The organism is Shewanella sp. SM20 (assembly GCF_025654545.1).
Classification (GTDB): domain Bacteria; phylum Pseudomonadota; class Gammaproteobacteria; order Enterobacterales; family Shewanellaceae; genus Shewanella; species Shewanella oncorhynchi.
Genome location: NZ_JAKKRK010000006.1, coordinates 1 through 115,343, shown reverse-complemented (window position 1 = coordinate 115,343; position 115,343 = coordinate 1). Strand labels below are relative to the sequence as shown.

General features: G+C 44.5%; 97 protein-coding genes and 8 tRNA genes (1 of these 105 running past the window's edge). 36 read left to right on the top strand and 69 right to left on the bottom strand.

What is annotated here, in order from left to right; translation table 11 throughout:
- Positions 1-442: the 5' portion of a LuxR C-terminal-related transcriptional regulator gene (locus L5M18_RS04570; protein ID WP_028760305.1), read on the bottom strand. It extends 194 nt beyond the left edge of the window; the window shows 442 of its 636 coding nt (coding positions 1-442); the start codon lies at positions 440-442; its stop codon lies beyond the left edge, outside the window.
- 297 nt (positions 443-739) lie between these two features.
- Here L5M18_RS04570 and L5M18_RS04565 point away from each other — a divergent pair, with 297 nt between their 5' ends.
- Complete coding sequence (locus tag L5M18_RS04565; RefSeq protein ID WP_263196052.1) at positions 740-1,486, top strand: cytochrome b/b6 domain-containing protein; 747 nt, start codon at positions 740-742, stop codon at positions 1,484-1,486.
- Between the two features lie 57 nt (positions 1,487-1,543).
- Here L5M18_RS04565 and L5M18_RS04560 read toward each other — a convergent pair whose 3' ends face one another.
- From L5M18_RS04560 to L5M18_RS04545, 4 genes are all read right to left on the bottom strand, one after another.
- Positions 1,544-2,794, bottom strand: coding sequence for a tetratricopeptide repeat protein (locus L5M18_RS04560; protein WP_263196051.1), 1,251 nt, complete (start codon positions 2,792-2,794; stop codon positions 1,544-1,546).
- Between the two features lie 290 nt (positions 2,795-3,084).
- Complete coding sequence (gene cctA / locus L5M18_RS04555; RefSeq protein ID WP_263196050.1) at positions 3,085-3,435, bottom strand: tetraheme c-type cytochrome CctA; 351 nt, start codon at positions 3,433-3,435, stop codon at positions 3,085-3,087.
- A gap of 510 nt (positions 3,436-3,945) precedes the next feature.
- Entirely contained in the window at positions 3,946-5,028 is a 1,083-nt protein-coding gene (locus tag L5M18_RS04550; RefSeq protein ID WP_198572698.1) for an AI-2E family transporter, read from the bottom strand.
- Positions 5,029-5,255: 227 nt separating this feature from the next.
- A complete protein-coding gene (locus L5M18_RS04545; protein ID WP_263196049.1) occupies positions 5,256-5,489 on the bottom strand; it encodes a sulfurtransferase TusA family protein in 234 nt (77 codons plus the stop codon).
- 111 nt (positions 5,490-5,600) lie between these two features.
- On the opposite strand from L5M18_RS04545, the gene L5M18_RS04540 reads away from it, so the two are divergent.
- The 4 genes from L5M18_RS04540 to L5M18_RS04525 all read left to right on the top strand — a co-directional run bounded on the left by L5M18_RS04540 (position 5,601) and on the right by L5M18_RS04525 (position 10,233).
- A complete protein-coding gene (locus L5M18_RS04540) occupies positions 5,601-7,070 on the top strand; it encodes a M48 family metalloprotease (protein ID WP_263196048.1) in 1,470 nt (489 codons plus the stop codon).
- A 128-nt stretch (positions 7,071-7,198) separates the two neighbouring features.
- Positions 7,199-7,549: an arsenate reductase (glutaredoxin) gene (gene arsC / locus L5M18_RS04535; protein WP_131523894.1), complete on the top strand. Its 351-nt coding sequence runs from the start codon at positions 7,199-7,201 to the stop codon at positions 7,547-7,549.
- Positions 7,550-7,601: 52 nt separating this feature from the next.
- Entirely contained in the window at positions 7,602-7,976 is a 375-nt protein-coding gene (locus L5M18_RS04530; RefSeq protein ID WP_028760312.1) for a DUF2069 domain-containing protein, read from the top strand.
- A gap of 301 nt (positions 7,977-8,277) precedes the next feature.
- Positions 8,278-10,233 carry a hypothetical protein gene (locus L5M18_RS04525; protein ID WP_263196047.1) on the top strand — a complete coding sequence of 652 codons (1,956 nt, stop codon included), beginning with the start codon at positions 8,278-8,280 and terminating at the stop codon, positions 10,231-10,233.
- 118 nt (positions 10,234-10,351) lie between these two features.
- Here the strand turns inward: L5M18_RS04525 and hda are convergent, their stop codons facing one another.
- Entirely contained in the window at positions 10,352-11,062 is a 711-nt protein-coding gene (gene hda / locus L5M18_RS04520) for a DnaA inactivator Hda (RefSeq protein ID WP_006081292.1), read from the bottom strand.
- A gap of 62 nt (positions 11,063-11,124) precedes the next feature.
- A complete protein-coding gene (locus L5M18_RS04515) occupies positions 11,125-12,216 on the bottom strand; it encodes a DUF2066 domain-containing protein (RefSeq protein ID WP_198572695.1) in 1,092 nt (363 codons plus the stop codon).
- A 215-nt stretch (positions 12,217-12,431) separates the two neighbouring features.
- On the opposite strand from L5M18_RS04515, the gene L5M18_RS04510 reads away from it, so the two are divergent.
- Positions 12,432-13,682 carry a uracil-xanthine permease family protein gene (locus tag L5M18_RS04510; RefSeq protein WP_028760316.1) on the top strand — a complete coding sequence of 417 codons (1,251 nt, stop codon included), beginning with the start codon at positions 12,432-12,434 and terminating at the stop codon, positions 13,680-13,682.
- A 163-nt stretch (positions 13,683-13,845) separates the two neighbouring features.
- On the opposite strand, the gene grxD is transcribed toward L5M18_RS04510, so the two are convergent.
- Positions 13,846-14,178 carry a Grx4 family monothiol glutaredoxin gene (grxD, locus tag L5M18_RS04505; RefSeq protein WP_011846572.1) on the bottom strand — a complete coding sequence of 111 codons (333 nt, stop codon included), beginning with the start codon at positions 14,176-14,178 and terminating at the stop codon, positions 13,846-13,848.
- 225 nt (positions 14,179-14,403) lie between these two features.
- Here grxD and sodB point away from each other — a divergent pair, with 225 nt between their 5' ends.
- The 4 genes from sodB to L5M18_RS04485 all read left to right on the top strand — a co-directional run bounded on the left by sodB (position 14,404) and on the right by L5M18_RS04485 (position 20,079).
- Entirely contained in the window at positions 14,404-14,988 is a 585-nt protein-coding gene (sodB, locus tag L5M18_RS04500; RefSeq protein WP_028760317.1) for a superoxide dismutase [Fe], read from the top strand.
- 285 nt (positions 14,989-15,273) lie between these two features.
- A complete protein-coding gene (locus L5M18_RS04495) occupies positions 15,274-17,208 on the top strand; it encodes a PrkA family serine protein kinase (RefSeq protein WP_131523897.1) in 1,935 nt (644 codons plus the stop codon).
- 66 nt (positions 17,209-17,274) lie between these two features.
- Positions 17,275-18,543 (top strand): YeaH/YhbH family protein, encoded by a 1,269-nt coding sequence (locus L5M18_RS04490; RefSeq protein WP_063883574.1) that lies wholly within the window; start codon positions 17,275-17,277, stop codon positions 18,541-18,543.
- A gap of 9 nt (positions 18,544-18,552) precedes the next feature.
- Positions 18,553-20,079 carry a SpoVR family protein gene (locus L5M18_RS04485; RefSeq protein WP_173496550.1) on the top strand — a complete coding sequence of 509 codons (1,527 nt, stop codon included), beginning with the start codon at positions 18,553-18,555 and terminating at the stop codon, positions 20,077-20,079.
- An 84-nt stretch (positions 20,080-20,163) separates the two neighbouring features.
- Here the strand turns inward: L5M18_RS04485 and fadR are convergent, their stop codons facing one another.
- Positions 20,164-20,880, bottom strand: a complete 717-nt coding sequence (gene fadR, locus L5M18_RS04480) for a fatty acid metabolism transcriptional regulator FadR (RefSeq protein ID WP_028760321.1) — start codon at positions 20,878-20,880, stop codon at positions 20,164-20,166.
- Positions 20,881-21,181: 301 nt separating this feature from the next.
- On the opposite strand from fadR, the gene nhaB reads away from it, so the two are divergent.
- The 3 genes from nhaB to L5M18_RS04465 all read left to right on the top strand — a co-directional run bounded on the left by nhaB (position 21,182) and on the right by L5M18_RS04465 (position 26,188).
- Complete coding sequence (nhaB, locus tag L5M18_RS04475; protein ID WP_028760322.1) at positions 21,182-22,783, top strand: sodium/proton antiporter NhaB; 1,602 nt, start codon at positions 21,182-21,184, stop codon at positions 22,781-22,783.
- 89 nt (positions 22,784-22,872) lie between these two features.
- On the top strand, positions 22,873-23,400 hold the full coding sequence (gene dsbB / locus L5M18_RS04470) for a disulfide bond formation protein DsbB (protein ID WP_028760323.1): 528 nt from the start codon (positions 22,873-22,875) through the stop codon (positions 23,398-23,400).
- A 160-nt stretch (positions 23,401-23,560) separates the two neighbouring features.
- Complete coding sequence (locus L5M18_RS04465) at positions 23,561-26,188, top strand: PAS domain-containing protein (protein ID WP_263196046.1); 2,628 nt, start codon at positions 23,561-23,563, stop codon at positions 26,186-26,188.
- 14 nt (positions 26,189-26,202) lie between these two features.
- On the opposite strand, the gene L5M18_RS04460 is transcribed toward L5M18_RS04465, so the two are convergent.
- From L5M18_RS04460 to L5M18_RS04425, 8 genes are all read right to left on the bottom strand, one after another.
- Complete coding sequence (locus L5M18_RS04460; RefSeq protein ID WP_028760325.1) at positions 26,203-26,565, bottom strand: STAS/SEC14 domain-containing protein; 363 nt, start codon at positions 26,563-26,565, stop codon at positions 26,203-26,205.
- Between the two features lie 423 nt (positions 26,566-26,988).
- A complete protein-coding gene (locus L5M18_RS04455) occupies positions 26,989-27,345 on the bottom strand; it encodes a DUF3802 family protein (RefSeq protein ID WP_028760326.1) in 357 nt (118 codons plus the stop codon).
- Between the two features lie 176 nt (positions 27,346-27,521).
- Complete coding sequence (locus L5M18_RS04450) at positions 27,522-28,097, bottom strand: YceI family protein (protein WP_028760327.1); 576 nt, start codon at positions 28,095-28,097, stop codon at positions 27,522-27,524.
- Between the two features lie 155 nt (positions 28,098-28,252).
- Complete coding sequence (locus tag L5M18_RS04445) at positions 28,253-28,705, bottom strand: YaiI/YqxD family protein (protein WP_006081277.1); 453 nt, start codon at positions 28,703-28,705, stop codon at positions 28,253-28,255.
- Between the two features lie 67 nt (positions 28,706-28,772).
- Positions 28,773-29,411 (bottom strand): pyridoxamine 5'-phosphate oxidase, encoded by a 639-nt coding sequence (gene pdxH, locus L5M18_RS04440; protein WP_131523902.1) that lies wholly within the window; start codon positions 29,409-29,411, stop codon positions 28,773-28,775.
- A gap of 28 nt (positions 29,412-29,439) precedes the next feature.
- Positions 29,440-30,381 carry an S-adenosylmethionine decarboxylase proenzyme gene (locus L5M18_RS04435; RefSeq protein ID WP_263196056.1) on the bottom strand — a complete coding sequence of 314 codons (942 nt, stop codon included), beginning with the start codon at positions 30,379-30,381 and terminating at the stop codon, positions 29,440-29,442.
- A gap of 159 nt (positions 30,382-30,540) precedes the next feature.
- Complete coding sequence (gene speA, locus L5M18_RS04430) at positions 30,541-32,454, bottom strand: biosynthetic arginine decarboxylase (RefSeq protein ID WP_028760330.1); 1,914 nt, start codon at positions 32,452-32,454, stop codon at positions 30,541-30,543.
- Between the two features lie 487 nt (positions 32,455-32,941).
- Positions 32,942-33,094: a hypothetical protein gene (locus tag L5M18_RS04425; protein WP_011846564.1), complete on the bottom strand. Its 153-nt coding sequence runs from the start codon at positions 33,092-33,094 to the stop codon at positions 32,942-32,944.
- Positions 33,095-33,692: 598 nt separating this feature from the next.
- On the opposite strand from L5M18_RS04425, the gene L5M18_RS04420 reads away from it, so the two are divergent.
- The 5 genes from L5M18_RS04420 to L5M18_RS04400 all read left to right on the top strand — a co-directional run bounded on the left by L5M18_RS04420 (position 33,693) and on the right by L5M18_RS04400 (position 37,878).
- Positions 33,693-34,535: a S1 RNA-binding domain-containing protein gene (locus tag L5M18_RS04420; protein WP_105252833.1), complete on the top strand. Its 843-nt coding sequence runs from the start codon at positions 33,693-33,695 to the stop codon at positions 34,533-34,535.
- A 133-nt stretch (positions 34,536-34,668) separates the two neighbouring features.
- Positions 34,669-35,340 carry a YceH family protein gene (locus tag L5M18_RS04415; RefSeq protein ID WP_113938766.1) on the top strand — a complete coding sequence of 224 codons (672 nt, stop codon included), beginning with the start codon at positions 34,669-34,671 and terminating at the stop codon, positions 35,338-35,340.
- 174 nt (positions 35,341-35,514) lie between these two features.
- Positions 35,515-36,345, top strand: a complete 831-nt coding sequence (locus tag L5M18_RS04410) for an ABC transporter permease subunit (protein WP_028760332.1) — start codon at positions 35,515-35,517, stop codon at positions 36,343-36,345.
- A complete protein-coding gene (locus L5M18_RS04405) occupies positions 36,342-37,256 on the top strand; it encodes an ABC transporter ATP-binding protein (protein WP_173245407.1) in 915 nt (304 codons plus the stop codon). Before L5M18_RS04410 ends, L5M18_RS04405 begins: the two co-directional genes overlap by 4 nt.
- Positions 37,257-37,578: 322 nt before the next feature.
- Entirely contained in the window at positions 37,579-37,878 is a 300-nt protein-coding gene (locus L5M18_RS04400) for an HU family DNA-binding protein (RefSeq protein ID WP_263196055.1), read from the top strand.
- A gap of 152 nt (positions 37,879-38,030) precedes the next feature.
- On the opposite strand, the gene bioD is transcribed toward L5M18_RS04400, so the two are convergent.
- From bioD to bioB, 4 genes are all read right to left on the bottom strand, one after another.
- On the bottom strand, positions 38,031-38,771 hold the full coding sequence (bioD, locus tag L5M18_RS04395) for a dethiobiotin synthase (RefSeq protein ID WP_263196045.1): 741 nt from the start codon (positions 38,769-38,771) through the stop codon (positions 38,031-38,033).
- A 166-nt stretch (positions 38,772-38,937) separates the two neighbouring features.
- A complete protein-coding gene (locus L5M18_RS04390; RefSeq protein ID WP_263196044.1) occupies positions 38,938-39,897 on the bottom strand; it encodes a methyltransferase domain-containing protein in 960 nt (319 codons plus the stop codon).
- Between the two features lie 64 nt (positions 39,898-39,961).
- Positions 39,962-41,194: an aminotransferase class I/II-fold pyridoxal phosphate-dependent enzyme gene (locus L5M18_RS04385; protein ID WP_263196043.1), complete on the bottom strand. Its 1,233-nt coding sequence runs from the start codon at positions 41,192-41,194 to the stop codon at positions 39,962-39,964.
- Positions 41,195-41,346: 152 nt separating this feature from the next.
- The gene (bioB, locus tag L5M18_RS04380) at positions 41,347-42,399 is read right to left on the bottom strand and encodes a biotin synthase BioB (protein WP_212599785.1); all 1,053 of its coding nucleotides are present in this window, start codon (positions 42,397-42,399) and stop codon (positions 41,347-41,349) included.
- A 122-nt stretch (positions 42,400-42,521) separates the two neighbouring features.
- On the opposite strand from bioB, the gene bioA reads away from it, so the two are divergent.
- Positions 42,522-43,877 (top strand): adenosylmethionine--8-amino-7-oxononanoate transaminase, encoded by a 1,356-nt coding sequence (gene bioA, locus L5M18_RS04375; protein ID WP_263196042.1) that lies wholly within the window; start codon positions 42,522-42,524, stop codon positions 43,875-43,877.
- Between the two features lie 392 nt (positions 43,878-44,269).
- Positions 44,270-45,871, top strand: a complete 1,602-nt coding sequence (locus tag L5M18_RS04370; protein WP_263196041.1) for a methyl-accepting chemotaxis protein — start codon at positions 44,270-44,272, stop codon at positions 45,869-45,871.
- A 141-nt stretch (positions 45,872-46,012) separates the two neighbouring features.
- On the opposite strand, the gene L5M18_RS04365 is transcribed toward L5M18_RS04370, so the two are convergent.
- Positions 46,013-49,453: a PAS domain-containing hybrid sensor histidine kinase/response regulator gene (locus L5M18_RS04365; RefSeq protein ID WP_263196040.1), complete on the bottom strand. Its 3,441-nt coding sequence runs from the start codon at positions 49,451-49,453 to the stop codon at positions 46,013-46,015.
- Between the two features lie 174 nt (positions 49,454-49,627).
- Between L5M18_RS04365 and acs the strand changes: the two genes are divergently transcribed.
- From acs to L5M18_RS04350, 3 genes are all read left to right on the top strand, one after another.
- Positions 49,628-51,580, top strand: coding sequence for an acetate--CoA ligase (gene acs / locus L5M18_RS04360; RefSeq protein WP_198572683.1), 1,953 nt, complete (start codon positions 49,628-49,630; stop codon positions 51,578-51,580).
- Between the two features lie 222 nt (positions 51,581-51,802).
- Positions 51,803-53,557 (top strand): DEAD/DEAH box helicase, encoded by a 1,755-nt coding sequence (locus tag L5M18_RS04355; protein ID WP_263196039.1) that lies wholly within the window; start codon positions 51,803-51,805, stop codon positions 53,555-53,557.
- 60 nt (positions 53,558-53,617) lie between these two features.
- Positions 53,618-53,878 (top strand): GrxA family glutaredoxin, encoded by a 261-nt coding sequence (locus tag L5M18_RS04350; RefSeq protein WP_028760344.1) that lies wholly within the window; start codon positions 53,618-53,620, stop codon positions 53,876-53,878.
- Between the two features lie 378 nt (positions 53,879-54,256).
- Here the strand turns inward: L5M18_RS04350 and L5M18_RS04340 are convergent.
- The 17 genes from L5M18_RS04340 to motY all read right to left on the bottom strand — a co-directional run bounded on the left by L5M18_RS04340 (position 54,257) and on the right by motY (position 64,659).
- Positions 54,257-54,332: transfer RNA gene (locus tag L5M18_RS04340), tRNA-Lys, on the bottom strand.
- A 41-nt stretch (positions 54,333-54,373) separates the two neighbouring features.
- Positions 54,374-54,461 (bottom strand) — tRNA-Lys (locus L5M18_RS04335).
- Positions 54,462-54,520: 59 nt separating this feature from the next.
- Positions 54,521-54,596: transfer RNA gene (locus L5M18_RS04330), tRNA-Lys, on the bottom strand.
- A gap of 37 nt (positions 54,597-54,633) precedes the next feature.
- Positions 54,634-54,725 (bottom strand) — tRNA-Lys (locus L5M18_RS04325).
- 37 nt (positions 54,726-54,762) lie between these two features.
- Positions 54,763-54,838: transfer RNA gene (locus L5M18_RS04320), tRNA-Lys, on the bottom strand.
- Positions 54,839-54,897: 59 nt separating this feature from the next.
- A tRNA-Lys gene (locus tag L5M18_RS04315) sits at positions 54,898-54,973 on the bottom strand.
- A 37-nt stretch (positions 54,974-55,010) separates the two neighbouring features.
- Positions 55,011-55,099: transfer RNA gene (locus tag L5M18_RS04310), tRNA-Lys, on the bottom strand.
- A 58-nt stretch (positions 55,100-55,157) separates the two neighbouring features.
- A tRNA-Lys gene (locus L5M18_RS04305) sits at positions 55,158-55,233 on the bottom strand.
- A 142-nt stretch (positions 55,234-55,375) separates the two neighbouring features.
- Complete coding sequence (gene ybgF, locus L5M18_RS04300) at positions 55,376-56,122, bottom strand: tol-pal system protein YbgF (protein WP_263196037.1); 747 nt, start codon at positions 56,120-56,122, stop codon at positions 55,376-55,378.
- Between the two features lie 24 nt (positions 56,123-56,146).
- Entirely contained in the window at positions 56,147-56,680 is a 534-nt protein-coding gene (gene pal, locus L5M18_RS04295; protein ID WP_028760346.1) for a peptidoglycan-associated lipoprotein Pal, read from the bottom strand.
- A 46-nt stretch (positions 56,681-56,726) separates the two neighbouring features.
- Positions 56,727-58,055 (bottom strand): Tol-Pal system beta propeller repeat protein TolB, encoded by a 1,329-nt coding sequence (tolB, locus tag L5M18_RS04290; protein WP_028760347.1) that lies wholly within the window; start codon positions 58,053-58,055, stop codon positions 56,727-56,729.
- A gap of 9 nt (positions 58,056-58,064) precedes the next feature.
- Entirely contained in the window at positions 58,065-59,162 is a 1,098-nt protein-coding gene (gene tolA, locus L5M18_RS04285; protein ID WP_263196036.1) for a cell envelope integrity protein TolA, read from the bottom strand.
- Complete coding sequence (tolR, locus tag L5M18_RS04280; RefSeq protein ID WP_113938780.1) at positions 59,163-59,597, bottom strand: protein TolR; 435 nt, start codon at positions 59,595-59,597, stop codon at positions 59,163-59,165. It abuts the gene before it with no gap.
- Positions 59,597-60,283 (bottom strand): protein TolQ, encoded by a 687-nt coding sequence (gene tolQ, locus L5M18_RS04275; protein WP_028760350.1) that lies wholly within the window; start codon positions 60,281-60,283, stop codon positions 59,597-59,599. The genes tolR and tolQ overlap by 1 nt, the downstream gene beginning before the upstream one ends.
- Entirely contained in the window at positions 60,273-60,674 is a 402-nt protein-coding gene (gene ybgC / locus L5M18_RS04270; RefSeq protein WP_006081251.1) for a tol-pal system-associated acyl-CoA thioesterase, read from the bottom strand. Before ybgC ends, tolQ begins: the two co-directional genes overlap by 11 nt.
- Positions 60,675-60,845: 171 nt before the next feature.
- Positions 60,846-63,029, bottom strand: a complete 2,184-nt coding sequence (locus tag L5M18_RS04265; protein WP_263196035.1) for a prolyl oligopeptidase family serine peptidase — start codon at positions 63,027-63,029, stop codon at positions 60,846-60,848.
- 760 nt (positions 63,030-63,789) lie between these two features.
- On the bottom strand, positions 63,790-64,659 hold the full coding sequence (gene motY / locus L5M18_RS04260) for a flagellar protein MotY (protein WP_113938782.1): 870 nt from the start codon (positions 64,657-64,659) through the stop codon (positions 63,790-63,792).
- A 141-nt stretch (positions 64,660-64,800) separates the two neighbouring features.
- Between motY and rnt the strand changes: the two genes are divergently transcribed.
- Positions 64,801-65,472: a ribonuclease T gene (gene rnt, locus L5M18_RS04255; protein ID WP_263196034.1), complete on the top strand. Its 672-nt coding sequence runs from the start codon at positions 64,801-64,803 to the stop codon at positions 65,470-65,472.
- Positions 65,473-65,574: 102 nt separating this feature from the next.
- Here rnt and L5M18_RS04250 read toward each other — a convergent pair whose 3' ends face one another.
- Complete coding sequence (locus L5M18_RS04250) at positions 65,575-66,180, bottom strand: peroxiredoxin C (protein ID WP_006081247.1); 606 nt, start codon at positions 66,178-66,180, stop codon at positions 65,575-65,577.
- A 385-nt stretch (positions 66,181-66,565) separates the two neighbouring features.
- Here L5M18_RS04250 and L5M18_RS04245 point away from each other — a divergent pair, with 385 nt between their 5' ends.
- Positions 66,566-67,885, top strand: a complete 1,320-nt coding sequence (locus tag L5M18_RS04245) for a Na+/H+ antiporter family protein (protein WP_173496537.1) — start codon at positions 66,566-66,568, stop codon at positions 67,883-67,885.
- 153 nt (positions 67,886-68,038) lie between these two features.
- On the opposite strand, the gene L5M18_RS04240 is transcribed toward L5M18_RS04245, so the two are convergent.
- Positions 68,039-69,445, bottom strand: coding sequence for a GGDEF domain-containing protein (locus tag L5M18_RS04240; RefSeq protein WP_263196032.1), 1,407 nt, complete (start codon positions 69,443-69,445; stop codon positions 68,039-68,041).
- Positions 69,446-69,716: 271 nt separating this feature from the next.
- Complete coding sequence (gene upp, locus L5M18_RS04235; protein ID WP_006081245.1) at positions 69,717-70,343, bottom strand: uracil phosphoribosyltransferase; 627 nt, start codon at positions 70,341-70,343, stop codon at positions 69,717-69,719.
- A 330-nt stretch (positions 70,344-70,673) separates the two neighbouring features.
- Here upp and purM point away from each other — a divergent pair, with 330 nt between their 5' ends.
- From purM to asnB, 5 genes are all read left to right on the top strand, one after another.
- Positions 70,674-71,711: a phosphoribosylformylglycinamidine cyclo-ligase gene (gene purM / locus L5M18_RS04230; protein WP_028760356.1), complete on the top strand. Its 1,038-nt coding sequence runs from the start codon at positions 70,674-70,676 to the stop codon at positions 71,709-71,711.
- Positions 71,711-72,355, top strand: coding sequence for a phosphoribosylglycinamide formyltransferase (gene purN / locus L5M18_RS04225; RefSeq protein WP_028760357.1), 645 nt, complete (start codon positions 71,711-71,713; stop codon positions 72,353-72,355). Before purM ends, purN begins: the two co-directional genes overlap by 1 nt.
- Before the next feature lie 157 nt (positions 72,356-72,512).
- Complete coding sequence (locus L5M18_RS04220) at positions 72,513-73,259, top strand: HAD-IIA family hydrolase (RefSeq protein WP_028760358.1); 747 nt, start codon at positions 72,513-72,515, stop codon at positions 73,257-73,259.
- 244 nt (positions 73,260-73,503) lie between these two features.
- Positions 73,504-75,180, top strand: coding sequence for a M28 family metallopeptidase (locus tag L5M18_RS04215; RefSeq protein ID WP_263196031.1), 1,677 nt, complete (start codon positions 73,504-73,506; stop codon positions 75,178-75,180).
- Between the two features lie 583 nt (positions 75,181-75,763).
- Positions 75,764-77,428: an asparagine synthase B gene (asnB, locus tag L5M18_RS04210; RefSeq protein WP_263196030.1), complete on the top strand. Its 1,665-nt coding sequence runs from the start codon at positions 75,764-75,766 to the stop codon at positions 77,426-77,428.
- A 192-nt stretch (positions 77,429-77,620) separates the two neighbouring features.
- On the opposite strand, the gene L5M18_RS04205 is transcribed toward asnB, so the two are convergent.
- The 3 genes from L5M18_RS04205 to L5M18_RS04195 form a co-directional block, all read right to left on the bottom strand.
- A complete protein-coding gene (locus L5M18_RS04205) occupies positions 77,621-78,745 on the bottom strand; it encodes a patatin family protein (protein ID WP_263196028.1) in 1,125 nt (374 codons plus the stop codon).
- 243 nt (positions 78,746-78,988) lie between these two features.
- Positions 78,989-81,235: a TonB-dependent siderophore receptor gene (locus L5M18_RS04200; protein WP_263196054.1), complete on the bottom strand. Its 2,247-nt coding sequence runs from the start codon at positions 81,233-81,235 to the stop codon at positions 78,989-78,991.
- A gap of 395 nt (positions 81,236-81,630) precedes the next feature.
- Positions 81,631-83,421, bottom strand: coding sequence for an acyl-CoA dehydrogenase C-terminal domain-containing protein (locus L5M18_RS04195; RefSeq protein ID WP_263196053.1), 1,791 nt, complete (start codon positions 83,419-83,421; stop codon positions 81,631-81,633).
- A 246-nt stretch (positions 83,422-83,667) separates the two neighbouring features.
- Between L5M18_RS04195 and L5M18_RS04190 the strand changes: the two genes are divergently transcribed.
- On the top strand, positions 83,668-84,516 hold the full coding sequence (locus L5M18_RS04190) for a D-hexose-6-phosphate mutarotase (RefSeq protein ID WP_263196026.1): 849 nt from the start codon (positions 83,668-83,670) through the stop codon (positions 84,514-84,516).
- A 205-nt stretch (positions 84,517-84,721) separates the two neighbouring features.
- Here L5M18_RS04190 and L5M18_RS04185 read toward each other — a convergent pair whose 3' ends face one another.
- The 11 genes from L5M18_RS04185 to yceD form a co-directional block, all read right to left on the bottom strand.
- Positions 84,722-85,597 carry an NAD(P)-dependent oxidoreductase gene (locus L5M18_RS04185; protein WP_263196025.1) on the bottom strand — a complete coding sequence of 292 codons (876 nt, stop codon included), beginning with the start codon at positions 85,595-85,597 and terminating at the stop codon, positions 84,722-84,724.
- Between the two features lie 168 nt (positions 85,598-85,765).
- Positions 85,766-86,245, bottom strand: a complete 480-nt coding sequence (locus tag L5M18_RS04180) for an acyl-CoA thioesterase (protein WP_105252855.1) — start codon at positions 86,243-86,245, stop codon at positions 85,766-85,768.
- 117 nt (positions 86,246-86,362) lie between these two features.
- Entirely contained in the window at positions 86,363-86,731 is a 369-nt protein-coding gene (locus L5M18_RS04175; protein ID WP_028760367.1) for a hypothetical protein, read from the bottom strand.
- A 232-nt stretch (positions 86,732-86,963) separates the two neighbouring features.
- Positions 86,964-88,202 (bottom strand): beta-ketoacyl-ACP synthase II, encoded by a 1,239-nt coding sequence (gene fabF / locus L5M18_RS04170; protein ID WP_006087466.1) that lies wholly within the window; start codon positions 88,200-88,202, stop codon positions 86,964-86,966.
- A 236-nt stretch (positions 88,203-88,438) separates the two neighbouring features.
- A complete protein-coding gene (gene acpP, locus L5M18_RS04165; RefSeq protein WP_006081231.1) occupies positions 88,439-88,672 on the bottom strand; it encodes an acyl carrier protein in 234 nt (77 codons plus the stop codon).
- Positions 88,673-88,836: 164 nt separating this feature from the next.
- On the bottom strand, positions 88,837-89,583 hold the full coding sequence (gene fabG, locus L5M18_RS04160) for a 3-oxoacyl-ACP reductase FabG (protein WP_006081230.1): 747 nt from the start codon (positions 89,581-89,583) through the stop codon (positions 88,837-88,839).
- Positions 89,584-89,592: 9 nt separating this feature from the next.
- Positions 89,593-90,519 (bottom strand): ACP S-malonyltransferase, encoded by a 927-nt coding sequence (fabD, locus tag L5M18_RS04155; RefSeq protein WP_263196024.1) that lies wholly within the window; start codon positions 90,517-90,519, stop codon positions 89,593-89,595.
- 62 nt (positions 90,520-90,581) lie between these two features.
- A complete protein-coding gene (locus tag L5M18_RS04150; protein WP_028760369.1) occupies positions 90,582-91,541 on the bottom strand; it encodes a beta-ketoacyl-ACP synthase III in 960 nt (319 codons plus the stop codon).
- 9 nt (positions 91,542-91,550) lie between these two features.
- Positions 91,551-92,579: a phosphate acyltransferase PlsX gene (gene plsX / locus L5M18_RS04145; protein WP_028760370.1), complete on the bottom strand. Its 1,029-nt coding sequence runs from the start codon at positions 92,577-92,579 to the stop codon at positions 91,551-91,553.
- A gap of 15 nt (positions 92,580-92,594) precedes the next feature.
- Positions 92,595-92,765, bottom strand: coding sequence for a 50S ribosomal protein L32 (gene rpmF, locus L5M18_RS04140; protein ID WP_006081226.1), 171 nt, complete (start codon positions 92,763-92,765; stop codon positions 92,595-92,597).
- 16 nt (positions 92,766-92,781) lie between these two features.
- Positions 92,782-93,306, bottom strand: coding sequence for a 23S rRNA accumulation protein YceD (yceD, locus tag L5M18_RS04135; RefSeq protein ID WP_028760371.1), 525 nt, complete (start codon positions 93,304-93,306; stop codon positions 92,782-92,784).
- Between the two features lie 262 nt (positions 93,307-93,568).
- On the opposite strand from yceD, the gene L5M18_RS04130 reads away from it, so the two are divergent.
- Positions 93,569-94,153, top strand: coding sequence for a Maf family protein (locus tag L5M18_RS04130; protein WP_263196023.1), 585 nt, complete (start codon positions 93,569-93,571; stop codon positions 94,151-94,153).
- Positions 94,154-94,325: 172 nt separating this feature from the next.
- Here the strand turns inward: L5M18_RS04130 and L5M18_RS04125 are convergent, their stop codons facing one another.
- Together L5M18_RS04125 and rluC are read right to left on the bottom strand one after the other, a co-directional pair.
- Entirely contained in the window at positions 94,326-95,045 is a 720-nt protein-coding gene (locus tag L5M18_RS04125; protein WP_263196022.1) for an HAD family hydrolase, read from the bottom strand.
- A gap of 22 nt (positions 95,046-95,067) precedes the next feature.
- Positions 95,068-96,027 (bottom strand): 23S rRNA pseudouridine(955/2504/2580) synthase RluC, encoded by a 960-nt coding sequence (gene rluC / locus L5M18_RS04120; protein WP_105252860.1) that lies wholly within the window; start codon positions 96,025-96,027, stop codon positions 95,068-95,070.
- A 542-nt stretch (positions 96,028-96,569) separates the two neighbouring features.
- Here rluC and rne point away from each other — a divergent pair.
- Complete coding sequence (rne, locus tag L5M18_RS04115; protein WP_263196020.1) at positions 96,570-100,004, top strand: ribonuclease E; 3,435 nt, start codon at positions 96,570-96,572, stop codon at positions 100,002-100,004.
- A 1,012-nt stretch (positions 100,005-101,016) separates the two neighbouring features.
- On the opposite strand, the gene L5M18_RS04110 is transcribed toward rne, so the two are convergent.
- From L5M18_RS04110 to L5M18_RS04095, 4 genes are all read right to left on the bottom strand, one after another.
- Positions 101,017-101,226 carry a cold-shock protein gene (locus tag L5M18_RS04110; RefSeq protein ID WP_011789734.1) on the bottom strand — a complete coding sequence of 70 codons (210 nt, stop codon included), beginning with the start codon at positions 101,224-101,226 and terminating at the stop codon, positions 101,017-101,019.
- A 307-nt stretch (positions 101,227-101,533) separates the two neighbouring features.
- The gene (gene rlmA / locus L5M18_RS04105) at positions 101,534-102,349 is read right to left on the bottom strand and encodes a 23S rRNA (guanine(745)-N(1))-methyltransferase (protein ID WP_263196019.1); all 816 of its coding nucleotides are present in this window, start codon (positions 102,347-102,349) and stop codon (positions 101,534-101,536) included.
- Positions 102,350-102,388: 39 nt separating this feature from the next.
- Positions 102,389-103,237, bottom strand: a complete 849-nt coding sequence (locus L5M18_RS04100) for a hypothetical protein (protein ID WP_263196017.1) — start codon at positions 103,235-103,237, stop codon at positions 102,389-102,391.
- 288 nt (positions 103,238-103,525) lie between these two features.
- Complete coding sequence (locus tag L5M18_RS04095) at positions 103,526-103,933, bottom strand: DUF1398 domain-containing protein (protein WP_263196016.1); 408 nt, start codon at positions 103,931-103,933, stop codon at positions 103,526-103,528.
- A gap of 451 nt (positions 103,934-104,384) precedes the next feature.
- On the opposite strand from L5M18_RS04095, the gene L5M18_RS04090 reads away from it, so the two are divergent.
- Positions 104,385-105,308, top strand: a complete 924-nt coding sequence (locus L5M18_RS04090) for a hypothetical protein (RefSeq protein WP_263196015.1) — start codon at positions 104,385-104,387, stop codon at positions 105,306-105,308.
- A gap of 174 nt (positions 105,309-105,482) precedes the next feature.
- Here L5M18_RS04090 and L5M18_RS04085 read toward each other — a convergent pair whose 3' ends face one another.
- A complete protein-coding gene (locus tag L5M18_RS04085; protein ID WP_263196014.1) occupies positions 105,483-107,747 on the bottom strand; it encodes a TonB-dependent receptor in 2,265 nt (754 codons plus the stop codon).
- Positions 107,748-107,958: 211 nt separating this feature from the next.
- Here L5M18_RS04085 and L5M18_RS04080 point away from each other — a divergent pair, with 211 nt between their 5' ends.
- The gene (locus tag L5M18_RS04080) at positions 107,959-108,420 is read left to right on the top strand and encodes a Fur family transcriptional regulator (RefSeq protein WP_263196013.1); all 462 of its coding nucleotides are present in this window, start codon (positions 107,959-107,961) and stop codon (positions 108,418-108,420) included.
- A gap of 340 nt (positions 108,421-108,760) precedes the next feature.
- On the opposite strand, the gene L5M18_RS04075 is transcribed toward L5M18_RS04080, so the two are convergent.
- The 6 genes from L5M18_RS04075 to catB all read right to left on the bottom strand — a co-directional run bounded on the left by L5M18_RS04075 (position 108,761) and on the right by catB (position 114,841).
- Complete coding sequence (locus L5M18_RS04075) at positions 108,761-108,979, bottom strand: Arm DNA-binding domain-containing protein (protein WP_263196012.1); 219 nt, start codon at positions 108,977-108,979, stop codon at positions 108,761-108,763.
- 954 nt (positions 108,980-109,933) lie between these two features.
- On the bottom strand, positions 109,934-110,674 hold the full coding sequence (locus L5M18_RS04070) for a carbonic anhydrase (RefSeq protein WP_263196010.1): 741 nt from the start codon (positions 110,672-110,674) through the stop codon (positions 109,934-109,936).
- Positions 110,675-112,181: 1,507 nt separating this feature from the next.
- Positions 112,182-112,697 carry a hypothetical protein gene (locus L5M18_RS04065; protein WP_263196009.1) on the bottom strand — a complete coding sequence of 172 codons (516 nt, stop codon included), beginning with the start codon at positions 112,695-112,697 and terminating at the stop codon, positions 112,182-112,184.
- A gap of 76 nt (positions 112,698-112,773) precedes the next feature.
- The gene (locus tag L5M18_RS04060) at positions 112,774-113,550 is read right to left on the bottom strand and encodes a hypothetical protein (protein ID WP_263196008.1); all 777 of its coding nucleotides are present in this window, start codon (positions 113,548-113,550) and stop codon (positions 112,774-112,776) included.
- Between the two features lie 84 nt (positions 113,551-113,634).
- Positions 113,635-114,099 (bottom strand): DUF2846 domain-containing protein, encoded by a 465-nt coding sequence (locus L5M18_RS04055; protein ID WP_198572236.1) that lies wholly within the window; start codon positions 114,097-114,099, stop codon positions 113,635-113,637.
- Positions 114,100-114,208: 109 nt separating this feature from the next.
- Positions 114,209-114,841 carry a type B chloramphenicol O-acetyltransferase gene (gene catB, locus L5M18_RS04050; protein ID WP_198572235.1) on the bottom strand — a complete coding sequence of 211 codons (633 nt, stop codon included), beginning with the start codon at positions 114,839-114,841 and terminating at the stop codon, positions 114,209-114,211.
- Between the two features lie 333 nt (positions 114,842-115,174).
- Between catB and L5M18_RS04045 the strand changes: the two genes are divergently transcribed.
- Positions 115,175-115,343 (top strand): transposase (locus tag L5M18_RS04045; RefSeq protein WP_263179741.1); only part of this gene is annotated, 169 nt, incomplete at its 3' end.

Below are 115,343 nucleotides of genomic sequence, written 5' to 3'. Positions count from 1 at the left end.
ACGGTTCAGTGTCTTCAAACAACCCAAAATCATCATTTACCCCATTAATGAGCTGAATTGGGATGACCCTATGACCTCGTAAAATATTCGAGAGTCCAAGGCTTATCTCAGTTAAACCTGCATCGAGATAAAACACCCCTGCAGTTGTGGCTGCTTGCATTAAGAAACGTGCATCCACTTGTTTAGGGAACTGCAAATAGACAACTCGCACACTCGGTTGCTCACGGGCAAGTAAACGTTGAAATTGATGGGCTTTTTGAAGATCAACAGTCGCTAAATCGATCACGACCATGGAGGCATTATTATCTTTGATTTTCTCACACATCTCATCAGGGCTGACTTGGGTCAACTTAACGAGAAACTCCTGCGGCCAACGTCCTGCGAGCAATTCCATCAATACTTGCGATCGTGACACTACAATCCAATGTAATATTTTGAACATCCTGCTCACTCCCTGTCTGGTTAACGATTATTCACTTTAAGGATCTAAGATCCTCCAAATACAACTTCAACATCCGTTCAATAGACTTCCAAGTCTACCGTGGTCACGATATTAGCATTAGATAAAACAGATTAAAAAGACTTACGTAAAAAATATTTACCGTACGCAAATCAAAAACTTCTAACACTTTCGTTGACTACACTATCAATCAGAAGTCTTAATTAAAACTGAAAAAAGTTACTGAAATTTTAGGATAAAAGCGTAAGATCATACCAACACAAAAAATAAGGAAATTCCATGTCCAGCAGTAACCCCACCGCTTTTGAAATAAAATCCTATCCTGTGTGGGACAAACCGACGCGATTATTTCATTGGATTAATGTCATTCTTGTGCTCGCACTCACCTTAGTCGGTGGCATCATGATGTATCGCACTGAGCTAGGCATATCTGAGTTAACAGGTAAAATTGGCTTGAAAACTTTACACGTGTGCATAGGATATGCGTTCGCAATAAACCTCATCGTCCGCCTTGTGTGGGGTTTTATCGGTAACAAATATGCGCGTTTCAGCCACATGTTTCCCAATGCTAATAGCAAAAGCGAATTAATAGCTTATAAGACTGAATTAGCCGCGGGGAAAAATCCGCAGTATTTAGGTCATAACCCTAAAGGTAAATTTGCCGTGCTGGCCATCATGTTGCTATTAGTGACCATAATGATCACTGGACTTTTCCGTGCAGGTACAGATATTTATTATCCGCCGCTAGGTAGTGCTGTACAAAGTTATCTTGCTGATACCAATGTCGAACCTACAAGCTTAAAACCCTATGATGCAACGGGTGTGAATGCAGAAAAAGCGGATGCACTTAAACCAATGAAAGGATTGGCAGGTCAAGTGCACGTCTATGCGGTTTATGTGTTGTTACTGCTGATGTTATTACATGTATTCGCGGTGATTTATACTGAAGTAAAACGTCAACCAGGGATTATTTCAGCCATGTTCTCCGGCAAGAAGATCATCCAAGGCCAACCAAAAGATGAGTAATGTTTAAAAAACTGACGCTTGTTTTCCAACAAGCGTCAGAACAAATGCTCCCAAATATTAATGGTTCTGTTGACTTAACCATTGCAATTTTGCTTTATACTTTTGTAGGTTATCAGGTAATTTTGCTAACTCTAACGCTTGATGCAAAGACTCTTGTGCTGAGCGTATATCTCCCAAGGCAAACTGGGCTTTAGCAAGATCATAGTATGCTCTATGGAAGTAAGGCGTATTATTTAAAAATTTTTTTAAATAGACTTGTGCTTTTTTATAGTCCGCAGATTTTAATGCATCGAGCCCTAAACCGTACCATTCATAAGGTGTTGAGTCATTAAGAGCAAGTAGTTGTGCCTCGACTGAACTTAGCTCTTTTTTATCATCAATCTGTCTTAAAAGTTGTCGATAATTACTAAGTAACACAACTTGGCTATCAGCGATTTCAAGCCCATATTTATAAAAATCCCGAGAAGTGTCATAATCGCCTGCACGACGGTGTAATATTGCCATCATATTTATAACAGGTGAGTACTTAGGCGCTAATAAAACCCCTCTTTCAAGCATTGCGAAACTTCGACTTAAGTCACCTTCCAGCAAAGCATCTGCTGCAAGATTACGATAAAACATCGCAAGAAACTCCTGCTCACTAACAATAGCGCCAGCTCGATCATTCACGTCTGGAAAATAATCAATAACAGTATAATTTCCACCACTTAGATAGTGACCCTTATATGCACTATCAGATAGAAAAACGCGAACATGATCCGAACTAACAACCAAATCATCTTTAATATCAGTAAGTAATGGAGAAGAGTGAATTACTTGAAAAGTGGTTTCTACATTCAATATATTAGCAACTGCATAAGTCAACAAAGCTAGACTCATACAATTTCCACTCTGGGTTCTCAATGCTTCTGATGCGATATAATTTCTACCCTCGTAGTTAAAGTGTTGCATTTTACTACTGATGAATTCAAAAACTTGTTTTCTGGGTGAAAGTTTTTCAATCTCTTTTCTTCTTATGAAATCATTTAATTCAGTGCGCTGTTCACTTGTAAGACTTGATAAGCTATCAACTGACGGAACAGGAATAGTCTGAGTATTGAATAATGCGCTATGTGATGCAGGTAGGACTAAAGGCTTACGTGTGAGCAACTCATCGACTGAGGAATATGAAACACACCCAGAGACAAGACTTAATAAAATAAAAAAAGATAATATTCTACAAGGTGTTAAATAAAATGCTACAGGAACTCTTCTTTTTTTAGAGTTAGATGAAAATAAATAAAAAACATTACTTCCATGTTTGGTCATTTCACTTCCCTATAAAATCAATTTACATACTGAATACAAAATGTATACCACGAATGCAAATACCCTGTCAAAACCATCACTGTTGTAACCGATTTTGATTTACACATTGACACAATGTGCCAGTAAAGATATGAAAAAAATATTATTTGAATTACATTTATTTTGGCACTTAGAGTTACCTAGAATAACTATTCAACTTCTACTCCCTCTATGCAAAAAAACACCAGCAATTTGCTGGCGTTATTTATTTAGACTTGAAGGCTCACGCCAACGTTTCTAACATTTTTTGATTATTTTTTCAGAATAGTCGCTGGGGTACGACCATCATCATGGCAACTTTCACAGGTAGGTTTTTGACCGACATTCATATCATGTACCGCATGACAATCTGCACAGACTAAATTACCGTCATGTGGCTTATGCACAGCGTCCATTTCAGCATAGGTACCATGACAACTTTGGCACTGTGCAAATTCAAAGGCACCATCCGCAGAAGGTGTACCATCTTTATGACAGCTTTCGCATCCACCTGACTCAGCATGGAAATCAGACAATTTTTGATCTGCAGCAAATGCGGTTGGCGACAGCGCTAACGCTGCAAGACTTGCCCCGAAAAGTGCACTTAATAGTTTTTTGCTCACAATAGTATCCTCCAATGGCGATTGTCAGTGGAAATTCTTGTCAGGGTGACTTCCATCTCTCAACCAAAATAAATAGCACGACTCGATATAACTTAGCTAAGGATGAACGAATAAGCAAACCCAAACTAAGCGACACAACTTTATCAACATACTCAAGGGTAAAATGTGCGCTGCATCATGTAACCACATGCTTATATAAGAGTTTTACATCTACCTAACCTAGAGGCTACATAATGTAAATCCCTAAACTGGCAAGCGACAGAATAAATCCCCCTTAATCTAAAACTAAAAGCTCGATTCATGGTGATACTTAAGACAAAGTGATAATAAAAAGGAATGACAATAAGTGAATGGGTACAGAGTACTAGACGAGGATGCTTTAAATAGTGAAGGCACAACATTCAACCAAAACGCCTCTGGCACTTAATTCAAATGCCAGAAGGAATTAGCGATAACGGTTAACTCGCCCACTATAACCAATGATACAAATAGCTATTAGACAGGTAGGCATCAACTCGCATCAAGTTTATTGTCAGCCTCAAGCTCTGTTTTAGGCCAAGCGTTAATCACGGCTTTGACCAACGATGCTAATGGAATGGCAAAGAATACTCCCCATACACCCCATAAACCGCCAAAGACTAAAACGGCCGCTATGATGATCACCGGATGCAAATCCACCGCATCGGAGAATAAAATAGGCACGAGTAAATTACCGTCGAGCGCCTGAATAATACCGTAACCCAACATTAAATAGCCAAATTCAGAACTAAAACCCCACTGAAAAAATGCCACTAGGGTGATAGGTAATGTAACTAAGGTTGCACCGACATAAGGGATCAATACCGATAACCCCGTTAACACACCGAGCAACACCGAATATCGCAGTCCCATCAAGGCAAACAAAATATAAGTTGCGACACCAACAACCACGATTTCGATCACTTTGCCACGAATGTAATTAAAAATCTGTTGGTGCATTTCAAACCACACTTTACGCGCTAACTGGCGATTTGCGGGAAAAAATCGCTTACTGCCGCTAATCAGTTGATCTTTATCTTTTAAAAAGAAAAACACCAGTAAGGGCACTAAAATCGCGTACACCATCAAGACGAGTAAAGAAGCTGAATAACCGATTAATTGCTTAGCAATATCCAACACATGTTGAGTATCGAGCAGTTTTTTAAGCTCACCAACCATCAGATCTAACTGCTCTGGATTGATAAATCGTGGATATTGATTGATCAGTGTTTGTATTGTCAGCAAGCCTTTATCTATCATGCTAGGCAAGTCGGCAATTAAGCTAACACCTTGACGCCACACACTCGGAATTAAGCCAAATGTCAGTAAAACCACGATTCCCAAAAACAACACAATAACCAAGGACGCACCAGCGGTGCGATTAATCCCCAATTTAAGCATTTGCGCCACAGGCCATTCCAATAGAAATGCCAACACAAGAGCGACCAACAGCGGAGCAAGTAAACCTGCCGCAAAATAAATCACTAGCGCGAGCCCGACAAGAATAGCCATTAAGGTCACAGCTTGTGGATCACTAAAGCGCTCTTGGTACCAACGAGAAAAAACAGTAAACATGGATCATTCCAATATAGTGATGGCTGGCGAGGCTTCCCAAACGCTCAGGAAAGTTTATTTATCATGATGCTATTCGAGACTTTACTCAGTTAGACTTTCGCTCCTACACGTCAGCTAAATCAAAAAATAAACTGATAGGAGTAAACAACCGAGCCTGAGCGGCACTCTGGCTCAGAATTAAGCGATTAATGTTAGTCTCAGAAGATTTAAACATAAAAATCCTCAATTTATCCCTGAGATAGATCAACTTTGGTGACCATCAAGGCTAACAGACTTGCATCATTATGCAACTCTTGCACGACATGCCCTTGTTTTTTTAAATATTGGGGAACATCTCGCCGCGAACCAGAGTCTGAGAGTAAGATATGCAACTGCTCACCCTCTCGCATTGGCTTCAATGCAAGCTTCACTTTCACTAAGGGTACTGGACAACGAAAGAGCGTTAAATCAATAAAAATCATAATGAACTTGCTATAGACGAACTTGGGCCATTATCCTAAGTTGCACCTCAAACTACAAGCTAAGTGCAGTATCTGCCTTTAGTTGAGATAATTAGAAATAAAAGGATCCGCTTGCGTAACTTGACTTTTTTGACTCGATTCAAACCTTTTGTTGCAGGCGCACTCTCCTTGATGCTGCTAACCTTCGCCGCCAAAAGCTTTGCCAACAATGACTTACCGGATTTAGGTACTGCCGCAGTTAACACCTTCAGCCTTGAAAAAGAAATGGTTTACGGTGATGCTTATATGCGCATCATTCGCTCATCGGCACCTATGCTAAATGACCCCGTGTTGAGTCAATATCTTACCGAGCTTGGCAATAAACTGGTCGCCCATGCCACAGGCGTAAAAACGCCGTTTTATTTTTTCCTATTACAAAATGATGAAATCAACGCCTTCGCCTTCTTTGGCGGCCATGTTGCCGTGCACACAGGCTTATTTCTCAATGCCGACAATGAAAGCGAACTCGCTTCAGTATTAGGCCATGAAGTGACTCACGTTACTCAACGTCACCTTGCCCGATCCCTTGAAGCACAGCAAAAAAGTAATCCTGCAACAATTGCCGGTTTACTCGGCGCCATTTTGTTAACTATTGCGGTACCACAAGCAGGTATGGCGGCGCTTGCGACAACCCAAGCTATGGCAACACAATCGAAAATCAACTACACCCGTTTGCATGAAAAGGAAGCCGATCGCATCGGAATGCAAATTCTAGTGGATGCAGGCTTTAATCCTAATGCTGCAGCGGATTTCTTTGGTAAATTAGCCAGTCGTTATCGCTTTACCACAACACCACCACAAATGTTATTAACTCACCCATTGCCTGAATCGCGGATCACTGAAGCCCGTAACCGTGCCGAGCAATACCCTAAACGTTATATCCCTGATAATCTTAATTTTCAGCTAGCAAAAGCTCGTATTCAAGTCCGTTTTTCCAGCTATAGCGACGAAGCAGTATTAAGCATGTTTGATCGGCAGCTCAACAAACAGACCTATAGCTTCAAAGAGGCGGCACTTTATGGCAAAGCGCTGGCTTTATATAGATTGAAGAAGTTTAATGAATCAGAAAAAATCGTCGATGAGCTGTTAAAAATCGATGATAACAACCTGTTTTATATAGACACTAAATCTGATTTACTGATCGAACGTAAGGACTTTGCAAAAGCGATTACTATGCTCGAAGCCCAGCGTAAAATGAAACCAACGTCTCAAGTGATCAATGCCAACTTAGCCAATATATATATCGAAGCCGATCAAGCCCCCAAAGCAATCCCTTTGCTGGAAGATATGATTTTCCTCGATAAACAAAATGAACTGCCCTATCAATTGTTGACTATGGTGTATAAAAAAACCGGCAATCAAGCATTGGAATATTTTTCCACCGCAGAGCTGATGGCCTTAGGTGCTAACTATAAGGGCGCAATCGATCAACTTAACTTTGCCTACCGTGCATCCGAAAATAATCCATTACAGCTTGCACGTATTGAAGCACGTATTCGCCAGTTTAAAATGGCTGATAAAGAGATGGATGCGCTTAAGTAATAAGTTGTTTTACAAATAGATTAAAGACAATTACCCATTTATGCGCCCCGAACACACTGACGGGGCGCGGGTTTTTCTGTTATTATCCGCGCCATTGTTATTTCAGCCCGTATTGAGCCTCTAGTACTATGACCCAAGCGACGATTTACCATAACCCACGTTGTTCAAAAAGCCGTGAAACCTTAGCTTTACTCGAGCAACAAGGCTGCGACATTACCCTAGTGGAATACTTAAAAAATCCCCCTACTGCTAAAGACCTCGGCGACATTCTGGCTAAACTAGGCATCAGTGCTCGCGAATTAATGCGCACCAAGGAAGCAGAATATCAAGCCTTGGGACTTGCAGACTCATCACTAACAGAATTGCAGTTGATTGAGGCTATGGTCAACACTCCTAAACTCATCGAACGGCCAATTGTGCTCGCCAATCAAAGCGCAGCCATCGGCCGTCCCCCTGAGAATGTGCTCACTATTCTTTAACCCATGATTTTTAAACCAAAATGGCTTTTATTTTCAACCCTTAGGTAGACTTATGACGTCCAACACCTTATTTATCCTTAGCCGTTTAGGCTACTTTGCGCTAGTGCTGCTATTAGGCGGTTGGTTTGTTGGCCAAGGGATTAGCGGTGAATACACCCTGCTATTTAGTCTCTTATGGATAGTGCCGTTATTACTACCCGCAAAGGGAGTTTTCCAAGGTAATCCATACACTTATGCTTGGGCGAGTTTTATTCTGTGCTTATATATGTTACATGGGCTCACCCTGCTTTATGTCACCAATGATGCCTTCGCTTTTGCCTTAATCGAAGTATTATTGATTGGCGTACTGCTAATCGCTTTCCCATTTTATGCCCGCATACGTGGTCGTGAACTGGGATTAGGCCTGAAGAAAAAATCTAAAGAATAGTCCGTTCAATGTATTTTCAGTGCCGTCTCACCTTGCTGGGTATGGCGGCATTTTTATATCGCAAGACCAAACCTTGGCTCAAATGTCCCTTATGATCTCAGTCTGAATACCCATTTTAACCTTAGTTCTAACCTCCGTTCCGACGTCAATTCCCATCACGACAAAATTAACACTTATTATACTTACACTGACTTTTTGCAACTAAGTGCCCGTGCTATAGTCAGTTTCTCACAGTATAAGCGTCCCATGGCGCCACAAAAGTCTAAATAGCACAGCAGAGTTAACAAGGGAGAATGGTGTAATGGGAATGTCGATACCACTGAAATTTTTCGGATTTATGGCCTGCTCGGGCCTACTCATTGCATGCGGGGGCGGTGGTGATAGTCAACCAGATGATAGTGTAGTCACGCCACCATCCACTTCACTAGCACGCTGCACAGATAGTATTTCGCCACTCATTACCACCACATCATCCTCAATTCGCTTTCAAACCGAGCAAAATTATGTAGCGGGTCAATCCAGTACTATCATTGCCAATATCCTAAATCGTGACAGCCAAGACTTAACCTTCCGTTGGCAGCAAATCGATGGCCCTAACATAGCACTCGTCAGTCAAAACAGCCCTGTATTAGCCTTTGATACTCCCAGCGCAGGTGGCTACCGTTTTAGCTTGCATGTGACGGGCAGTAACCTAGATGTCACCGGAGAAATTGGCATTAATGTCGATCCTGCATCGACGGGTGTGCTAAACGTTCGTCAAGATCACCAAGTGGTTGAAGGCAATAATGTGAGCTTAAGACTCGGACAACAATCGGAATTAAGCGCAGCAAATATCTCTTGGTGTGTAGCATCTGGCCCAGATTTAATGGTCGATGTGAGCGATCCGTTTAGACCCTTGTTTACCGCGCCAACGGTCACCCAGGATACAATCACTCGCCTCAAAGTGAATGCCAACGTCAATGGCAATCAGCTTAGCGATGATGTCTTTGTGCTAACAACCTCAGCGCCAGCAATCCGCTCGCCATACTTCGATACCCCAGTTGCGCGCACCCATGCCTATCGTCCGGATTCACCTTACGCCAATGTGCTAGCAAACTGTGTTTACTCCAATCAGCTTAATGATAGCTGCACTATCAATACCTTACCTTTGATAGGTCAAATCTCAAGCGATCTAAATCGTGAGACGATTCTAAATCGAGTACTGGTTTCCCACGATTGGATGGGTGATAACTTTGCCGCTTTCTTAGCCCAGATGGACCCCGATAGTGACTTTGCCCGCCTGTTACAATCCGTTACAGCCGTGGTGATTAGCTATGATGTACGCCCTTCTTTTTACTGGGTAGTCACAGGGGCGATTTATCTCGATCCCAATGATTTATGGCTTACGTCAAGCCAGCGCGACACTATTAATGAGGTGCCGGATTACCGCAGTAATTTTGGAAATGATCTTAACTTTGTGATGCCTTGGCGTTATGTGAAAGACAATCAATATGCGTCACTTGGCGTACCTATCACCGTCAGAGCAGACCGCACGTTAGCGCAAATCAATCCCGATCTTGCCTCCTTGCTGTATCACGAGCTAGCCCATGCCAATGACTTCTTCCCCCGCAGCGTACATGCCTCACTCACAGGGCCAAGACTGCTAGATGATTACAGTCGCCGCAATGCCAACAAGAGTCTGATATCCGATCAAGTCAGCAGCAGTTATCCATTAATGAGCACTGAAATGATGGGACTTGCCAATGTCCGCTTCCTCGGCGCAGCGGCGAATAATGTGCAAAAGGCCTATCAACCATTGGATGTGAGTACTTTCTTTTCTACCGATATCGCCAGCGACTTCTATGCCTATTCCAGCCCCCGTGAAGACACAGCTATGCTGTTTGAAGAAGCCATGATGAGTTATCGCTATCAAATATTACGTGATGTCGCCGTCACCAATAAACCTGCGTTGTTAACCGCTGATACGCTGATTATTGATTGGGGACAAAGAGGTCGAATTGCACAAGACAGTCTAGAAAATCGCGCTGCGTTGGTGATTGATGAAATGCTGCCGGAGCTTAATGGGATCAGTCTGGTCGAAAGCCTACCCGAACCAATTAATATGGTGCAAGGTCAAAGCTGGCGTCAAACATTGGCAATATCGCCTGCGAATACGCAGCTCAAAAGCGAAAGCAATGCAGCTGCAATTAATGCCGAGTCTCGTTTTGAAGCCGAACTTCGCTTAAGTGGTGACCGTCACCAACATCCACAACAATAGCGTTTTAAATTTTAGATAAACAAAAGCCCGTATGTATTCAACATGACGGGCTTTACTCTTTTTGGCTTTAATGCCAGTAGGTTTTGTATCTTCAGAACGAACACAAACCATGCTGTATCTAAAGGTGCAGCATCTCTTTGGCAAACGGAATCGTGAGCTTACGCTGATGCACTAATGAGGCTTTATCTAACTTATCTAATACATCAAACAAGGTACGCAAATCCCGCGCCATACGGTTCAGTAAAAAACGCCCGACATCTTCCGGTAATTGCAGGCCACGCATAGCGGCGCGGCGTTGCAGTGCGGCAAGTTTTTCATCATCTGCCATGGGTTGCAGTTGGTAATTCAACCCCCATTGCATACGTGAAACAAGATCTGGCAAGAGGAACCCAGCATCCGCAGGAGACGAACTGCCGCTAACCACTAAGGCACAATTCTTATGTTCTGCAACGCGATTGTAGAGATCAAAAATCGCCTCTTCCCAAACGGGGTGGCCGGCGATAGCATCGACATCATCGATACAAACCAAATCCAACTGTTCTAGGCCTTCAAGCAATGCGGTCGAAATACTCGCATGTATGCCTAAAGGAATATAAAAGCTGCGACGTTCCACTTCATTAGCGTGGGCGCAAGCAGCGTGCATTAAATGGGTTCGACCCGATTTAACTGGGCCCCACAAATAGATGGCGGCTTCACCCTGCCCTTCGGCATTCGCTCTCAATTTTTGAATAAGTTCATCATTACCCGCGGCGGGGTAATAACTATTAAAGGTTTCGTCATCTGGCAAATGCACAGGTAGCGAGAGTTGCAAAGGTGAGTTTAAGGGCACTCGGTCTTCTCAATATTAAATAAAAACAATGCCGTGCTTAACTAAGCACGGCCGATAACATCTTAATGTAAACGCCATTCATACACAGGTTTGCCAGTTTGATTAGAGACAGGGCTAAATTCACCTGCACTCACAGGTGCGACCACAGAAATACGCGGCTCTAAGCTTAATAAGCGTTGTAAATCCGTCTCTGAGCCAAATAAATCTAACGAGAAAGTCACAGTATTACCTTGAATATGCGTTAACGTGGCATTTTTAATCGCGCTGAGTTGCTTCAAATATTTTTCAACTTCAACTAATTGCGCCATTTTTTGGATATTAACGAAGGTAACACTCGCACCAAGCTGAGTACCAGTATCGGCAATCGCATACTTAGTAAAATAGTATTCACCTAACGCCGCCATCATAGCGGTAATCGCTTGGGCCGAATTTTCAGCAGTACCGTTGTAACTGAATAACGGTGGCGTCAAAGAATCAATGGTAGCCTTAGTATAAAGATTTAAACGATAACGAACCTGATTCCCGGCGGCATCAATTGCCACTAGCGCCAAAAAGTCAGCTTGATAGCGGCCAGACACACTCGCCACGATGTCGGCAAACATCCCTTTAATATCGTTAGGATTTATACCCATCAACTCATCAAGATCTAAGATAGGCAAGAGTACAGGTATACCGCGGGCATAGGAAAAATCGCTAAAAATCTTACGTTCGGCTAACGCAGATGAGTCACCCAATATCATAGTGTCGCCATCACCAGGCATAGCGACCCAAAATAAGGTCAGCGGGCGTTGAGTTCCCCAAACAGGCAATTGTGCCTGACGCAGTAACGCCACTATGCGGCGGTGCTCAAAACTCGCGGTCAACAGCAATTGGCCATTTTGCTCGATATAACCATACTGGCTCAGCAAGGTATCAGGATTACTGAGCTGAGATTGGATCAGGCTGTTATCGAGGGATCGCGCCGTCCCAGTGTTCTTGATAATGACATGCTCAAGTGCACTTTTTAAGGCTTTGTCGCGTTCAGCAACTGCGCGCGAAGACACAGGCACATTGGCCTCATCTAATTTACTCACCTCAACAGCATTGACGCTATTAATCGTGAACAGACAATATAGAAATGCAATTAAGCTCGGCTTCAATAGGAATTTCAGCATCTTTGAGTAGTTGAAGTAGCGTCAGATGAGACAAATTGTACCATAGTTAGCGCCTTAAGCGAGTCTTGCCAAAATTTAGCCCCATTTCCGTGCCAGCCATAGCACAGAAAACCCAAACAGTGATCAACGTCGGCAAAACAGGCGATTTTCTTCTGCTCAAAATCCAACAAACTGTTATCATTTGGCGGTTTACCCTAAATTAACGAGAATAATAAATGAGACGACTCGCTATCCCCCTACAGGGCGCGCAAATGCTATTTGTGGCCTTCGGTGCCCTAGTACTAATGCCGCTACTTACAGGACTCGACACCAGTGTGGCATTGTTTACCGCTGGTATCGGTACCCTACTCTTCCAATTGATTACTAAACGCCAAGTGCCTATCTTCCTCGCATCTTCCTTCGCCTTTATTGCCCCCATACTTTATGGCGTGCAGACTTGGGGAATTCCATCCACAATGGGCGGCATTATGGCCGCGGGCGTGGTCTACGTCATGCTCGGCGCCTTGGTTAAAGTGCGCGGTACTGACTTTATTCACAGACTATTGCCCCCAGTCGTAGTGGGACCTGTGATCATTATTATCGGCCTTGGCTTAGCCCCCGTGGCAGTGAATATGGCATTAGGCAAGAGTGGTGATGGTAGCTTGACTTTAGTCGCTACAAATACGGCGTTATTTATTTCGCTCGCATCGCTTGGTACCACTATCGCGGTGGCGATTTTCGCAAAGGGCCTACTCAAAGTGATGCCGATTTTAGCAGGTATTATAGTAGGTTACAGTTTAAGCCTAGCCTTTGGTATTGTTGATTTTGCAGTCGTGACCGCTGCAAGCTGGATTGCTATTCCTAAATTTGTCGCGCCAGAATTAAACTGGTATGCCATCGCATTTATGATCCCAGTGGCAATCGCCCCTGCGGTAGAACATATAGGTGATATTCTGGCGATATCCAACGTCACGGGTAAAGATTTTATGAAAAAACCCGGCCTGCATCGCACGCTAACGGGTGACGGGATTGCCACAATTGCAGCCGCAGCCTTTGGTGGTCCACCTAACACGACTTACTCAGAAGTGACAGGTGCAGTAACCTTAACCCGAAATTTTGATCCTAAGATCATGACTTGGACTGCCATTACCGCCATCACTTTAGCCTTCGTTGGCAAACTAGGTGCGCTGATGCAAACTATTCCCGTCCCAGTGATGGGCGGTATTATGTGTTTGCTATTTGGTTCCATTGCCGCAGTTGGCCTCAACACCCTTATTCGTAATCATGTGGATTTATCTGAGCCACGTAATTTAAGTATTGTCGGTGTTACCTTAGTCTTTGGTATCGGCGGCATGGCATTTGGCATAGGTTCATTCAGTCTGACTGGTATTAGCTTGTGCGGTATTGTCGCTATTACCATGAACTTATTATTACCCGCGACTAAGCCACACAATAAACACCACGAGTCTGATGTGACGCCTCATTAATTACGGCTTGAAGACACGATCAATTTCGAAGTAGGTCGTTGAAAAATGACCACTTTATAAAATTGATCGTTTCTTAAGAAACCACCATAAAAAAGGCCGCTGTGATATCAATCACGGCGGCCTTTTTTATGAAGCAATATTTTTATGAAGTAAGAATTAACTCTTACTCTTCAGTCTTGATCTTAGCGGCAGCCGCTTTGATCAAAGGTTGTAATTCGCCTTTTTGGAACATGTCCACTACGATATCACACCCACCGATCAACTCGCCTTCAATCCACAATTGTGGGAAAGTCGGCCAGTTAGCAAACTTAGGTAATTCTGCGCGAATGTCTGGATGCTGAAGAATATCCACGAATGCAAACTGCTCGCCGCAGTTAATCATGATCTGAGCTACCTGTGACGAGAAGCCACAGCTTGGTAACTTAGGAGAGCCTTTCATATAAACAATGATAGGGTTTTCCGTGATCTGCTGCTTAATTTTCTCTACTGTTTCCATTTTGATTCCTAAGTAGGATGACGTTGACTCAATGCGACTATTGTACGTCAGCTAGACGCAGAACAAAATCCCACAGTTTGTAAGGTTATGTCGACATTTGATTTTTCGATGGCGTCTATCTAGTCAATTAGCTAAACAATGATTCACATCACAAATTTTATCGGTACAATAGTCCCAAGTGAGCACGTTTAAGAAACGATAACCTAAGACCATGGAGAGATACTAATGGCTTTCGAATTACCCGCATTACCATATGCAAAGAACGCACTAGAACCACACATTTCTCAAGAAACCATAGAATACCACTACGGCAAGCACCACAACACTTATGTTGTGAAGCTAAACGGCTTAATCGAAGGAACTGATTTCGCTGGCAAATCTTTAGAAGATATCATCAAAACTTCTACGGGTGGCGTGTTTAACAACGCAGCTCAAGTGTGGAACCACACTTTCTACTGGAACTGCTTAGCCCCTAATGCTGGCGGCGAACCAACAGGCCCAGTTGCTGATGCAATCAATGCCGCTTTCGGTTCATTCGACGCATTCAAAGCGCAATTTACTGATTCAGCAGTAAACAACTTCGGTAGCGCTTGGACATGGTTAGTGAAAAAAGCCGATGGCACTCTTGCTATCGTTAACACTAGCAATGCAGCGACGCCACTGACTGACAGCACAGTAACGCCAATCATGACAGTTGACGTGTGGGAACACGCTTACTACATCGATTACCGTAACGTGCGTCCTGACTATCTTGCCCACTTCTGGCAATTAGTTAACTGGGACTTCGTTAACCAAAACTTCGCAGGTTAATTCATTTAACCTAACGTTGTTTACTGCCGAATAAGCAGTGGGTTAATCCCAGTAAAAGAGCCCTAGTGGCTCTTTTTTTATGCCCCTCGTTTGCCGCCCATCCCTTATTCTACCGATTTATCCTCCGCTAACTACAAGTGCAATAATTGCGTTTGCAACTATTTGTTATTGTTTTTATTTGATATTTTTTTGACACAGATAGTGAGTTTGTGTCTAAGATTAGAGTAGGAGGCTGGCTAGCCAGTTATCCGTTCCATGACATCACTGGCGTTTCAGGGGGTTTATATGGGCATTTTCGAGCATTACCAAAAGCGCTACGAACAAAAACTCGATGAAGAATATTCTTTGCAGGAGTTTCTGGACATCTGCAAGGGAGATCGCAGCGCTTACATGTCAGCATCAGAGCGACTACTGCTTGCAATTGGTGAAGCAGAAGTCATTGATACCGCAAAAAATCCAACACTTAGCCGTATTTTTTCGAATCGACTTATTTCACGCTATCCCGCATTTAAAGATTTCTTCGGCATGGAAGACGCCATAGAGCAAATTGTGGCTTACCTAAAGCACTCGGCTCAAGGATTAGAAGAATCCAAACAAATTCTATACCTACTGGGCCCAGTGGGCGGCGGTAAGTCATCACTCGCCGAAAAACTCAAAGCCCTAATGCAAAAAGTGCCCATTTACATTCTGAGCGCGAATGGAGTCCGCAGCCCAGTCAACGATCACCCCTTCTGCCTGTTTGATGTGGAAGAAGATGGACAGCTGTTAAAAGATGAATTCAACATTCCCAACCGTTATCTGAAAACTATCATGTCGCCTTGGGCGGTAAAACGTCTGCATGAGTTTGGTGGCGATATCTCCAAATTTCGCGTGGTAAAAGTCTTTCCATCCATTCTGGACCAAGTGGCAATAGCGAAAACTGAACCCGGTGATGAAAACAACCAAGATATTTCGTCCCTTGTCGGTAAAGTCGATATTCGGCAACTCGAACATTTCTCCCAAGATGATCCCGATGCTTACGCCTATTCAGGCGCATTGTGCCGTGCAAACCAAGGGGTGATGGAATTCGTCGAGATGTTTAAGGCACCAATTAAAGTGCTGCATCCACTACTAACTGCGACGCAAGAAGGTAACTATAACGGCACTGAAGGCTTATCGGCCCTGCCCTATAGCGGGATTATTCTGGCTCACTCAAACGAGTCCGAGTGGTCAACCTTCAAAAACAACAAAAACAACGAAGCCTTCCTCGACCGTGTTTACATAGTCAAAGTGCCCTACTGTTTACGGGTCTCAGAAGAGCTGCAAATCTATCAAAAACTGCTAATCAACTCTGAGTTATCGAAAGCGCCCTGCGCTCCCGGCACCTTAGAAACCTTAGCGCAATTTAGTGTGTTGTCACGCATCAAGCCGCCTGAAAACTCCTCCATCTACTCTAAGATGCGGGTATATGACGGTGAAAGCCTGAAAGATACCGATCCTAAGGCTAAGTCTTACCAAGAATACCGTGATTACGCAGGTGTCGATGAAGGCATGAATGGACTATCCACCCGTTTCGCCTTTAAGATTTTGTCGCGAGTATTTAACTTCGACCATTCAGAGATCGCCGCCAACCCAGTACATTTATTCTATGTCCTCGAACGACAAATTGAACAAGAACAGTTCCCCGGTGATACCGCCGAACGTTATCTTGAATTCCTAAAAGGTTATTTGATCCCTAAATATGTGGAGTTTATCGGTAAAGAAATTCAAACCGCTTACTTAGAGTCTTACTCTGAATATGGCCAAAATATCTTCGACCGCTATGTCACTTACGCCGATTTTTGGATACAAGATCAAGAATACCGCGACCCAGAAACGGGTCAGCTATTCGACCGCGCTGCCCTTAATGCTGAACTTGAGAAGATTGAGAAGCCCGCGGGGATCAGTAATCCTAAAGATTTCCGTAATGAAATCGTCAACTTTGTGCTGCGCGCCCGCGCGAATCATGAGGGTAACAATCCACTCTGGACCAGCTACGAGAAACTTCGCACAGTGATCGAGAAGAAAATGTTCTCCAACACAGAAGATTTACTGCCTGTTATTTCCTTTAACGCCAAAACGTCAAACGACGATCAACGCAAACACGATGATTTCGTCAATCGCATGATGGAGAAAGGCTATACCAAAAAACAAGTCCGACTCTTGTCTGAGTGGTATTTACGAGTTCGTAAATCTTCTTAAACTTGCGCTAACTAAGTACAGGGCTTTGGTGTTGCCAAAGCCTTCGCTGGGTTTTGGGAGGTGCGTATGGCGAACTTTATCGATAGACGGTTGAATGCGAAAGGAAAAAGCACAGTCAACCGCCAACGCTTTATCAATAGATATAAGCAACAAATTAAAAAAGCCGTCAGCGATGCAGTGACTCGTCGCAGCGTAACGGATGTAGATAAAGGCGAAAAAATCAGTATCCCAACACGGGATATCAGTGAACCTATGTTTCACCAAGGCAAAGGCGGTGTCAGGGATAGAGTGCATCCCGGTAATGACCAATTTACCCGTGGCGATAAAATTGACCGGCCACCTGGTGGTTCAGGCGGCGGTTCGGGCAAAGGCGAGGCCTCAAACTCGGGTGAAGGCGACGATGACTTTGTGTTCGAAATCTCTAAAGACGAGTATCTAGAGTTATTGTTTGAGGACTTAGAACTCCCCAATCTACAAAAAAATCGCCTCAATAAACTGGTGGAATACCAAATTTACCGTGCTGGGTTCACCAATGATGGCGTCCCCGCTAACATCAATATTGTCCGTTCATTACGTTCATCCCTTGCACGTCGCATTGCGATGTCGGCCAGTAAAAAGAAACTATTAAAAGAGTTAGAACAAGAACTTGCTGAACTGGAAAATATTCCAGGTACTAAGGCTGAGTTGATTTTGGATTTAAAAGCTCAAATTGAGGAGTTAAAACAAAAGATTGCTAGAGTGCCGTTTATCGATACCTTCGATCTGCGCTTTAATAATTATGCGAAACGAGAAATCCCCTCTAGCCAAGCTGTGATGTTCTGTTTAATGGATGTGTCTGGTTCTATGGATCAGGCAACTAAAGATATGGCAAAACGCTTCTATATCTTGCTGTATTTGTTCCTCACTCGTACCTATAAAAATTTAGAAGTGGTTTACATTCGTCACCATACCCAAGCCAAAGAAGTCGATGAACACGAGTTCTTTTACTCCCAAGAAACGGGCGGCACCATAGTGTCCAGTGCATTGAAATTAATGCATGAAATTCAACAAGCCCGCTACCCCGCCGATGAGTGGAATATTTACGCAGCCCAAGCATCCGACGGTGATAACTGGGCTGACGATTCACCTACCTGTAGGCAATTGTTAGAACAAAAAATATTGCCACTCGTGCGCTACTACAGCTATATCGAAATCACCAATCGCGCCCATCAAACCCTGTGGCGCGAATATGAATCCCTGCAACAGCATTACGACAACATCGCCGTACAGCATATACGTCAAGCCGAAGATATTTACCCTGTCTTTAGGGAGCTATTCAAGAAACAAGCGGTTTAAGGGGGCACTATGGGGATAACTAAATCAACATCTTGGACACCACTGAGCGATGGTCCCGACTGGAGCTTCGAGCTACTGCAAGACTACCTCAAGGAAATTGAGCGGGTGGCAGCGCTCTATAAACTCAGCACTTACCCAAATCAAATTGAAGTCATCACTGCTGAACAGATGATGGATGCTTATGCTGGCATAGGCATGCCCATAGGTTACACCCATTGGTCTTTCGGCAAACGTTTTATCGAAACCGAGCAAGGTTACAAACGTGGCCAAATGGGGCTCGCCTATGAAATTGTAATTAACTCTAACCCCTGTATCGCTTACTTAATGGAAGAAAACACCATCACAATGCAGGCGCTGGTGATAGCTCACGCCTGTTTCGGACATAACAGCTTTTTTAAAAACAATTACTTATTTAAGACATGGACAGATGCGAGCTCGATTATTGACTACCTTGTCTTTGCTAAAAACTACATCAGTGACTGCGAGCAAAAATACGGTGTAGAACAAGTCGAAAGCGTCATAGACTCCTGTCATGCGCTAATGAACTATGGTGTCGATCGTTATAAACGTCCCTCTGAAATCTCATTCAGGGAAGAACAAGCAAGACAAAAGGATCGCGAGGCTTACCTTCAAAGCCAAGTAAATGATTTATGGCGCACCATTCCGACCCATCAACATGAGCAGTCTCAATCTAAAAAACGTCGTTTCCCCGCCGAACCGCAGGAAAATATTTTATATTTTATCGAAAAAAACGCTCCTTTGCTTGAACCATGGCAAAGGGAAATAATCCGTATTGTGCGTAAAATGGCGCAATATTTTTATCCGCAAAAACAAACTCAAGTCATGAATGAAGGCTGGGCAACCTTCTGGCATTACACTATCTTGAATCACTTGTACGACGATGGCGTGGTCACTGATCGCTTCATGATCGAGTTTTTGCAAAGCCATACAGGCGTTGTGGCCCAACCCGATTACAACAGTCGTTATTACAGTGGCATCAACCCATACGCCTTAGGTTTTGCTATGTTCACCGATATTCGGCGTATTTGTGAAAATCCAACCGATGAAGATAAAGCTTGGTTTCCCGACATTGCTGGCAGTAATTGGATTGAAACCTTACACTTTGCGATGCAAAACTTTAAAGATGAAAGTTTTATTAGCCAATATCTTTCACCTAAAGTTATCCGCCAATTTAAATTGTTCGGTATCCATGATGATGAGAAACGCAATTATCTTTCGGTATCCGCGATCCACGATGAACGGGGCTATCAAGATATTCGCCAGTTACTATCACAACAATATAACCTGTCTAATATTGAGCCAAATATCCAAGTACATAATGTGGAAATCAACGGTGATCGATCCTTAACCTTACATTATGTGCCAAATAACGATATTCCCTTAGCCAATAGCCATAAAGAAGTATTAAAGCATTTACATCGATTATGGGGTTTCACTGTCACCTTAGAGCAAAAAAATGCAGATGCGAGTATTAGCGTCTTAGCATCCTGCCCTGAAGCCAATAAACCAGAATAATAAGCACAATAAAAAGGCCGTTTCCAATTGAAACGGCCTTTTTGTTTATTTAGCGCTATCTTAACACGATATCACTCACAGAGATTAATGATCTTGAGCAATAGAAGCTGGCATATCTTCGCGTAATTGTAACCACATCTTACCGCTATTCATGCCATAGGTACGCATTAGCGCAGAGACATCGAGGTAATTTTTCGCCTGAGCCAACAGTTCTAATTCTTTGTAAAAGTTCAATGCTAATAAACGCGCATCTGAGCTGGTAAAGTAATAACGCCCAACTCGACTATACAAACCTTTAAATCCGTTTAATATCAAAACGTAAAGTGGATTTCCAGACGAAAACGCTAAGGTGTGATGCAGTAAGTAGTCAAATTCAGCATAGGATTCAGCCGTATCTTCAAGCTGGTGTATCTTTGCAAGTACCTCCACAGCGGTATCCGGGTTATAACGCAAAGCACCGCGAAAATAGATAGCACTAACGTTCGTTCTAGCTGACAAGAGTTGGTCAACCAATACCGGAAAACCCTCGGGATTCAAATCAGCAATAGTCTCAAGGATGTTTAAACCTGAGGTTTCCCAAAAGTTGTTAACCCGTGTTGGTTTGCCATGCTGAATTTTCAACCAACCGTCACGCGCCAAGCGCTGTAGCACCTCACGCAAAGTGGTGCGAGTCACACCAATCAATTCTGAAAGCTCACGTTCAGCCGGTAAAATGGACCCTGGAGGAAATTTGTTTTCCCAAATTGATCTCACAATATACTTCTCTGCAAAACTTGCAGGTCCTTTGGCATTGATAATCATCAGCCCACTTATCCAGTTGTTGTGCGTCGTAATGGTCACTGATCATACCAGAGCGGTAAAAAATGGAAACCATTCACTTAAAATCACTGTGTTATCGCCATGTAAATGTCACAGAATCGTTCAAAAAAACGACCAAGGTCAATACAGGATGGGCCAATTTTGCCGCTTAGCTCCGCTTTTTGAAATGTCGGTATCAGTAACTCATTACATTAGCTTTCTCTTTAGGCTAGACTCATTTAACTAACGCAGGTATTGATAATAATCACGTGCAATTTTTAACATAATTAGAAGAGAGGCTGCCATGCCGGCGACAATGAGTCAGGCGTTTATTGGGAACTTCTTAGGAAATTCTCCTAAGTGGTACAAAACCGCAATACTGTCATTTTTAATTATCAATCCAATACTCTTTTTCTATGTCGACCCCTTTGTGGCTGGTTGGGTATTGGTTCTAGAATTTATTTTTACCTTAGCAATGGCATTAAAATGCTATCCATTACAGCCTGGCGGATTATTGGCAATTGAAGCCGTCGCGATCGGAATGACATCGGCAAGCCAAGTCTTACATGAAATAGAAGCCAACCTCGAAGTATTATTACTCTTGGTGTTTATGGTCGCTGGTATATATTTCATGAAGCAATTGCTGCTATTTGGCTTCACGAAAATCATTACTAAAGTGCGCTCTAAAATTTTAGTGTCATTAATGTTTTGTTTGGCTTCAGCCTTTTTATCAGCCTTCTTAGATGCGTTAACGGTTATTGCCGTCATTATCGCGGTCGCTGTGGGTTTCTATTCTATTTACCACAAGGTCGCTTCTGGAAAAGATTTCGGCGCTGATCACGATCATACCTCTGAAGGTAAAAATGATGATGGTGAAGATCAGTTAAACGAAGAAGAACTCAGTGCATTCCGTGGTTTCCTACGTAATCTGTTAATGCATGCGGGTGTGGGTACTGCGCTGGGCGGCGTGTGTACTATGGTCGGTGAACCACAAAACCTTATTATCGCCGCGCAAGCAAATTGGCAATTTGGTGAATTCGCCGTGCGTATGTCACCCGTTACTGTTCCTGTATTAATCTCGGGTATCTTAACTTGTTACTTAGTTGAAAAGTTTGGCATTTTTGGTTATGGCGCTAAGTTGCCAACGGCAGTTCATCGGATCTTATGTGAATATGCCGCCCATGAAGATGCGCGCCGTACCAATAAAGACAACATGAAGTTAATTGTCCAAGCCTTAGTGGGTGTCTGGTTGATCGCAGGACTTGCATTGCACTTGGCCTCAGTGGGCCTAATTGGTCTTTCTGTAATTATTTTAACCACAGCCTTTAACGGCGTTACCGATGAGCATGCCCTCGGTAAAGCTTTCGAAGAAGCACTGCCTTTTACCGCGTTATTAGCAGTCTTCTTTGCGGTTGTTGGCGTGATTATCGACCAGCACTTATTCGCACCAGTGATCCAATGGGCACTGAGTTATCAAGGCAATACTCAGTTGGTGATTTTCTATATCGCCAACGGATTACTGTCTATGGTGAGTGATAACGTGTTCGTCGGCACTGTGTATATTAACGAAGTGAAAGCGGCATTGATTAACGGTCAAATCAGCCGTGATCAATTCGACTTGCTGGCCGTTGCGATTAATACTGGAACTAATTTACCTTCGGTTGCCACACCCAATGGTCAAGCGGCGTTCTTGTTCCTACTAACCTCAGCCCTAGCACCACTTATCCGCTTATCCTATGGCAGAATGGTATGGATGGCATTGCCTTACACTATCGTGCTGTCTATCGTAGGTGTCATGGCGATTCAAACGGGTTTCTTAGAACAAGCTACCCAATATTTCTATGATTCCCAGATAATCATCCATCACAGCGCTAGTGAAGTTTTAGAGCCGATGACTGGACATTAATCTTCTTTATTGACTGAACTTTATTTAATAAGTAGAGTCCAAAAAACGCCCCATGTCTGAGGGCGTTTTTTGTTGATATGGAGCTCACTTTGACTGTAATGACTCGCTTTGCCCATTCCCGTTCATCTTGGTTTATTCTCGCAGGCACAGCCCTTGGGTTAGAAGCAGCCGCCCTGTATTTTCAATATGTTATGAAACTGGAACCCTGTGTCATGTGTATTTACCAAAGACTCGCTATTTTTGGTTTATTGGCAGCAGGCCTCATTGGCATGACAGCCCCAAAATATCGAATAGTCAGGATCTTAGCTGCCGTGCTCTGGGCCATCAGTGCAACTTGGGGATTAAAACTAGCTTTATCGCTCGTAGATATGCAAGCCAACCCATCCCCTTTTTCAACCTGTTCATTCTTACCTGAATTTCCAGCTTGGATGCCATTACACGAATGGTTCCCTGCCGTTATGATGCCTACTGGCATGTGTACTGATGTACCTTGGGTCTTTATGGGTGTAACGATGCCCGAATGGATGGTAGTGGCTTTCAGTGGCTTCTTGGTCGCTTGGTTACTCTTTATTGTGCCTGTCCTAAGTGGTTCAAATAAACCGTCTCTTTATAAATAACGAGTTTGAGATAAGGCAGGCATAAAACCTGCCTTTTTATTGACGATTATATTCCACTTATCCTATTCAATCCTCGCAACTTAAACATATGCCAATAGCAAAACAGTGAGAAAGCGCTACACTGGCTCAATGAAAAGTGGTGATTTGGAAACTGGGGATTATGGGAAAAAGTTCGACATCTGAGCCACACACGCCATTAACCCAATGGCAAAACAGTTTGCCATTCAAATTTAGCCTTATTCAGCTCGTCATTGCCGCTATTTTGATTTGTAGTACAGCTTGGGTGATGCTGAGCATTCAACGCCAACAAGTTCTTGATCAGCAAGCCGTGTTAAACCAAAACTATGGCCAGTTGATTATCGCTAAACTGCAAGAAATGACTTCACAGGTTGAAACCGTAGTCGACTCAATTTCCAGTATCGCCAAACTTTACCGCTATGATCATGAGCAACTGGTGAAAACCATTCCCACGTTGCTGAAACTCGATAGTCAACAACGCATCATCTCTGGCGGCGGCGTCTGGCCGGAACCCGGCGCGTTTAATCAGCAAAAATTTCGAGATAGCCTGTTTTGGGCACACAATGTAAACGATGAATTAGTCGCCATTGATTCCTATAACAAAGACACGTTCCCAAGCTACCACACCGAAGAATGGTATCGCCCGACGCGCTATTTTCCTGCAGGTAAAATTTTCTGGTCAAAATCTTATTTCGATCCGACAACCCATGAGTCAATGATCACAGCCTCAGGCGCTATGTGGATGGACCATCAGTTTATTGGTGCCGCCACTGTGGATATCAGTTTAGAAAAGCTCAATGTGCTATTACGCAATACTATGATTAATGTCAGAGGCTATGTCATAGCTTTAGATCATCAAAACCAAGTACTCGCCTATCCAGATGCCAATAACGATCTTAAGCATCAAACCAATACCAATCATTCTTTCGTCACCTTCAATCATCTCGCCAGCCAACAGCCAGATTTCAGCCCCGTCGAAGTCGCATTACAGAGTGCAGATAAAGCCTTTATAGAAGCGGCGATTGCCGAGCGCGTTTTTACCCAAGAACAGATGCAGCATCTAACGAGACTAAGTCATCAAAATGAGCGTGACATGTTAGCGGCCATCGTAAATAACAATGCCTTAAATCATTTTACTGCCCCGAAATTACTGACGTCGGTAACTTTGACCCATGATCCAATCCTTAAAACGGCATCTCTCGTTTCGGTATTTCTCATGCCAAATACCTATTGGAAGGTACTTGTCGTCACCCCAATTTCACCGCTGCAGGATACCGCTAAACATTTAATCGAAAAGGTCGGCGTTTATTTAGTCTGTATTCAACTATTAGGCTTAATTCTATTATTCTTACTCCAGCACCGACTATTTATTACCCCCATTATTGAAATCGTCCAAGCCTTAAAACGTAATGATTCCGCCTCTATCGAACTCAAAGCCAATAACAGCCATGACGAAATTGGCTTATTGGCAAAAACATTCCTGTCGCGTACTCGACAGCTTGAAGTGGCAATGGCGAGCTTAGATGCGAGTAACCTGGCACTAGAACAGCAATTGCAGAGCCAAAACCTGTTTCAACTGGAGTTAAAGCGCCATAAAGAACAATTGAGGGCTTTGCTTAAATTTTCTCAAAATCTCATCTATATCAAAGATCTTCACGGTAAATATATTCTCGTCAATGACAAATATTGTGAAATCTTAGGTATAGAACGCAGACGCATTATTGGCACCTCTGATTTTGAGATATTTCCCAGCCAATTTGCCCACGAGTATCAACAAAATGATCGACGCGTTCTGCATAATCATGAAGCCATAAACTTCGAAGAAGCTATTCCATCGCCCCTAGGCAATCTTATTTATATCGTGACTAAATTTAAGATCAAAGATGATGACGATACCGTTATTGCAGTCGGTGCTATTGCCTTTGATATCACCTTACAAAAAATTAAAGAGCAAGAACAAGAAAAGTTACTTTTAGGGCAAGTCGAGGCGCTTAATCACCTACAAGAACAAGTTCGTCTCAGTAATCAACATAACCATGAACTCTATCTGCTCCAAGACAAATCAACCCAATTGCTTGAGAAGCATCATCAACTCAATCTCAGTCGTGAACAAAGCCAACAGCTAATGCAAAATTTTCTAGCTGAAATGATGACGCAAATTATGCATGAACAAGATCAGCTACTCGCCAAAGTGTGCCAACTTCAGCCAATAGATAATGCTAACGACCAAAATCAGATCACCGAAATCATGGTGACTCAGGCAGATAAATTGCGACATATTGCCCAGTTATTAACGAATCATCAAAATGACATTCGGCCACTGCATCTCGCACAATTTATGCGCCATCTCTTAGGGTTGCTAAAGGTACAACTAGCTAAAACAAATGTGGAAATAGCGTTAAATTGTGAAGAAAATATCATCCTTGATGGCCCTTCATGGCAATATTTGCAGCTGTTTTATCGTCTAATCACCAACACGTTGAATCATGCATTTAAAGCTCACAATGAACAGCGTGAAATAACCATTAATATCGACAAGTCGAGCGAAGAGTTACACATCAGTATTATCGATAATGGGATAGGTATGACAGAGCCGCAACTCGCACAGTTACGACAAGAACTAGCGCAAGAACTCTGCCTTGGAACACTGACCTGTATAAATCTGTGGCTTAAAAATGATCTCAATGGCAGCCTTAGCATCAGTAGCCACTTGAACCAAGGCACACACATTCAATGTTGTTGGCCACTGAGTACAGATTTAGAACCGTGATAAATAAAGGTGCGTTATTGATCTAACCATGCCTTAGCTTGGCTATGTTCATCGGCGGTAAATACCTTTACCGGACATGGCAGCATGCAGGCTAGCGCATTAACCATAGCATTTGTTTGAGTGGCATTGGCAATCATCACGACCCTTGAAAAATCACTTAAATGAAATAAACCTAATACCGCATCATCCCACAGGGCCCCAACGGATATACCTTCAAATTCAGGGGAAAACTCGTACCAAAGGCGAATGCTGGCGTGGTCTTGCAGCTTGGCTTCTATGGCGGGAACCAAATAGCCTTCAACATCCCCATGGTTAACACGGCCAGATGCGACCACTGCCAATATATCATCAGCATGACCCGAAGAAATCGTTAGCATTGAACACTCCTTATCAATACATGAAGGGAAAAATAGTTAAAGCTCATACACTAAAGATACACAGACAATGACATAAATGCGGGAAAGATGGGCTTTTTATTTTAAGCTAACACCATTTTATACATACACATCAGCAATGCAAATGACGCCAAAAGGAGCGAATCCACAGCGATGACTCGCATAACCCAGCAACAAAACTTAGTCGCAGAACTCGATGAAAAATGGTGACCATACGAAATAACATGAGGTGAAGCAAAGAGAAGATATTTACCTCACACTCAAGGCTGCTACTGCTCGAGGTTAACAATAAGTGTGAGGAAACACATGGTACTCAAACGATGGTGATTTACGCTGCTAAAAAATAGTATTAGTCATGACTTACCTAAAATCATGCATTAATAAATAATCTAATTGCTATTCTGACTAAGCACTCACTTGAAGTTTAGCGATTTCTTGATCGAACAAATTCTTAATCAAACTAGAAAACTCGGTAATAAATAAAGTCTGTGCGGGAGTCGCTTTATGGTTGGCAACTGAAGCTAAAATTTCTTCTAAATCATACACAATTGCATCCACTTCACGGATAATCACATTACGTTGCGTAAAAGACAACGATGGATTTTGGCCACACACCATAATGATCTGTGCCGACAATTGCTCTTCAAATAATTCCATCACAGTATCGTCTGAAACTACCTCTGAACCTGGTGTTTCAAATAAGCCAAGATGTTCAGTTAAATACTGGACCAAATGCATGTAACCATCTTTATCTGTGACCATTTTTTACCCTTTAAACTCATTAACTTAATATCTATTGTGATGCTATTAATAGCACATCAGAAAATATCAAAGAAGCCAAAAGCTCGGCTTCTTATCAAGATCTAGCATACGCCACTTATTTAACTCTAGCCTATCTTCGATAACAGACGTATTGATCTATACCAATCTTATTGAAGTTACTGAGTTAAGGTTAGTACAAATGACACAGGAACAGCTTGACTAATACTCGATAAACCCGCAATTTCACGTAATTTATCAATCCCAGCCACAAGATCAAACTCATTGGCATTAACAATTACCGGTTGAAAACTGTTCACTAAAAGTTTGTTATCAGAAACTTTAGTGATAATCACCGAAAAAGCCTTAGTTTGCGATTTGCCGTGTAACGCAATTTTTCCATCAATATCAAAAACTTTACTCTCACCGACGCCAAGATTTTTTAGTATCTTAGGGTCTACTTGTGATGACAGTTTCAGCTCTGGATACAAAGACACTTCAAATAACAAATTTTGCATCCGCTCATCGCGGACATCAATACCCGTTGCCACACCGATTAGTGGAATTGTTAATTCAAATTGACCGTTATCTTTTAGCGTACCTTTGAGTTGTTTAAAGTGATGGACTTCACCTATATCACCTTTCTTTACCGAAATAAAACTGACTCGCGAATCTTGTTCCATCACTTGCCATTGCGCGGCACAGCTAAAACTGGCCATAGCAGATAAGGCGACAATTCCCATCCATTTTTTCATCGTATCCGTCCTTAAAGAGTGAGTTTAAAAGCCATGCCGTAAAGAAAATCGACATCCGCAACAGGCTAAAATCCTGTCCAGTTAAACGTGATCAACATCACCTAACTTAAGCTAAAGATACTCTGTTTATCCATTAGCGACCAGTAAACTATGATTCATACGCGCACTAACCATTTATCTAAGCTATTGGCAAAAGCCTGTTTATCTGCTTGAGAAAACGAATCAGGCCCGCCGGTGTGCACGCCAGAACCGCGCAAATCCTCCATAAAATCGCGCATAGTCAGCTTTTGTTTTATGTTATCGACGGTATAAAGCTCGCCACGGGGATTGAGCGCCAAGGCGCCCTTTTCAATGATTAAAGCCGCTAAGGGAATATCCGCGGTGATCACTAAATGCGTCGGTTCAACATGATCGACAATATATTGATCTGCCACATCAAATCCCGCACCGACTCGAATTTGGCTGATATAGGGAGATGGCGGTACGCGGATCATTTGATTAGCCACCAGCACCAGCGGCAGGGCTTTGCGCTCCGCCGCCCGAAACAGGATTTCTTTGATAGGATTAGGGCATGCATCCGCATCAACCCAAATTTTATAATCACTCAATGTCTTTTAACTCTGTTGTTAGATTCACAAGCTCAGTTTTATGCCGACTATCGAACTATGCACCGTACTAAGGCGCTAAACGATCGATTTCCCACTCTGCATCATGGCGAGAATAAATAAAACGATCATGTAGCCTGTGTTCTCCACCCTGCCAAAATTCAATACTCGAAGGTCTCACTAAGTAACCGCCCCAAAAACTGGGTAAAGGCACATCGCCCTTGGCGAACTTAGCTTTCATTTCGAAGAATTTGCCTTCAAGTACTTGTCTAGCGCTGAGTTTACTCGACTGCTGCGATACCCAAGCCGCAATTTGGCTGTCCTTAGGACGGGTCATAAAGTATTTAAGCACTTCAGCGGTGGACAGTGCCTGCGCTTCACCAAGCACAGATACTTGACGCTCTAGAGGATGCCAAGGGAAATGCAAACTGACTTTATTATTAGCAGCAATTTGCTGTGCTTTGCGGCTGCCAAGGTTAGTAAAAAATACGAAACCTGTGTCATCAAAACGCTTAAGTAATACTATTCGTTGAAAAGGTTGGCCGTGCTCATCCACAGTCGCCACACACATGGCGGTGGGATCGCTAAGCTCTGCATCCCTCGCCTGCGTCATCCACAATTCAAACAAGTCCATCGGGTTTTGCGGTAAGTCGGCACGTCTTAAGCCGCCTTTGGCATACTCGCGGCGGATATCACTGAGATCTGTCATAGGGTTTCCTTAAGCAAACGCCAAAAATTCACATGAGTTCAGGGATCAGCACTTCAGCCTGAAGCTGCTGATAGTGGCTAAAACCAATGTCATAACCTTGCTCGGTCGTTAATGAACACCACCCTAAGCATAAATGGGCAGGAAATCCCTGCGTTGAGTCGTCGGTATTAAAGCGGATTGTGTCCCAACTGACAGGAGCAAACAAGGTTAATAGACGCCCCAATAGATCTTGCGGATACTGCGCTAAATCCAGATTCGTTTCAAAGCTCACATAGGAGCTAGCGCACGCATTCTCGCTTTGAGGCGTAATATGCAAGGTAACATAATATTTGCCCCAAAGACCGTTCATCGAAAAGCCTGACGGATCAAATAAATGGGCGTCAATCTCAAATTCAGGGAGTAAATCGTTAAGTTCGAGTGCAGCGCAAATCTCATCTTTACTCTGCGAGCCGCCATTAAGATAGTCAGCAAATTCGCCACGAATGTGGTACATCAACAGCTCACTGGTTTGATCATCCTTTGGTGCTCGATAATCACTGTCAGAGCAGAAAAAATAGTGATGATGGCTGTCGAGATGACCCACTCGAAAGGCTTTACCGGCGATACGTTGGCGCAGTTTGCCAATATCCTCGGCAAAACTCGTGGTTTGCAGATGAGCTTGGTATTCGTTTTTACGCTGATAACTCACCAAGGCCATGGCAGGCACGCCAAGCGCGTCGATAAAATAACAAGCGGCGCCCACTAAGGTACTGTTACCACAGGTGAGCATGACAAATCTGTCGTGCCATACAAACAAGCTGGATTCACTCAACAGATAAGCATCACAGTCCGCATTACTTAACTGCGACAGTATCTCGGCGTGGGCACAGTTGACTAAGGCAGACCAAAAACTCACATCGAGTTCGCGTAAATTCGGCACAGACGCCGTCACGATAATCTCGAGTTTTTTTTCTGAACCTTCAAAAAACATCAACCCTTTGACCTCATGATCGTCACTCATCCTTTACTTGATCCTAGAACAACGCGATTTTACACGACTAAAACGGCAATAAAAGCGAAAAATCTGTCCTTATAAAAACAAAAATCAGCCGAGGTTACCCAAGGCTGATTTATTTTAACACGCTAGAAATTAAGAAAAATCTTCTAAATAGGTATAGCCTTTCAGCCCTAGTTGCAATTCTTCTAAAATTTGTGCGCGTTCACCTTCGGCGATATGCAGATTCACTAACTCTTCATAAGTGCGCATAAAGGCCACCGCATCTAAGTTAACGTAACGCAATACGTCAGCAACCGTGTCACCCGCCAATACAGATTCGATGTTAGTCACACCATTATCTTCGATGCGAACCACTGCTGAGTTTGTATCACCAAACAGGTTATGCATATCACCCAAGATTTCTTGGTATGCACCCACAAGGAAGAAACCAATCAGGTACGGGCTATCCGCACTCCATGCTGGCACTGGCAGCGTGGTTTCAATCCCTTGACCATCAACGTATTGATCGACAATACCGTCAGAGTCGCAGGTGATATCGAGCATGACAGCACGGCGCTCAGGGGCTTTATCTAGGCCTGATAACGGCAATACTGGGAACACTTGGTCAATACCCCAAGCATCCGGTAATGACTGGAATAATGAGAAGTTAACAAAGAACTTATCGGCTAACTTTTCATTGAGTTCATCAATGATAGGTCTGTGATAACGGTTTTTCGCACTCAATAGCCCTTGCACTTCATGACACACGCGCAGGTTAGCTTGCTCAGCCCACGCACGCTCCGCTAAGGTCAATTGACCTAAAGCGAATAGCGAATGCGCTTCTTGTAAGTCACTTTGGCTATCGTGGTAAATCTCAATCAAAGCACGTTGATCGGCGCGGCCGCTGATCTCAGACCATGAATGCCACATGTTATGCAATAACTGTGGTGAATCTTCCGCTGGCGGTTGAATATCTTCAGGCTGATAAGCTTCAGTACCGATAACATCGGTGATAAGCACAGCATGGTGCGCCGTTAAGTAACGACCCGATTCTGAAATAATACGTGGCATAGGTTGCTCGTATTCATTACAGATGTCAGTCAATACGTTAACTATGTTGTTGGCGTATTCGGTCAGGCCATAGTTCATCGAGTTATTACTTTGGCTACGAGTGCCATCGTAATCCACCGCTAAACCACCACCGACGTCAAAGCAGTTAACGCTTGCGCCTAATTCACGTAATTCACAGTAGAAACGACCCGCTTCACTCACACCTTGGCGAATATCACGGATATTAGCGATTTGCGAACCTAAGTGGAAATGCAGCAATTGCAGCGAATCCAGCATATCGTGTTGCTTAAGTTGCTCTACAACCAACAAAATTTGCGCAGCAGATAAACCGAACTTAGATTTCTCACCGCCGCTCGCCTGCCACTTGCCTTTGCCTTGGAATGCTAAACGTGCACGTAGACCTAAACGCGGTGTCACACCCAGACGTTTAGATTCAGCTAACACCATTTTCAGTTCAGACAGTTTTTCTAAAACGATGTAAACCTTGTGGCCTAACTTTTCACCAATCAGTGCTAAACGGATATATTCATTATCTTTATAACCATTACATACAATGACTGAACTGGCTTTTTGCGCCATGGCTAACACAGCCATCAGCTCAGGCTTACTGCCCGCTTCTAAACCCAGTTGTGGTACTTCTTTTGATGCCTGACTCGCCAGGATCTCTTCCACCACAGTTTGCTGTTGGTTTACTTTAATCGGGTAAACCAGCAAATAGTCCGCCTGATACTCGTACTTCTGTATCGCTTGGTCGAATGCTTGGCACAAACTGTTCACTCTGTGGTGCAGGATCTGCGGAAAACGAACTAGTACAGGTAAAGCGACTCCCGCCTTAACCATGTCTTTGGCTAGCTCATTTAAGCCAATCTTGTAATCAGGATTTTTGGGGTCCGGTGACACAGTCACCTCACCTTGATCGCTAATCCCATAAAAACCTTGGCTCCAGTGAGTAACATTGTACCCAGCACGAGCATCATCAATAGACCAATCATTCATTATTATTTAGCCCGTCTATTAAAAAATGGGTTAAACGGTTATGGCTTAATAGCACAACCGCCCGTTCGACAAACCCAGGCAAAGGGACACCTTACCTGACATACACGAAGGTAGATTTTACCTTCTCCTTAATGCCGCAACGTCACGCTAGTGTAAGTGACATTGCTGCGATTTTCATTAATAGCGCAAGAGACAACGCATCTTAGCGCAATACATCGTATCATATTGAAGGGAAAGCTTATTCCCTTACCTCAGTAAAGCTATCTTTACTTGCCTCGCTTGCATTTATCCTCAGGCTAAAGGGCGCAAATACCACCAAAAAGCCAAATAAGATCCTGAGTCGCATCCTTAAAACATCAAGCTAATAAGTAGCTTAAAGACGTTCAAAAGAGGTTAAGACCTTCAGAAACCGATAACACAAGTAGAAAACGAAAACCGATAACACTGAACTAGCGAAAACGCCAAACCAGCTTATCGCTAGGCAAGATTATTTTAACAGGGGACTATTGGCTTCTTCGCGGCCAGAATTGATGCGGATCAACGTGAGATGCTTAAGGCCAGTATCATCGTATGGTACGACAATCGAGCGTTGGCATTGTGACACTTTTAGGCAAAGTGCAAAAAATGGATGCTTGTGCATTAGCTAATAAAAACCCTCTTAACCCCATGTAACTACATCTACTGTTAATTACACGGTTAATGACTGGTGAACCATAAAACCTTTATTACTCACGTAATATTTGTAATGTCTGCAACGAGCGGAATCGTTGAACGGCGCAATTAAACCGCGCAATGTCACAGAATGCAAGCAAGAATCTCATTTAATCTTTTACATTAAAATATAATAAACACCTGCTTAACAATCACCCGCCACCCATTGGTTTTAAATAGAGTAATATTAGTTAGTTAACCCATAAACGTCGTACGAGTCTGTTCAATATTTTTTATATCACCTTTGTCACTTTTATTGACATTTACCCCTGCAAATATCCCTGATTTTTGTGTGTCACTCAAGTGATGCACATTTGCCAACATTAAGCAAAGCCAAACAACCAATATCACGGCGCCAAACCCCGCCACAAATCAGTGGTTCCTCCGAGACACAATGCGTGATCAAGCCTTCGCTGAGTGACGGCCCACACACGCTAAAATAAAGCTCAAAGACAATAATGCTGCAGTTTCAGCACCGAAGTGTATAATCGCAACCGAATCACATTCCATTATGCACAGAGAGATCCATGGTACAGATAGGTAAAACCTGCAAACTTGAGGTTGTAAAACAAGTCAGCTTTGGCGTGTATTTAAACGCCCACGAATTAGGGCAAGTACTGCTGCCAAACAAAGTCACCCCAAAAGACTGCCAAGTCGGTGATCTGCTTGACGTGTTTCTGTATCTAGATTCTGAAGATATCGTGATTGCTACCACGCGCCGTCCATTGGCACAGGTAGGCGAATTTGCCTATTTAAAAGCCGTTGCAACCGGTCCTTATGGCGCCTTTTTAGACTGGGGTTTAGATAAAGATTTATTACTGCCCTTCGGTGAGCAACATAAGCCTATCGAAGAAGGCCGTTCATATCTGGTCTATGTACACGCTAACCGCGCCGATGAACGCATCATGGCCTCATCAAAAATCGATAAGTTCCTCGATAAGACAGAGCCGGACTACACAGTCGGTGAGCAGGTCGATTTATACATCGGCGGCACCACAGATTTAGGCTACAAAGCCATTATTAATCATGCCCATTGGGGCGTGATTTACGAAAACGAAGTGTTCCAAAAACTGCGTTTCGGCCAAAGACTCAAAGGTTTCATCAAACAAGTGCGCCGCGATGGCAAAATCGATCTTGTGCTGCAACAAGGCAGTAAACAAGAGTTAGATAAGCATGCCCACATTATCCTGATAAAACTCAAACAGGCTGGCGGCTTCTTAGCCCTGACCGATAAAACCGATGCTGAAATCATTTACGATCAGCTTGGCATGAGTAAAAAAGCCTTCAAAAAAGCCATAGGTGGCTTGTTTAAGAATGGCCAACTGAGCATAGATAATGATGGTCTGCGTTTAACTGAAACAGCAGAATAATCAACTCTATTCAGGACTTAGCGTTAAAATTGTACAGTTTACCGCCACTAAGGCAGAGTTTAACTGACAACTCCTAGGATATTAAGCATGGCTCTGTTATAAACAAAGCCATGCTTTTTTCTTTGGAGCTTATATGGAACTCACGTTACACGAAGCCAGAGTTATCGGATGCCTGCTTGAGAAAGAAATCACCACCCCCGAGCAATATCCACTCTCGCTAAACTCATTGACCTTAGCCTGCAATCAAAAAACCAGCCGCGAGCCCGTACTCGAACTCAGTGAAACCCAAGTGCAAATCGCCGTTGATTCCCTAAATCGGAAACGTTTGATCAGCGAACAGTCGGGATTCGGCAGCCGCGTCGTTAAATACAAACACAGGTTCTGCAATACCGAATTCAGCGAACTTCAACTGTCCCCCGCCGCACTCGCCATCGTCTGTTTGTTGCTATTACGTGGTCCACAAACACCGGGAGAACTACGGACCCGCAGCAATCGCCTACACGAATTTAAAGACGTGATCGACGTGGAAGATTGCATCCGTCAATTAATGAGCCGTGAAAAGCCCTTCTTAAAACAATTACCCAGAGAAGCCGGTCGCCGTGAATCCCGTTATGTGGAATTATTCTCTGCAGCGTCATCGCACGAAAGTGCTAGCCAATCCCATAGCACAAGTCATACCTTAGCCCATGTCGCTGTGTCTGTAGACGCAGAGCCGCTTGAATTAGTGAACAGAGTGACAGAGCTTGAACAACAAGTCGCCGAACTGACGCAAAAGCTCGATGAATTAATCGCCTCATTGAGCTAATTAGCGATAGATAATGACTGATAAATACCGATGGATAATAAGTGCTATGTGAGCAACATGGCACTTATGGACCAATCCACTGTCTACCCAAGGGTGAGAAACTGAACCGCACCAACATAGTCGCGCCAAGCACCATAGCCCCTGAACCTAGCGCAAAAAGAATAGAGACAGCACATGACCAATAATCCACCCAGCAGTTTCAACAACATGTTTATTATCGCCATGTTTGAACTACGCAAATTTTTATTTAATACCCGCGGGATCATCGCCTTGGTCGCCTTTGGTTTAGTTTGGGGTGTACTTCTGCTTTACCCCATTCAAAGTGCATCGGCCATGTTATTGCAGCCCAATGTAAAAGATATCATCGACAGCTTATTTGGTGCCAATACCCTCAATGTGCTCTTTGAGTGGCCCGTGGCCGAAATGGCGGTGTTTTGGTGCTTTGCGCTGTATTTGTTTCCACTGTTCAGCATTCTTATCGCCGCCGATCAGTTCTCATCGGATAAAACCCGCGGCACGCTGCGCTTCTTAACCATACGCACTAGCCGTGACAGCTTATTGTTCGGGCGTTTTCTCGGCCAAATCCTGATCCAAGGTTTACTGATCCTATTAACGATTATCGCCACTGTCGCCCTCGCGCTCAGCCGCGACAGCCAACTGTTTTTATCTGCGTTAACATCTGGCGCCTTGGTGGGTCTTAACCTCATCATAGTGATCTTGCCCTACACGGCTGTGATGACTTTATTGTCCCTGTATGCACGCACGGCACGCCAAGCTATGGTGTTTGCCACCATTTTATGGACAGTGATTTCCATCACTATCATGGTGTTAGCTAACCAATCTAGCCTACTAGCACAACTCCAGTGGGTATTACCCGGTGCTCAACTGTCGGACATGCTCAATACCAATGGACTCAATAGCTTAGTCTATTCCCCGATTCCACTGTTACAAACCGCTGTGGCCCTCTTGCTCGGCAGAATTTATATGCAAAGGAGCTCGCTATGAGTCTGATCCAATGCCAAGGGCTGTCGAAGCTTTACGGCAGCAAAAAGGCGCTGAATGATGTGAGTTTCAGTCTTGAAGCGGGGGCCCCCATTGCCCTTGTCGGTCCCAATGGTGCGGGTAAAACCACGCTTTTTAGCCTGTTATGCGGCTATTTATCACCCAGCTCTGGAACCATAACCCTACTCGGTGAAGCCCCCAATAGCCCTAAACTCTTAGGCAAGATTGCCGCTTTACCCCAAGATGCAGTGCTCGATCCCAACTTGACGATTGTCAGTCAGTTAATATTTTTCGCTCGCCTGCAGGGAATGAACGTGGAGCAAGCAAAGCAAGAGGCACTGCGCGTGTTGGCCTTGGTCGATCTAATTGATGTTGCCGAGCAAAAACCGCCTAGCCTTAGCCACGGTATGAGTAAACGTGTATCGATTGCGCAGGCGCTGATTGGCTCGCCAGAATTAGTATTATTAGATGAACCGACGGCGGGACTCGATCCTGCCAATGCGAAAAAAGTCCGTGAACTGGTCAAAGCCTTATCACCCACCACGACCTTTATGATCAGCTCCCATAATCTCGATGAGCTCGAAAAGTTGTGCGATCAAGTGTTGTATTTAGATAAAGGCCAACTGAGTCAAGCAGTGTCAATGCATGCGTCGACCGACAGCGATTACCTGACGTTAACCATGCAAAACTGTGACAGCGATGCATTGCAAGCGGAAGTGGCAAAACTGGCGGGAGTGGTGAACATCAGCTCAAAACAAAGCAATGTGTTTATTATCCAGCTAGACGACACAAATACAGAAAAAGCGCACAACAATGATATTGAGATGCGCCTATTCGCCCTCTTCAATCAGCATCAATGGCAATACAAGATGCTGCTGAAAGGTCGCACTCTGGAAGAAACGCTCTTTTCATAGGCAAGCGTTAAAAGGGATTTCTCATCATCCAACGGTTGATTAGTGTTCAATCCATAGCTTAAGCGCAATACAGCTTGCGCTTAAGCCTTTTAACTAAGGTTTTTAACTAAACCTTTCAATAAGCCTTTAAATTAAGTCAGTCACTTCGCCCAGTAAAATCAGCCCACCACTCAATCCGACAAACTTGTTCTTACTTTAGCAACACACAATCACCAAAAGCTTCACAAGCCTGTCAATAAAACACCAATCAACCGCACTGAGCTTGCTATGGCTTTCAATCTCGGGACGAGCTTGTTATAACTCCCCTTCGATTGAACCTAAGCTGACTTCAGAGGTTTCTATGAACAAAGCACAACTTATCCAACGTATTGCCGCCGAGCTCAATGCATCGCAAGCGAGCACTAAACCTGTGGTTGAGCAGATACTGCAACAGATCCACGCCGCCTTGAGCGAAGGCGAGAAAATTTTCCTGCCACAATTTGGCACCTTTGAACTCAGATACCATATCGCTAAAACAGGGCGTAATCCACAAACGGGCGAAGCCATAGAAATCGACGGTTACAATCAGCCCAGCTTTAAAGCCTCAACCGCATTGAAGCAGCAAATCAATAGCGGCGCTTAGCTTCAATGTGCAAGCACTATTTTGCGAGATTTTGCGAACATTAGTCAGCAGCCTTGATAGAAATAAGCCTCAACATAATTTGAGGCTCATTTTTTATCAAAAGAAAAATAACCGTTCCGCTTAGGGGAAAGCCTTAAACAATTATGCAGTCGCTAAGTATTGCTCTCCTCACCTTGATAAAGTGGCGCAATATCGACATAGTCAGCAGCGTTTTCAGCACTTGGATCCTCGAAAAATGGCACACAACCGAGGAAAGGTGCTGTCATCATCTCTTTAAGGCTCGTCAGATTCTCCTCAAACATACTCATGTTCGGATCGACACGATTAGCAACCCAGCCTGCAATCTTAAGCCCATCGGCCAATATCGCCTCTTGAGTCAGCAATGCATGATTTAAGCAGCCGAGTTTCATGCCAACCACGAGTATCACTGGCAGTTCTAATCTCTGTACGACTTCCGAAAGATACCTGCCATCACCTAAGGGTAAACGCCAGCCTCCCGCGCCTTCAATCAAGCAAAAATCTGCTTGAGCAAATGCCACTAAATCTAAACTTTCAATGATAGCTTCAGGCGCTAAACTCACGCCCACTTGGGCAGCGGCAATGTGCGGTGCAATCGCAGGTTCGAAGGAAAAAGGATTGATGAGTGGATAAGCCAGTTTTAATGATGATGACGTCATCAGCTGTAACGCATCGGCATTGCGCAATCCTTCAGAGGTTTGCGCGCAGCCCGAGGCGATGGGTTTAACACCTAAAGTCAACATAGTGTTGGCTGCAAGAATACTCACAGCGGAGTCAGCATTGGCTATGAGCCCTAAACGATTCACAGCGGTTAATAATGCCGCCGAAACCAAAGTCTTACCGCTATCGGTATCTGTACCTGTTACAAAATACATATTAGATCCTTATCTGTTACTATGAGTTCTGCTTTGTTAAGCCCACTCTCCATAAGCTAAATGTCCATATAGCTAACGATCTCTATACGTAATGTTAAAAAACCAACGTTTTCTAGATATTAGTGCTAATTGATAATGCCATGACTAAAGGCATAATATGTGAACTTTAAAACCTGCGCCGTGCACGTATTTGAACTATCTGATAGGTTAAAGGCAAACCTTGGGGTAAACGTAGCGATTCGGCTTTAACCTGCATGGCCTGCCAATCTTGACGACCACGCAGCCGTGGAGTGAATTCTGAAGCACTCACTGTTGAACCTGAAACCCGAGTTGTTGAACTGGCGACATGTACAGAAGCCCCCACACCTTTAATTGAATAGAGTAGTGCCTTAAGAGTGTCAAAATACACTGTCATAGGGACGAGTTGCACTTCAAGTAATTCCCATGTATCGAGTTTAAATGCAGCCTTGAGTGCTTGCATCGTCGAAAAGTCATTCACTCTTAACCCTAATTCAGCTAATTGATTCAAACTCCCCTGCGCTACTAGGCTCAAATGACACTCGCCGTTCGGCTTAAGTACCCGCGCCATTTCGGCTACCGCAGCAGGAAAATCAGCACACCATTGCAGGGCTAGATTAGAGTAAATAACATCCATGCTGCCATTGGTAAAAGGTAAACACTGCGCATCGGCACATACGCCATGATAATCGGGATAAGACTGTTTTAGCTTTTGTAGCATGCCAAGGGCAATATCCACGGCAAATACTGTTGTGGATGAATTTTGCGTAGAGAGATCCGCTGGTTGAGAGACACTGTGATACCCAGAAAAATCCGTGCCTGGGCCTGCCCCTATGTCTAACAGATAACCTGCTGCCGAAAACTCACTGAGTAAACTGGCAGCGCTCAGGCGTTGTAATTGATTATGATCTTGGTAACTATGGGCCGCTGCGGAAAAACGTTCAGCAATTTGAGTCCCGTGCACATTGGACACAGTCCCCGCGAGAATGCCCCCATAAGAAACGCCCGCATTAAGCTCACTCAGCTTAAGATCGCAAGCTATAAACTTGTTTGACTCATGAGCAGGCTCGCTACAGCTTGGATCACTAGACTTTATCAGGCTTGGCATTTTAACTAACACTCAACCATAAAAACTTAACATTCAATAAAATAACGCGATCTATAGGGTACATTTATCTGTACTCATCGGCAGATTCTCGTTCACTGACAAGCGGAATACCAACACGACTGAGCACTTGGGCTAATTGCTCAACACAAGCAACGATATCTTCAGCGGTATGGGTCGCCGTTAAGGTAATGCGTAACCGCGCCGACCCTACAGGCACCGTCGGCGGGCGAATAGCCCCAACCCAAATGCCCGCGGCTCTTAACGTTTCGGCGACCTGCAGGGTTTGCTGCGCATCGCCAATGATCAACGGCTGAATTGCGGTATCCGAACCTAAAAGGGGCACGGCAGCATCGAGGCATAACTGTTTGAATAGCGAAATATTCTCAAGCAGCTTTTGCTGTAACTCAGGATGTGCAGTGCAGTACCGAGTCGCGGCTAACGCTAATGCGGCATTGGCGGGCGATAAGGCGGTCGAATAAATATATTCGCGGGCATTACTGACCAAAAAGTCGATCAGCGCCTGACTCCCCAAAACCGCTGCGCCTTGGCAACCTAATGCCTTACCAAAGGTCACCACTTGCACATCGATAAGCTTGGCGGCTTTATCTCTTACATCACTATTTTGATAGCCATCGAGCACCGCAAAACCATGGGCATCATCAACAATCAACCAAGTATTCTGTTGACGACAAAGCGCCGATAACTGCGTGATCGGCGCACAATCCCCGTCCATGCTAAACACGCTTTCTGTGATTAACGCCGATGCGTGATTTCGAGTCAGAAGCCGCTCAGCGCTCTCAAGCGAATTATGTAAAAAACGTTTTAACTGCGCACCGCTGTCCTGCAAACCATCGATAATTGAGGCATGCACAAGTTTATCGGCAATCACAGTATCTTGCTGATCAAACAAGGTTTTCATTAACGCCGTATTGGCACTAAAGCCCGAGCAGAATAGTAATCCCGCTTCATGTCCCGTTAAGGCGCAGAGTTCACGTTCAAGTGTGACATGCGCATCACTGTACCCTGTCACTAAGGGCGATGCGCCGCTACCCACACCGTAGGTCTGCGCACCAAGGTGCAGCGCTTCAACCAACTCAGGAACGCGGGATAAGCCTAAATAATCATTACTGCTAAAATTAACATAGGATCGACCTTCGAACACAAAGCGCGGGCTCGAAGTGGGTGCGTTAACATCAAAGCTGTGATCAACACTCAGCATTTTACGTTGCCGTAATAAACCTTGCTCACGTAAGGCTTGCTGACGGGCGGCAATTTTCATCTCGAGCAGAGAACTCATCGATTTAGCCTCAAGAATGATTGTCTTAAAAATGCTTGCTTGAAAAATGGAGTGCGGCCAATAAAGCTATCGGCCGCAATCAAAATAGGCTGCAGCCAACAAGGTTTACAGGCTATTCGACCTGTTTGTCGGACAACATGCACTCAGTGATATTACAAAGCAGCCGCGTCATAGAATTGTGCCGATGACTTATCTTGATAGGCCGCCGCTTTTGCTAAAACAGCACTTTCTTCTTCCAGTTTTGCCGCGGCGCCCTGCTCGGGACGTAAGCCTAAACGTCGAAATAGCCCCATATCATCGCTTTCTTCTGGGTTTGGTGTGGTCAGCAATTTACAACCATAGAAAATCGAGTTAGCGCCGGCAAAGAAACACATGGCCTGCAGCTCATCACTCATATTTTCGCGGCCTGCCGATAACCGCACGCGGGAAAGCGGCATTAAGATACGCGCCACGGCGATAGTACGCACAAATTCGAGTGGGTCGAGGTCGTCAAGCTTCTCAAACGGCGTGCCCGCCACTTTAACTAACATATTGATCGGTACTGAATCAGGATGCTGCGGTAAATTAGCCAGCTGTTGTAGTAAGCCTGCGCGATCCGTCGCCTTTTCACCCATGCCGACAATCCCGCCCGAGCACACTTTCATGCCTGAAGCGCGCACATGTGTCAGTGTATCTAAACGATTTTGATAGGTACGTGTCGTGATCACATCGCCGTAATATTCAGGCGAAGTATCTAAATTATGGTTGTAATAATCTAAGCCAGCACTGGCTAAATCGTTCGCTTGATCTTCAGAAAGCATGCCGAGCGTCATACAGGTTTCCATACCTAAGGCTTTAACTTCTTGCACCATTTGCTTAAGGTACGGCATGTCTTTTTCTTTTGGGTTACGCCAAGCTGCGCCCATACAGAAACGAGAAGCCCCCGCGGCCTTAGCGCTGCGCGCTTCGGTCAGCACAGTTTCCATTGCCAGCAAACGCTCTTTTTCTAGACCTGTGTCATAACGGGCGCTCTGTGGGCAATATTTACAATCCTCAGGGCAAGCACCGGTTTTAATCGATAACAAGCGGCTAATTTGCACTTCATTAGGATCGTACACTTCACGGTGAATGCTGTGGGCTTTAAATAACAAATCATTCATCGGCAGCGCAAATAAGGCTTCGATTTCTTCCCGTTTCCAATCATGACGAACTTGCAACTGCGACATTGAACACCCTTTTTATTCTGTTTTTTATCTTGGCTAGGATAACCTCAGCCCTTAAACTGTCAACGCCAACCAGTGAACCCAGTTTACTAATGGCTACTTTATCACCAAAAAAGTGAGCTTTTATGCGCAATTTACTCGATTTTGACTTTGATAGCGCCCATATTTGGCATCCTTACACCTCAATGACCCGATCTCTTCCTGTTTTTGGTGTACACAGCGCCAAAGGCTGTGAATTGGAATTAGTTGATGGCCGCAAGTTGGTCGATGGCACTAGCTCGTGGTGGGCCTGTGTGCACGGCTATGCACATCCCGAGATATTAACCGCGATGGAAAAACAGTTGCATCAACTGAGCCATGTGATGTTTGGCGGTATCACCCATGAACCCGCCATTGAACTGTGCAAAAAACTTATCGCTATGACCTGCGAACCGCTGACAAAGGTCTTTTTGTGCGACTCTGGATCTATCTCAGTCGAAGTGGCAATTAAAATGGCGCTGCAATATTGGCAAGGTCAGAGTTGGCAAGGGCGAAGTGTACATGGAGAAGAACGACCGCTAAAACAACGCATTCTTACCGTTAAGAAGGGTTACCACGGCGATACCTTTGCCGCGATGAGCGTATGCGATCCCGAAGGCGGCATGCACACTATGTTTGGCGATGCAGTAACCAAGCAATCATTTGTGCCCGCGCCACAAACCGCATTTGGCGAAGCTTTACAAGCCGATGATTTAACCGCAATGCGCGACATATTAAGCATTAATCACCATGATATTGCCGCAGTGATTATAGAGCCGATAATGCAAGGCGCTGGCGGTATGCGTTTCTACAGCGCAGATTATTTAACGGGTCTTCGTGCCCTATGTGATGAATTTGATGTCCTGCTGATCTTAGATGAAATAGCCACTGGCTTTGGTCGAACAGGCAAGCTTTTTGCCCATGAGCACGCCAATATTACCCCTGATATCTTATGTTTAGGCAAAGCGCTGACTGGCGGTTATATCAGCCTAGCGGCAACGCTATGTACCGATAAAGTTGCCCAAGGAATCAGCCAATCTCCCGCGGGCGTGTTTATGCATGGTCCGACATTTATGGGCAACCCGCTGGCCTGCGCGGCGGCGTGTGCAAGCTTAGACATAATTAACCGTAATGAATGGCAAGCGCAAGTGGCCGCTATCGAGCAGCAAATGCGCGTTGAACTTAAGGATGCGATTGATTTGCCAAGCGTAAAAGATGTGCGCGTGCTCGGCGCAGTGGGCGTGTTAGAGATGCACGAACCCGTCAATACCGCTGAGTTACAGCAGCAATTTGTCGATTTAGGCGTCTGGGTGCGTCCCTTCGCCAACCTTATCTATATCATGCCGCCCTATATCATTAGCTCAGCACAATTAAGCCAACTCACCAGTGCGATGAAGCAAGTCGCAGCAGGTATTAGCGCGGTATCAAAAAGTCTTGAGCCGCAGCTTATCAGCCACGGTTAATGCTTTAGCGCTTGACCATCTTTTAGCTTAACGCTCTTTCAACTCAATAAGCCTTCAACTTACATAGGCTCTCAAATAAACGAACCCCTGCGCACTGTGCGCTAGGGGTTCGAACTGCCTGGCTTATATCAGTACTCAGCAGCCCCTTCCCTTGTTCGAATCTCGCATCCTCTCGATAGATAAACGCGCTAAGGTTGCAATTGCAATATTGCTCACAATTTCCATTAAAACCCTGTAATTTAGTGCATTTATTTAATCCGCCAACTGGAAATTTTATCAAAGCCAACGATGCTTATATCACTCACTTTACACAACATATCTTTCGCCAAAAGCTGACAACAACTTGAGCAGAGGGAATGGCTTAAATCGCTACACAAAGAAAAGGAGATCATATGTTCAAACTCGCTGACATCCCCGTTAATCGAAAACTCGCACTACAGCTCATTATCGCCCTCGCAGGTGCCTTAATTTTACTCACTATTTCCGTCACAGCCCTCAAGCACAACCTGATGGCAGAGCGTGAAGCACGACTTAATGCCGTATTATCCCTCGCCAGTAGCCGTATCCAAGCGTTGTCGCAATCGCTGCCCCTAGAGCAGGCACAGCAAGCCGCTAAAGACATGTTGAACGACATGCGTTTTGATGGTGATAACTACTTGTTTGTGATTGATGAATCGAGGCACGTTATCGTTCATCCCATCAAAAAAGAACTGGTTGGCCAACAAATGGGTAATCGAGGCGAAGAGAATTATTGGTTCGAAATGGTCGAACTCGGCCGTGATGGCAAACAAGGATTAGTCGAATACCGCTGGACGACGGCGAATGGCAAATCAGCGCAAAAAATCTCACTTGTCATGGGATTTAAACCTTGGGGCTGGATCTTAGGCTCAGGTATGTTACTCCAAGATATCGAAGCTACCATTTGGAATGAATACCTCACCATGGGAGGCATTACATTTGTCATTATTGTGCTTATGGCTTGGCTAGGTTATGCCATTAGCCGCTCTATTACTCAGCCATTGGATGATGTGAATCTGGCTATGCTCGCCATCACAAAAGGTGATTTAACGACTCAGCTAAAAATCTATGGTAAAGATGAACTTGGCATCTTAGCCCACAATATAAACCAAAGCATAGACTCCATTCGTAGCACTTTACTTCAAGCGAGTCATAGCGCTGACAATGTTGCACAGGCCTCGGCTCGGATCGCCTCAACTGCAGAGGAAACCAATCAAGCGGTAAATAATCAGCGGGATCAACTCGCCCAACTTGCCACCGCCATGAATGAAATGAGCGCCACTATCGCCGATGTCGCGAATAATGCGGAGAGCACAGCTAAAGATACCAAAGAAGCCACTTGGGAAGCTGGCCTTGGCGACCAAGATGTTCACGCCAGCGTAGATGGTATTCATGCTCTTGCCAAAGAAGTGGAGCAAGCGACGGATCAAGTAAATATGCTTAAAGAGGAAGTCATGCAGATCAGCGAGGTCACCTCTGTTATCAGCGCGATTTCAGACCAAACCAACTTGCTGGCACTGAATGCGGCAATTGAAGCCGCCCGCGCTGGCGAACAAGGGCGAGGGTTCGCTGTAGTCGCCGATGAAGTGAGGCAACTTGCCAGTCGCACTAGGCAATCGACCGAAGAAATTCAAAACACGATTTCATTATTGCAACAACGGGCCGTGAGCGCCGCTAAGGCAATGGATGCAAGCCGAGCTTTGGCAGAAAACAGTGTGAGTCAATCGGCAAAAGCGGGGAAGGATTTATCGCTTATTGTTGCTCATATAAAACATGTGAGTGACATGGCAACCCATATCGCCACCGCCGCAGAAGAACAAAGTGTGGTCGCAGAAGACATGAACAGAAACGTGTGCGGGATTAATAACTCAGCGCTCGAAGTCTCTGAATCGGCGACTTATTTGGCTCAAGAAAGTGAAAATTTGGCCGAATTATCACTGAATTTAAACAATAAACTGGCCGTATTCAAACTCTAGTCATGTATTTAGTTACACCCACAAACCTGTGTCAAACCGTTTAGCCAAGATAAGCCGCATAAAAAACTGCGCGATTATCTTGGCATTTCGTTAAACGTGCCGACGTCACTAAACTCATGTTACCGAACACGTATACCAAGCTTATTTTACCAAGCTAGAAATCAAGGCACGTAGCGCGGCAGGTTTTATCATTTTCGCCATATAGTGATAGCCGCGGCGTTGCACATCTTCCACCAACTCTTTGCGGGTATTGGCGGTGATCAAAATACCGGGCAAATCTTGTCCATAAAGCGCGCGAATACCGTCCATCGCATCGACGCCATTTTGGCCATCATCTAAATGGTAATCCGCGAGCACAATATCAGGCGCGACGCCTTTCAGTCCTAGTTTAATGCGTGCATCGGATAAATCTTTTGCACAGATAACCTCACACTGCCAGCGGCTTAATAAGCTTTCTAATCCAGCTAAAATGGCCTCTTCGTTGTCGATACACAACACTTTGATACCCGATAACGGCTGCAGCAGCGACGGTAACGCCTTCACTTGTGGCTGACGCACAGTTTCTCCAAGCGGTACACAAATGGAGAAGACCGAGCCGCGCCCTAAATGGGATGAAACCTGAATACCGTGTTCTAACACTTTACTGATGCGATCAGCAATCGCCAGACCTAAGCCCAAGCCGCTAACATTGTTGCTCTTAGGATTATTCAACCGCTTAAATTCTTTGAAAATTTCTTGGGTTTCTTTTTCATCAATACCACAACCCGTGTCTAACACTTGGATCTCAAGGTAATGACCGCGATGGCGACAACCAAACAAGACTCTGCCACCACGGGCGTAACGGTAGGCATTAGTTAAAAAGTTTTGTAATACTCTGCGCAGTAACGAAGGATCAGAATTAACGGTTGCGCTGCATGGAACCATCTTAAAACGAATTTGGTTATCCGCCGCCATCGCTTCAAATTCAACGGATAAGCCATTGATCAGTTCTGAAATCGCAAAGTCACGGCGATTTACATCCACCATACCTGAGTCGAGTTTAGAAATATCCAATAGGTCAGTGAGCAATTCGCCGGCAATTTTTAGCGAGCTATTCACATGGGATAAGGTGGTTCTGGCCTCGCGATCTAGATTGGGATACTGAGATAACGACGCAGTGAACAGTCGCGCAGCATTAAGTGGCTGCATTAAATCATGGCCGACGGCGGCCAAGAAGCGACTCTTAGAGGCGTTGGCGATTTCTTCCTGCGCTTTAGCCTCCAGTAACTCACTGTTTAACATGGCTAATTCATAGGTACGTTCGTTAACGCGACTTTCTAAGGTTTCATTGGCTTCGAGCAGCGCGCGCTCCTGCTCGCGATACTGAGTAATATCGGTAAAGGTCATCACAAAACCACCGTCTGGCATGGGATTACCTTGAATTTTAATCACTTTACCGTCTCTGCGATGGCGCTCAGAAGTGTGCGGCGTGCCATTACGCATATGCTGCACCCGCTGCTCAACCTGCTGTTCTATTTCCCCTTCACCACAATAACCCCGCGCCGCATTAAAGCGGATCACTTCACTGATGGGCATGCCCTGCTGCAAAAATCCATCGGGATATTGATACAGCTCCACATATTTGTAATTCCATGCCACAAGATTGAGATCGTTATCGATAACACTCATGCCTTCATAGGCGTGTTCAATCGCGCCGCGCAACATGTCTTGGCTGAGCATGATTTTCGATGAGGCTTCATCGACCAGACTAAAGACTTCATCCAGCGCTAAATCGCGCCCTTGCAGCACGGAATCCATCACTAGCGCTGCGCTTGAAGCGCCGAGTACGCCCGCCAATAAACGTTCAGTGTGGAAAATCAGCTCTGGCGGCGCCGCTTTATGCCAACTATCACTTTTTACCGCATCAATAGAGAAACGGCTAAAGCTCTCGTAGGCGCGCGTTGGGCTAACGAAACGACTCGCCAGTATCAGTAAGTCCTGCTGTGAAATCGGACCATTTTTCTTATTGGCGCTGTTTTTTAATTTACCCGGACTCACAAAAGCACTGGCCTGAATACGCTCAGCCACACCCGCTCTAAACCAAATAGAACCCAAAATATAACAGGCAATATTGGCAAAAAGAGCCGTCAGCGCATCACGCACATTAGGCGTTATCGCATCTAGCAGGCCTTTCTCGCTCGCGACACTAGACAAGAACGCCGATGAGCTTTGCACATCGGTCATGCCCTGCAACATGATGTAGAACCACAACGCAAAGCCCACGCCGAGTCCTAAAAATACCCCAGCACGATTGCCGTGTTTCCAATAGAGTCCACCGACTAAAGCTGGCGCAAGTTGGGCAAAAGCCCCAAAAGACAACATGCCTAAATGGGACAAGGAATCACTGTCTGATAATGCCAAATAGCTGCCATAGCCTAAGCCAAGAATAATCACGATCGCTAAGCGGCGGGCATTAAGTAACAGGTGCGAGAACTGACTGAAGTTTTTCTCGCGGATATGGCCTGTGCGCAGCATCACTGGCACCAGCCATTCGTTACTTACCATCACACTGATAGTCACCACCGCCACTATCACCATGCCAGTTGCCGCCGAAAGTGTGCCAAGTAATGCAATCACCGCCAGCAAAGGTTGATCTAACGCCAGCGGTAAATTAATCACATAGGTATCGGCCGACACTGAATCGCCGAGGATGATCTTCCCCGCCAAGGCGAGCGGTCCAACGAACAAGCCAAAGAGTGCTAAATAAATGGGAAACAGCCAACGCCCTTTTGACAAAACTGACTCATCGGCGCATTCCACCACCATTACATGGAACTGCCTTGGCATACATAAAAAGGCCGCCATTCCGACGAGTAACTCAGGCATTAAGGCTTCAATACGTGGATTAGGATAATTAATTAGTGACTGCGCATTGGCCTGCTGCCAAATATCCCCAAAACCATCGAACACTCCGAAACTGATGATGATGCCGACCAACAAAAATGCGGCAAGTTTCACCAGAGACTCAAAGGCAATCGCGAGCATCATGCCGGGATTATGCTCGGTCGCATCGAGTTTGCGAGTACCAAATAAAATGGCAAATATGGCTAACAGCGAAGTGATCAGTAAAGGAATCGTCACGCCATCGAGGGGATCGTCAGCGGGTTGAAACAAATTAAGACTGAACACCATCGCCTTAAGCTGCAGGGCGATATAGGGCATGATGCCAAACAAGGCAATTAAGGTGACTAAGGCGGCTAAGGTTTGAGATTTGCCGTATCGGGCGGCAATAAAGTCGGCCACGGAAGTGATATTTTGCGCCTTAGACACTAATACCATCTTGCGTAACATGCCAAAACCTAAAGTAAAAATCAGAATAGGGCCGATAAAAATCGGTAAGAAAGACCAAAAATCCTTAGCCGATTGCCCAACTGTGCCTAAAAAACTCCACGAGGAGCAATAAACCGCTAAGCTCAGACCATAGATAACGACCTGAAGCTTTTTAGTGATCTGAGTAAACCAACGCTCCGCCCCCCAAGCCAATAGGAATAAAAGCGAGACATAACAGACGGCAATAACAGCAACGACTAAGGTTAAATTCATACTTTGCTCTTTTTTCTGATTATTGTGCGATAAAACCTGTCTAAAATCTAGCCGGATTTTTAATGCAACAGACTAAATATAAAGGAAAATTTAACACTAGACCAAGGTCTAATGGAGTTGCCGCCCCCTTGCATACCATACTCAGTCCACGCAATTTTTCAAAAGGGAAGCCCTATGAGCTCGCAGTCTCTCTACAAAGTCTCCGGCAATATCGCTGCCAATGCACTTGTAAACAACGATAAATATAAAACAATGTACCAAGAGTCGATTGTCAATCCTGAAGGTTTCTGGAGAGAACACGGCAAGCGTATTGATTGGATAAAACCCTATACCAAAATTAAAAAAACCTCTTTTGATGACCATAACTTATCGATCAATTGGTTTTACGATGGCACCCTGAATGCTTCTGCCAACTGTTTAGATCGTCATTTAGCCGAACACAGTGATCGCGTGGCGATTATTTGGGAAGGCGATAACGCCAGCGAACAACGCAAAATCACCTACGGTGAATTACATGCAGATGTGTGTAAGTTTGCCAACGCACTGCGCAGCCAAGGCGTGCGCCGCGGGGATATAGTCACAATTTACATGCCTATGGTGCCAGAAGCAGCAGTGGCTATGCTTGCCTGTGCCCGTATCGGCGCTGTGCACTCTGTGGTCTTCGGTGGTTTCTCGCCGGATTCAATCGCCTCTCGCGTGATTGACGGTAAATCCAAAGTCATTATTACCTCCGATGAAGGTATGCGCGGTGGCCGTGCAATTCCATTAAAGCGCAATATCGATGATGCCTTAAAGCACCCTGATGTCACTACGGTTGAAAAAGTCATCGTACTTAAACGCACAGGTGGCAAAGTAGATTGGGTAGAAAGCCGTGATGTGTGGTGGCATTCACTGATGGAAACCGCATCAGAGCACTGCCAACCAGAAGAAATGGACGCCGAAGCACCATTATTCTTGCTTTATACCTCAGGTTCAACTGGGAATCCCAAGGGCGTATTGCACACCACTGGCGGCTACATGGTTTATGCGTCTATGACCCATGAATATGTGTTCGACTACAAAGCGGGTGAAGTGTACTGGTGTACCGCGGATGTGGGTTGGATCACTGGCCACTCTTACATGGTTTACGGCCCGCTCGCCAATGGTGCGACTGTGCTTATCCATGAAGGTGTGCCGAATCATCCAAGTCCTGCCCGTTTAGGCGAAATGATTGACCGCCATAAAGTGAACATTCTATATACAGCGCCAACCTTAATTCGCGCGCTGATGGCCGAAGGTAAGCAACACTTCGATAAGTTCGATGGTAGCAGCTTGAGGATCATGGGCTCGGTAGGTGAACCTATCAACCCAGAAGCATGGCGTTGGTACCATGAGGTGATAGGTCATGAGCATTGCCCTATCGTCGATACTTGGTGGCAAACTGAAACCGGCGGTATTTTGATCACGCCACTGCCAGGCGCGACCGACACTAAACCTGGCTCAGCGACCCGTCCGTTCTTTGGCGTTCAACCCGCCTTAGTGGATAACATGGGGAATATTTTAGAAGGTGAGAACGAAGGTAACTTAGTGTTACTCGATTCTTGGCCGGGCCAAATGCGTACTGTGTATGGCGACCACGAACGATTTGTACTGACCTACTTTAAAACCTTCCGCGGCATGTATTTTACCGGTGACGGTGCACGCCGCGATGAAGATGGCTACTACTGGATCACTGGCCGCGTTGATGACGTAATCAACGTATCCGGCCACAGATTAGGTACGGCAGAGGTCGAAAGTGCGCTGGTATCACATGAACTGGTTGCAGAAGCTGCAGTAGTTGGCTACCCACATGATATTAAAGGCCAAGGTATTTATGCGTACGTCACGCTAACCCGTGGTACTGAAGAAACCGAAGAGCTACGTCAAGAGCTGCGTCAATGGGTTCGTAAAGAAATTGGTGCGCTAGCCACCCCAGATCTCATCCAATGGGCGACGGGCTTACCTAAAACACGTTCAGGCAAGATTATGCGCCGCTTCCTGCGTAAGATTGCCGCTAACGAAGTGACCAACTTAGGGGATGCATCAACCTTGGCCGATCCAGCTGTGATCGAGACCTTGATTGAATCACGCTTAAATCGTACTGAGTAATATCCGAGTTAAGAATAACGTCCACAACGCTTAGTCTATGCCCAATAGGCTAAGCGTAACCTGAACCTCCCTTTTTAAACCTCAGGTTAAAAGTGAACCCTGTTGAGAGAGTGTGTGTGATTGCTCCTTTCTCTAGCTTGCCCCTCCAACCAGGGGCATTTTTTTTGCCTGTTATGTTAAGCTTGCAGCCTCACTTTTATTCAGCATAGATTTTTTATCAGCGTGTCAGTCAAACTCAGAGACTATCAACAGCAAGCGGTTAATGCCGCCATCGCCCATTTTAGGCAAAGCCAAGCTTCCGCCGTACTCGTATTACCCACAGGCGCCGGCAAAAGCATAGTGATCGCCGAACTGGCACGCATCGCCAAAGGCAGAGTCTTAGTGCTCACCCATGTGAAAGAATTAGTTGCACAAAATGCCGAGAAAGTCGGCCTCCTCACCGCACAAGCCAGTATCTATGCGGCGGGACTCAATCAAAAAGCCACAGAGGGGAAAACCGTCGTCGCCAGTATTCAATCGGCGGCGCGGGGGTTAACCCAGTTCGATCAGCCGTTCTCGTTAGTCATTATTGATGAATGCCACAGAGTCAGCCTAGAAAAAACCAGCCAATATCAGCAAGTACTCAACCATTTACGCACGAAAAATCCTCAATTAAGATTGCTCGGTCTCACCGCCACCCCCTATCGCCTTGGCACTGGCTGGATTTATCAGCAACACTATCACGGCAAAGTGGGATCTCCCGAACATGCCGTATTCGAACATTGTGTGTTCGAGCTGCCCATCAGGCCGCTCATTAAGCAAGGTTACCTCACAGCGCCAACCCTATTTGATGGCCTAAGTGCCCAGTATGACTTCAGCCAACTCAAAGCAAACGAGAATGGCGAATATGCCGAAGCCGAGGTTAACGATTTACTGGGACATTACGGCCGCGCGACCACTGCGATTGTGAAACAGCTCATTGAACTGAGCCAACATAGAAAAGGCATTATCATTTTTGCGGCAACGGTGCGCCACGCTAATGAGATTTTTGGCCTACTCAACCAAGCTCACGCAGCGCAGAGCGCCATTATCACGGCACAAACGCACGACAATGAACGTGACGCGACGATTGAACGCTTTAAAGCCCAAGAGCTTAAGTTTTTAGTCAACGTGGCTGTGTTGACGACAGGCTTCGACGCGCCCCATGTGGATTTGATTGCAATTTTGCGCCCGACAGCCTCAGTCAGTCTGTTTCAACAAATGATCGGCCGTGGATTGCGAATCGCTGAAGGCAAAAAAGATTGTCTTATCATCGACTATGCAGCCAATGGTTATGACTTGTATTTCCCCGAGGTCGGCCAAGCGAAACCCAACAGTAAATCGGTACCCGTGCAGGTGCATTGCCCTGTATGCGATTTTGCCAATATATTCTGGGGACTCACGGACGACGATGGCGACATTATCGAACACTTTGGTCGCCGCTGTCAGGGCATAGTCGAACAGCAAGGTAAAAAGCTGCAGTGCGACTTTCGATTTAGATCTAAATCTTGCCCTGATTGCGGTGAAGAGAATGACATTGCCGCACGCATTTGCCAGCACTGCCAATCGACCCTCATCGATCCCGATAAACGCCTACGCCAAGTGCTCAGCCAGCAGCACCATCATTTATTCCGCTGCCAGCATATGAGCCTCATCGACGATGACGGCAATCTGAAAGTGCAGTACCTCGATATCGACGGTAATGAATTCAATCGCCGCTTTAAATTGCAAACGCCGGCCCAGTGGCGAGCCTTATATGCCTTATTCATCTTTCCCCATAGCCGTACACCGGGATTAAAACCGAAAAAGTACACTAAGGTGACAGAGTTAATCAGCGACGCGGATAAATTCCGCATGCCCGATCTCTTGCTGCTGAAGAAACATAAAAAAGGCTGGGATCTGCTCGAAAGCTATTTTGATTATCAAGGTCGCTATCAAACTGAAAATAAACGTGGCTGACATTATCAATTCACTTAGGCCTATGGTATAAAACGACTAAAGTAATCCTAAGGAGCTATTATGTTCGTTGTTATTTTTGGCCGTCCAGGCTGTCCTTATTGCGTTCGTGCTGTGCAATTATCTGAGCAACTCGTTGAAAAACGTGATGACTTTAAGTTCAGATATGTCGATATCCATGCAGAAGGCATCTCTAAAGCAGATTTAGAAAAAACTGTCGGTAAGCCAGTTGAAACAGTACCGCAGATTTTTGTCGATGAGAAGCACATCGGTGGGTGCACAGATTTCGAGCAATATGTTCGTGAAAACAATCTGTTAGATTAAGCGCTATAGATATGTGATCCGCTTAATGCAAAAGGAGACCTAAGGTCTCCTTTTTAGTCTTTATCACAACCCAGTGGGATTAGAGCTTTCCATAAGATAGTGCTCGGTACATAACTGCCTAGAAAGCCCCCCTGAATCCAGAGCACCGTTGTCATCATCACTGCACATAATGTCAGCTTTAATATAATCACCAAACTCAAGATACGTTTCTTTTTAAAGATGCCGCATTAGTCGAACTTGCTAATGCCAATAATTATGTTAGAAAATATTTTGCAGTGGAATAAGTAAAACGAAGGTATTAAATTCGGTACTCAGTATTGGAGTTTAACGAGGGACATTCAGGGGGAAATTCAAGAGAGATACAGCTGAAAAAATAAGTGGTGGGTCGTGAAGGATTCGAACCTTCGACCAATTGGTTAAAAGCCAACTGCTCTACCGACTGAGCTAACGACCCATCGAGGTATAACGCTGATTTATGCACTTTCAGTAAAGTGTAGTGCCGTGGAGGATTAGAACCATTCGACTGATTGGTTAAAAGCCAACTGCCCTAGCTTTATAAAAAAAGCGACTGAGCTAACGACTCATCTAAGTATTGCGATAAAACGATTCACTTAGTGTGGCATTCATAATGCAGATAATAAGTGGTGGGTCGTGAAGGATTTGAACCTTCGACCAATTGGTTAAAAGCCAACTGCTCTACCGACTGAGCTAACGACCCATCTAGTGTTGCACTGATTTATGCACTTTCAGTAAAGTGGTGTGTCATTAAGGATTATAACCATTCGACTGATTGGTTAAAAGCCAACTGCCCTCGCTTTATAAAAAAAAGCGACTGAGCTAACGACCCATCTGGTGTTGCACTGATTTATRCACTTTCAGTAAAGTGGTGGGTCGTGAAGGATTCGAACCTTCGACCAATTGGTTAAAAGCCAACTGCTCTACCGACTGAGCTAACGACCCATCTAGGTATTACGATAAAAATGTTCACTTATTTTGGCATCARCAATGCGAATAATAAGTGGTGGGTCGTGAAGGATTCGAACCTTCGACCAATTGGTTAAAAGCCAACTGCTCTACCGACTGAGCTAACGACCCATCTGGTGTTGCGCTGATTTAYRCACTTTCAGTAAAGTGGTGTGTCATTAAGGATTAGAACCATTCGACTGATTGGTTAAAAGCCAACTGCCCTAGCTTCATAAAAAGCGACTGAGCTAACGACCCATTGTACTACTGACTATCTCATTAAATACCACTAACTTATTCTATTCATTAGAGTAAGTGGTGGGTCGTGAAGGATTCGAACCTTCGACCAATTGGTTAAAAGCCAACTGCTCTACCGACTGAGCTAACGACCCATTTACTGGTATTTCACGCCCCGAACGACCTCGCCGCTCTGAGGGCGCCTATAATACCTTTTTCATCTTCTCATGCAAGCGCAAATTCCCAATTTTTTGTCGTTTGCATGAAAAACAGACTAAGAGTATGTTTTTTAGTTAATTACGCTTTAATTGCAGCCAGTTGCTGCTGTGCAATACGTGCTGCGGCGCTGTTTGCGTAATCTTTGACAACTTGTTGGTAGTATTGCATCGCACCAGCTTTATCACCGGTTTTCTCGGCGATCATGCCAAGCTTCACTAAACTATCGCCACGTTTATTAGAATCACTAAAACGATCAACCACAGTTTTGAAGGCTTGTTTGGCTTCTGCAAATTCGCTCTTATTAAATAATAGCTGTCCTAACCAATAGTTCGCATTCGCGGCATACACAGAGTCTGGGTATTGTTTGATAAAAGCACGGAAGGCAGGAATGGCATCGTCATACTTTCGCTCTTTTAAGACTAAGTTAACGGCATTTTCATAACTTGCAGTTTCACTTAAACTACTTGCGGCAGCATTGGCCGATACCACAGAGGGGATTGATGTGGCTGCAGCTGCAGGTGCGGCAGATGCCTTTGAGGATAAATTAGCAAGCTCATCATATAACTGACGCTGACGCTCTTGCATCTGCTCAATCTGATAATTCTGTTGTTCGGTTAAACCGCGTAAATCGAGAACTTCCTGCTGCAGTGTATCAAGACGACGTTGCATCTCGAGCTCACTTTGTTGTCTCGATTTTACAATACGTTCGATACGAGCAAGTCTGTCATCACCCGAACCACCAGCAATATCTTCCACAGGAGCAGGCGCTGCAACTGCAGCGCCCGCACCAAGGAACATTGCCGTAATTAAGACGGCACGTTTCATTGTGTTACTCTCCGAGATTCAATCTTAGTAAACTAAAACTGCACGACGGTTTTTGCCAAAACCTTCATCAGTGCGAGAAAAATCAAGTGGTTTTTCTTCGCCATAGCTGACTACGCTCATTTGGCTTGGCTGTACGCCCATACCTTGTAGGTATTTAGCAACGGCTTTAGCACGACGTTCACCCAGAGCAATGTTGTACTCAGGAGTGCCACGCTCGTCCGCATGACCTTCAATCAGTACGCGCACACTTGGGTGCTCAACTAAGTAAGTACCATGAGCTTCTAATACAGCGGCGAATTCAGTTTGAACTTCACTGCGGTCGAAATCGAAGTAAATGATGTGTTCTTTTCTCAACTCTTCTAACTGCTGACGTTGCTGCTCTTCAGATGACAACATAGCACCCACACCACCAGTTTGAATGCCACCATTCAGTTCGCTACCTGAACCGTTTGTTGAGCCCATTGCATCAGTTTCTGATTCTGAAGTTGAGCTACATGCACTAATAGCCATAATTGGAAGTGCTACCAACATAGCTTTTAACAACTTATTCAGATCCATTACGTGTTCCTTATAAAATTAAATGTGATTAAATCAAGGTATAACATTAGAGAAACGGAGACCAAGAAGGTGATTTCACCTCGCCTTGACCCACGGGTAATCTCGCTTTAAAGCGTCCATCCGTAGAAACAGCTGCTAATACTTGCTTACCTTGGTGTGTAGTGCCATATATGACCATAGTACCATTAGGCGCCACACTTGGGGATTCATCCAAGCGTGTAGAGGTTAGCACCTGCATAAAACGCGTATTTAAATCCATACGCGCAATATTAAACTTACCATTAGTACGGTTAACAAAAATCATACTACGTCCATCTGGCGTAATTGAACCACCAAGGTTCCATTCACCTTCAAATGTTTCACGACTCACTTTACCTGAACTTAACTCTACGCGATAAATTTGCGGTCTACCACCACGTTCAGAGGTGAAAATCAACGACTTCCCATCAGGATACCATGATGGTTCAGTATCGATAGCATAGTGATTGGTAATACGCTTAATCGCTTTTGTCGCAATATCGATAACATAGATCTCAGGCTGACCATCCTTAGACAGCGTCACAGCCAAAGATTTGCCATCAGGAGAGAAAGCCGGCGCACCGTTAATACCAGGGAAAGAGCTCACTTTAGTGCGCACTTGGGTATAAAGGTCTTGTACGAAAATCTCTGCTTTTTTATTTTCAAAGCTAACATACGCCAAACGACGTCCATCAGGCGACCAAGTGGGTGACATTAATGGCTCAGGTGAGCGCAGTAACATTTGCTCGTTAAAACCATCATAGTCAGCAACCATCAACTGATAAGGTGCTTTTTGAGTATGATTAACCACGACGTAGGAGATCCGCGTTAAGAATGCACCGCGAATACCGGTTAACTTTTCATAGACGATATCGCTAATTCTATGACCATATTGACGAAATTGCGCTGCTGAAATCACAGTTTGGCGACTGTCCATCAAAAATTCTGTAGCGCTGACTGAGCCTTTCAATGCTTGGTTTTGTGCTTTAACTAAATCGATTAAATCAAAGCTCACCAAATACTGATCGGTTCCGTAAGGTTTCACAGTACCTAACACCACAGCTTCTGCGCCAACGCTAGACCATGAACTAGGTTGAAACTGAGCCAAAGCACCAATATTGCGCTGAGGTAGTCCGAGCTCGTCTAAAGGTTTAAAGGTACCGCTACGAGCTAAGTCAGACATCACCACATCAGCAATCGCTTGTGGCGGTGCGCCAGGACCTTGCCATACAAAAGGCATCACAGCGATGGGACGCGCTGCGTCAACACCTTCTGTGATCACAATATCTAATGCCGCTTTCGCGGGGGTGGTGCACAGCAGAACTGCCAGTGCTAACCATTTTGCCAATATTTTCATGGTGCTCCTTTAATTAAACGTTGGTTCAACGATTAAGTTAATTTCTTTCATCAAGTTATAAACCGCAGGATCCGGAGACACAGGCAGTTTGCCCGCTTTCAAAATCGCCGCTTTTGCTGCACGACAAACGTTGGGATCACCACCTTTAGTTTGGCTGCTGATCACAAACCCATCATTCGCTAAACGCACAGAGACAGTACAAGTCTTTCCACGCATAGATTCATCCACTACCAAATTACGTTGAATAGTTGATTTTATCATTGCCTGATACTTACCGACTTCACTCTGCATTTGCTTATTCATGGTTTGCGACAGCGCCGCTTGCTCAGCCGCTAATGCATCAGCCATTTCCTGCTCTTGATCGGCAAGGGCTTTAGCATCTGCTTTAGCTTTAGCATCTGCTTTAGCTTTAGCATCTGCTTTAGCTTTAGCATCTGCTTTAGCTTTAGCATCTGCTTTAGCTTTAGCATCTGCTTTAGCTTTAGCATCTGCTTTAGCTTTAGCATCCGCTTTAGCTTTGGCATCTGCTTTAGCTTTAGCATCTGCCTCCGCTTTAGCTTCCGCATCTGCTTTTTGCTTACGGTCAGTTTCAGCTTTCACTGCAGCAGCTTCTTCAACCTTGCGTTTTTCAGCAGCTTTTTGTGCGGCGTCTTCAGCAACCTTACGCTCCTGCTCTTTCAGCTTACGGTCAGCTTCGGCTTTGACCGCCTTTTCCTTTTCCTGCTGCTGTTTCACCTGGGCTAATTTGGTCGCTTCATTGGCTTTTTGAATCTCAATTTCCTGCTGCTTACGTTCTTGCTCTAGCTGTTTAATCTGAGCTTGTTCGCGCTCGCGTGCCTGTTTCGCTTCTTGAGCTTTGCGTTCAAGCTCGGCTTGACGTTCTTGCTCACGGCGTTCGGCATCACGCTTTTCTTGCTTAAGTTTCTCAACTTGATTAGCCACTTTTTGCTGATCAACCATAACCGCTTTGATTGCTGGTGCGCTAACTTGTTGCATAGGCTCAGGTTTGTGAGAAAAATCTATTCCTAACGCCAGAATAATTATCACGCCAATATGAATACCCGCTGAAATTGACAGAGGTAATGTTACATCTGACTTATCTGCCACCTATTTCTCCTTGGGTGAATCCGTCATCAAACCGACTGATGGCACGCCAGCTTGCTGCAGTGTCACCATCAACTGAATCACTTTATCGTAAGGAATATTTCTATCGGCTTTAACCACAACAGGACGCTCAGGTTCAGTCACGATAAGTGCAGCCACTTCCGTTGCTAATTCTTCCAAATCCATAGGCACATTCGTTGAACCGCCTTTATTGAGGAAGTAATCACCATCACCATCGATTGAAGCAACAATGGGCGGCTTACTGTCATTGGGTAACACTTCTGCCGCCCCTTGAGGCAGCTCCACTTTGACCCCTTGGGTCACTATGGGTGCTGTTACCATAAAAATAATTAACAGCACGAGCATGACGTCGATATAAGGCACCACGTTGATTTCAGCAACGGGGCGACGACGTTTGCGCTGATAAGCTGGTTGCATTATGCCCCTTCCTTCTCACTGTATGCTTGGCGATGCAAAATGCTGGAGAACTCTTCCATAAAGTTTGCGTAAGCCATTTCTAATTTATCGACTTGAGTCGAGAAACGGTTGTAGGCGATTACCGCTGGAATTGCAGCAAATAAACCCATAGCCGTTGCAATCAAAGCTTCAGCAATACCGGGGGCAACCATAGCTAAGGTGGCGTTTTCCATCGAACCAATAGCGATAAAAGAATTCATGATCCCCCATACAGTACCAAATAAACCGATATAAGGGCTAGTCGAACCAATCGTAGCTAATAACGGTAAGTTAGCTTCTAACTTTTCCATTTCGCGAGACAAGGTCACACGCATAGCACGCGATGTACCATCCATGACGGCATCGGGCACTTTGCTATTTAATTTATTCAGGCGTGAATATTCCTTAAAGCCAGTCACAAATAATGACTCTAAACCGCTATTATCTGGACGAGATGATAATTCTTTATATAAACGGTTTAAATCAACACCTGACCAAAATTTATCTTCAAACTTCGCCGATTTACTTTTTGCGGATGTCAGTAAGCTACGGCGTTGTAAAATCACCGTCCAGGACATCACCGACAAGCAAAGTAAAGTGAACATAACAAATTTCACTAATAAACTGGCTTGTAAAAATAACCCAACAATCGACATATCAGCTTGCACTGTCAAACTCCTGCACAATATTTAAGGGAATAGCTCGGGGACGCATACGTGATAGCGCAACACAAACAACCAGCACTGTGCCTTCACAATAACAGTCTCCCTGTTTATCGACCAAGCGTTGATGAAAGATCAACGAGGCCTTTTTCAACTCTATGACCTTAGTTTCAACAATAAGGTTCTGTTCAAAACGTGCTGCTTTGCGAAAATCGAGTTCCGCACGCTTTACGACAAAAGCAGTGTCGTCGGCTAATAACGCAGTCTGACTAACGCCAAGGGCTTTTAACCACTCGGTTCGCGCGCGCTCAAAAAAGTTGAGGTAGTTCGAATGATAGACAACGCCACCAGCGTCGGTGTCTTCGTAATAGACTGAAATTGGCCAATGAAACATCATTTGAAAATAAGCAAATTTTGGTTGAAAAATTGACGCTTACTATACCTAGGGAAACAAGACTTGTGAATGACCCGATGAAGATATAGATAGGAATAGCGCGGGTTTCAGATGAATAGGGGCAATTGTAAAAGAGAATGGGGTCAAACGACCCCATTTTATTAACATAGTTAGTTATTTTGCGATAGCTTGTGGCAAGGTTAAGCCAAAACTCTGCCACAAGAAACTGTAGATGTCGGCAAATTCGTCGATCTTCATCGCCGTGGGCTTACCCGCTCCATGACCAGCATTTGACTCGATACGCATAATGACTGGTTTATTGCCCTGCTGTTTCTCCTGCAGCATGGCCGCAAACTTGAAACTGTGTAATGGCACAACACGATCATCATGATCCGCAGTCATTACCATAGTCGCAGGATAAGCTTGCGCTTTTACATTGTGATAGGGCGAATAAGCCAATAGCGCAGGGAATTGCTCTGCTTTATCAGCACTGCCGTATTCACTCGTCCAAGCCCAACCAATAGTGAACTTGTGGAAACGCAGCATATCCAACACGCCCACCGCAGGTAATACGGCAGCAAAGAGTTCAGGACGTTGAGTCACCGCAGCGCCCATCAACAGACCACCATTACTGCGGCCATAGGCACCGAGTTTAGAGCTGTTGGTGTATTTTTCGCTTACCAGATATTCCGCAGCAGCAAAATAGTCATCAAACACATTTTGCTTTTTGTCGAACATCCCCGCTTGATGCCAGCTTTCGCCATACTCAGCACCGCCACGTAAACTCGGCACGGCATAAATGCCACCCATGTCTAACCAAGCGATATTGGCAGGGCTAAAACGTGGTGTCATCGAAATGGCAAAACCACCATAGGCATAAAGTAATGTCGGATTTTGACCGTTTTTCACTAAGCCCTTTTTATAGGAGAGCATCATAGGCACACGCGTACCGTCTTTGCTGCTATAGAAAACCTGTTCAGAAACATAGTTATCGGGATTAAACGAGACTTTGGGTTTAGCAATGACGGTTGAACCGCCAGTTTTAAAATCAAACTTATAGGTGGTTTCAGGCTGAATATAACTATTGAACACATAATAGAAATAATCTTTGCTGGCTTTACCAAAAGGCCCTGCCACATTGCCAAGACCAGGCAATGCCACATCTTGACGCTTCTGACCACCCATACTGTAAATCGATAATTGACCTAACACATCATGTAAATAACTCACCACTAAATGGTCATTAATAATGGCGACATTATTAATCGGATCTTTAGACTCAGGAATAATCGTTTGCCATTGCGATTTATCACTATTGCGGGTGTCAATCGCAATCACTTTACCATTAGGCGCCTCTAAATCGGTTTTGAAATAAAACACTGAACCATCATTACCGAGAAACTCATATTCAGCTTCTAATTTGAGGATCAATTCCACCACTTGGGATTTAGGCTCAAATAACGATTTATAGAAGAAACGATTACGCTTATCCGTACCTTGAGAAATCGACAGTAATAAGTATTCACCTTTCTCAGAGACATCAATGCCAAAGCCCCAATCTTTATTCTGTGGACGCTCATAAATCAATAGATCTTGATGTTGGTCTGTGCCTAATTTGTGGTAATACACTTTTTGGTTAAAATTAACGTCAGCTAAGACATCCCCCCCTGCTGGGGCATCATAACGGGCGTAGAACACACCTTGGTTTTCTTTATCCCACACTGCACTAGAAAATTTAATCCATTTCAGTTCATCGGCCAGTTTCTTACCGGTTGCAATATCAACGAACTGCCATTGCTGCCAATCTGAGCCAGAATCTGAAACACCATAAGCTAAAATTTTACCGTCATTACTCACAGCCACGCCGGATAAGGCAACAGTACCATCCGCAGACAGTTTATTTGGGTCAAGAACAGGCTTTTCAACACCATCTAAACCTTTAACGTACAAAACCGATTGCGCCTGTAGGCCATCATTGCGGTAGTAAAATTGGTTGTCGCCGTTTTCAAACGGAGCAGAGACTTTTTCGTAATTCCAAAGTTCTGTAATACGTTCGACCACAGCTTGTTTATTGGGGATCTTAGCGAGGTAGGCTTGACCAAAGTCTTGTTGTTCTTTTACCCACTCTTCAGTTTCAGGCGTATTGGCCTCCAGATGACGATAAGGGTCGGGCACTGCGACACCATGAATGGTTTCGACGAGGTCATCTTTTTCAGTAACAGGGTAAACGAGTTTAGTTGCGCTTGCCTGCTCAGTCGAATTTTGCTCAGGTGCATTGCCACTTTGGCAGGCACCGAGTGCCATCCCCAATGTGGCCACTAACAAACCTTGCTTTGCAAGGCGAAATCTTAATGCCATCGTGTTGTCGTCCTTCTTATGGTTTCGGGCTTAAGGCCTTTTCAGCAAGTACTATACAAGCAAAAAAAATCATGGCAATGGCGTAACTTAATATGAAGTTTTTTAAGCTGTATCGTGAATTTAACAAAATAGCAGCAAGGATAAGCTTATTGAAGTGTATTATTATGCATTAATAGTGAGTTATAAGTTATTAATCAAGGTAAATAGTGACTTAAGTGATATAAATCACCTTTGTAGCCATTAGAATTACTAATGTTTATGGGCAATTTTTCTCGTTTGTTTTACAACAGGTTTCCCAATAGAATGTGCTTGTTTTCAGGAGATAACTGCTTGCAGATATCGAAAACAAAGAACTTTTAAACTGGTGTGTTCCCAACACTTCAGTTTCTTTTCTGGTTCTTATGCTTGACTTCCTTCCTTCAATTTGTTGATTGCAAATGCATTATTTTTGCGGCCCGCTTAGTTTAAGCGGGCTTTTTTTTAGCATTTCAAACACAATCCTGATTATTGCAACGGCCAAGTTTTATACTTCATCTATATTACTCGTACTTATCCCACTCTCGCTTTCTGCAGTACTTGTTGAGGTGGATATGTCATATCTACAAATTAAAAAATCTCATTATTTTTACCCATACGCGCAAATTGAGCGAATCATTCGATTAAAGTGGCATACTGCCTGAACTCTCCTTCTTTTAAAAACGACAATGCCAAGTCATAAACTTGGCATTGAAAAATACTTAAAACCTAGGTAAAACAAACACTACAAAGGTTTACTGATCCGTATAACAACACGACGGTTACGCGCCCTTTCATCCATATCATCATTGGAAGCCACGTGACGACGCTCACCATGCCCGAATGTGACAATACGATCTTGAGGAATACCACTGGCAACAAAGAACTCTTTTACCGACGCAGCTCGTGTATCCGACACTTTCTGGTTTACTGAACGGCCACCATAACTGTCGGTATACGCATCCACCAGCACTAACTCTACCAAGGGATCATAGGCTAAATATTCTTGTACCCGAGACAGTTGTTGCTGGGAGAAACGAGTTAAATCGGTCCCGCCTTCATCGTAATTTAATACAGTAAAAGCAATATCTTCGAAGCTATAGGGCAATAAATGCGCTAGACAAGCTTTAAACTCAGTATATTTACGGCCAAAATTAGCTGAAGACAAACCCACAGCTATCTTATTCGACTCATTATACCAATCAGCATAGTAAAACGTTGGTTCCATACCGCGACTCAACTCTGCCAACATAGACCAAGCTGCGCGCTTAGGCACTTCCCCGTTAAAGTACTTTTGATAATGTAATGAAGTGATCTCTTTTGATACCACACCAGGACGCCACTGCGGCGCGCGGCTAATTAATTTCGCCTGCGTCACTTGATCAGGTTTTACCCACATATCTAAGGTAAAAGTCATATTCTGCTGTTTACCCGCTTCACTGGTAAAAATCGCTTTACCGTAAGAAGGAATATCATGCTCAAGGCGACAGACGATGGGAGTATTTTCACTCACTCGCCACTGGGAATCACTTAAAGAGGCGACATAATGGCGCAACTCTGCCATTGCAGTTGCTGGAACGCATAAAATTGATACTAATATCAGTTTTCGCCACATAGCCTTTACTCATGTTTAATCGGTTACATGGCTTTATCGGCAAACTATTTAGTTCCTTTAGCTCATAAAACCACCAATCAAGCATGACACACCCCAACACATTTAGCATAATAGCGCCCTGTGAATTTTCTTGAGTACTTTATGAGTGACATTTGCGACGCGAACAAATTGAAATACCGATTTCGAGGCTACTTTCCCGTAGTCATTGATGTCGAAACTGCGGGCTTCAACTCTCAAACCGATGCGTTGCTAGAAATTGCCGTCACCCTACTGAAAATGGACAATGAAGGCGTGATAGGAATCGACAAAACCCTACACTTCCACATTGAGCCCTTTGAAGGCGCAAATTTAGAACCCGAAGCGTTAGCATTCAACGGTATTGATCCCACGAATCCGTTACGGGGAGCGGTGAGCGAGAAAGAAGCCTTTTTAGAAATCTTTAAAGCCGTGAAGAAAGCCCAAAAAGCCTCCGACTGCCATCGCAGTATCATAGTGGCGCACAATGCGGCATTCGATCATGGTTTTGTGAGTAAGGCGATAGAACGTTGCGACTTAAAACGTTCGCCGTTTCATCCTTTTGCCACCTTTGACACAGCAACGCTCGCCGGACTCGCCATTGGTCATACCGTACTTGCCAAGGCATGTATTATGGCGGGTATTCCCTTCGATAATAAAGAAGCCCATTCGGCGCTATATGATACCGAACGTACCGCGGAGCTTTTTTGTCATATAGTGAATCGTTGGAAATCATTAGGTGGCTGGCCATTACTGGCTGTGGATGTGCAGGATGCAGAAAGCGGTACTGTGGAATAAATTTAACAGGTAACACTAGATCTTAAGCAATGAAAAAAACAAAAAAGCTGCCATTGGCAGCTTTTTTCATTTAACAGGCGACTGTGATTAGAAAAGGACTAATTACAGTGAGCTTGCGTTTTCAGACAGGTAAGCAGCAACACCTTCAGTGCTTGCATTCATACCTTTATCGCCTTTTTCCCAGCCAGCAGGACAAACATCACCGTGCTCTTCATGGAATTGCAGTGCATCGATCATACGTAGCATTTCATCAACGTTACGGCCTAATGGCAGATCGTTAACGACTTGGTGACGAACCATGCCTTCTTTGTCGATCAAGAATGAACCACGGAAAGCCACACCCGCTTCTGGATGCTCAACATCGTATGCTTTACAGATTTCATGTTTAACGTCAGCCACTAGCGTGTATTTAACTTGGCCAATACCGCCTTTTTCAACTGGGGTGTTACGCCATGCATTGTGGGTAAACTGAGAATCGATAGACACACCAATCACTTCTACGCCACGCTTAGTGAACTCTTCCATACGGTGATCAAAAGCGATCAACTCTGATGGGCAAACGAAAGTGAAGTCAAGTGGATAGAAGAATACGACGGCTGGTTTGCCTTTGATGGCTGCAGTCAAGTTAAAGCTATCAACGATTTCGCCAGAACCTAATACAGCTGCAGCAGTAAAATCAGGAGCCTGACGGCCTACTAATACGCTCATTTTATATCTCCATCTATGAGTTGAACTAAGTGTAAGGCAAGATGCCTTCTAGCCAGTATGTTCTCAACCTAGGTCAAGTTAAATCCTTACTGATTAAAAGGTGTTCTTACCAATCAAATCCTTAGGCATTATAAGTCGTGTGCTGTGCCTTACAACCTATTTAAGACCAATATCACATTTTTCAAGGGTATTTCCGTTTTGCCTGACTAAGGATAGAGCAATCTGCGTATCCTGTGTGCGGAGCAATCCACATTCGGCTAACAGACAAAACCCAGCATGATCACATTTTCAGATATTTTTCAGATAAGCCCTCGGCAAACTGGACATCCACTGCCTTTGCAGTCGAAAATAGCTCCTTTGGCTTAAAGAATTAAGAAAATTGATAATGAATGCAGTCGTAATTGCAGTGTGCTTAATGTTAGCACTCAGTTTAGCTAGGGTGAATGTGGTTATTGCCCTGACCGTGAGCGCCCTCGTGGCGGGATTGGTAGGCGGAATGGATCTGCACCAAACTATAGATGCCTTTAATACAGGCTTAGGTGGCGGCGCACAAATTGCGCTCAGTTATGCATTATTAGGTGCTTTCGCTGTCGCACTATCGCATTCAGGCTTAACGACGCTGATTTCTAGAAGCATCATTAGTAGCCTTGGACAAGATCCTAATCCCACAAACACTAACTGGGTACGCTGGTTACTGCTGTTATCGCTACTCGTTATGTCGATGGCTTCACAGAATATTTTACCGATCCATATCGCCTTCATTCCGATTTTAGTGCCACCACTCTTACATGTGATGACCAAACTGAACATCGACCGCCGCCTTGTGGCTTGTGTTCTCACCTTCGGCCTAGTCACCACCTATATGATTTTACCGATTGGTTTTGGTGGCATTTTCTTAAATGATATTCTGCTTTCCAACTTAACCAGCAATGGCTTAGCCGCTGCTCGCGAGCAAATTCCGCCAGCCATGTTAATCCCTGCGGCGGGTATGGTCGTAGGGTTACTCACAGCAGTATTCATCAGTTACCGTAAACCTCGGACTTACGACGAGGCAAAAGTGTTGGTCGCTGAACCTGAAGAAAATCTCAACAAACGCAATATCATCATTGCTGCACTGGCGATATTAGCCACTCTCGTCGTACAACTTGAAACTGACTCTATGATTTTTGGTGCCTTAGTCGGCTTCATGATTTTCAGTTTTTCGGGTGCCTTGAAGCATGTCGCCGACCAAGATATCTTCAACCAAGGTGTGCGAATGATGGCCAATATCGGCTTTATCATGATTTCAGCAGCTGGCTTTGCCGCTGTAGTGAAAGAAACCGGTGAAGTGGGTACGCTTGTGGCCTCGCTTAGCGACATCATTGGGGATAATAAAGCCCTCGCAGCCTTCTTGATGTTACTGGTTGGTCTACTGATCACTATGGGAATTGGATCGTCTTTCTCCACCATTCCAATTATCGCGACGATATATGTACCATTGGCATTAAGTTTTGGTTTTTCAGTAGCGGCCACAATCGCGTTAGTTGGCACTGCCGCCGCGCTGGGTGATGCGGGCTCGCCAGCATCAGATTCCACCTTAGGTCCCACTGCAGGTTTGAATGCCGATGGTCAACATGATCACATTCGTGACAGCGTGATACCAACATTTATCCACTACAATATTCCACTATTAGTGTTTGGTTGGATTGCAGCAATGGTGTTGTAAGTGTTATCGCAGATGTTTACATTACCGTATTAGAAAGTAACAACAGCGTGGCATTCTCCGCGCTGTTTTTTATCTCGGGTATTCACTTTTATTGCGGGCAGCAGGTTAACTCACTGATTCACTCAATAACTCACGTAATAATGAACGTGATAATTAAGGTGTCAGGTCAAGCTTGCGACTTCCCTGCTTATTCTTTTTATCCTCATAGAGCGCTTTATCCGCCGCTTGCAGCACTGCCTCGAAGTTAGCATAGTCTTGCGAATCAGCGACACCGCAAGAAACGGTCAACACATTTAAAAATTGTCGCTCTGCCACAGCTTGACGTAAATGTTCAGCCAACACCAAAGCCCGATCGAAAGTACAATTAGCTAAGATGACGACAAACTCATCACCACCGGTTCTGATTAACAAATCGTTTTCTCGAAATACGCCGCGCATTGCATCGACAATTTGCATGATCGCCATGTCCCCGAGTTTATGCCCGTAGGTATCATTAATGGTTTTGATTTTATCGCCATCCACACAGATCACTGCGTAATGCCCCTTAGTTGCGACATCAAACAGTGCGGTCTCATAGACTTTCTTATTGTAGGTGCGAGTAAAAGCATCCAATAACATCGCTTCACTAAACCGTTGACGCTCAGTACGAAGTTTCCTAAAACGATTGATATTAATTTGAACGAAGAAGATCACAATAGATAACAAAAACCACAGGGGCAAATTCCACACAATAAAACGAAATATACTGATTTTGTATGTCAGTGAAGTCATGTTATCTAAATGATTTGTCATCGAATAAAACAAGAACTCCGGCGTCAGCTCAGCCCAAAGGCTATCTGTCGTGATCACCAACTCAGTGCCATAATCGGTATTGCGCCATTCAACATGTTTATTACGCATAAAACCCGACGTCATAAAGGCCGTGTCGGCAATCACATCACCAATAAAATGATTAGGATCGCTAGATGATGTAATCGGCGAGGCCATAGATAAAATGACTTTACCAGTCACTTCATCTTGATAAGGAATGGATAACACTATGCCATCGGCCAAGGACTCTGGCGTCGCGTCTTTCGCACAATAGTGCAGGCTCTGACAAAACTCATTTGTCGAAGTACGGTCATTAATCAGCCGCGCTTTTACGTCCTCAGGGATTGGGGTAGCAAAATACACAGCATCACTACGATAAAGCCCCACATACAGGAAAATATCTTCTGCATTTGTCTTTTTACTGGAGTAGAGATAATCAAAGTAGCGTAAGACTTGCGCTTCTTCAGCAGAAAGCTCCACCCCTTGGGGCAGCATTAATCGGGTGGGATCGAGCTGAAAAGGCGCTAAAGAAGATTTATTGAAATCAATGATGTCGTGCAGGGATAAGCTTTTACCGAGCAGTTCAATATAGCTCGGTGTGATTTGCTTGGTTTTTACAAAAGACACAAAGGATTGGTGTTCTCTATCGATTTTAAACGGCAATAGGATCAACAAGAATATGACAAATAACAGGGTCGCAAGTGCAAGTGACCGACGTAATAACAACCAGTTGAGTGCCGAATGTCCCATAATCCCTCTTAATCCTTGTTATACCGACAATATGCCTTGCCCAAAACTTAAGTAATGTCCCATTAAACCACAAAATAAACCAATAAAAACAACTGCAATTGCGAATAACTATTTGTCTTAATGCTAAACTTTAGCAGCTTAAAACAAAGTTGTTATAACTGTGGCGAACAAAAAAACAAAAAGGGAGCCTAGGCTCCCTTACTGAGTACATCCGCTCAACTGAGCATCAGCTACGCTAATTATTTAGCAACTTGATTTTTAACAGCTTTGGTTATTTAGTACCAAAGATTTTATCGCCCGCATCACCAAGACCAGGCAGGATATAGCCCTTCTCATTGAGGCACTTGTCGATAGCAGCGGTATATAACTCGATATCAGGATGCGCCGCCTCTAACGCTTTGATCCCTTCAGGTGCAGCCACTAGCACTAAGGCCTTAATTGAAGTACAACCGCGCTTTTTCAATAAATCGACGGTCGCAATCATAGAACCACCTGTCGCCAACATAGGGTCGACAACTAAGGCGATACGCTCGTTCATGTCGCTGGCCAGCTTCTCAAAATAAGGCACTGGCTCAAGGGTCTCTTCATCACGGTAAATACCGACAACTGAGATACGCGCACTTGGAATGTGCTCGAGTACGCCGTCCATCATGCCCAAACCCGCACGTAAAATTGGCACAACAGTGACTTTCTTACCTTTGATTTGATCGACTTCAACCGGACCATTCCAGCCTTCAATCGTCACCGTTTCAGTTTCGAAATCTGCGGTAGCTTCATAGGTTAATAAACTACCCACTTCGGCGGCTAGTTCACGGAAACGTTTAGTGCTAATGTCACCTTCGCGCATTAAACCGATTTTGTGACGCACTAAAGGATGTTTAACCTCGACAACTTTCATTTTTCTCTCCTGCTTATTTTTCGGCGTATTATTTTAGGCAAATTTTTCAGATTCTAGTTGATTTGTTTACTAGGTAAAACAGAAAGTTTTGCCATTCGGTCTAATCGTGAGCTATCTCCCAAGAATAATCCCCAATCGTCTAAGATACCTACTGTGATTTACTATTTTGTGACCAAACTCAAGACCTCTAAAAATAGAATATCTCGCATTCAGACCAAAAAAACTCCGCCGAGGGGCATAAATCCAAATCATGACTTTCGACCCCTAGCACAAGCTGGTAGAATACCGCCGCATAAAATCCAATAACGATGTACCCGAGAGGATCCCTCCGTGAGCACACCTACCCCACTGAGCTATAAAGATGCCGGCGTTGATATTGATGCAGGTAATGCACTGGTAAGTAACATTAAAGCAGCCGTTAAACGTACCCGTCGTCCAGAAGTTATGGGCAACTTAGGTGGTTTTGGCGCCTTGTGTGAAATCCCCACTAAATACAAACAACCGGTTTTAGTGTCTGGCACCGATGGTGTTGGGACTAAATTACGTTTAGCTATCGACTATAAAAAACATGACACTGTAGGCATAGACTTAGTCGCCATGTGTGTGAACGATCTGATCGTTCAAGGCGCTGAGCCACTGTTTTTCCTCGATTACTACGCAACAGGCAAGCTCGATGTTGAAACGGCAACGTCCGTTGTCAACGGCATCGGCGAAGGTTGTTTCCAATCTGGTTGTGCGTTAATTGGCGGTGAAACCGCTGAAATGCCAGGCATGTATGAAGGTGAAGATTACGACCTAGCGGGTTTCTGCGTGGGTGTAGTTGAAAAAGCCGACATTATTGACGGTAGCAAAGTGGCAGCGGGTGATGCGCTTATTGCATTAGCCTCAAGCGGCCCTCATTCAAATGGTTACTCTTTAGTACGTAAAGTATTAGAAGTGAGCCAAGCAGACCCTCAGCTAGATCTCAACGGCAAACCGCTGATTGAACATCTCCTTGAGCCAACCAAAATTTACGTAAAATCATTGCTCAAACTGATTGAAGCATCTGATGTCCATGCGATGGCGCACATTACTGGCGGCGGCTTCTGGGAAAACATCCCGCGCGTACTGCCAGATAATTTAAAAGCGGTTATCCAAGGCGATTCATGGCAATGGCCCGCTGTTTTCAGTTGGTTAATGGAAAATGGCAACATTGCAGAATACGAAATGTATCGCACCTTCAACTGTGGCGTCGGCATGTTAGTTGCGCTGCCAGCCGATAAAGTGGATGCAGCACTTGCATTACTGGCTGCAGAAGGCGAACAAGCATGGCTTATCGGTGCTATCGCACATCGTGAAGGCAATGAAGAGCAAGTGGAGATCCTGTAATGCCCCAGAGCTGTCGTGTAGTTGTATTAATTTCCGGAAATGGCAGTAACCTGCAAGCGGTTATCGACGGTTGCGATGATAATCTGCAGGCCGAAGTTGTCGGAGTCATCAGTAATAAACCCGATGCCTATGGCCTAGTGCGCGCCCATCATGGCGAAATTGATACCAGCTGCGTGATAGCTCACCAAGGTGAATCTCGCTCTGAATACGATGCACGTTTAATGACAGTGATTGAAAAGTACCAGCCCGATTTAATCGTGTTGGCGGGATTTATGCGGATCTTAACCGATGATTTCGTGAATCATTACCTAGGTCGCATGATCAATATTCATCCTTCGCTGCTACCTAAATATACTGGCTTAAACACCCATCAACGTGCCATAGACGCGAACGATAGCGAACATGGTGCCAGCGTGCATTTTGTCACGCCTGAGCTGGATGCAGGCCCAGTGATATTACAGGCCAAAGTGCCTGTTTATGAAGACGATACCGCGGATATGCTCGCCGCCCGCGTGCATGAGCAAGAACATGCCATTTATCCTCTGGTGGTGAAATGGTTTAGTCAGCAACGTCTTAACATGCAAAACGGCCAAGCCTATCTTGATGGCAATCTCATCGGCCCGAGCGGTTACGCGCCCGATTAGTTCCGCTTTAAAGCAATGGTAGCGAGATCACAAATGGAGACCTTAGGGTCTCTATTTTTTTAACTATTTTCCACAAAAGCATTGTTTTCTGGGGCAATGTGGCATTAGATAACTTAACGAAAAGTGATTTTTGCTCGGCATGACAAGAGACTATTAGATGAAAAATATTATCTGCGATATCGATGGTGTACTACTGCACGACAATAAACTGATCCCCGGCAGCGACAAATTTATCCAGCGCATTTTAGAGCAAGGCAATCCGTTAGTGATATTGACTAACTATCCCGTACAAACGGGTAAGGATCTGCAAAACCGTTTAAGTGCCGCCGGTATTGATATTCCTGAAGAATGCTTTTACACCTCCGCCATGGCCACCGCCGACTTTTTAAAACACCAAGAAGGCAGCAAGGCCTATGTCATTGGCGAAGGCGCCCTCACCCACGAACTCTACAAAGCAGGCTTTACCATTACCGATATTAACCCCGATTTTGTGATTGTCGGTGAAACCCGCTCCTACAACTGGGAAATGATCCATAAAGCGGCAGGCTTCATCGCACGCGGCGCGCGCTTTATTGCCACTAACCCCGATACTCACGGTCCAGCCTACAGCCCTGCTTGTGGTGCACTCTGCTCACCCATCGAACGTATTACCGGTAAGAAACCTTTCTACGTGGGCAAACCGAGTGCTTGGATTATTCGCTCTGCACTTAATCATATTGATGGACACTCGGAAGACACTGTCATCATAGGTGACAATATGCGTACCGATATTTTGGCGGGCTTCCAAGCAGGGCTTGAAACCATTCTGGTCACCAGTGGCGTGAGTAAGCTTGAAGATATCGACAAAGAGCCCTTCCGCCCGAACCATGTGTTTGCCTGCGCTGGCGATATCGACGTTGTTTAAACAATGGTTTAAACAGATGTCTAATCCTACGTCTAGCAATTCATCTTTGCCAGTCGCTTAAACATTACCTATGCAACACGCCTAGCCCAAAGGCGTATTGCATAGGGTAAAGCAACATTAAGTAACATATTCACCTTCTTCTCAACCTTGTGGCTCACCGCGGCTTGCTTCATGATAAGTCTCGCTTCTGATTGATTAACATAAATCTAAAATACCTTAATTAAAACAACAGTAGGATTAACCTATGCGACGTCTGTATCCACTCTGTGCGTTGGCCATGCTCAGTGCCTGTAGTCCAAATGTATCAGAGCCTGATGGCAACAGCACTTTGGCTGAACTCAAACCCGTGCAGTTTAATGAAGCGCGCTTTAGAAATGATATTAAAGCTCTGTCATCCGATGAATTTGAAGGTCGTGCGCCCACCACTCACGGTGAAAAACTCACCTTGGATTATTTGACCAAAGCCTTTACAGAGATGGGACTCAAGGGCGCGTACCAAGGCAGCTTTTTACAACCTGTACCTATGGTGAGCTATACCGCAGATGAAGCGCAGCAAGTCACGCTGGCAGGATTACCCTTTAAGTACCGAAAAGATCTGGTGCTCAGCAGTCGCCACGATAACGGTGGTATTAGTATTGAGAACGCACCATTAGTCTTCGTCGGCTATGGGGTGAACGCCCCTGAATATGGTTGGAATGATTACCAAGATCTCGACATGAAAGGCAAAATCGCGGTGATCTTAGTGAACGATCCCGGCTTTGCTCGCCCTGACTCGGGTAAATTCAACGGCAAAGCCATGACCTATTACGGCCGTTGGAGCTACAAATTTGAAGAGGCCAGTCGTCAAGGCGCACTCGGCGCACTGATTATCCATGATACCGAGCCCGCCTCTTACCCTTGGTCCGTGATAGAAAATAGTTGGACTGGACCACAGCAAGATCTGGTCTTCAGTAAAGCAGAACAAGATAGCCGCATTCAAGTCGAAGGCTGGCTTACACTGGACGCGGCTACACAACTGTTCGATAAAGCCGGTTTATCACTGCCTAATTTAATGGCGCGCGCCGCCGACAGCTCAATCAATTTATCCCTTGAACAAACGGCCAACATCGCCTTTAAAAATAAAGCCGAATACGCGAATAGCTACAATGTGGTCGCCACACTCCCCGGCAGCACACAAACCGACGAGCAAATCCTCTACACCGCCCATTGGGATCACATAGGTAAAGACGAGACGAAAGCAGGCGATCAAATTTATAACGGCGCCATGGACAATGCCTCGGGCACTGCCGGCATTCTCGAAATCGCCAGACAATTAGCCGACAATGCCAAACAAGGCCATGGTTTAGCGCGCTCGGTTACCTTTATCGCTACCACAGGTGAAGAACAGGGCTTACTCGGTTCACGCTATTACGCCGCCAATCCACTTTACCCTATCGACAAAACCGTGGCAGTGTTAAACCTCGACAGCACGAATATCTATGGCAAAACCAATGACTTTACCATTGTCGGCAAAGGTAAATCCGAGTTAGAAACTTATCTTATCGATGCGGCGAAACAACAAAACCGCATCGCCATGGGTGAGAAAAATCCCGCTTCGGGCGGTTTCTTCCGTTCAGATCATTTCAGCTTTGCCAAACTTGGCGTGCCAGCGGTATTTGCTGGCGGCGGTAGCAACCCCGTTGACGAAGCCACGGCTGCTTATAAAACCCAGATGCAAGCCACAATGAAGGGCTGTTATCACAATGTCTGCGATGAATATCGTGAAGATTGGGATTTAAGCGGCGCGCTGCAAGACTTGCAAATCTACTACCAAGTCACACGCACATTGGGCAACAGCCAAGATTGGCCGGGATATTATCAAGGCACAGAATTCAATAGCCTGCGCCCAGCCAAAACAACGCTGGAAACGGACGCAAAGTAACAGGCTAAGTCTGTGGCTTCTTGCGAGAGACCGTTGGGTTAGTCGTCTCTTATTGACGCCTGCTAGTCGCACCTGCGAAATAAAGCGCCTCCTCCGCCAGCCAAAGCGCCAAACAAGACCTACAAGCACGTGAACCATTCACGTGCTTTTTTGTTTTCAGCTCACAAACAATGCCGTTATCGCGAAATATCCATCCTGCCACACCATTCAGAATAGTCTTATGCCATTGGTTGATGTCAAACTCGGCGCATTAATTGATTAAAAATAAAACACTTAAACGAGCCAACTCATTATTTATGGTCTTTTTTAACGGTTTTTCTGTCATCGACACTTTTTTAAAACTCATTGTGAATTCCCCAAAACCCCTCACACCAAATCAGACAATAAAAACAAATCATCAAAAATAGCGCGAATTAAATGAATTATTCTCAAATAAAACCATTAAACACAAACATCTAAATCAACAAAATTACCAATAAGCAGATAAAACATCAAAAATAGTGTTTGGCAAAACGCTAAATAGCTGGCACATTAAACCTCAATTGAGACATCCTCAAATGACAGACAGTGTGGGAGTTGTACTATGTGTTCAATCTTTTCGATTTTAGATATCCAATCTGATGCCAAAGAACTGCGCCAAGTCGCGCTAGAAATGTCTAAGCTAATGCGCCACCGTGGCCCTGACTGGTCAGGTATTTATGCCAGTGATAAGGCAATTCTTGCCCACGAACGTTTAGCGATTGTTGACATTGAACACGGTGCTCAGCCGCTGCTGACTGAAGATGGCAGTTTGATCCTCGCGGTCAACGGCGAAATCTATAACCACAAAGAATTGAAAGCCCAGTTAGGCGATAAGTACAGCTATCAAACCAACTCTGACTGCGAAGTGATCTTGGCGCTGTATCAAGAATATGGCACTGAATTTCTTGATAAATTAAACGGTATCTTCGCCTTTGTGTTATATGACAAAGCCCAAGACAGATACCTTATCGGCCGCGATCACATGGGTATTATCCCGCTATACACAGGCCGTGACGCTGCGGGTAACTTCTATGTTGCCTCCGAAATGAAAGCCTTGATGCCAGTGTGTAAAACGGTAGAGGAATTCTTACCAGGCCAATATTTGTACTCAAGCGATGCAGCCGCGGTGAAATACTACACTCGCGATTGGCAAAGCTATGATGCGGTTAAAGATAACCCAGCCAGCCAAGAAGAATTGCGTGACGCATTAGAAGCAGCGGTCAAACGTCAATTAATGTCAGACGTGCCCTATGGTGTGTTGCTGTCGGGCGGCTTAGATTCATCGATCATTTCCGCCGTGACGCAAACCTTTGCTAAACGCCGTATTGAAGACAATGGCGAAACCAACGCTTGGTGGCCACAGTTACATTCCTTTGCCGTCGGCCTTGAAGGTGCGCCAGATTTAATCGCCGCCAAAAAGGTCGCCGAAGCGATTGGTACGATTCACCATGAGATCCATTTCACCTTCCAAGAAGGCTTAGATGCGATTAAAGAAGTGATCTATCACTTAGAAACCTACGATGTCACCACCATACGTGCTGCCACGCCAATGTATTTAATGGCGCGTAAAATCAAAGCGATGGGCATTAAGATGGTGTTATCGGGTGAAGGTGCTGACGAGCTATTTGGCGGCTATTTATACTTCCATAAAGCGCCAAACGCACAGGCATTCCACGAGGAATTAGTCCGCAAACTCGATAAGCTGCATCTGTTCGATTGTCTGCGTGCCAACAAAGCCATGGCCGCTTGGGGATTAGAAGCTCGCGTGCCCTTCCTCGATAAAGAGTTTATGGATGTGGCAATGCGCATCAACCCTGAAGCGAAAATGTCTAAGGATGGCCGTATTGAGAAACACATTCTGCGTAAAGCCTTTGAGCACAAATTGCCAAAAGAAGTGGCATGGCGTCAGAAGGAACAATTCAGTGACGGCGTTGGCTACTCTTGGATTGACGGTTTGAAAGAACAAGCTGCGGCGCGGGTGGATGATTTACAATTGGCGAAAGCGAAATTCCGTTTCCCATACAACACGCCAGAAACCAAAGAAGCCTATTTCTATCGCTGCTTCTTTGAGGAACATTATCCACTGAGCGGCGCTGCAGAAACGGTTCCAGGTGGTAAATCCGTCGCCTGTTCAACGCCAGAAGCATTGGCTTGGGACGAAAGCTTACGCGGCATTATCGACCCATCAGGCCGAGCAGTACGCTCTGTACACACCTCAAGTTATTAATAGCCTAACCTTGAAGAACTAGGTTAGTAAACTGAGCTGATGAGCTAGATTAATCATATAAATTAATTAGATTGATAAACTGGTTAAAACTGCAAACCACAAGCGCCACCCTAGGGTGGCGCTTGTATTTTAATGTTTTTTACTTTTATTGCTTACTCACGTACAAAATGGTGACTTAGCTAAAATACCAAACTAGGCCGACAGCGCACTGAATGGCTGGATTTGAGCCTGAGTATGAGCGTTAGTATGAATTTGAGTCTTGTCGTTGATTTGCACTTGAGTTTGAAAATGAACATTCATCTGCGTCAACGCCATCGGATCTAAGCTTAAAAACTGCTTTCCGGCACTCAGCCCCGCATGATAATCATGGCGTAAATCCGCATCGGTACTGCCCAGCAATTTACTTTGCAAATTTTCAGCTGCAAAAATCTGCACTATCTCCACATCCTCTGGCGGATTAGCGATAAAGTCCAATTCATCCTGATAGGCTTGTTCGTGCTGCACAAGATAATCTATGGTTTTCGGACAAAAGCCAGAAACACAAATCCAAGATTTTAATTTGTGAACCCAAGCCGATTGCGCCTGAAAATCCTCGCTCACAGTACGGATCACCACAATTTTGCGGGCACCACGACGATAGGCCTCACGCACAGGTAAAGGCGCTGCTAAACCGCCGTCGAGATAAAAATCACTATCATTACCTTCGCTTAATGCTGTGCCGTGACCAGAGGCACTATGATTAGCCGCGCCGTTATTACAGGCCTTGTCACTATTACAAGCCTTGTCATTTAGCCAAGGCGTGAGTTTCACTCCTTGTTTATACAAAAATGGTAATGCGCTAGAAGCTTTTAGCAATTCGCGCCACTGGCTTTTACTGCTTGGACTTAAAAAATAACCCTTGCGATCACTGGCATTGGTGGTGGTGATCAGTAACTGCCGATGACCGAGTGAGGCTGTCGCCGCGTTAAGATCTAATTTAAACATCCCTTGTCGCGTCTGCTCAAAATACCAATCTAAGTCGACCACATTGCCGCCGACTAACCCGCGACCGAGTCGATAGAAACGTTTATGGCGCGATAAACCGCGGATTAAGCGTTTGGCATAACCCTTTTGGCGGGCCAAAAAACTGCTAAGATTCTGTGAGCCTGCTGAGGTACCGATAAACAAATCAAAGGGATCGAATCCGCCATCAAGCCAAGCATCGAGCACGCCTGCGGTGAATATACCCCGCTGACCGCCACCTTCTGCAATCAGGGCCACCTGTGGGCTAGCGTTAGATTGAGCGTCTTTGGAGGTTAAGTGGCTGACGGCGTGCATAGGAAAACCTTATCGAATAATTCATATAAGGCGAGTCTAAACAAGCTGAATCAGAAATGATAACGGATAGAAACTATCATCTTAATAGATAAAAACTATTAAGATGATAAGTCACACAAGGTTAATCCATGCTCAAGGCACGAATACAGACAGAGAACTACGGCGATTATTCGCGCAAGATTAACCCATTCACTCCAGCTTGTTCATCGTCCTTAACGAACAAGCTATTTTCACATCAATGCATTAAAACTTATGACTCAGTTCAAGCGTGATATTACGCGGCACACCGGGGAAATGGCCATTACGCTCGCTAAAACCACTGACGGCATATTCTTTATCGAAGATATTTTTAAGATTTAAGCGAACTTGAGTTTGATCCCACTGGGTCGTCCAGCTCATGTCAAAAATCGTATGGGGCTTCACCGTTTGGCCATCGAGGCTGAACTGCTCGCCCACATAGTCCATACCAAAGGCAATCGCCGAATCGAGTGCATTGATATCGTAACGGGTCCATATCCCTGCTTGATGGCGCGGCGCATTGGCAAAGTGCTTACTATCAAACGTATTAGTTAAACTGTCGTTCGTTACCCCTTTAACCACTTCGGTCTCGTTATAGGCATAGTTTGCCGTGACGGTCAGGTTATCGGTTAAATCCCCCACCAGCGTCCATTCAAGGCCTTGACTGTGTACTTCACCCAAATTAAGTAAAGCGGGAATACCATCGTCATCACCAGTATCTAAAGGGTTAGCTTGGGCGACATTTTGTTTTTCAATGCGATACACAGCGAGCGTGGTCATAAACTGGCCATCAAGCCATTCATTTTTCATCCCAAGTTCAATTTGATTGCCCGTTTCTGGCTCGAGGAAACCATCACCAATATCTTCCGCTTGATTGGTTAAAGATGCTGGATTGAAGCTCTCTGAGTAATTCAAATAAAAGGACATTGAATCAATTGGGCGATAATTAAGCCCTGCTCTTGGCGTTATCGCGTTATCGCTGAAGGAGAAACCAGTCTTTTTATCATAATCATCAAACTGGCTAAAACGCAGACCAGCAATTAATGACCACTGTTCATTAAAGTGCAGATGTTCCTGTACATAAATGCCGTAACGGTTAGCGCGGGTACCATCGGTATTTTTATCCTTCAAGTTGTAACTATTAGGGTCGGTTTCACCATAGTTAAGGTCAAAAATATTCAAGTTACCAACACCATCCTTATCAGTCGCCAATTTGTACTGATATTCGGTTTCGACATAGTGATAGTCGCCGCCGAACAGGAATTCATGTTCAAAACCTAAAGCATCGAATGTATAGACAAAATCATTGGTTAAACTGATTTCATCATTAGCCCGTGCTTGAACTCGGTATTCACGCTTAATGGTGCCATCACCCATAATGGGCTTTTTATTGGCATCTAAGGTCGCCCAACCTCTCGATTCATGATATTGCTGCGTCGAATCATTATTCAGATAACGGATCTGAGTCTTGACCGAGAAATTATCGGTAAATTGATGATCGAGAATCGATTGCAGCACCAGTGCATCCATCTTCTGGAAGTCACTCTTCTCATTGGCATTATAGGAAGGTGCGACAAGGAAATTGCCCGCATCATCGACGGGAACACCGCGAAGTCGGTTACCGCCTAAATCCTGCTTAATAATATCGAAAGTGGTGGTGAGCTTAGTATCATCACTGATTTCGTAGAGTAACCCACCCGCCACTTCGGCATTTTGGCTATCGGCATTATTTCGAAAGCTATCTTCCTGCTGATAATAGGCGCCAAAGCGATAGGCAAGATTTTGGGTTAAGCCACCGGTGAAATCCAGCGAGCCGCCCATCATATCCTCGCTGCCCGTACTTAAGGTCAGCTCTTTACTCTCGACAAAGGTTGGTTTTTTAGTGACATAGTTGATCATGCCGCCGGGTTCACCGCCGCCATAAAGTGCGGATGCAGGACCTTTTAACACTTCAACCCGCTGCACATTAAAGAGTTGCGGCACAGAAAATCCCGAATAGGGATCGCCCCTTACCCCATCATAAAAAACGTTGGCATCGTCGCGGAAACCGCGAAAGGTCACGCCCGAATAACTAAACTCACTCACGCCCGCGATAGAGCGGTATAAATCGGTAATATTGCGCGCCGCTTGGTCGACGATTAACTGCTCGGTCAGCACTTGCACCGACTGCGGCAATTCCATCACATTAATCGCCGTCTTAGTGCCAACTGTCGTTTCTTTATCGACGTACATTTGCATTGCACGGCCATGGACAGCAATACGCTCAGGTGCTGCGAGTTTTATCTCCCCATCGGCTGCGGATTGAGTCGATGCAGGACTGGGGACTGGTGAGCTCGTAGACAAGGTCTGCTGTGGGGCCTCTTTATCGAGTACAGTTTCAGCGGCGAATACCGACTGATGTTGAGCGAGTGCAAGTGCGATTAATGAGTAGGCAAAACGAGTCTTCACAGAATGTCCCCAGCGCGAGCGCATAAAAATGGCATAAACCAAAGGGTTTACAAATGTATTCAAACGAATTGGCCGTCATTATAAAGGATGATTTGCTAATGACAATAATTATCATTTGAATTTACACAATTGTGAAAGGCGTTTAATAAATCATCGACATCAGCCCACATAATCCTTGTTATGTTTGGTTATGACTCAAACGAAAGAGAGCGCCAGTAACACAAACCTTCGACGGAAGTTTTATGTGGAATAAGAAAGAGACTCACAGCATCAAGCTGAGTATTTGCGTGCAAGCTAAGCAAAACAATAAGTTAAAGATTAAAACGATATAAAAATAAAAACCAGCGACAAGACGCTGGTTTTGACTGTTGTTGAGCTGTTTTTAAGCAAAGGCTTAACTCAGCCTATAAGGTGAATGCTTAAAAGATAGCTTCATCCAATTGAGTTAGCATTTCACTCGCCTGCTCAATTTGCTTACGCAGACTGCGACCTTGCACCGCCCAGTAAGCCATGTAGAAATCGGCAGTTTTCAATTTAGCTTGGTAAAATGCGGTTTCTTCGGTGCCCTGCTCCAACGCCGCTAATGCCACCGCGGCACTTCTGGCCCACATCCATGCCAGTGCAGTCACCCCAAATAACTCCAGATAAGCCATAGAGGCTGCGCCGATAATGTCAGGATTGGTCGCTGCTTGTGCAGCTAAATAACCGCTAGCCTTTTGCAAATCACCCGCACAATCCATTAAACCACTCACGTAGGGTTGCATCGCCGCATTGGTGCTATGTGACTTAATAAACTCAGTCACTAACGCCGACCATTGCTGCATGGCCGCGCCGCGGTCGCTAAGCAATTTACGCCCCACTAAATCCAGCGCCTGGATACCGTTAGTGCCTTCATAAATCAGTGCAATACGGCTATCACGCACAAATTGTTCCATACCCCACTCATGAATATAACCATGTCCACCAAACACTTGCTGTGCATCGACACAGGCATTAAAACCACGGTTAGTGATAAAACCTTTCACCACTGGCGTGAACAGTGCCGCTAATTGGGAGGCAACTTTGGCTTTGGCGGGATCGGTATGACGCTCAGCTTCATCGAGCCACAAAGCTTGTTGTCCAACTAAGGCTCTTGCGCCTTCATTAAAGGCTTTTTGCGACAGCAACATGCGGCGCACATCGCCGTGAACCAAAATCGGATCGGCAGCTTTTTCTGGGGCTTTGGCGCCACTTAAGGCGCGGCTCTGTAATCTGTCTTTGGCATAGGCTAGCGCATTTTGATAGGCAATCTCAGAGACACCCAGACCTTGCACGCCAACGCCTAAACGCGCTTGGTTCATCATAGTAAACATGGCTCGCAGTCCTTGGTGTGGCTCGCCGACAAGCTCACCCAATGCACCTTCAAATACCATTACACAAGTTGAGTTACCGTGAATGCCCATCTTATGTTCAAGGCCACTGGCATATAAAGTGTTCGGTGCGCCTAAACTACCATCGTTATTCACTAATACTTTAGGCACTGCGAACAAAGATATGCCCTTCACGCCTTCAGGCGCATCCGGCAAACGAGCTAATACGAGGTGCACTATGTTGTCGGTGAGTTGATGATCGCCTGAGGAGATAAAAATTTTCTCACCGCTGATGGCAAAAACACCTTCGGATACTGGCACGGCTTTGGTGCGTAATAAGGCTAAGTCAGTACCGGCGTGGGACTCGGTCAAGTTCATGGTTCCTGTCCATTCACCGCTAACCAGTTTACTCAAATATTTTTGCTTGAGCGCATCACTGCCGTGGGCATGGATGGCGGCATAGGCGCCATGGGTCAAACCAGGATACATGGCAAAAGCCATGTTAGTTGCCGTTTGTATCTCAGTGGCAAAAATCCCCACCACTTCGGGTAAACCTTGGCCGCCATATTCAGGATCGCAGGTCAGCGTCGGCCAGCCATTATCAACAAACTGCCGATAGGCGTTATCAAATCCTTCCGGTGTAATCACCTTACCATCGACCAACTTACAGCCTTGCAGATCGCCGACACTATTGAGCGGTAACATCACTTCACTACTAAAGTCGGCCATACCTTGCAGGATCGCATCGACAAGATCTGGATCGATTTCATCGAACCCCTTGAGTGCATCTTGCTGATAAATATGTAACATTTCATCGAGGATAAATTGATAGTCGCGCAGCGGCGCTTGATAGACTGGCATAATCGCTTCCCTTTTCTTGTTAGACTGCAACTCAACTAAGTGATCTGACCACTTTGGTGCTCTGACCACTTTAGCTAAATCTGCCGAAAAAGAAAGCACCTCAGTATCCTCCACAGACTTTTGTTTACACAAACGAACAGCGAAACCGTAAATTGATCGCAACAAAGCCTTATGTTATCGCGGAAAACTTTGTAAGCTAACTGCCTGTTTTTCTGATATGTCAGCAGAGTTAAGGATATTGTTACTATGGGTTCTGTCACTACTAAAAAGCACGCCAACGGGCTCGATTATGTCGAAGTGAATACGGCGTTATGTCAGGCAAGAATTTTTTTGCAGGGCGCGCAAATAGACTATTTTCAACCCGTAGGCAAACCACCTTTGCTGTGGGTTTCATCGGCTGACGATTATCAACCCGGTAATGGGATCCGTGGTGGTGTACCCGTATGCTGGCCTTGGTTTGGCATGAGTAGTGAAGCGAACTTTCCCCAACACGGTTTCGCCCGTACCCGAATTTGGGCGCTGGAATCGGTAGAAATGCGTAATCAGTTAGTGGATTTACGTTTTAGCTTAAAAATCAGTGAGCAAGATAAAATCTATTGGCCGCATAACACTGAGGTCAGCGTATTATTCACCCTCAGCGACACCCTAAGCATTAGTCTTGTGAATACCAACTTAGGTACTGAACCCGTTACACTTACCCAAGCGTTGCACAGCTATTTCCCGATTGAGGATATCCACCAACTCAAAGCCTGCGGTTTTAGTGGGTCAAAATACATCGAATTTGCACAAGGGCCTTATCCGCAAACCACGGATGAAGTGCTGTTTGATCGCGAGACAGATCGTGTCTATACCGATCTCGGCCCAGTGCAGTTATTGCATACGCCGCAGGGGATAATCGAAGTCAGCCGTGAAAACAGCCAATCAGCGGTATTATGGAATCCATGGATTGAAAAGTCACAACGCTTGGGCCGATTTAATCCAGAAGATTATCTGACCATGGTCTGCCTAGAAGCGGCCAATGTATTAGAAGATAAAGTCGTGCTCGCACCAGGTGAAACCCACAGTTTAGTGACCCATATTCGCTGGAAAGACTAACGATTAAATATCCTAGCTCTTAATGTCCTAGTCAAAAAACGATACATACAAAAATGCCCAGTCCTATTTGCCAACGCAATCGGGACTGGGCATTTTTATCATTGCAAAACCTATCACTGCGAAACCAGAGTGTTTATCACTCCGAAGCCAAAGTTTTATCACTACAAAACCTAAGTTGTTATAACGATGAAACTTAAGGTAAAACTTATTTCGCCGATTTCTCTAAGCGCGCCAGCAAGCTAGACGTATCCCAACGGTTACCGCCCATGCCCTGCACTTCTGAATAGAATTGATCCACCAAAGCGGTCAATGGCAAGTGTGAACCATTGCGGCGGGCTTCTTCTAAGGCGATGCCTAAGTCTTTACGCATCCAATCGACGGCGAAACCAAAATCATAGCTTTGGCCCCACATCGTCTTGTAGCGATTTTCCATCTGCCAGCTTTGCGCCGCGCCTTTGCTGATCACTTCAATGACTTTCTCGCCATCGAGTCCCGCTTTACGGGCAAACTGTAATGCTTCCGCCAAACCTTGCACCACACCCGCGATACAAATTTGGTTCACCATCTTAGTTAACTGACCAGCACCGACATCACCCAAACGTTCGGCGCAGCGGGCAAAGGCTTCAATCACGGGTTTAACACGCTCAAATACCGCTTCATCGCCGCCGACCATCACAGTCAAGGCGCCATTTTCGGCGCCCGCTTGTCCGCCAGACACGGGCGCATCGAGGAAATCAATGCCTTTTTCGGCTAAGACTTTGGCAAGCTCACGAGCGACATCGGCCGAAGCCGTAGTATGGTCAACCAGCACAGTGCCCTTTTCCATCCCATGGATAACGCCATCACTGCCTAATACCACTTCACGCAGATCGTTATCATTGCCCACGCAAGTAAACACAATATCTTGACCCTCGGCCGCTTCCTTTGGTGTTGGACAGCAGCGACCACCATAGGTGTCGACCCAAGTTTGCGCCTTGGCAAAAGTACGATTATAAACAGTGACCTCATGGCCTTTGTTCAGTAAATGCCTCGCCATGGGATATCCCATTACGCCTAAACCAATAAATGCGACTTTTGCCATGAGCTGATCCTTAAATAGATAAACAAAGTGAATCGATTCAAAATAGTGGCCGCAGTTTAACATTCATCAACGGTAACGTCAGAGTGAAATCGGAGCGAGTGATAAACGCACTTTTCGCTAGAAACAACAAAGGCGCCTTAAGCGCCTTTGCTGATTTAATTTATGGAGCTATTTCACCACATGGGCTTCCATTTCGGCGCCAATCTTTTTACGCATTTCCATCAAGCGCAGTGCAGAATCCCGTAAATGAATATCATGTTCCGTCTGTGGTATCCACTCAGGCACAGGCGTAGGTAGGCCATCTTCATCAACTGCGACCATGATCACAATACAATGGGTGGTGAGATGACGCTCAGAAACTTTAGGATCGCCCGCTCGCACATCGATACCGATATGCATAGAAGTTTTACCCGTATAAATCACTTTTGCGCTGACTTCAACAATATTGCCCACCAAAATGGGTTGCACAAAACGAATACCGCCCGCATAAGCAGTAATACAATATTTACCGCTCCAGCCCGCTGCACAGGCATAGGCCGCGAGATCGATCCACTTCATCACAGCGCCGCCGTGAACTTTACCACCAAAATTCACATCCGCAGGCTCTGACAAAAATCTCAGGGTACTTTGTCTATCTATACCAGCCATATAACCTCAACTTATTCAGCCACTGTGGCTCAATGTTTCGTGCAATAGGCTGAGTTTACGATAGAAAGCGCCATTAGCGTAAAAATAATTACGATTGACCTCGTCAAAAAATTCGATTTAACCAAAGTGGCTAATAAGCACGCAGCAAAGCAATAAACTCGGCAACGCTAAACGATAAATCCATAGCTGAAATTCACTACTGACGAAACGCGTACCCTTAGCAAAAGTGTAAACGCCTAAGCCAAACATAAAGAAACCCAGCACTTCGAGGCCCGAAGACATATTGCTATCGCCACCGACGTTAATCGCCGTCACCAATAAGGCAAACCAAACCACCACGTAAGCAGCGATTGCTAAGGTAAAAGTCTTGATCCCAATGTCCATGTTTGGATGCCACACTTTAAACTCACCGCGGATCAATTCGGTCAGATTGGCAGTTAATGCGCCAATGAGGGGAACAAGCGGGATCACCGCGGGATTTAACATGACACACTCCATTAAGATTGAATATGTCTGTCATTATCTGTGGTCACTAGAATTAAACAAGCTTGATGAACAAATGTTAACACTATGGATATCATACAGTTAGAAAGTGACATCTATCACAATAAAGCCATAAGATAACGGAGTTCAACTCACATGAACAATGAATTTGACCCATAAAAAATACGCCCTCAGGCGCATTTTTTCACTGTTTTTTACACCACAAATACGTGTTTTACACTTTCTTGAACAGTAATGAACCGTTAGTCCCACCAAAACCGAAGGAGTTACACAGAGCATAATCCATCTTCACGTCACGGGCTGTATGGGCAACAAAATCTAAGTCACAACCTTCATCTGGATTATCCAAGTTGATGGTTGGCGGTACGGCTTGGTCGCGCAGTGCTAGCAAAGTGAAAATCGCTTCAACCGCACCCGCAGCACCTAACAGGTGACCCGTCATCGATTTAGTCGAGCTAACCAGTACTTTATAAGCGTGGTCGCCAAATACTGACTTAACCGCTGCCGCTTCCGCTTTATCACCTGCTGGCGTCGACGTACCGTGGGCATTGATATAACCAATTTGCTCCAGTGATAACTTAGCGTCATTAATAGCATTGACCATAGCAGCCGCAGCGCCAGCTCCGTCACTTGGAGGCGATGTCATGTGGAACGCATCACCACTCATACCAAAACCGACTAATTCGCCGTAAATGGTCGCACCGCGCGCTTTTGCGTGTTCGTACTCTTCCATCACCATCACACCAGCGCCATCACCGATCACAAAACCATCACGGTCTTTATCCCATGGACGGCTCGCCGCAGTCGGATCGTCATTGCGTGTCGATAATGCTTTCGCTGCACCAAAACCTGCCACGCCTAAAGGAGAAGTGACATCCTCAGCACCGCCCGCAACCATCACGTCTGCATCGCCATAGGCAATAGTACGCGCCGCGAAACCGATATTATGCACACCCGTAGTACAAGCGGTCGTCACGGCAAAATTTGGCCCTTTCATGCCAAACATGATCGACAAGTGGCCCGAAATCATATTGATGATGGTACTAGGTACGAAAAAAGGAGAAACCTTACGCGGGCCACCATTCATCAATGCGCTGTGACCTTGTTCAATCAACCACATACCGCCCATACCCGCACCAATAGCCGTACCGACACGACCTGGGTTTTCTTTACTCATGTCCAGACCTGAGTCTTGGATAGCTTGGATGCCAGCCGCCATACCGTATTGAATAAAGAGGTCCATCTTACGGGCGTCTTTTTTCGTTACGTATTGCTCAACATCGAAATCTTTTACTGAACCACTGAAACGAGTGGTAAATTCACTGGCATCAAATTTGGTTATCGGTGCAATACCACTCTTACCCGAAAGCAAAGCCTTCCAAGTAGTATCGACAGTATTGCCCACTGGAGTTACTAACCCCAAACCGGTTACCACTACACGACGTTTAGACACGGCAGTCACCTTTAAATGCTAATTTGTTAATTCAGATAGAGGACACAGGGTTTTCTATCATTAGACAATTTCTTAAATAACGTTTATTTAGAAAAATTCGCCAATCTGCGGCGAGCATCTCGTGGATAACAATTAAAACACGATCCAGAGACGATTGAATGGCACGGAGGCAGAATTTGACGGGGGTAAAACAAAAACAGGCGGCAAAAATGCCGCCTGTCTTCAAGAATTCAGAATTACTGATTCTTAGAAACGTAGTCGATCGCTGCTTGAACAGTAGTGATCTTTTCAGCTTCTTCATCAGGGATCTCGGTATCAAACTCTTCTTCCAGAGCCATAACCAACTCAACAGTGTCCAGAGAATCTGCACCCAGATCGTCAACGAAAGATGCCGCTGGCTTAACGTCTTCTTCTTTAACGCCCAGTTGCTCTACAATGATTTTCTTTACACGTTCTTCGATGTTGCTCATTAGTTTTCTTTCCTATTCAAATTACGCACTTGCGTAAGATTGCGAGTAGTTTATTAGATTTGGCTGACAATGCAAGCTTAGTTTTCGTGGTCTAACCACGAAATTTCACTATCAATTGATACAGATCACTACTCAGTTGCGACAGAAATCCCTGCCATTCGCCCTTAAACCATGTACATGCCGCCATTCACATGCAAAGTTTCGCCTGTGATGTAAGCGGCTGAGTCCGAGGCCAAAAAGAGCACTGCATTGGCAATTTCTTGCGCTTGCCCTAATCGTTCCATCGGAACCTGTGACATGATAGCTTTTTGCTGCTCTTCGGTCAGCTCATCTGTCATATCGGTCTGGATAAATCCAGGAGCGATAGCATTAACTGTAATTTGACGAGATGCAACCTCTCTTGCAAGAGATTTTGTAAATCCAATCAAACCCGCCTTTGCTGCCGAGTAGTTAACTTGACCTGCATTGCCCATGGTGCCTACCACTGAACCGATATTGATGATTCGGCCAAAGCGCTTTTTCATCATGGTACGCATCACAGGTTTTGATAGTCTAAATAACGATGTCAGGTTGGTGTCGATAATATCCTGCCATTCATCATCTTTCATCCGCATCAGCAGATTATCACGGGTTATACCCGCGTTGTTGACTAGAATATCAACATCACCCGCTTTTTCTTTGATCGAGGCGAATAAATGTGTAACAGATTCACTATCTGTGACATTAAGCACTAAACCAAAACCTTTGTCACCCAGATATTCTTGGATCGCCGCAGCGCCCTTCTCACTGGTTGCGGTTCCAATAACCACGGCGCCCGCTTCGACCAATGTCTCAGCGATCGCACGGCCAATACCGCGGCTCGCACCTGTCACCAAAGCCACTTTGCCTGTTAAATTCAGGTTGAAACTCATATAAACTCCTTACTCAGTTAATGCTGCTAATGAAGCAACATCATTAACCGCTTGGGCTGATAGTGATTTGTTAATTCGTTTTGCCAATCCTGTCAATACTTTACCAGGACCACATTCCACCAGTTGGGTAATGCCTTTTTGGGCCATTAACTCAACCGTTTCGCTCCAGCGGACAGGACAATATAACTGACGCACTAACGCATCTTTAATGTCATCAGCAGAGGTGGGTGATGCCACATCAACGTTATTAATCACTGTAATTGTTGGGGTATTAAACTGTACATCGTTTAATGCCACGGCCAGTTTATCCGCCGCAGGTTTCATTAATGCACAGTGTGATGGCACGCTGACAGGTAAAGCCACCGCCATTTTTGCGCCCGCTGCTTTACAAGCTGCTGCAGCGCGCTCAACTGCGTCTTTTTGACCTGCAATGACCACTTGACCAGGACTGTTAAAGTTAACTGGACTCACCACGTCACCTTGAGCCACTTCGGCGCAGGCATTAGCGATACTCTCGTTGTCCAAACCGATAATCGCATACATAGCACCCGTGCCAGCTGGAACCGCTTGCTGCATCAGTTGACCACGTAATTCCACCAACTTAATCGCGTCTTTAAAATCCATCACACCGGCGCAAACTAAAGCAGAATACTCACCTAAGCTGTGACCCGCGAGTATAGCTGGCATAGGTTTGCCTGAAGCCACGTAGGTACGCCAAATCGCCACGCTCGCCGCTAATAGGGCTGGTTGAGTTTTATCGGTTTCATCTAAGCTTTCAACAGGACCTTGCTGAACCAATGCCCACAGATCATAACCTAAGACGTCACTCGCCTCAGCAAAGGTTTGTCCAACAACAGCATGAGATTCGGCAAGCTCGGCTAACATGCCTAGGGCTTGTGAACCTTGACCCGGAAATACAAAAGCAACATTTTCCATATTCAAATTACCTATGGCTAACTTAATTTATTGAAAAATCATGTGGAACACACATGTAGAACTTAGAAACGAATGAGCGCACTGCCCCACGCAAACCCAGCACCAAAGGCCTCAAGCAGCAGTAGTTGTCCGCGCTGAATACGGCCATCACGTACGGCTTCATCCAATGCAATGGGCACTGACGCGGCAGAAGTATTACCGTGTTTAGCTAAGGTCAATACGACTTTATCAAGACTCATATCGAGCTTTTTAGCGGTAGCATTGATAATTCGGAAGTTGGCTTGATGTGGCACTAACCAGTCAATTTCTGACTTATCGATATTGTTAATGCGTAACGTCTCAGTCACCACATGGGACAATTGAGTCACAGCCACTTTAAAGACATCGTTGCCTTTCATGGTCATAAAACCGACCGCTTCAGAGGTTTCGCCTTTACGTGGTGGGAAAGCGCATTTCAATAAGTCACCTTGGCGACCGTCGGCATAAATGTGGGTCGAAATGATCCCTGGCGTTTCGGATGCGCCTATCACAACCGCGCCCGCACCATCACCAAATAAAATAATCGTTGAACGATCTTCTGGCTCACATAAGCGAGACAGTACATCGGCACCAATCACTAATACTTTTTTAGCCGCGCCCGTTTTTACAAATTGATCGGCAACAGATAAAGCATAAACAAAGCCTGAACACGCCGCTGCGATATCAAAAGCTGGAATGGTATGCACGCCAAGCATGGCTTGAATTTCACAGGCCGCAGCAGGAAAAGCATTGGGAGCACTGGTGGTGCCGCAAACGATCATGTCTAAATCTGATGCTTCTATGCCAGCCATCTCTAGCGCTTTTAATGCCGCTTGGTAGCCCATAGTTGAAACGGTTTCATCGAAAGCCGCAATGCGACGTTCTGATATACCTGTACGTTCAACAATCCATTGGTCAGTGGTTTCCACCATTTTTTCCAAATCTTGATTGCTACGCACCTGCACCGGTAGATAACTACCAGTTCCGAGAATTTTTGTATGCATAAGGAGGGATCAGTTATTTATATCTAAAAGAATCGACTCCAAACGATCTTTTATCATTTCAGGGAGTCGACGTTGAGCTTCCGTTACTGCCAAACTAATTGCTTGTAAATAGGCAGTTTCATCCGCGTTTCCATGGCTTTTTACAACTATTCCGCGCAATCCTATCAGACTTGCACCGTTATAGTGGTCGGGGTTCATCTGACTAAGCACCGCCTGAATACGTGGGGCGATAAGTTTAGCCAGAAAACGAACGAATAAACCTTGGGTTAGTCCCCGTTTTAACTGATGTACCAATAACTTGGCAATACCTTCTGAGGTCTTGAGCGTGATGTTACCCACAAACCCATCACAAACAATCACATCCACATTACCGGAATAGATTTCATCCCCTTCGATAAAACCTGTGTAATTGATTTGTTCTGTGTGTTGCAGCAACTGCGCGGCTTGCTGAACTTGGTCATTGCCTTTAATTTCTTCAACGCCCACATTGAGCAAGGCGACTTTTGGCCGAGATTTCTTATCTACCGCTTCGCACAGGACTGAGCCCATCACGGCAAATTGAAATAAGGTTTCCGAGTCACAGGAAATATTCGCGCCCAAATCCAACAAATAAACCGGTTTTTGAGTCACCGCAGGTAAACAACTGACTAATGCAGGTCGATCAACACCAGGCAAGGTCTTCAGCAATACTTTCGCCATTGCCATCAGCGCCCCAGTGTTACCGGCACTCACACACGCTTGTGCGCGGTCGTCACGCACTAACTCAATAGCCAATCGCATGGAACTGTTTTTACGTGTACGCAAGGCATGCACAGGCCTATCGGACATACTAACGACTTCATCGGTATGAATGATTTCTATGCGCGAAAGTAAACTCGCTTCGGCTTGACGTAGATAGACATCAATTTCAGTCTTGTCACCGACTAAAATGATTTTAAGAAAAGAATGTAATTGTAGTGCCCGCAAGGCTGCAGGCACCGTGACGTGGGGGCCATGATCACCACCCATTGCATCTAACGCAAGCGTCAGATTCGTCATTAGGAAACCAACAAATTACTTGTTGATTACCTTTTTACCGCGATAGAAGCCATCTGCAGTCACATTGTGACGCATATGGATTTCACCGCTGGTAGCGTCTACAGACAGCTGAGCAGTGCTCAGTGCGTCATGTGAACGGCGCATTCCGCGCTTTGAACGTGATTTTTTGTTCTGTTGTACAGCCATTGGCCTGTCTCCTCGATTACTTGCTCTTCAGTTTTTCTAACACTGCAAACGGATTTGGACGCTCCTCTTGAGCGGGTTCTATCTCGCCTACAACCATGTCTTTAGATCCTGCACTGCAATCAATTTCTTGATGCATTGGGATTATCGGCATAGCGACTATCAATTCATCTTCGATCAATTGATGTAGACGCACTTCGCCAATTTCATTGCACTCAATTGGGTCATACGCATCCGGGAGCTCATCGATTTCTGCTTTAGTCCGACATGGACCAAAACAAAACTCGACCGTAACCTCAGTGGTAAATAGTGTCATGCAACGTTGACATATCAGAGTGAGCTCCGTCACAGCCTTCCCTTTCAGGTAGACTATCCCCTGTAAATCTACGCCACATTCAAGCGACACTGCCACATCGGAACAGTCGCCGGCACATAACTCAGTTAATCTTTTCAGTTGCACACCAGGAACAACGCCTTGATAAACTAGGCGACTCGAGGCGGCGCGAAATGGATCAATTGAAACCGGTATCTTTACTGTTTGCATAAGGCGCGCATATTATAGTTTGAAAACGCTAGAGTCAAAGAAAAAATACTAACTTAAGTCCCAGTTTGCGACTTAAGCCTTTCCCCTGCCCCAACATTGAAATTGACGGAAGCGAAATAGTACCCAAGCATGGGGCCGCATACAAGCGCAAGCCGACTAAAATAGTCGCATTCATTGAAAAGAAACCGTAAAAGACGAAACTCTTGCACTCTCCCGCATTGATTGGTCACAATATGAGTCACTCTTTTGCGGATATCTCATTATGCCAACCCCATTAATCTTAGCTTCGACGTCTGTATATCGACAATCTTTACTGCAAAAACTCGGGTTACCCTTCGAATGCTGCAATCCTAATATTGACGAAACGGCGTATCTCGAAGAATCAGCCCATGCTTTAGTGCTGCGATTAGCCAAAGCAAAAGCCGTCGCGGGGGCAGAACAATTCCCCGATGGTCTGATTATTGGATCCGATCAAGTTGCCGTCATTGATGGCAAGATTATTGGTAAACCCCATCATTTTAATAATGCCGTCGCGCAGCTCACTCAAGCCTCAGGCAAGGCCATCACCTTTTATACTGGTCTTGCACTCTATAATGCCAAAACTGGCGCTATGGCCGCCGAGGTTGAACCCTTTACGGTTCATTTTAGGCACCTTAGCCATGCGCAGATTGTGGCTTACATTGAAAAAGAAGAGCCTTATTATTGCGCGGGTAGTTTTAAGAGCGAAGGTTTAGGTATCGCGTTATTTACAGCGCTCGAAGGTCGCGATCCCAATACCTTAGTTGGCTTACCACTGATATTACTGACGGAAATGCTGTTAGCCCAAGGTGTAGACGTTCTTGCTTAAACGTTTACCAAGGCTTTGCTCTATTTGCTCAGTTTATTGAATCGATGACGCGCATTAAAAATACTGGGCTACAGAGTCGTTTCATCGACAAGAAGACGAGACGTAAATAAAAGTGATAAGGAAGTCTCATGCGCAGCGGCATGTATTGCCGCTTCAGTATTAAATAGCAGTGTTAGAGGTATTGCAGTAATTGCTTTGGTGAATCAATCAAGGCGATAGGTTTTGCCCGCAGCAACTTTTCGGCACTGTGAGCGCCATAGGTCACACCAACGCTATCAATCCCTGCATTGGCCGCCATGGTTAAATCCAGCAGAGAATCACCCACCATTAAGGCTCTGTTCGGGGCAATATTCAATTCTTTCAGCAAGCTTGAGATCATTTCAGGATGGGGTTTGCTGTGCACTTCATCAGCGCAGCGTGACGCAACAAAGTATCGACCTAAGCCTGTTTGCTCAAAGACGCGATCAAGTCCCGCACGAGCTTTACCGGTTGCGACGGCTAACTTATAGCCCTGGCTATGCAAGTCATCAATTAACGCTGGAGTTTGTACAAACAAGGGCGTTGGCGTGGTGTCTAAATGCAAATACTGTGCTTTAAACTCAGCGCGCATTTGCTGATATTGATCATCTTCGCCTTGGCTGAATGCATTATTAGAATGCTGCTGATGCTGATAATTGGCAGAAGAAGCGCTGCAATTAAGTCCCTGTGGGAACAGGACTCGCAGCGCTTCTGTCATAGAAAGACCAATAATATCGCGAATGTCACTTTCAGTTGGGATAGGTAACTGCAATGCCTTAGCCATATTTTCAATACAAGTGATAATTTTACCGATGGAATCCATCAGAGTGCCATCCCAATCGAAAATCACTAAATCGTATTGCTTTATCTTCATCCTTGAAACCTATCCCCGTCGATTACGCACGCTTTAACTTATCGAGTAATTGCGACAAATTTTCATCTAAAGGCGCTGAAACCCGCATCACTTCATCATTTTCTGGATGAATGAACATCAATTCAGCAGCATGTAAAAAGAGTCGAGTTAAACCTAATGCACGCATGCTATCGTCAAACCCTTGCTCGCTGTACTTATCATCACAGGCGATAGGATGGCCAGCAAATTGGCAATGCACCCGAATTTGATGAGTACGTCCAGTGACAGGGCTTGCCTTCACTAAAGTACAACCTTGGTAACGCTGCATAATTTTAAAGCGCGTTTCTGAAGGTTTACCCTCCGCATTAACACGCACAATGCGCTCACCCGATTTAAGGGTGATTTTCAATAAAGGCTGTTTAACGGCTTTATCTTGAGCAGACCATTCCCCTTTAACTAAGGCCAAATAGTCTTTCTGCATCTTTTTATACCGAAGCTGATCATGCAGATGTTTAAGCGCGCTACGCTTTTTCGCCACCAACAACACGCCCGAAGTATCTTTATCGAGACGATGTACTAGCTCTAAAAACTTTTGTTGAGGACGCAGTGAACGCAATGCTTCAATCACACCGTAATCGACTCCACTACCACCATGCACGGCAATGCCAGCAGGTTTATTCAGCACGATCAAATGATTGTCTTCATGCAAAATACGATCTTCGAGTTGCGAGACTTTACTTAAGTTCGCCGATGGTGCGGTACGGTTATCCGGCTCTGCCACGCGGACTGGCGGAATACGTACTATGTCGCCAATCTGCAACTTGTACTCGGGTTTGATGCGTTTCTTATTCACTCGAACCTCGCCCTTGCGGACAATGCGATAGATCATGCTTTTCGGCACGCCCTTCAGCTTGGTCATTAAGTAGTTATCGATACGCTGTTCGAAGTGATCTTCATCAATCGTGATCAACTGAACCTGTTGTGGGGTGGATTCTATATTCATGATGCGCCATCTAATTATAACGGTCGCCATTGTACAACAACTGAGAAGAATTGTGCCTTTCCATTGCTGAATTTTTTGATTATTGCTATATTTCACCAGCGATTAGGGATAAGCCGTGAATAAAGTGTTCACAACGCCCTGATCCCAAGCGGAAAATTTAACGGATAAAAAAAGATTTTCTTGATAGCAAATCATTGATTTGCAAATCGTATATAGAGTAAAAATACCACAAATGCGTTTTTTACGATTAAATCGAGAAAGTCACCTTACTTTAATAAGGTTTACCCTAGGTTTTCCTCCCCGATTTCGAAGGATATTTTAACTTGTCGTCAGACAAACCGATTCGACTTGGGCATTACCGGAACGAAACTAAAGAATTTATGGGGTTGGTTGATGTTTTACAACGAATTCCTTGTTTTTGTAATCATTAAAAAATAAGCCATAAATAGGATGCGACACGCAGCGACTGCGTCTAACAGTAATGCGCACCTCTTGCCTAGCCACCAGCCGTGAGGCTCAGTTGACCTACTGCTAGGCCCGTAATGCAGCGAAGCGCGATGTTTGATGACCTCTATTTAAAGAAGAATGACGTCATCATGAAACGTATGTTAATCAATGCAACTCAATCAGAAGAGTTGCGTGTTGCCCTTGTTGATGGGCAACAACTGTATGATCTAGACATTGAAAGCCCAGGTCATGAGCAAAAAAAATCAAACATTTACAAAGGTAAAATTACCCGAGTAGAACCGTCTTTAGAAGCCGCTTTCGTCGACTACGGTGCCGATCGTCACGGCTTTTTGCCACTGAAAGAAATCGCTAGAGAATATTTCCCGAAGGGATATTCGTTCCAAGGTCGCCCAAACATCAAAGAAGTGGTCAGTGAAGGACAGGAAGTTATTGTCCAAATTGACAAAGAAGAACGCGGCAATAAAGGTGCAGCCTTAACGACCTTCATCAGCCTTGCAGGCTCTTACTTAGTATTAATGCCAAACAACCCACGTGCTGGCGGGATTTCTCGTCGTATCGAAGGTGATGAACGCACTGAGCTAAAAGAAGCGATGGCTGACTTAGAAGTGCCTGCGGGCATGGGTCTTATCGTGCGTACTGCGGGTGTAGGCAAAGAATCTGCCGAGTTAAAGTGGGACTTAAAAGTTCTACAACACCACTGGGCGGCGATCACCGAAGCTTCACAAGTTAAAGGCGCACCTTTCTTAATTCACCAAGAAAGCAATGTGATAGTTCGCGCTATTCGTGACTATTTACGCCGTGACGTGGGCGAAATCCTCATCGATCATCCACGTATTTTTGAAGAAGCGAAGCAACATATCGCCTTAGTTCGCCCTGATTTCGTTGAGCGCGTAAAACTGTACGAAGCTGAAGTGCCATTATTCACTCACTTCCAAATCGAATCACAAATTGAATCCGCCTTCCAACGCGAAGTGCGTCTGCCATCTGGCGGTTCGATTGTTATCGACCCAACTGAAGCCTTAACCTCAATCGATATCAACTCTGCCCGTGCCACTAAAGGCGGCGATATTGAAGAAACAGCACTGAACACTAACCTCGAAGCCGCCGATGAAATTGCCCGCCAATTGCGCCTCCGCGACTTAGGTGGCTTAGTGGTTATCGACTTTATTGATATGACGCCAGTGCGTCATCAGCGTGAAGTTGAAAACCGTTTACGTGATGCTGTGCACCATGATCGTGCTCGCGTGCAGTTAGGTCGCATTTCTCGTTTCGGTTTGATGGAAATGTCGCGTCAACGTCTGCGCCCCTCTTTAGAAGAATCTGCAGCGCATATCTGCCCTCGCTGTCATGGCCAAGGCACGATTCGCAGTACCGAGTCTTTAGCACTGTCAATTTTACGTTTGATGGAAGAAGAAGCCATCAAAGAAAACACCTCACAAATCGAAGCGATTGTGCCTGTGGATGTTGCAGCTTTCTTGTTAAACGAGAAACGCAAAGCCATTCGCATCACAGAACAGCGTCACGATGTCGAAGTGTATGTGATACCTGACGCACACATGATGACGCCTGATTACCGCGTGATCCGTCACCGTAGTGATGATGAAATCAGTGAATCAAGCTATAAGCGTATAGAGCATCCTGAAGCCAAATTGTATGAGCCACGCAAACTGGAACGTACTGCGGCGCCTATTCCGGCATTAAAAGGTTTTGCAGCGCCACAAAAAGTAGAACAAGCCCCATCACCAACGGTGAAAGTTGAAGCGCCACAACCAGGCTTCTTCAGCAAGCTTGTGAGTGCAATCATTGCCATGTTTGCGCCAAGTGAAAAAGCTGAACCCGTAAAAGTTGTTGAAACTAAAGCAACTGATACCAGTGCGGCTAACGCAAATCGCCGTAACCGTCGTAATGACACTCGCCGCCCACGCAATGCCCAAGATGCCGACAAAGCAAAAGAAGGCACTCGTGAGCCGCGTAGCCGCAATCCAAAAAAGCCGACTGATGCAGTAGTCAGCACACAAGAACGTCCAGTACGCGAAAAAGAAGAAGCGGCTAAACGTCCAGCTAAAGCTGAACCGAAGCCACGCGTACAAGCGCCAAAAGATGTTGTTGCCGACATTGAAGCAGATGATGCCCCTAAGCAAGAAGTCGCCCGTGAGCGTCGTCAGCGCCGTAACATGCGTCGTAAGGTGCGTATCGATAATGGCCATAATACGCCAGATAATGCGATCCCAATTGCACCTGAAGATGCCGCAGAAGTGTTAGCGGAAATTGCAGCCCTTAACGCCGCAGCGGCAAGTACTATCAGTGTTAATGCCAAAGCTGAAGTCATTGCACAAACGCCAGTAGAAACTAAAGCACCAAGAACACGTCGCCAGCCTCGTAAGGAAGCTGCTCCCGCTCAAGAAGCGCAAGAAAATATTGTGCTAGAAGAGACAACTGTAATTTCTACTGTAGTGGAAACACCTGCGGTTGATGCTGTTAACGTAGCTGAAAACACCTTGGTTGACACAACAGCTCATACTGTAGCAGCGGATGCTGTATCGCAAGATAGCGAAGTTGATGCTGACAACGAAAATGCTGATGATCAATCAAAACGCGAGCAAAGAGATGGTCAACGTCGTAGCCGTCGTAGCCCTCGCCACCTTCGTGCAGCGGGTCAACGTCGTCGTCGCGACGAAGATGACCAAGGTACATCAACGCCAGCGCAATTCGTTCCTAATGACGAATTAGGTGCTGACCAAGAGTACCCAAGCGAAATCGTCAGTGTTCGAGTGGAAACTCCTGTTGTTGCAACTCAAACAACAGCGGTAACTGAACCAGCCGTTAAAACTGCTGACGTCGAAATAGCTGAAACAAGTTCAACTCCAGCTGTTGGAGCTCCTGCTGTTGTTAAAGTAGAAGCAAAAGTTGAGCCTCTGCCTCAAGCAAATGACGTTGCAGCAGTTGAAACTCAGCAAGTTGAAACTAAACCTGTTGTGACTAAAACCACTGAAACGAAAGCGGAAGAGCCAAAGGCTGCTGACGTAAAAGTTGACCTTGCGTCAATCGTTGAAACTCAGGTGACCAGCGTTACTACTGAAGCCGTAGTCGTTGCAGTCCCATCAGTTGAAAGCTCAGTGACTAAATCAGTAGCAGTACCCAAAGCTGAAGCAGCTAAAACCGAAACACTTGTCGAGCCAAGTGTTGCACCGAGCGCTGAAGTAAAAGAAGCCGTGAAAGCAACAGCCTCTGCGCCAATGGCCAGACCTGCTGCTATCGCTAAGCCTCAAGCCACAGTACAAACAGCTCCAACAACACCGCAAATCACGGATGCAGTTGTTGTCAGCAAGCCGAAAGCCGCCAGCCGCTTTGGCTCTATGGTGTCTTCGGATATGACCAAGCCTGTCGTTGAAGTGAGAGAACAAGTGGCAGTCCCTAAAGGACGAGAGTATGAGAATACTGCGAACGAAGAGTCTACTGCCAAAATCAAGCTCGCTAATGGTGCAGAGTCGGATATGGCACGTCCATAATCACTTAAGCTAAACCAGAAAAGCCATGCAATTGCATGGCTTTTTTATTTACACTGTAATACTCCACAATATTTAAATTTAGCTCTATCCATTTTTCGGCTTAATCGTAGCCCCTTGAATAACATAACCCATCAAAAGTTCCTCGGTATATAGTTCTCAACTTTAAGTATTCTTGCGTTGTCACTAACGTCACATTAGAAGCAATAAACATGCTAACAAAATATCAGGCCAATACCCGCCAGTAGAAAGGGCTCTTAATCCATTTAGTGCTAACTGTAGACCCCTCCTTTATAAGTTAGAAAAACTAGTCGAGGGAAAGCATTATTCCGCTATAAAGTAGCCGATAATTAAGTTGGATTAGCAGCCTAAAGCTTCTGTCGGAAATACTTAAATGTACGAAATGCAAGGCATCTCAATAGCCATATTCGTTTTTTGGTCGGCTCCAAACTACATCATAAATAAGCTAGTGTTCATTAAGATCAAGTACTAAATGCTTTGCCAGCCTCAACTCTTTACTACAAGGCTTTCAGCCTTAGGTACAGCTTAGTATATGTAGGATAACTAAGTGCAAGAAATGCAAGTGCACCAATCATATTCGGCAATATCTGAAGTCACTGATTTACAACAAATGAATGATTAGACACATTCGCGTTCGACATTGAATATAAGATTACGCAAAAAATAAACTCGATAAGAGTAAGCGTTAAGAGTTAAGAGTTAACATATAATGGAATTGAATGTTACAGGGGTAAAAATAAGGAGAGTGTATCAAATGGTTTTATTGAAAATCTTGGAGATATCAGAATTGGATTCTAACAGAGAAAGATTAGAGGATTAACTTCAGATTTAAGCATTAAATTAATGCAACATGTTAAGTGGATCTCGTCGCTTATACTGGATTCAATAATCTAAACTAAATGAAATTTTATTTTCGCACAAATAAAAAGAGCCACGGAATTAACCATAGCCCTTTAATCCATTGCTATCAGCTCCAAGCTAACAGCACTGAAAATTAACCAATGATAGTTACGTTTTCAGCTTGTGGACCTTTTTGACCTTGAGTCACAGTGAAAGACACTTTTTGGCCTTCATCAAGAGTTTTGAAACCGTCAGAGTTGATCGCACGGAAGTGTACGAATACATCTGGGCCAGATTCTTGCTCAATGAATCCGAAACCTTTGTCAGAGTTGAACCACTTAACAACACCAGTAACTTGAGACATAATATAAATCCTGTAAATAAAAAATTAAAGCCTTAACGGCGGGTGGAGCTGGAAAATGCCGGTATTACTTATGTTTACAGGACGAACTGGTCGTATTGAACACATAAATATAAGCCCAACCTTCAAGCTGATAAGACTATAAACCATTCTAAAGATAAGTCAACACACTGCGACACTTTGGATTATTTATTTTGCCTAAATCTACTTTACGGTTTTGCAACCGGCTAGCAGAACACTAGGTTCATGCTGTTTAGCAAGTACAGTTAAGCATTTTAAATAATTTATTTCAATAGCTTAATCTTATCGCTTACTTTGAAATCCGATGCACCTCAATTTGGAAATCCAATTCACAGTTCAGTCCTTGCAACGCAAATGCTTGCTTTTGGGCATGAGTAAACTTCCAAGCATAGGGCGTCATTTCTAAAAAATGAGCGATATGTTCACTGTTTGCCAGCTCTAACTGGGAGATTAAGCGCTCCTGATGCAGACACTCAAATCCAGCAATATGCGCTGTGGAAACGGGGTGTAATCTTGGCTCAGCATAAATTTGTTGTTTCAACGCAAAGTGGTGTAAAGGTCCCGGAGAAACCGTTATCAGTAAGCCTCCATCAGCCATAATCCGTTGTAACTCTTCTACTTTTGAAGGGGCATAAATACGAATGGCAAGATCGACACTTTGGGATGCGATTGGCATTTCATAGGCACTTGCGACACAAAATTGCAAATTAGGGTAACGTTTAGATGCATATTTAATCGCAGACTTAGAAATATCTATACCTTGTAAATTGCAATCATGGTGCTGGCTCAACACATGGAATAAACGTTGACTGTAGTACCCTTCCCCACAGCCTATATCGAGGATTTGTTTTGCTTCGGCACCAAACTCAAGTGCGAGCTCATTCACTCTATCACTCAAACCTTGATAGTAACCCGCGTTTAAAAATTCACGCCGAGCAAACATCATCTGTTTATTATCACCAGGATCTTTTGAGTTTTTCTTCTGTACAGGCAATAAGTTGACATAGCCTTCTTTGGCCATATCAAACTTATGTTGCTGCGAACAACCCCAAGTTCGCTCCGTTAACGTCAGTGGGGCGGCACACAGGGGACATAAATAATGCATAATGGACTCTTATCATTTAGCTAAATTTGGGTAAAAAGTTTATGTTTCGTCTTCCATCAATCGATCTACCATCAGGGTCAATTCCGGTGAAGCGAGTAATTCATAACACTCTAATTTTCTTAATAGCTTATCAGTGTTATCAACATCATTAGCAGCGCGGCTGTAGTTTGGTCGCTCAAACATATGGGTATAGGTTCTAAATAACCATTGTTGTTTCTGCAGTAGCAAGGGATCGATCCTTAATACTTCATCAGCAAGGCTGGCGTGACATTGACCAAGCTCCCCGCGCATAAACGACTGCAATTCTAATCTAACCTGCTCGATTTCGGTCATGTAAATTGCAAGAGATTCAGATGATGCGGCATAGTCGTAGTGCCTTGCTAACAGTGCTTTAGCAACCATTAACGCTTTGGGCTCGTGCAAAACCCGCAAATCCGCTTCTAAGGGTACTAACTCAAACTTTGAATTGGCTTGTAAGGCAAAAGTTAAGTAACTATCTGCACCTATTAAGTCATTATCTGCACCTAAATGACGAGTTGTATCTAAGGTAAAAGATACACCTCGCCTCAATTCAGCCGCACAAAATTTCGCAGCAGTTCCCATCCGCGTGTAAAGCCTAAAACCTTGCCCAAGGCTGCGGGTTATTGGTGTATTGAAAGCCTGAGGGCTTTGCGGTAACGATTCGACCTTAAGACCCATAAACGGCTGGAAGCGGATGGCTATATTTTGCTGAATTCCGGCTTCAGCGATGACGATAATCTCTAGTAAAGGGGCATTGATCGCCTGCGACACAATAAAATCACTCACATCGTCGGGTAGCCGTAATGTGAGTATTGATGCCTTTGCAACATCAAGCACCATAGGCTCATTTAGAAATTGATGGTACATAAGACATTATTCTCCTATTTAACCGCAATTGTACCGTCCAATACCAATTAAAATCACCCCGTAAATCATTACCATCGCAAGATATGACTTAATCTTCATGATGCCGTAAATCGGCATTCGAGAAATAGTAGTGACATTGCGTGGTTGCATATTTATGCCTCCAGTGTTCTATAACGTTAAGCACAGGAAGATGTAAGTGACGTATACAATGAACTTCACATAACCATTCACCCAATGTAAAACTCACGATGCACCCTGCCCAGAAAGTGGCGAGCCTAGTCAGCATTGTTAGACATCGCTCGGCTTAGCACCAGAAAACCATTCGGTATGCTGGTCACCTTGACGGCCAAAATAGGTTACACGTTTACCTCGCAAAAACACGAAATAACCTTGAACTCCAGCATTCATAGCGCGCTGGCAGAAAAGCCGAAATGTTTGCCCATGCTGCTGACTATCCAAGATGGCAGCTCTGAGTTCAATCACATTAAAATTTTCAGCAATTAATGGAAGCCCCTCAAATGATAAAGATGCTTGCACTGTAGAACCTGCTGCGCTATAGAAAGTAAATGACTTCGTGGCATAGTCTACATAGTAATACTCGACACCTTCAGCAATAAGATTGCCGACAATTTGAGGAAATGGTATTAATCCAGACAAAGTTGCTTGTGCAGATTCTAAAATTTTATCCGAGTTCATTGATGTCCTCTCTGGGTCTTGAGTGGTCAATTTATATGTTCAACATCAGCAGTAGAGCCAAAGTGATAGCACTGTAAAAACGTGGAGCATGCGCCAGTGCTGGTTAAACGCTCAAAGCACGTGCTCATAAATGATTAACGCAATAAACACGACCTTCAAACTTCCCCAAAATCGTTGCCAGACTATAAACACGTTTATGCATATATAACGTAAAGCCATATTAAAAACACTATGGCCAAACAACATAAGGACTTTAAAATATTCTGCGAGCCACTCGCACCCAGTGCCAACACCGTTGGGGTGTCTAAATTGATTTACAACTCACATAAACCCAAACTAAAAAAATGTATAATCTACACTTATCATCTGTTTCTTTATCCCGCAAGCCATCTAGGCTACTGCTAAAATAAGCACACCGAATCAATTTCAACCTCTAGCAATGAGTTTATTGATGGATAAATTACAGCGACTGGGCATTATTTTTTGTATTCTTTCCCTGTGGGTTTTGGCAAACATACCCGTCACTTATGCTAATGATCAATTCATTATCAATCAGTCAGAATCCAAACTTGATCACAGATATCAGTATACTTATGACCTTTTACAATTAGTTATTGATGCAACCAAAGCCGATTTTGGTGAAGCATCACTGCAAGTCTCAGATCTAATAATGAGTCGAAATCGTATCTTCAGAGCATTACAAGAGGGTGAAACCATCAATGTTATTGCAGAAGCCTCTAACCTACAGTGGAATAAACAGCTTATTCCAATAAAAATTCCTATTAGAAAAGGCATTCAGGGATTTAGAATTTTTATTATTAAAAAGGAAAATGTACCTAGGTTAGCCCAAATCACCTCGCTAGCGCAGTTAACTGCTCTTGATACTGGTTCAGGTAGCCAATGGTCAACTAAAGTTGCCATGCAACAAGCAGGATTTAAGATTATAGAAAGCAATCAATATGACAGTTTATTTAATATGTTATCAAAAGGACGGTTTATAACATTTGGCCGCGGAGTGAATGAAGTCTTTCAAGAGGTTGAGCAGTTTAATCAACAATATCCAGATCTCGTTGTTGATGAAAGCATTATGCTACATATTCCACTAGCGACATATTATTATGTTTCACCTAACAAACCTCGCTTAGCTCAGCGAATACAAATTGGTCTCCAGAGAATTATCGATAATGGTCAATTTGACCAGTTATTTTATCAACGCCATTGCGATTTTTTGATAAAAAGTAAATTGAATCAACGATTAGTTTTTAAAATTGACAATCCTTTTATATCTGAATCAGAAATGACTTCCATTGTCGGTAAAGATTTCTTACTCAATCCAATGGATGACTTTTCCATATTATGTAAGAAATATCATTGAATAGGCTTCATCAGATAAACGCTTTGGGTCCGTCATGACTTAAAAGCATCTCTCGGAAAATGGGATAAAAAACAGCAAGTCGCGGCTTGAATTGAAGAAGGTTAGATTTTTGGCCTTGGGTATCTAGAAATCAAACGAAAACCTTCAAGGCCATTAGCCTTGAAGGAAACTTTTTTAGAATTGTACTCTGACACCAATAGCCGCTGAGCGACCTGGCATAGGGGATAAATGCCTTAGGAAACTGTTATGTGGGCGCGCATCTACATCGGTAAGATTATCTAAGCTTAGGTAGATTTGAGTCGGCACTTTCGAAATGACTTGATCTAAAGTGATATTGGCTCCGAGCAAAGCATAAGATTCAGAGGGCCTCTCAAATCTGCTAACGTCACCTTGTGAATGATAGCGAACATAATCGATGGACACAGTAAGCGCATCATACTGCCAATTTAGTGCAGTGCCTGTTTTGGATTGTGGTGTTCGAGGTATTGAAGTGCCTTCTAACCTGCGGCGAAAGTATTCGTCCCGCTCACCAGCGAGAGGTGGACGAGTACTAAAGATGTCGTAACTACCATCGTATTGATATCGAGGAGTATTTCTCACTCTGTCAGTAAATGCGCTAAGCTCAAAAACTCCCCACCTTTGCCACGGGAAGGTATAGATAGCTTGTACCTCTAACCCTTGATTGTTTGTATCTGCTTGGCGCCATTCACGAACATAAGTACCATTACGCTCGATGCCTGTACTACCAAGATAAATAAAATCATTGAATTGATTTTGATACCAACTTGCCATTAGCTGTAAATCGGCGATTTTAGCGGTGGTATTTATTTCAAAGGAGTGATTAATTTCCTTTTTAAGATTTGAGCTGCCCTGTTCTTCAATTAACAGAGCATAGTGTGGGTTACTGGCGTAAAGCTCATTCATTTCAGGAGCACGCTCGGCATGAACGTAATTGACTCGTGTTGACCAATTTTGCAATATGTCCCATTGCAGTGATCCTGAGTAGCTTTGGAGATAAAAATTTCTATCTTTAACATTCGCTCCTGAGCCTCGGCCTACCTTGTACCCCTCTGCGTTTACTTGGTGCTTAATCGCATCATAACGACCTCCAAACTCAAAAGTAACCGGACCAAAGTGCAGGGTTTGTAGCGTATAGGCTGCATAGTTTTGACTATCGACATCAGGCATGTAATTGTCATAGCCCTCCCCTTTATAGGCTTTAGTGTCGTACTGCAATCCTAAGACACCATCGAAGTTTGATGTCCAACTATGATAGAGCTTAGGGCTAATGACCCAAGAGGTAAGTTCGAATTGGTTGACGGATACCTCTGCCATATGCTCATCATCGACTTGATTCGAATAGGCGCCATCGAGGCTAAATGATTTTATCCAATTGTCATCCCAGTTTTCGACATACTTCATATCTACGCGATCACCACGGGAGAAAATTCGAATATTACCCCGTTGATCAAAATCCACTGGTGCGCTGCTGCCACGACGCATGAATCCCGGAATACCGCGATGAGTGTCCGTATAACCATAAGCCAAACCCAAAAGACGTTGTTGGCCAGTGTAGCTTCCGCCTGCCGAGAATGATGATGTGTGGTGGCTGCTGTTAAGCACAGTGCCATTACTGTCTATTGAGTAGTCGGTGATAATTTGTTGTTCTAGAGGTGTAGCATCTTCATAGCGTTTTAACTGATTGTTCATCTGCCACACAGGTTGCGCATATTTGATTTGGCATAGATCGGCAAACTGTGCAGCACCTACGACTTTTGACCACGTTTTACAATCGCTGTCTTTAGAATATCCAGGGATATCGTAGTCACCACGGTCTTTGTTGATCATATTCAGCGCAAAGTTAAAAGATTCATTCCCTGCGGTAAGTTTTGCCAGTGCGGTACTTGTACTATTGAAGCCAGCTTTCACTTCAGCGCGACTGTTAAACCCATTGATTGGGCTCAATGGAATACGACCATCTTGGAGATCAACAATGCCTGCCATCGCTTGCCCACCATAGGCAATCACAGCTGTAGGACCTTTAATGACCAAGATACTGTCAGCAAGAAAGGGCTCGATGGGGATGTATTGCTCCTCACTCACCGACGACATATCCTCAACTTGAGTTCCATTGAGCAACATTTTAACCCTGTTTCCACCAAACCCACGGATTTGTGGCCTACCCGATGAGCTACCAAAAAAACCACTGTCTACCCCCGGTAATTGGCTTAAAGTTTCTCCTAAGGTATCGGCTTTACGATTATTAAGTTCATCGCCGCTGAGTTCGATTTTACTGGCTTGTATTCTTTGACTTAGTGGTTTTTCTAAAGCATGCCCAGTGACATTGATACGTTCAATAGGTTCTGCTGAAACAGCTAAAGTGCCAACACCTAATAACAGAAGGTATTTGTGGAAGTTCATTTTGTGGGTCGTCTCCATATAATTACTGCCAAAAATGATATGTTATAACGTATCATAATGTATCAGTCGAGTTCAATATGAATGAAAGTAAATTAAGTTACTGATTGTAAATGGCAATCAGAACAGCACTCGGTATGGTGATTGATGATTGCTAACAAAGATTGTCATTAGAAGGGGTAGATCAGGTAAACTGTGCAAGTATGATCATTTCAAAAAAATTGGCAGTTCTATGACAGGAAAAAATCTTGATTTACTGCGTGAAGCAGTGAAAAAGTGTGAAGAAAAAGGCATCAATCTTACCAGTAAGCGCAAAAAAGTACTTATCGTATTACAGGATCATGATATTCCTTTGTCTGCCTATGAAATTGCCGATGTGTTAAAACAAAGTTTGGGCGAGAGTTTACCCATAATGTCTATCTATCGCATGTTGGATTTCTTAGTACAGGAACAATTAGTGCATAAGTTATTAACGGTGAATAAGTATATTGCCTGCCATCATGTATGCGATCATCACATTCACAATCAATTTTTAATTTGTAATACTTGTCAAAAAGTCACGGAGATAGCATTGCCCACTGCTCTTGTTGAACAGTTACAGTTGAATGTTAGCCAAGCAGAATTTACCTTATCGAGCCCACAGCTTGAATTAGCGGGTTGGTGTCATGAATGTCAGCAGCAACATAATAGTTAAGTTAAGTTATGTACATTAACTAATTTGGAACGCTATTTATCATGGTTGCTGAACTTATCCCATACTCACAGTAACGCTATAAATCCCCCAGCCACCGACATTCTGGTCGATAATGTCCGTCTAAAATCGTGGATATGCCAGTCTTGGTTTAATATCGCGGACCAGCTCATTAATGAAAGCAACATTACCCGGTCGCTTGCCGTGGGAAAGCGCCATGGCGAGTGATATAAGTTCCACTGTTCTTATAATATCTCGAGTAAAGCAGAACTGATCGGCCTTCGAATGTGTTAAGCGGTTTCCAAAACGTATGGGGATCTATAATATTTACCCATGAATTTAGTCACGCAGGGACCAGCTTACGTGCGTCAGCAAGTCCTAAATCCGGGTAGAGACCAAAGGTTAAGTACCCTGATGGATTATCAATCCTAAATCGATACTGCCATGTTATAGTCCCTGCAGGGGTAATACGAACGCTTAAGCCGTCGCGGTCTGCAAGCTCTGGTTTCTCTAAATATGGTTTGCCGTTTATTGCACGTAACCAATTGTCATATAAAGACATTTTAATTACCCTGTATACATGTGATTTTAGCTAATCTGACGCAGAACCCAATATATACAGATTATGTACTCACATCGAAGAGCTGCATACTAAATTGATGTGAATGACAACGAATCCAATTAAAGCAATTTAACTACTGATAACATGAAGTTAAATGCTTTAGAGAACGAAAATAAATGAAGATGAAAGATGATAAAGCTGGGTCAATATTTTAGCACGACTACGGAAACATGTAAGATTAACCATTAATTTATAATAAATATATGTACAAATTTCGTTTAAGAACCTTCCAATATCACAGCTGCTAAACAACAAAATCACTTCTAAATTCAATACTATTTTTAATTGCAAAAAATGTTGTCTAATTATGTTTATCTATTAAAAAGTGGTGTGTATGACAAGTGCTTAAGAACTTCCGGCTCAATACTTCTGATTACTTTAGCAGAGTGTTCTAATTCTAAATTAAGCTCAGACCAACCATCAGTGCTCATAAACTCTACAAGTAAATAACAAATCCTAGGTGTAACGGCTCACAATCGAAATCCCTTGTGCTCGCAATTAGCACAATCTTCGGCTCAGATTAAGTGACAATAAAATCTTACTGAGCTCACATTAAGTGATAGACAGATGACGGTCAGCTTTATTGGTAGTGCTTAATTTCAATGCAGTGTTCAGTTCACAATAGTGTTCTGTCGCGCAGAGTTTGCGTCAGCAAGGCGAGCTCCTGATCTTTGCTTCAAACCCGAGCATAACCGTAAAAGGCCATTGTTATTAAAAATGTCTCGTTAGGCTTTATATGAGGAAAACATAACATCCGAATGAGACAGAAAAACCGCCTCATTTGGATGTATGCTTTAGGTATACTCAAAACATACATTAGCATCAGAGATAAAATTTAATAATCTCTTAGTAGAGTGCGAGGCAGACTTTTAGGGCTAGGGACTTATGTTGCCGTTATACCTCGAAAAACTCAATCTTACCGCCAGTAAGGTGATACATACTACCAACGATTTTAATTTTATTCTGGTCTTCCAGCTGTTTCAGTACCGGGCTGTTTTTGCGGATATTCTCGATAGTCAGTTCAACATTTTTCCTTGCCACAGCATCGACAAAATCGTAATTACTCCCTTTACGCTCTCCGGTGTACTCGGTTTTTTCAATAGCAGGTTTAATTTCATTCAGCAGGCCCGTCAGGTTGCCTAGTTCTGCATTATCAATAGCGCCACGTATCGCACCACAGCGGGTATGCCCCATAACCAGCACCAATTTCGCACCAGCAAGAGCACAGGCGAATTCCATACTGCCCAATATATCGCGATTACTGATATTACCCGCAACACGGGAATTGAACGTTTCGCCGATCCCCGCATCCAGCACAATTTCCGCTAGCGCACGTGAGTCAATGCAGCTAAGGATCACTGCAGCAGGATACTGACCCGTAATACTGTTGCGTTTCTGCGCCAAATAATCATGTTTCGCCGTGCGATTCTCCCGGAAGCGCAGATTGCCCTGCTTAAAATGTTCAATCACAGCCTCAGGTGTCATGCCATCACGTTCTTCTTTACTGAGGGATGCCGCAAAAGAGATAGAGGGCACAGATAAGGCCGCCAGCCCTGTTACCGAAAGGGCCGAGACAGCAAGTGTTTGTTTCAGGATTGTCCGGCGTGAGGGTTGAGCCGGTTGGTTATTTTTCATAATGTTCTGCAGTCCAGTTTGTTGAGTTAACAAAGGTTGTTGCGATAGTACTGTTAAACAAATCACAGCTTCAACCTAATGATAGTGAAGGCCCAGTCAATGCGATTAAATACGGGCGGCAGGGTTACAGGTATGGCGTTTTTTATTTGCAGTTATTGTGAGCCAGAAGCAATGGATAGCTAGCCCGTGGGATTTCGATTGTGAGCCTCCACACTTAAGTTCTTCCACTGATGCCTGTAACATTCCTAATAAACAAAATATTCCAAAATTTGTATGAATACGATTATCGAAAATTTCTTCATATGCTGCCTATAATTTCGTAGATCAACTACTACCTCAAGTCTAACAAAGCTAAGAAAAAGGGCGCATAAAGCAAAGATCAAAGATCAAAGGATCACAAAATCGATCTGTCGAAGTTGGTATATCCGAGCACACCTATTTTTTGAACTCCTTAGAAAATACGAATAATAAGCAAATAAAATCAATCTCATAAATAGCGTTCAAAATTATGAACGCCCCCTACAAGCCTGCAAATAAAACAGCAACCAAGCCCTCTAAAATCCTCATATGTAGTGAAGCACTGCGTGTCACCGAACCCGCAATCAACCGCGCCAGAAGGTCCAGTGATGATAATGACTCGCATCTACATAGAGTTGATAGTGATTCTCATCACCATAAGGTGTCGCGTTCGGCTTCAATCAAACCGTGAGCATCGGCGAGACACAAAATCCGACCATCTGAAAATCTAAATTCATCACAATTGCACATGATCATCGCTCCATTCCTATACATGCAAGATAACTAATATAGGTAAAGAGAACGAGCCTGGCACTCGGCTAAAGTAAGCCTAGGCCTAGACAGCTACTGTTCACCTAAAACAGTCTAAAACCTTGGCTTTTACCCTCTTCACCCTATCGCCAACAATTAACACAAAAGCAACAAATGCACACTATTGCATCCTCCACTAGGGTTGATGCAATGACTCATCTGTAGCCTTACTGCTGCATGGGCTAGAGTGCTCCCAACTTTTTGAGGCTATCTAGGGATTATCTAGGCACATCGAAAAACGGTTGAACCATATTGGTGCAACACACTGAACAACACCCATTGAATAGAAACATATAAATAACAATTCAGATTAAGGCAGCATGAGCCTAAAAACGCGTTCAATCACCCAGAAACAGTGTGCAGATCATCCCAGTTCACCTGCTTTCGATGACTACAAACGGGGAGCGGATAACGCCTTCGCAGGATGAGGCCTCGACCGAAACAGTGAGCCGAATAGAAGGATCCATTTAGGCGCCATCAATTCACCCAGAACTGCCAAAAAACTCACCTTTTGCCCTACCCTTTACACCCTTCAAGCATTAACACAAAAGCAACAAAAGCGCGCCGTTGCATACTCCTTTAGGGTTGCTGCTGCATGGATTTGAGTGCTCCCAACTTTTTAAGGAGATCTAGGGATTATCTAGACCGCATGAACGAAGCTTCGAACCAAACTGAAGTATTAGGGTTGCTCGGTGCATTTTTCTGTAGTGAGCCATACCATTGCGCCGTAAATTGGTTGCCCTGTTGTCTTTGTTTGAATATGAAACTTTTCAAAACTCGTTGAGGTAATACGCTCGCATCTTGAGCCATCTGTTAACGCAGAATTTAGACTTTTAACCATTGAGGTTGCTAGTATCGCTTCCTTAAATGCATCTCGCAGAGCTATGATTTTTGGATTATGCATATTCCCAGCAGAGGCTAATGCCTCGGCTTGTAAGCGTGGATATTTCGCCTCTAAATATTTGTGCAGCTCAGCCTGCATCTTCTCGTCTTTTTCTGTTGGAAAAAACCTAAAATGCTCGATCCAGACACCTTTAGGTATTGAGTTTATAGCAAGTGGTAAAGAATACTCACCTGAAGGTTTTTTTGTAAGTACTGCCCATTCATCTTTTTGAATGTAGACATCCCACATTGTGTCACTCTCCAAACATAAGGCTGGGTAAAGCATGCTCAATAATAGAAAAAGTACTTTCATAGTTCTGACACCTAACGTCCAAATAATGGGCTAAAACATGTGGGCTAAACTTGATCGGAGCGAAAGCCCATATGTTTTATTCCTTATAAATTTGCTTGTTAAGTAGATTTTCATCAAGCTGGATTTCCAAGTTATTCATAAGCTCATCAGTAAGCTTTTGATGTTCATCTTTACTTACATAATTAGTTTGACCTTGGATATTAGCAGTCAATTGGTTTGTAATTTCTCCATAGACTTTAATTAGTCTGGCTTTTAATAAAGCTATATTTTCGCTCGTCATTGAGTTTTTAAGAGCAAATGGCTTGCTTTTGCTCATTGGTCCATAATTGCCTTCCCAAATTGCATTTCCGGACTCAGATTTTAATGTGGCTTTGAGCTGAGGAACAAAAATCAGACCTTTTTCATTGGAAAATATAATGCACCATGGCTCAAGTGTTATTACTTGATTTTTTATATTAGAGTTTAAGTGAATTGACTTTATTTCTGATATTAACTCAGAGTGTGAATTTAACGAATCCAATAGAATTCTAGCCAAATCAAAATTTTCTTTTAGCTCAGTTTCCAAGCGCCCTTCTAAGTTTTTTTCATTTAATAAATCAGATGCTAATACGCCTAAAATGCCTAAATATAGACCAATATCATCAGAAGACTCAGACCAATTAGCGACTACAAAACCTGTATCTTCAATTCTTCTATCGCCTGGAGCTAAGCTAAGATCACTCCATTTGATATTCAAAACATCTAGTTTTATTTCTTTGGCGGACTCAATGGGAATGGCTCCGCCTTTTGGGGTAGATTGGCAACCCATAGTGAAGAGGGATAAGGTAATTATGATGAAATACTTGAGGTACACTCTGAGTTATCCTTGTCTACCTAACGCCGCAAGCGGCGAGCGTAAGCGAGTCCAGCACCTAAGGTGCGATGCTGACTTGCCTTGTTAGTTATTTTTCGTTTCACGCAACTCTTGCGTTGCAGTTTCTGGATTAACCAATCCAAGCGAGTAATTACCAGAAATACTGGCTACCCCCCCAAGATAAGCTGAGTTAGCAAGCTCTGCAGTTAAGCGAACAAAATAAGTGTTATTGGCTTGAGCATCGAAAGAGATTTGCAATGGTCCTGCACGCCAGTTGGACATAATACCGCCCTCTTTAACTGCGATTATCGTATTGCCTGGATTAAGGTCCAATATATGAAAGCCGCCATTACTGATTTCAAAACCATCTACCCCATTTATCTGTACCATAGGAGCAGCGGCGCCATCCAGCATGGCCCAAGGACGATAAAAATACACTTTAGCTTTATTTACCTCAGGCGCTTCCGTTTGAGTAAATTTGGGGCCTGTAGCACTACAACCAGTAAGAGACGCAATCATAACTAACAAAAAAATAAATTTCTTAAACATCTACAAAGCTCCATCTCTACGAAAACTAACACCCGGCCTTGGGGCGGACTTGTAGTCGCGAAGCGGCAGAAAGCCTTCCCAGCACCGAAGGGGTGACAACGGCCGTTCTTTAGGCACTTGAACGTTGCCAAATACGGTAAAGGCCTTCGATGTCAGACGAACACAAAAAAGGCATTGCTTCTTTAATTTGCTCCAACGGCCAATCCCACCACTGCATCTCCAGTAACATTGAAATTTGATGTTCTGAGAACCGCTTTCTTATCGCTTTTGCCGGGTTTCCGCCAACAATCGCGTAAGGCTCTACATCTTTGGTCACCAAAGCCCGGCTACCAATCACTGCTCCATGACCGACCTTTACTCCGGGCATAATCATTGCCTCCGAACCGATCCACACGTCGTTTCCTATAACGGTATCACCTGCACTTAGGAAAGCATCAGCTGATTCCGAAAATGCAGGCTCTTCATTCATGTAGAAGAAAGGGAATGATGTAACCCAATCATGCCGGTGCCCTTGATTGCCAGCCATGATAAAGGATGAGCCTGTTCCTATGGAGCAAAAGCTTCCAATAATTAATTTATCAACGTCATCGCGATCTGGCAGGAGGTAGCGGGCGCATTCATCAAATGAATGTCCATGGTAATAGCCTGAATAGTAGCTATAACGACCTACCTTGATATTCGGGTTCTTAATCTGTTCAGTGAGAGGTTTACCCTTAAACGGACTCTCAAAATAATTTTTCATATAATTTTATACCAAAATTTCAGAGCGACATTGCGGCCTAACGCTGATGGCAACCAGCGTAGGAGGGCAGCGGAGGGCACCAAAAGCGCCACGCTTTTGGCGGCCGGTTGACCGACTAGTTATGTGCCGGTGACACACTTAAGCTCCTTAACGACCATTTTATGCTGGGAGTCAGATGCTGATAAATTCGCAGCGTCTTGAAACATCGCCCTCTCTAGAAACCAATCATCTGCTATCGACACTACCGTGGATAGCTCTTTGTAGTGGCACACTAATTTTGGCCACCTAAATAGAGGTGATATTATTACCTCGTAGATGACTTTAGGTGAACACATGAGATCGACAACCAGAAAAACATTTAGTGCTGAATTCAAACTTGAAGCAGCCCAATTAGTCCTCGATAAAAACCATAGCATCATCGAAGCTGCAAAGGCGATGAACGTAGGTAAGTCCACTATGGATAAATGGGTGAGACAGTTAAAACTAGAACGCCAGGGTGGCA

What these genes read in the sequence shown, in the direction of transcription:
- motY (WP_113938782.1), bottom strand. Translation starts at nt 64,659, where the DNA reads ATGTGGCGAAAACTGATATTAGTATCAATTTTATGCGTTCCAGCAACT.
- asnB (WP_263196030.1), top strand. Translation starts at nt 75,764, where the DNA reads ATGTGTTCAATCTTTTCGATTTTAGATATCCAATCTGATGCCAAAGAA.
- L5M18_RS04180 (WP_105252855.1), bottom strand. Translation starts at nt 86,245, where the DNA reads ATGGCTGGTATAGATAGACAAAGTACCCTGAGATTTTTGTCAGAGCCT.
- L5M18_RS04365 (WP_263196040.1), bottom strand. Translation starts at nt 49,453, where the DNA reads ATGAATTTAACCTTAGTCGTTGCTGTTATTGCCGTCTGTTATGTCTCG.
- L5M18_RS04545 (WP_263196049.1), bottom strand. Translation starts at nt 5,489, where the DNA reads ATGATTTTTATTGATTTAACGCTCTTTCGTTGTCCAGTACCCTTAGTG.
- L5M18_RS04455 (WP_028760326.1), bottom strand. Translation starts at nt 27,345, where the DNA reads ATGGTCACAGATAAAGATGGTTACATGCATTTGGTCCAGTATTTAACT.
- fabG (WP_006081230.1), bottom strand. Translation starts at nt 89,583, where the DNA reads ATGAGTTTCAACCTGAATTTAACAGGCAAAGTGGCTTTGGTGACAGGT.
- L5M18_RS04415 (WP_113938766.1), top strand. Translation starts at nt 34,669, where the DNA reads ATGGAACTCACGTTACACGAAGCCAGAGTTATCGGATGCCTGCTTGAG.
- L5M18_RS04550 (WP_198572698.1), bottom strand. Translation starts at nt 5,028, where the DNA reads ATGTTTACTGTTTTTTCTCGTTGGTACCAAGAGCGCTTTAGTGATCCA.
- L5M18_RS04495 (WP_131523897.1), top strand. Translation starts at nt 15,274, where the DNA reads ATGGGCATTTTCGAGCATTACCAAAAGCGCTACGAACAAAAACTCGAT.
- pal (WP_028760346.1), bottom strand. Translation starts at nt 56,680, where the DNA reads ATGGATCTGAATAAGTTGTTAAAAGCTATGTTGGTAGCACTTCCAATT.
- L5M18_RS04205 (WP_263196028.1), bottom strand. Translation starts at nt 78,745, where the DNA reads ATGCACGCCGTCAGCCACTTAACCTCCAAAGACGCTCAATCTAACGCT.
- purN (WP_028760357.1), top strand. Translation starts at nt 71,711, where the DNA reads ATGCCCCAGAGCTGTCGTGTAGTTGTATTAATTTCCGGAAATGGCAGT.
- L5M18_RS04560 (WP_263196051.1), bottom strand. Translation starts at nt 2,794, where the DNA reads ATGACCAAACATGGAAGTAATGTTTTTTATTTATTTTCATCTAACTCT.
- pdxH (WP_131523902.1), bottom strand. Translation starts at nt 29,411, where the DNA reads ATGACAGATCTCAGTGATATCCGCCGCGAGTATGCCAAAGGCGGCTTA.
- ybgC (WP_006081251.1), bottom strand. Translation starts at nt 60,674, where the DNA reads ATGATGTTTCATTGGCCAATTTCAGTCTATTACGAAGACACCGACGCT.
- L5M18_RS04350 (WP_028760344.1), top strand. Translation starts at nt 53,618, where the DNA reads ATGTTCGTTGTTATTTTTGGCCGTCCAGGCTGTCCTTATTGCGTTCGT.
- nhaB (WP_028760322.1), top strand. Translation starts at nt 21,182, where the DNA reads ATGCCGGCGACAATGAGTCAGGCGTTTATTGGGAACTTCTTAGGAAAT.
- catB (WP_198572235.1), bottom strand. Translation starts at nt 114,841, where the DNA reads ATGAAAAATTATTTTGAGAGTCCGTTTAAGGGTAAACCTCTCACTGAA.
- plsX (WP_028760370.1), bottom strand. Translation starts at nt 92,579, where the DNA reads ATGACGAATCTGACGCTTGCGTTAGATGCAATGGGTGGTGATCATGGC.
- L5M18_RS04190 (WP_263196026.1), top strand. Translation starts at nt 83,668, where the DNA reads ATGGGTTCTGTCACTACTAAAAAGCACGCCAACGGGCTCGATTATGTC.
- L5M18_RS04200 (WP_263196054.1), bottom strand. Translation starts at nt 81,235, where the DNA reads ATGCGCTCGCGCTGGGGACATTCTGTGAAGACTCGTTTTGCCTACTCA.
- L5M18_RS04515 (WP_198572695.1), bottom strand. Translation starts at nt 12,216, where the DNA reads ATGCTGAAATTCCTATTGAAGCCGAGCTTAATTGCATTTCTATATTGT.
- bioD (WP_263196045.1), bottom strand. Translation starts at nt 38,771, where the DNA reads ATGTATTTTGTAACAGGTACAGATACCGATAGCGGTAAGACTTTGGTT.
- L5M18_RS04055 (WP_198572236.1), bottom strand. Translation starts at nt 114,099, where the DNA reads ATGTTTAAGAAATTTATTTTTTTGTTAGTTATGATTGCGTCTCTTACT.
- L5M18_RS04465 (WP_263196046.1), top strand. Translation starts at nt 23,561, where the DNA reads ATGGGAAAAAGTTCGACATCTGAGCCACACACGCCATTAACCCAATGG.
- acs (WP_198572683.1), top strand. Translation starts at nt 49,628, where the DNA reads ATGAGCTCGCAGTCTCTCTACAAAGTCTCCGGCAATATCGCTGCCAAT.
- L5M18_RS04425 (WP_011846564.1), bottom strand. Translation starts at nt 33,094, where the DNA reads ATGCACAAGCATCCATTTTTTGCACTTTGCCTAAAAGTGTCACAATGC.
- ybgF (WP_263196037.1), bottom strand. Translation starts at nt 56,122, where the DNA reads ATGAAACGTGCCGTCTTAATTACGGCAATGTTCCTTGGTGCGGGCGCT.
- tolB (WP_028760347.1), bottom strand. Translation starts at nt 58,055, where the DNA reads ATGAAAATATTGGCAAAATGGTTAGCACTGGCAGTTCTGCTGTGCACC.
- L5M18_RS04410 (WP_028760332.1), top strand. Translation starts at nt 35,515, where the DNA reads ATGACCAATAATCCACCCAGCAGTTTCAACAACATGTTTATTATCGCC.
- acpP (WP_006081231.1), bottom strand. Translation starts at nt 88,672, where the DNA reads ATGAGCAACATCGAAGAACGTGTAAAGAAAATCATTGTAGAGCAACTG.
- L5M18_RS04450 (WP_028760327.1), bottom strand. Translation starts at nt 28,097, where the DNA reads ATGAAAAAATGGATGGGAATTGTCGCCTTATCTGCTATGGCCAGTTTT.
- L5M18_RS04070 (WP_263196010.1), bottom strand. Translation starts at nt 110,674, where the DNA reads ATGAAAAATAACCAACCGGCTCAACCCTCACGCCGGACAATCCTGAAA.
- rlmA (WP_263196019.1), bottom strand. Translation starts at nt 102,349, where the DNA reads ATGCATTATTTATGTCCCCTGTGTGCCGCCCCACTGACGTTAACGGAG.
- L5M18_RS04130 (WP_263196023.1), top strand. Translation starts at nt 93,569, where the DNA reads ATGCCAACCCCATTAATCTTAGCTTCGACGTCTGTATATCGACAATCT.
- L5M18_RS04460 (WP_028760325.1), bottom strand. Translation starts at nt 26,565, where the DNA reads ATGCTAACGATTTCTTCGGGTCATGCTGATGATATATTGGCAGTGGTC.
- L5M18_RS04240 (WP_263196032.1), bottom strand. Translation starts at nt 69,445, where the DNA reads ATGGGACATTCGGCACTCAACTGGTTGTTATTACGTCGGTCACTTGCA.
- L5M18_RS04370 (WP_263196041.1), top strand. Translation starts at nt 44,270, where the DNA reads ATGTTCAAACTCGCTGACATCCCCGTTAATCGAAAACTCGCACTACAG.
- L5M18_RS04065 (WP_263196009.1), bottom strand. Translation starts at nt 112,697, where the DNA reads ATGAAAGTACTTTTTCTATTATTGAGCATGCTTTACCCAGCCTTATGT.
- bioB (WP_212599785.1), bottom strand. Translation starts at nt 42,399, where the DNA reads ATGTCGCAGTTGCAAGTTCGTCATGATTGGAAACGGGAAGAAATCGAA.
- L5M18_RS04525 (WP_263196047.1), top strand. Translation starts at nt 8,278, where the DNA reads ATGGGAATGTCGATACCACTGAAATTTTTCGGATTTATGGCCTGCTCG.
- L5M18_RS04110 (WP_011789734.1), bottom strand. Translation starts at nt 101,226, where the DNA reads ATGTCTCAAGTTACTGGTGTTGTTAAGTGGTTCAACTCTGACAAAGGT.
- L5M18_RS04530 (WP_028760312.1), top strand. Translation starts at nt 7,602, where the DNA reads ATGACGTCCAACACCTTATTTATCCTTAGCCGTTTAGGCTACTTTGCG.
- fadR (WP_028760321.1), bottom strand. Translation starts at nt 20,880, where the DNA reads ATGATTATCAATGCCAAAGGACCTGCAAGTTTTGCAGAGAAGTATATT.
- L5M18_RS04080 (WP_263196013.1), top strand. Translation starts at nt 107,959, where the DNA reads ATGACAGGAAAAAATCTTGATTTACTGCGTGAAGCAGTGAAAAAGTGT.
- L5M18_RS04090 (WP_263196015.1), top strand. Translation starts at nt 104,385, where the DNA reads ATGGATAAATTACAGCGACTGGGCATTATTTTTTGTATTCTTTCCCTG.
- L5M18_RS04390 (WP_263196044.1), bottom strand. Translation starts at nt 39,897, where the DNA reads ATGCCAAGCCTGATAAAGTCTAGTGATCCAAGCTGTAGCGAGCCTGCT.
- yceD (WP_028760371.1), bottom strand. Translation starts at nt 93,306, where the DNA reads ATGCAAACAGTAAAGATACCGGTTTCAATTGATCCATTTCGCGCCGCC.
- L5M18_RS04565 (WP_263196052.1), top strand. Translation starts at nt 740, where the DNA reads ATGTCCAGCAGTAACCCCACCGCTTTTGAAATAAAATCCTATCCTGTG.
- L5M18_RS04385 (WP_263196043.1), bottom strand. Translation starts at nt 41,194, where the DNA reads ATGAGTTCTCTGCTCGAGATGAAAATTGCCGCCCGTCAGCAAGCCTTA.
- L5M18_RS04490 (WP_063883574.1), top strand. Translation starts at nt 17,275, where the DNA reads ATGGCGAACTTTATCGATAGACGGTTGAATGCGAAAGGAAAAAGCACA.
- L5M18_RS04075 (WP_263196012.1), bottom strand. Translation starts at nt 108,979, where the DNA reads ATGTCTTTATATGACAATTGGTTACGTGCAATAAACGGCAAACCATAT.
- L5M18_RS04245 (WP_173496537.1), top strand. Translation starts at nt 66,566, where the DNA reads ATGAATGCAGTCGTAATTGCAGTGTGCTTAATGTTAGCACTCAGTTTA.
- rnt (WP_263196034.1), top strand. Translation starts at nt 64,801, where the DNA reads ATGAGTGACATTTGCGACGCGAACAAATTGAAATACCGATTTCGAGGC.
- L5M18_RS04215 (WP_263196031.1), top strand. Translation starts at nt 73,504, where the DNA reads ATGCGACGTCTGTATCCACTCTGTGCGTTGGCCATGCTCAGTGCCTGT.
- L5M18_RS04220 (WP_028760358.1), top strand. Translation starts at nt 72,513, where the DNA reads ATGAAAAATATTATCTGCGATATCGATGGTGTACTACTGCACGACAAT.
- L5M18_RS04185 (WP_263196025.1), bottom strand. Translation starts at nt 85,597, where the DNA reads ATGGCAAAAGTCGCATTTATTGGTTTAGGCGTAATGGGATATCCCATG.
- L5M18_RS04125 (WP_263196022.1), bottom strand. Translation starts at nt 95,045, where the DNA reads ATGAAGATAAAGCAATACGATTTAGTGATTTTCGATTGGGATGGCACT.
- bioA (WP_263196042.1), top strand. Translation starts at nt 42,522, where the DNA reads ATGCGCAATTTACTCGATTTTGACTTTGATAGCGCCCATATTTGGCAT.
- L5M18_RS04150 (WP_028760369.1), bottom strand. Translation starts at nt 91,541, where the DNA reads ATGCATACAAAAATTCTCGGAACTGGTAGTTATCTACCGGTGCAGGTG.
- L5M18_RS04100 (WP_263196017.1), bottom strand. Translation starts at nt 103,237, where the DNA reads ATGTACCATCAATTTCTAAATGAGCCTATGGTGCTTGATGTTGCAAAG.
- sodB (WP_028760317.1), top strand. Translation starts at nt 14,404, where the DNA reads ATGGCTTTCGAATTACCCGCATTACCATATGCAAAGAACGCACTAGAA.
- L5M18_RS04420 (WP_105252833.1), top strand. Translation starts at nt 33,693, where the DNA reads ATGGTACAGATAGGTAAAACCTGCAAACTTGAGGTTGTAAAACAAGTC.
- fabD (WP_263196024.1), bottom strand. Translation starts at nt 90,519, where the DNA reads ATGGAAAATGTTGCTTTTGTATTTCCGGGTCAAGGTTCACAAGCCCTA.
- L5M18_RS04195 (WP_263196053.1), bottom strand. Translation starts at nt 83,421, where the DNA reads ATGCCAGTCTATCAAGCGCCGCTGCGCGACTATCAATTTATCCTCGAT.
- rpmF (WP_006081226.1), bottom strand. Translation starts at nt 92,765, where the DNA reads ATGGCTGTACAACAGAACAAAAAATCACGTTCAAAGCGCGGAATGCGC.
- L5M18_RS04085 (WP_263196014.1), bottom strand. Translation starts at nt 107,747, where the DNA reads ATGGAGACGACCCACAAAATGAACTTCCACAAATACCTTCTGTTATTA.
- L5M18_RS04095 (WP_263196016.1), bottom strand. Translation starts at nt 103,933, where the DNA reads ATGAACTCGGATAAAATTTTAGAATCTGCACAAGCAACTTTGTCTGGA.
- L5M18_RS04175 (WP_028760367.1), bottom strand. Translation starts at nt 86,731, where the DNA reads ATGTTAAATCCCGCGGTGATCCCGCTTGTTCCCCTCATTGGCGCATTA.
- rne (WP_263196020.1), top strand. Translation starts at nt 96,570, where the DNA reads ATGCAGCGAAGCGCGATGTTTGATGACCTCTATTTAAAGAAGAATGAC.
- L5M18_RS04405 (WP_173245407.1), top strand. Translation starts at nt 36,342, where the DNA reads ATGAGTCTGATCCAATGCCAAGGGCTGTCGAAGCTTTACGGCAGCAAA.
- L5M18_RS04250 (WP_006081247.1), bottom strand. Translation starts at nt 66,180, where the DNA reads ATGAGCGTATTAGTAGGCCGTCAGGCTCCTGATTTTACTGCTGCAGCT.
- tolR (WP_113938780.1), bottom strand. Translation starts at nt 59,597, where the DNA reads ATGCAACCAGCTTATCAGCGCAAACGTCGTCGCCCCGTTGCTGAAATC.
- L5M18_RS04485 (WP_173496550.1), top strand. Translation starts at nt 18,553, where the DNA reads ATGGGGATAACTAAATCAACATCTTGGACACCACTGAGCGATGGTCCC.
- L5M18_RS04435 (WP_263196056.1), bottom strand. Translation starts at nt 30,381, where the DNA reads ATGTTTTTTGAAGGTTCAGAAAAAAAACTCGAGATTATCGTGACGGCG.
- rluC (WP_105252860.1), bottom strand. Translation starts at nt 96,027, where the DNA reads ATGAATATAGAATCCACCCCACAACAGGTTCAGTTGATCACGATTGAT.
- arsC (WP_131523894.1), top strand. Translation starts at nt 7,199, where the DNA reads ATGACCCAAGCGACGATTTACCATAACCCACGTTGTTCAAAAAGCCGT.
- L5M18_RS04510 (WP_028760316.1), top strand. Translation starts at nt 12,432, where the DNA reads ATGAGACGACTCGCTATCCCCCTACAGGGCGCGCAAATGCTATTTGTG.
- upp (WP_006081245.1), bottom strand. Translation starts at nt 70,343, where the DNA reads ATGAAAGTTGTCGAGGTTAAACATCCTTTAGTGCGTCACAAAATCGGT.
- speA (WP_028760330.1), bottom strand. Translation starts at nt 32,454, where the DNA reads ATGAATGATTGGTCTATTGATGATGCTCGTGCTGGGTACAATGTTACT.
- grxD (WP_011846572.1), bottom strand. Translation starts at nt 14,178, where the DNA reads ATGGAAACAGTAGAGAAAATTAAGCAGCAGATCACGGAAAACCCTATC.
- L5M18_RS04265 (WP_263196035.1), bottom strand. Translation starts at nt 63,029, where the DNA reads ATGGCATTAAGATTTCGCCTTGCAAAGCAAGGTTTGTTAGTGGCCACA.